This is a genomic window from Streptomyces sp. M92 (assembly GCF_028473745.1).
Classification (GTDB): Bacteria; Actinomycetota; Actinomycetes; order Streptomycetales; family Streptomycetaceae; genus Streptomyces.
The window spans coordinates 4,381,107-4,495,570 of record NZ_CP101137.1 but is presented as its reverse complement, the minus strand read 5'-3'; the positions used below and the strand labels follow the sequence as shown (position 1 = coordinate 4,495,570).

Genomic DNA, 114,464 nt, shown 5'->3' with positions numbered 1-114,464 from the left:
GTCCTTGTTGGTGAAGTCGTTGATCTTTACTCCGTTGAGGAACACCTGGAGGCGTTCGCCGCGGACCTTGATCTCGTAGGAGTTCCACTGGCCGGGTGGCCGCAGGACCTGGTCACGGGCCTTGATGTTCGCCGACTTGAACGAGTAGACGGAGCCCGTGGTGCGGTCGGGCGCGTCGGTGGCGTCGATCTGGATCTCGTAGCCCTTGTTCACCGCGGACCAGGGGTCGTCGGAGGCCGGGAAGCCCACGAAGATCCCGGAGTTGTCGTCGCCCCGCATCTTCCAGTCGAGCTTGAGGGAGTACGACTCCAGCTCCTTGGCCTGGTACCAGAGCAGGCCCATGCCGCCCTCGGACCGCATGGTGCCGTCCTTGACGGTGAACTGGCCGGGGCCGCCCTGCTTCCAGCCGTCCAGGGTCTCGCCGTTGAAGATGTCCCGGTAGCCCTTGGCCGGCTTGCAGTCGGCCTTGACCTGGCCGGTGGCGTACCGCATGCCGCCGAGCAGGTGGGCGCGGAAGGCCTCGTCGGCGTAGGACTCCTTGGTGTGGCCCATACCGGTGTAGAAGGAGCGGCCGCCGCCGTAGCTCTGGCACCAGGCGATCGGGTGGTCGCCCTTCATGTTCCCGCCGTCGTAGCTGGTCTCGTCGAGGGTGGCGAGGACCTTGGCCTGCTCGCGGGGGTTGGTGCGGTAGTTGTACCACTCGTCGGTGCGCTCCCAGGTGTCGCCGAGGTGCGCGGTGGACGGATGGTCGTGGTCGTGGACGCGCACGGTGGCCTTCTGGATGGCCGGGTGCGAGTCGAAGTAGGCGCCGACCAGGCCGCCGTAGAACTCCCAGTCGTACTCGGTGTCGGCGGCGGCGTGGATGCCCATGTAGCCGCCGCCGTTCTCGACGTAGCTCTCGAACGCCTTCTGCTGGTCGGCGTTGAGCACGTCACCGGTCGTCGACAGGAAGGCGACCGCGTCGTACTTGGCGAGGTTGGCCGCGGTGAACTGGCGGGCCTCCTCGGTGGCCGTGACCGAGATGCCGGCCGGGGCGCCCAGTTCCTTCAGGGCGGCGATGCCCTCCGGGATGGAGTCGTGGCGGAAGCCGGCCGTCTTGGAGAAGACCAGGACCTTCTTGCCCTTCTTGAACGGCTCCTTGGAGAACTCGAAGTCGTCCACGTCGTAGAGCGCGCCGTCCCCGCCGCGGAAGACCAGGTAGATCTCCGTGGTGCGTCCCGGGAGCGACCGCAGCGGCACGTCGACGTTCTGGAACGTCTCCCAGCTGCCGGTCGGCGGAATGTACGCGGAGCCGTGCAGCTTGCCGGTGGGCGAGCCGGTGCGCAGCTCGATGAAGCCGCCGGAGCCGCCGGAGGAGGCGCGAACGGTCAGCTTCTTCTGCCCGTCGAACTTGTAGGGGCTGAAGGAGATCCAGTCGCCGTCGTTGATGTCGCCGACGGTCTTGCCGCCGTTGGCGCCGGACTTGTCGTACGTCCTGATGCCCGACTGGGTGGTGAAGTGCTCGGCCTGGCGGTGCGGCGGCTGGATCACGGTGCGCGCGGTGCCGGTCAGGGCTTCCTGGCCGCCTGCCCCGCCGTCGGTGTAGCTCGCGCCGACGACGCCGTAGATGTTGGCGTTGGGGTCGTGGCCGCCGTCGCCGGGCGGCGGGTTGAGGGTGCCCTGACAGCCCGTCTCGCTGGTCAGCTCGTGGGCGTGGGAGTCGTGGCCGAGGCTGTAGACGACCTTGACCTTGGAGCAGTCGACCGTCTCCTCGGGGTCGGTGACCTTCACCTTGAAGGGGACGGGCTCCCCCATGGGCAGCAGGGTTCCGTTGCCCGGGACCTCGATCTTCACCTTGGGCTCGGTGTTGCCGACGACGACGCGGACGCTGGCGTTGCCGGTGTTGCCCTCGGGGTCCTCGGCGGTGAAGGTCGCGGTGTAGGTACCGACCTTCTTGTACTTGTGGGTGGGGGCCAGGCCCTCGCCCTCGGTGCCGTCGCCGAAGTCCCAGCTGTAGGTGAGGTCCGGCGAGTCGGCGTCCTTGGCGGAGGCGGTGAACCCGACCTTCAGGCCGGCCGCGCCGGACGTCTTGTCGGCGCTGACTTCCGCGATCGGTGAGAAGCCGTCCTCGGCGTTCTCGATCCGGTACAGCGCGGAGTGCTCGTCGCCCTGGAACCAGGAGACACCGTAGTCGAGGACGTAGAGCGCGCCGTCGGGGCCGAACTCCATGTCCATGATCTGGGTGCCGGTCCACGGGAAGTCGTTGATCTTCGCGACCGTACCGTCAGGTCCGTCTTCGGTCTGCTCGATCCGCTTGATCCAGCGGCGGCCGAACTCGCCCGCGAAGAAGTCGCCGTCGAACTCCTCCGGGAACTTCACCGAGGAGTCCAGCTCCGGGTCGTAGCGGTAGACCGGGCCGGCCATCGGGGACTCGGAGCCGCTGCCGAACTCGGGGACGCTGCCGCCGTCGTACGGGATCCAGGCGGGCTGGGCGGGCGGCAGGTCGACCAGACCGGTGTTGTGCCGCGAGGTGTTCTTCGGGGCGGCGCAGTCGAACTTCTCGCCGGAAGCACCGGTGGCGAAGTCGTGGTCGACGTAGGCGTCGTTGGCGCCGGTGCAGAACGGCCAGCCGAAGTTGGCGGCCTCGGTGACCTTGGCGAACTCGACCTGGCCCGCCGGGCCCCGGTTCGGGTCGGCGGTGCCGGCGTCGGGGCCGTAGTCACCGACGTAGACGGTGCCGGTCTTGTCGTCGACGCTCATCCGGAACGGGTTGCGAAAGCCCATCGCGTAGATCTCGGGGCGGGTCTTCTCGGTGCCGGGGGCGAAGAGGTTTCCGTCCGGGACCGTGTACGAGCCGTCCTCGGCGACCTTGATGCGCAGGATCTTGCCGCGCAGGTCGTTGGTGTTGCCGGAGCTGCGGCGGGCGTCGAAGGCCGGGTTGCGGTTCTCCCGCTCGTCGATCGGCGTGTAGCCGTCGGAGGCGAAGGGGTTGGTGTCGTCGCCGGTGGACAGGTAGAGGTTGCCCTCGGCGTCGAAGTCGATGTCGCCGCCGACGTGGCAGCAGGTGCCGCGGGAGGCCGCGACGTCCAGGACCTTCTTCTCGCTGGCCATGTCCAGCGTGCCGTTGGGGTTGAGGACGAAGCGGGAGAGGCGGTTGACGCCGTCGAACTTCTCGAAGTCCTCGGCGGTGCCGGTCTCGGGGGCGTCGCCCGCGGGGGTGTCGAGCGGCGGGGCGTAGTAGAGGTAGATCGCCCGGTTGTTCTCGAAGTCCGGGTCTACACCTACGCCCTGCAGGCCCTCCTCGTCGTGGCTGTAGACGTCGAGCCTGCCGGCGACCTTGGTGACGCCGCCCTGGTCGGTGATGCGCAGGGTGCCGTCGCGCGAGGTGTGCAGGACGCTGCGGTTCGGGAGGACGGCGAGCGACATCGGCTCGCCCGTCTCGGGCTCGCCCTTGGCGAGCGGTACCTGCTGGAACCGCCCCTCGGCGGCGGCCGGCGCGTCGGCCGCCGGCTGGGCTCCGGCGACGGTCGCCGGGGTGCCCACGGCCAGCATCAGGCCGGTGGCCAGGGCGAGGGCGGTACGGAACGCGGGACGCCTCGTGGTGCGGGTGCCTCTGGGTCTGCTTCTGTGCACGAAGTCCCTCCGGGAACGGGATGGGCCGTACGGGATGGTGCGAAGACGTGCGGTACGTGCGAGAGGAGACGTGCGGTGCGGGCGCCGGGGTGCGCCGTCACCCCGGAGGCGTGAGTGTCCTGAACACTTCAGCGACGGTAGCCGCGTTCGTCCTGAGCCAACAGCCCCAGGGCCGGAAATAGTTGAACTTCATCTCATCACAGGACAAAGCGGCATCCGGGCAGGCCGGACCGGGGACCGGCAGGGGCGCTTCCGGGCCTCCCGGTCCCCGCCCCGGCCTGCTGCCGGGCCTGCGGATCAGCTGTTGAACGCGGCGTCGAAGGACGCGGTCGGCGGCTCGAAGTCGAATGCCTTGAGCCGGGTGAGGGCCTCGGGGGCGCCCTGGAGGCGGTCCATGCCGGCGTCCTCCCACTCCACGGAGACGGGGCCCTGGTAGTCGATGGAGCGCAGCATCCGGAAGACGTCCTCCCAGGGGACGTCGCCGTGGCCGGCCGACACGAAGTCCCAGCCGCGGCGCGGGTCGCCCCACGGCAGGTGGGAGCCGAGCCGCCCGTTGCGGCCGTCGAGGCGCCTGCGGGCCTCCTTGCAGTCGACGTGGTAGATCCGGTCGCGGAAGTCCCACAGGAAGCCGACCGGGTCGAGGTCCTGCCACACGAAGTGCGAGGGGTCGAAGTTGAGACCGAAGGCCGGGCGGTGGTCCACCGCCTCCAGCGCCCGCTGGGTCGTCCAGTAGTCGTAGGCGATCTCGCTGGGGTGGACCTCGTGGGCGAACCGCACGCCCTCGGCGTCGAAGACGTCGAGGATGGGGTTCCAGCGGTCGGCGAAGTCCTGGTAACCCCGTTCGATCATGGAATCCGGGGCGGGCGGGAACATGGCGACCAGGTGCCAGATCGCCGATCCGGTGAAGCCGATGACGGTGTCGACGCCGAAGCGCGCGGCGGCCCGCGCGGTGTCCTTGATCTCGGCCGCGGCCCGCTGCCGTACGCCCTCGGCGTCGCCGTCGCCCCAGATGCGGGCGGGCAGGATGGCCTCGTGGCGTTCGTCGATGATCGCGTCGCAGACGGCCTGGCCGACCAGGTGGTTGGAGATCGCCCAGCACTTCAGCCCGTACTTGTCGAGCAGCTGGTGGCGCGAGTCCACGTAGGACGGGTCGGCCAGCGCCTTGTCGACCTCGAAGTGGTCGCCCCAGCAGGCGAGTTCCAGACCGTCGTAACCGAAGTCGCGGGCGAGCCGGCAGACCTCCTCCAGCGGCAGGTCCGCCCACTGGCCGGTGAAGAGAGTGAAATTGCGTGGCACGGGACGCTCCTGTTCAGACCACTACGGGGGTGTAGACGGAGTTCTTCTCGGCGCTCTCCTCGACCGCCGCCAGCACGCGCTGCACCTGCAGCCCGTCGGCGAAGGACGGTTCGGGCCGGCGGCCCTCGGCGACGGCGTGGACGAGGTCGCGCACCTGGTGGACGAAGGTGTGCTCGTAGCCGAGGCCGTGGCCCGGCGGCCACCAGGCGTCCAGGTAGGGGTGCTCGGGTTCGGTGACAAGGATGCGGCGGAAACCGGCGTGCTCCGCCGGTTCCGTACCGTCGTGGTACTCCAGCTCGTTGAGCCGCTCCAGGTCGAAGGCGAGCGATCCGCGCTCACCGTTGAGTTCGATGCGCAGGGCGTTCTTGCGGCCGGTGGCGTAGCGGGTGGCCTCGAAGGAGACCAGGGCGCCGGAGGTGAGGCGGCCGGTGAACACGGCGGCGTCGTCCACGGTGACCTGCCCGGTGCGGCCGTCGGCGGAGCCCGCCGACAGGCCCCGGGCGGCGCCCTCGGGCAGCGGGCGTTCCCGTACGAAGGTCTCGGTGAGGGCGGAGACGCCCGCGATCCGCTCCCCCGTCAGGTACTGCGCGAGGTCGACGATGTGGGCGCCCAGGTCGCCGAGGGCTCCCGAGCCGGCCAGTTCCTTGCGCAGCCGCCAGGTCAGCGGCGCCTTCGGGTCGACCAGCCAGTCCTGGAGGTACGTGACCCGCACGTGCCGCAGCCGGCCGACGCGGCCCTCGGCCACCATCCGCCGGGCCAGGGCGGTGGCGGGTACCCGGCGGTAGTTGAAGCCGGCCATGGCCAGTTGGCCGCGGGCGCCGGCCTCCTCGGCGGCCCGGGTCATCGCCTCCGCCTCCGCGACCGTGTTGGCCAGCGGCTTCTCGCACAGCACGTGCTTGCCGGCGGCGAGCGCGGCCAGCGCGATCTCGGCGTGGCTGTCGCCGGGGGTGCAGATGTCGACGAGGTCGATGTCGTCCCGTGCCACCAGGGTCCGCCAGTCGGTCTCGGTGCTCTCCCAGCCGTGCCGGTCGGCAGCCGTGCGGACGGCGTCGGCGTCCCGGCCGCAGATGGCCGCCTGTACCGGGTTCAGCGGCAGGTCGAAGACCCGGCCGGCGGTGCGCCAGCCCTGGGAGTGTGCGGCGCCCATGAAGGCGTAGCCGACCATGCCGACGCGCAGTGGCGGTCTGGTCGCGGACGCCCCCGTCGCTCCGGTCCCGGTTCCGTTGCCGGCCCCGCTCCCGGTGGCCGACCGGTGTTCCCCGGCCCCCTCGGGCTGCTGCGGCTGTCCCATGCGGATGTCCTCCTCGTCGTCGTGGCGCGGTGGGGGGTGGGCTCCGCCCCGGCCGGCTGGTCGGGCCGGTCCGGGGCGGCGGCCCTCACTTGAAGCCCGTGGACATGTACTGGTCGACGTTCTCCTTGTCGACGACGGCCGAGTAGCAGGTGACGGTCGACGGGATCTCGAACTCGGCGAGGCCGCTGACCCCCTTGCCCTGGCCGAGCGCACGGGCGAGGTCGATGGCGGAGGCGGCCATGGTCGGCGGGTACAGCACGGTCGCCTTCAGCACGCCGCTGTCCGCCTTGATGGCCTGGAAGGCGGAGAGCGCGCCCGCGCCGCCGACCATCAGGAAGTCGTCGCGCCCGGCCTGCTCGATGGCGCGCAGCGCGCCCACGCCCTGGTCGTCGTCGTGGTTCCACAGGGCGTCGAACTGGGACTGGGCCTGGAGCAGCTGCGCCATCTTGGCCTGTCCCGACTCGACGGTGAACTCGGCGGCCTGGCGGGCCACCTTCTGGATGTTCGGGTAGTTCTTCAGGCCGTCGTCGAAGCCCTTGGTGCGCTGCTGGGTCAGCTCCAGGTTGTCGAGGCCGGCCAGCTCGATGACCTTGGCGTTCTGCTTGTCCTTGAGCTTCTCGCCGATGTAGTGGGCGGCGTTGAGGCCCATGCCGTAGTTGTCGCCGCCGATCCAGCAGCGGTAGGCCTGCGGGCTGTTGAAGATGCGGTCGAGGTTGACGACCGGTATCCCGGCGCGCATCGCCTTGAGTCCGATCTGGGTCAGCGCCTTGCCGTCGGCGGGCAGGATGACCAGGACGTCGACCTTCTTGTTGATGAGGGTCTCGATCTGGCCGATCTGCTGGGCGGTGTCGTTGGAACCCTCGGTCACCTCCATGGTGACGTCGGAGTACTTCTCGGCGCGCTTCTCGGCCTGGTCGTTGACGGCGTTGAGCCAGCCGTGGTCGGCCAGCGGGCCGGCGTAGCCGATGGTGACCTGCTTGCCCGGCTTGTCGTCGGCGGCCGGCTGGGTGTCCGCGGCCTTGTCGCCGCCGTCGTCGGGTTCGTTGCTCGTGCACCCGGTGAGGACGGCACCGGCGGACACGGCGGCGGCTCCGAAGAGCAGCCCTCTGCGGCTCGTGAGGTTCGTCATGACGGTGGACCCTTTCCTCAATGCGTGCTTGCGGTACGGCGCTGGACCAGCACGGCGGCGACGATGATCGCTCCCTTGGCGATCTGCTGGACGGCGGTCTCGAGGTTGTTCAGGGCGAAGATGTTGGTGATGGTGGTGAAGATCAGGACCCCGAGCACGGAGCCGACGATGGTGCCGCGGCCGCCGCTGAGCAGGGTGCCGCCGATGATCGCGGCGGCGATGGCGTCGAGTTCGTAGAGGTTGCCGTTGGTGTTCTGGCCGGAGCCGGCCAGGGAGATCAGCAGGAAGGCGGCGATGCCGCAGCACAGCCCGGACAGCAGGTAGAGGTAGAGCCGCTGGCGGCGGACGTCGATACCGGCGAGGCGTGCGGCCTCCGGGTTGCCGCCGACGGCGACGGTGCGGCGGCCGAAGGTGGTCCGGTTGAGCACCAGCCAGCCGATGACGGTGACGGCCGCGAAGACCAGGACCAGCGGCGGGACGCCGAGGACGTAGTAGTCGCGCTCGGCGAGGTCCAGGACACTGGGGACCGTGACGACCTGGGTGCGTCCGTCGGTGATCTGGAGCGCGAGACCGCGGGCCGAGGCCAGCATGGCGAGGGTGGCGATGAACGGGACCATGCGGCCGAAGGCGATGAGCACCCCGTTGACCAGTCCGCAGCCCACTCCCACCACGATCGCCGTGAAGAGGATGCCGAAGAAGCCGAACTCCTGGGTGGCGACGGTGGTCGCCCACACCGACGCCAGGGCGACGATGGCGCCCACGGACAGGTCGATGCCCCCGGAGATGATCACGAAGGTCATGCCGACGGTGACGACACCGATCACGGACGCCTGGGTGAGCACCAGTTGGAGGTTGCGGGTGTCGAGGAACGAGTCGGGCTGGGTGATGCCGCCGATGAGGACCAGTGCGGCGAGCACGCCGAGCAGGGTGAGGGTGCGGACGTCGGCGCGGCCCAACTGGACCCGCCAGGCGGGCGGACCGTCCACCGGTGCCGCCTTGCCGGTGCCGTCCCGGGGCGGGGACACGTGCTGCGTCATGACGCCGGGCTTCCTTCCATCACGAGGTCGAGTACGCGGTGTTCGTCGAGTTCGCGGGCGGGGGCCTCGTGCACGACCCGGCCCTCGCGCAGTACCAGCACGCGGTCGGCGAGGCCGAGTACCTCGGGCACCTCGCTGGAGACCAGCAGGACGGCGAGGCCCTCGTCGGCGAGGCGGCGGACGACCGCGTAGAGCTCGGCGCGGGCGCCGACGTCGACGCCGCGGGTGGGTTCGTCGAGCAGCAGGACCTTGCAGCCGCGCAGCAGCCAGCGGGCCAGGACCGCCTTCTGCTGGTTGCCGCCGGACAGGGTGCGCACGGGCACGGAGGGGTTGTCGGGCCGCAGGGACAGCTCCCGGGTCGCCGCGCGCGCCGCGTCCAGTTCGGCGCCGCGGTCGAGCCAGCCGCCGCGCGAGAAGCGGGACATGGCGGAGACCGACACGTTGCGGGTGACGGACTCCAGCATCAGCAGGGCCTGCGCCTTGCGCTCCTCGGGGGCGAGCCCGAGCCCGGCGCGGACGGCGGCGCGCACGCTGCCCGGCCTGAGCGGGCGTCCCTCGACGAGGACCTGGCCGGTGCCCGCCTTGCGGGCGCCGTAGACCGTCTCCAGGATCTCGGAGCGGCCGGAGCCGACGAGTCCGGCGAGGCCGACGATCTCGCCGGGCCGGACCTCCAGGTCGAGGGCCTCGAACTCGCCCTCGCGGGACAGTCCCCTGACGCTCAGCACGGGCTCGCCCGCGGGCGGCGCGGCCGGCCGTTCCGGGAAGACGTACTCGACGTTGCGGCCGGTCATCAGCGCCACGACGTCGCGGGTGGGCGTCGACTCGGCGGGCAGCCCGCCCGCGACGGCCCGGCCGTCCTTGAGGACGGTGACCCGGTCGCCGATGCGGCGGATCTCCTCCAGGCGGTGCGAGATGTAGACGACGGCGACGCCGTCGGCGGTGAGGTCGGCGACGATGCGGAAGAGGTTGTCGACCTCGTCCGGGTCGAGCGCGGCGGACGGCTCGTCCATCACGATCAGCCGTACGTCGTGCGAGAGCGCACGCGCCATGGACACGATCTGCTGCTGCGCCGCCGAGAGCTCCCCGACGAGCCGCCCGGGGTCGACCTCCGGGTGCCCGAGCCGCTTCAGCAGCGCGGCCGTCGACTCCTTGGCGGCCTTCCCGCGTACGACGAAACCGGCCGAGGTCGGCTCGTGGCCGAGGTGGACGTTCTCGGCGACGGACATGTGCTCCACCAGGTCGAGTTCCTGGTAGATGGTGGCGATGCCGAGGCGCATGGCCGCGATGGGCGAGCGCAGCGTGACGTCCTCGCCGCGCCAGCTGATGGTGCCGGTGTCGGGCTGGTGGGCGCCGGCCAGCACCTTGATGAGGGTGGACTTGCCGGCGCCGTTCTGGCCGAGCAGGCAGTGCACCTCGCCGGCCTGGACGTCGAGGTCGACGCCGTCCAGGGCCCGGACTCCGGGGAACGACTTGGTGATGCCGGACATGCTGAGCAGCGGTGGTTCTGGTGCCATGTGAGGTCCCCTCGGCGGGCATGCGGGCCGGTGTCAGGGCAGAGCAGGGCAGGGCTGAGCAGATCATGGACAGGACGGGATGGAACAGGGCATACCGGGGTAGGGCGCTGTGCCGGGTGGTGCTGTGCGGGCCGTGAAGGCGGACGGTGGTGCCTACGCGGGTGAGAACAGGTGGTCGCTGATCAGCCGGGCTCCGCCGATGACTCCGGCGGAGGGGCCCAGCTCGCCCAGGACGATGGGCAGGTTGCCGGTCGCCAGTGGCAGCGACTGGCGGTAGACCTGGGTGCGGATCGCGGCGAGCAGATTGTGGCCGAGGCCGGTCACCCCGCCGCCGATCACCACCAGGCCCGGGTTGAAGAAGCTGACCAGACCGGCGATGACCTGGCCGGTGCTCCGGCCGCCCTCCCGGATCAGGTCGAGCGCGGTGGCGTCGCCCGCGGCGGCCGCCGCGGCGACGTCGGCGGCGCTGAGGCCCCCGCTCGCCTCCAGCCGGCCCGCGAGTTCGGCCGACCGCCCCTGCTGGGCGGCCTCGGTGGCGTCGCGGGCCAGGGCCGCGCCGCTGAAGTGGGCCTCCAGGCAGCCCCGGTTGCCGCAGGCGCACGGGCGGCCGTCGGGCACGGCCTGGATGTGCCCGATGTCGCCCGCGCTGCCCGTCGTACCGCGGTAGACCTCACCGCCGACGACGATGCCGCAGCCGATGCCGGTACCGATCTTGACGACGAGGAAGTCGTGCACGGTGCGGGCGACGCCCGCGTGCTGCTCCCCCAGCGCCATCAGGTTCACGTCGTTGTCGACCATGACCGGGCAGCCGAGTTCCTGGCTGAGCGCCTCCCGCACGGGAAAGCCGTCCCAGCCCGGCATGATCGGCGGGGCCACCGGCACGCCCTCGGGGAAGCGGACCGGCCCCGGGACGCCGATGCCGGCGCCGTCGAAACCCTCCGCGAGCCCCGAGGCACGCAACTTGGCGGCCATGGCCAGCACCTGCTCGAAGACCGCGACCGGTCCCTCGCGTACGTCCATGGGCTGGTTGATGTGCCCGAGGATCTCCAGCTCGGCGTTGGTGACGGCGACGTCGACCGAGGTCGCGCCGATGTCGACGCCGAGGAAGCGCAGTTCGGGATTGAGCCGGACGTTGTGGCTGCGGCGTCCGCCGCGCGAGGCGGCGAGCCCGTCGGCCACGACCAGCCCGGTCTCCAGCAGCCGGTCCACCTCGACGGCCAGCTTCGACCGGGAGAGGTCGACCTGGTCGCCGAGCTGGGCGCGGGAGTTGGGTCCCGAGTCGCGCAGCAGCTGGAGCAGTCGCGCCTGGTGGGTGTTGGCGGGTCGTGCGGTCATGCGTCTCACGAGCCCCTCCCCGCCTCAATCGGCCTTGAGTGTACCGGTTTCCGGCCACGTTCCTTGGCTTGCTTTCGGAGGGAACGTAGCAGTGGGCGCCCGGCGTGGGAAGAAGTCACGCACGAATTCCTGCGAACTTTCTCCACTGAGTGGACAAAGACGGGTCGGGTGTTCGCGGGCCCGGAACGCGGCAGAGCCGCCCGGCCATCGCGCCGGGCGGCCCGTGGACAGCCGCTGACCTCGTGTTCTCCTCCGCGATCCCTACGCTTCACCGCGTGCGTGGTAGGAACGCCGGGTGTGTTCGGTGTGCTCGCGCATGAGCCGCGTCGCCGTCTGCTCGTCCCGGTCGGTGATCGCGGTGATCAGCCGACGGTGCTCGATCCAGGACTGCCGGCCGCGCTGGCGGGCGATGGGCGTGTAGTACCAGCGGACCCGGCGGTCGACCTGCGCGGCGAGCTCGGCCAGGACGGCGTTGCCGGCCAGCTCCATGATCTTCGCGTGGAAGCGGGCGTTGGCGGCCACGGCCGCGTCCACGTCGTCCGCGGCGACGGCCGCCTCCCCCTCCTCGCACAGCTCCTCCAGGGCCGCCACGCCCACACTGGAGGCGTTCGCGGCGGCGAGCCGGGCGGCCTCGGCCTCCAGCAGCGTACGGACCGTCAGCAGCTGGTCGGCCTCCTCCTCCGTCGGCTCGTGCACGAAGGCCCCCTGCGCGGGCCGCAGATCGACCCAGCCCTCGGTGTTGAGCCGCTGCAGGGCTTCCCGCACGGGCTGCCTCGACACCCCGAGGTGGCCGGCGAGTTCGCTCTCGACGAGGTGCTGGCCGGGCCGGAGGGCCCGGGTCGTGATGAGTTCCAGCAGCGCCTCGTAGACGCGGTCGCGCAGCGGGCCGGGCCGTTCGAGTCTGGGCACCGCGCCCTGCGGCAGTCCTGCGGACAACATCGGTCCCCCTCGGAAGCGTGACGCCGGGCAGTGATTGTCTTTCGTCTACAGTCTACGGCGCGCATGTCCCGGCGGAGAGGGGTGTGGTACGTCACACCCGGGCCGTGCAGGCGGTGTTCAGGGGCAGCGGACGACCTGTCCGGCGTAGGAGAGGTTGCCGCCGAAGCCGAAGAGCAGCACCGGGTCGCCGCTGGTGATCTCGCCCCGCTCGACCAGCTTGGCGAGGGCGAGGGGGATGCTCGCCGCCGAGGTGTTGCCGGACTCCACGACATCGCGGGCGACGACGGCGTTCACGGCGCCGATCTTCGCGGCCAGGGGTTCGATGATGCGCAGGTTGGCCTGGTGCAGGACGACCGCGGCGAGGTCGGAGGGCGCGAGCCCGGACCGCTCGCAGGCCTGGCGGGCGATGGCGGGCAGCTTCGTGGTGGCCCAGCGGTAGACGCTCTGGCCCTCCTGCGCGAACCTCGGCGGGGTGCCCTCGATACGGACCGCGTTGCCCATCTCGGGCACCGACCCCCACAGCACGGGCCCGATCCCGGCCTCCTCGCCCGGCGCGCAGGCCTCCACCACGACCGCCCCCGCCCCGTCGCCGACCAGCACGCAGGTGGTGCGGTCGGACCAGTCGGTCACCTCGGACATCTTGTCGGCGCCGATGACCAGTGCCCGGCCGGCCGAGCCGGCCCGGACGGCGTGGTCGGCGGTGGCCAGGGCGTGGGTGAAGCCCGCGCAGACCACGTTCACGTCCAGCGCGGCGGGCCCGGGGATGCCGAGGCGGGCCGCGACGCGGGCGGCGGTGTTCGGGGAGCGGTCGATCGCCGTGGAGGTGGCGACCACGACCATGTCCACGTCGGCGGGCGTCACCCCGGCCGCCGCGAGCGCCTTGGCGGCGGCGTGGCCGGCCAGCTCGTCGACCGGCTCGTCGGGCCCGGCGATACGGCGGGAACTAATGCCGACCCGGCTCCTGATCCACTCGTCGCTGGTGTCGACCATGCCCGCCAGGTCCTCGTTGGTGAGGATTCCGGCGGGCTGGTAGTGGCCGACGGCGGTGATCCGGGAGCCGTGGTGCATGGGTGGAGTCCTCGCTGCCTCGGGTACGGGATCCACCAGTGTGATCAGTGACCGACGGGTACGAGGGCAGGTGAAGCGACAGGAAACGGCCGTCCGCCTTGTCGGCTTCGGTCAGCATCCCGGACGCTTCCGGGGCGTCACCCGGTGAACAGCTGGGTGGCCTTGCGGACGAGTTCGTACAGACCGTAGGCGAGCGGCGCCCCCACCCACAGCCAGGTGAAGGCGATCAGCGGCCGCCGGGAGGGGAGGTCAGGCGGACTCTGGCTGCTGTCGTGGGACATCGACGGCCTCCTTCCGCGCCGGGGCGGCGGACACGTGGTGGCGGGGGTGGACGGGGCGGACGAGCTCGTTGGCGACGAAGCCGACGACCAGCAGCCCGATCATGATGACGAAGGAGGTGCCGTACAGGGCGGCGCCGTGCTTGCCGGCCTCCTCCTGCCGGTCGGCGATCCAGTTCACGATCAGCGGCCCGAGGACGCCGGCCGCGGACCAGGCGGTCAGCAGCCGGCCGTGGATCGCGCCGACCTGGTAGGTGCCGAAGAGGTCCTTCAGATAGGCGGGGGCCGCGGCGAAGCCGCCGCCGTAGAAGGAGAGGACGACGAGGGCGCACAGCACGAACAGCGGCTTGGAGGAGTCGCCGAACAGGGCGATCAGCGTGTACATCAGCGCGCCGACGCCCAGGTAGACGCGGTAGATGTTCTTGCGTCCGATCAGGTCGGAGGCCGAGGACCAGCCGATGCGGCCCGCCATGTTGGCCGCCGACAGCAGCGCCACGAACCCTGCGGCGGCCGTCACCGAGACCGGTGCGGAGGTGTCGGCGAAGAAGTCGGTGATCATCGGCGCGGCCTTCTCCAGGATGCCGATGCCCGCCGTGACGTTCATGCAGAGCACGACCCACAGCAGCCAGAACTGCGGGGTGCGCATGGCGCCGCGCGCCGAGACCTGGACGCCTTCGAGGGCGACCGGGCCGCCGTCCGCCCGTTCCTCCGGGCGCGGCACCCGCACCAGCAGCACGCCCAGCAGCATGAAGACGGCGTACGCGAGCCCGTGCACGAGGAAGGCGAGGGCGATCCCGGAGTTGTCGGTGCCGAAGGACTTCAGCATCTGCGCGGACCAGGGCGAGGCGATGAGCGCGCCGCCGCCGAAGCCCATGATGGCGATGCCGGTGGCCATGCCGGGGCGGTCCGGGAACCACTTGATGAGTGTCGAGACGGGCGAGATGTAGCCGATGCCGAGGCCGATGCCGCCGACGAAGCCGTAGCCGAGGACGATCAGCCAGTACTGCTCCACCGCCGCGCCGAGCGCGGAGAGCAGGAAGCCGGACGAGAAGCAGACCAGGGCGACGGTCATCGCCCAGCGCGGGCCGTGCCGTTCCACGAGCGTGCCGCCGAAGGCGGCGGACAGCCCGAGCATGACGATGCCGAGCTGGAAGGGCAGCGCGCTCTGCGTGCCGCTGAGGCCGAGCGCGGACTCCAGGGGCGGCTTGAACACGGACCAGGCGTAGGCCTGGCCGATGGAGAGGTGGACGGAGAGCGCGGCGGGGGGAACGAGCCAGCGGCTCCAGCCCGGGGGCGCGACGGGGGGACTCATGGGTCCCCAACCGTAGGGACATGGAAAGCGGTTGAGAAGACGGTTGAGCGGACAACCACCGTCCTTGCACAAAGCCTTGCCGGGCCAACTTCCATACTGTAGACAATATTTCGTCGACATCATCATCGACGCCGCCTCCCTCATCGACAGTTCCGCGGTATCCCTCGACCGGACGGAGCTCGCCCACCATGAAAGTCGCAGTCCTCGGCGCCGGGGCGATCGGCGCCTACGTCGGTGCCGCGCTCCATCGTGCGGGCGCCGACGTGCACCTCATCGCCCGCGGACCGCATCTCGCGGCCATGAGGCAGTACGGAGTACGGGTGCGCAGTCCGCGCGGCGACTTCACCGCGCACCCCCGCGCCACCGACGACCCCGCCGAAGTCGGCCCGGCCGACTACGTGTTCCTGGGCCTCAAGGCGACCTCGTACGCGGCGTGCGGGCCGCTGATCGAGCCGCTGCTGCACGGCACCACGGCGATCGTGGCCGCCCAGAACGGCATTCCCTGGTGGTACTTCCACCGGCACGGCGGTCCTTACGACGGCCGCCGCCTGGAGAGCGTCGACCCCGGCGGCGCGGTCAGCGCCGTGCTCGCGCCCGAACGCGCCGTCGGCTGCGTCGTCTACGCGGCCACCGAACTCGAACAGCCCGGCGTCGTACGCCACGTGGAGGGCACCCGCTTCTCGGTCGGCGAACCGGGCCGCGGCGTCTCCGCGCGCTGCCTGGCGCTGAGCGGGGCGATGCGCGCGGGCGGCCTGAAGTGCCCGGTCGAACCGGACCTGCGCCAGGACATCTGGCTGAAGCTGCTGGGCAACATCTCCTTCAACCCGATCAGCGCCCTGGCCCGCGCCACCATGCGCCAGATGTGCCTGCACGGCGGCACCCGCCGGGTCATCGAGACGATGATGACCGAGACGCTCGCGGTCGCCGCGGCCCTCGGCTGCGAGGTCGGCGTCTCCATCGAACGCCGGCTCGCGGGCGCCGAACGGGTCGGCGACCACCGCACCTCCACGCTCCAGGACCTGGAGCGCGGCAAGCCGCTCGAACTCGACGTCCTGCTCGCCGCCGTCGTCGAACTGGCGGAGATCACCGGGGTTCCGGTGCCCACCCTGCGCACCGTGCACGCCCTGTCCGACCTGCTCGCGCTGAGGAGCGCCGCATGAGGAAACGGCAACCGAAGACCTACACCCGCCTCACCCATCCCCTGGTCCGCGACTCGCGCGACGAGCCCTTCCGCCGCGCCTGTTGGGACGAGGCCCTGGACCGCACCGCCCGGGGCCTGGCCGCGGCGCGCGGCGCGTTCGGCCTGTTCTCCTGCGCCCGCGCGACCAACGAGATGAACTACGTCGCCCAGAAGTTCGCACGGGTGGTCATGGGCACCCACAACGTCGACTCCTGCAACCGCACCTGCCACGCCCCGAGCGTCGCCGGACTCTCGGCCGCCTTCGGCTCGGGCGGCGGCACCTCCTCGTACGAGGAGATCGAGCACACCGACGTCATCGTGATGTGGGGCTCCAACGCCCGCTTCGCCCACCCCATCTTCTTCCAGCACGTGCTGAAGGGAATCCGGGGCGGCGCCCGCATGTACGCCGTCGACCCGCGCCGCACCTCCACCGCCGAGTGGGCGGAGAGCTGGCTCGGCCCGAACGTCGGCACCGACATCCCGCTGGCGCACGCGGTCGGCCGCGAGATCATCCACGCGGGGCTCGTCAACGAGGCGTTCGTCGAACGGGCCACCACCGGTTACGAGGAGTACCGGGCCCTCGTCGAACCGTGGACGCTCTCCCTCGCGGAGAAGGTGACCGGCGTGCCGGCGGCCGCCGTCCGCGACCTGGCGCACGCCTACGCCCGCGCCGAGCGCGCCCAGCTGTGCTGGACCCTCGGCATCACCGAGCACCACAACGGCACCGACAACGTCCGCGCGCTGATCAACCTCGCCCTGCTCACCGGCCACGTCGGCCGCTACGGCTCCGGTCTCCAGCCGCTGCGCGGGCAGAACAACGTGCAGGGCGGCGGCGACATGGGTGCGATCCCCAACCGGCTGCCCGGCTTCCAGGACGTCCTGGACGACGGTGTCCGCAGGAAGTTCGAGACGGCCTGGGACACGGCCGTCCCGGCGCACCACGGCCTCACCCTCACCCAGATGTTCGAGGCCATGGACGAGGGCACGCTGCGGGCCGTGTACTGCATCGGCGAGAACCCGGCCCAGTCGGAGGCCGACAGCGACCAGGCGGTGCGCCGCCTGCGGTCGCTGGACTTCCTCGTCGTCCAGGACATCTTCCTCACCCGCACCGCCGAACTGGCCGACGTGGTCCTCCCGGCCACCGCGGGCTGGGCGGAGACCGAGGGCACCACCACCAACAGCGAGCGGCGCGTCCAGCGCGTGCGCCGGGCCGTGACCCCGCCCGGCGAGGCCCGCGAGGACATCGACATCCTCTGCGACCTGGCGGCGCGCCTCGGCCACGACTGGAAGTACGCCGACGCCGAGGCGGTCTGGAACGAGCTGCGCTCCCTCTCGCCCGACCACCACGGCATGACCTACGCGCGCCTGGAGGAGCACCAGGGCATCCAGTGGCCGTGCCCGAGCACCGAGGAGTTGGAACCGACGTATCTGCACGGCAGGTTGTGGGACCCGGACCCGGCACGCCGCGGCCCCCGCGCGCCCTTCGGCCTCGTCCGGCACGACCCGCCCGTGGACCTCACCGACGAGGAGTACCCGATCCGCCTGACCACGGGCCGGCGCCTCGACTCCTACAACACCGGTGTACAGAGCGGAGGTTACGCCTCTCCTCTGCGGCGCGGCGAGTCCGTCGAACTGTGCCCGGAGGACGCCGAGCGCTACGGGGTCGTGGTGGGCGAGGAGGTACGTGTGACCTCGCGGCGCGGGTCGCTGCTCGCGCCCGTCTGGGTCGACACGGCGCTGCGTCCCGGGCTGGCCTTCATGAGCTTCCACTTCCCCGACGAGGTGGACACCAACCAGCTGACCATCGAGGCCAACTGCCCGATCGCCGGGACGGCGGAGTTCAAGGCCTCGGCGGTCCGGATCGAGAAGGTGAGCAGCGGTGGACCTGCGCTTCGGTGACAGCAAGCCCGCGGACGAGGAGCGCGAGGCCGTCGACGCCCTGCTCGGCCCGCCCGAGTCGTCCTGGGAGGGCGCCGACCGCACCGACGCGGACCTCAGGTGGGCGCGGGGCGGCAGGCAGGCCCGCGACCGCCGCGACCTGCTCCTCCCGGCCCTGCACGCGGTCAACGACCGGGTCGGCTGGATCAGCGAGGGCGCCCTGGACTACGTGTGCCGCCGTCTGACGGTCCCTCCGGCCGAGGCCTACGGCGTGGCGACCTTCTACGCGATGTTCTCCGTCCGCCCCCGCCCGGCCACGGTTCTCCACGTCTGCACCGACCTGGCGTGCACGGCGGCGGGCGCGGCAAAGCTGTGCGCGGACGTGGAGCGGCGGCTGGGTCCGGAGAGCGGGGTGAAGGTCGAACGCAGCCCGTGCCTGGGCCTGTGCGAGCGGGCACCGGCGGCACTGGTCGTGCGAGCGGGCAGGCCCTCAGCCCTTCCGGCGCAGGGTGGCTGTCCAGCCCGTCCGGCGTTCGAGGACGAGGCCGTCCAGGCCGAAGCGGGGGTGCGGGGGCGCAGCCCCCGGGGACGGGACGGGGAGGGGCGGCGGGGGCGAGACACCCTCCACGCCACCGCCGTATGCGCCCCCGCAACCCCGGCCACCGCACTCCACGCGGTCACCGCCCCGGAATCGGCCCCCGCCGAGCCCGCCCCCGCCCTCGCCGTCCCTCAGACCGGCGACCCCGACGCCGCCCTCACCCTCCTCGCCCGCATCGGCACCACCGACCCCGCCTCCCTCGACGACTACCGCGCCCACGGCGGCTACGCCGCCCTCCGCCGCGCCTTCGCCCTCGGCCCCGCCGGCGTCATCCGCGAGGTCACCGACGCCGGCCTGCTCGGCCGCGGCGGCGCCGCCTTCCCCACCGGCCGCAAGTGGCAGGCCACCGCCGCCCGGCCCGACCACCCGCACTACCTCGTCTGCAACGCCGACGAGTCCGAACCGGGCACCTTCAAGGACCGCGTCCTCATGGAGGGCGACCCGTACGCACTCGTCGAGGCGATGACCGTCGCCGCGTACGCGACCGGCGCCCACCGGGGCTACCTCTATCTCCGCGGCGAGTACCCGCGCGCCCTCGCCCGCCTGACCCACGCCGTCGCGCAGGCCCGTGCCCGCGGGCTGCTCGGCGACGACGTCCTGGGCCAGGGCTACGCCTTCGACATCGAGATCCGGCGCGGCGCGGGCGCGTACGTCTGCGGCGAGGAGACGGCCCTGTTCAACTCCATCGAGGGCCACCGGGGCGAACCGCGTTCCAAGCCGCCGTTCCCGGTCGAGAAGGGGCTGTTCGGCAGGCCCACGGTGGCGAACAACGTCGAGACGCTGGTCAACGTCCTGCCGATCCTCACCATGGGCGCCCAGGCGTACGCGTCGATCGGCACCCCCGCCTCCACCGGCCCGAAGCTGTTCTGCGTCTCGGGCAGCGTGGCCCGCCCCGGGGTCTACGAACTCCCCTTCGGCGCGACGCTGGGCGAACTGCTCACGCTCGCCGGCGCCCGGGACAACCTCCGCGCGGTCCTGCTCGGCGGCGCCGCCGGCGGCTTCGTGCGCCCCGGCGAACTCGGCATCCCCCTCACCTTCGAGGGCACCCGCGAGGCGGGCACGACACTCGGCTCCGGGGTCGTGATGGCCTTCGACGACACGGTGCCCCTCCCCCGCCTGCTGCTGCGCATCGCCGAGTTCTTCCGCGACGAGTCGTGCGGACAGTGCGTGCCCTGCCGGGTCGGGACCGTGCGCCAGGAGGAGGCGCTGCGCCGGATCGCCGAGCGCACGGGAGCCGACGCCTCCTTGGACATCACCCTTCTGCGCGAGGTCGGCCGGGCGATGCGGGACGCCTCGATCTGCGGCCTGGGGCAGACCGCGTGGAACGCCGTGGAATCCGCCATCGACCGTCTGGGGGCCTACGAATGACCGCGATCGAGCTCGGCGTGCCGCGCCGGCTGGTGGAGTTCACCCTCGACGGGCAGGAGGCCCGGGTCCCCGAGGGTTCGACGATCCTCGACGCCTGCCGGGCCGCCGGGAAGGACGTCCCGACGCTGTGCCAGGGCGACACGCTCACCCCGAAGAACGCCTGCCGGGTCTGCGTGGTCGAGGTCGAGGGCGCCCGCACCCTCGCCCCCGCCTGCTCCCGACGGGCGGAACCGGGCATGGTGGTGCGCACGGACACCGAGCGGGCCCGGCACAGCCGCAAGGTCGTCCTCGAACTGCTCGCCTCCTCCGTCGACCTGTCCACGACCCCGCAGGCCGCCGGGTGGCTGAAGGAGTACGAGGCGAAACCCGGCCGCTTCGGCCCGGACGCGGCCCGGGTCGACGAGGAACCGCGGATCGACAACGACCTGTACGTCCGCGACTACGGCAAGTGCATCCTCTGCTACAAGTGCGTGGACGCCTGCGGCGACCAGTGGCAGAACTCCTTCGCGATCTCCGTCTCGGGGCGCGGCTTCGACGCCCGGATCTCCGTCGAGCACGACGCCCCGCTGACCGACTCGGCGTGCGTCTACTGCGGAAACTGCATCGAGGTCTGCCCCACCGGGGCGCTGTCCTTCAGGTCGGAGTTCGACATGCGCGCGGCCGGCACCTGGGACGAGGAGCGGCAGACGGAGACGACCACCGTGTGCGCGTACTGCGGTGTGGGCTGCAACCTCACCCTCCACGTGCAGGACAATGAGATCGTGAAGGTCACCTCCCCGCACGACAATCCGGTGACCCACGGCAACCTCTGCATCAAGGGCCGCTTCGGCTACCAGCACGTACAGAACCGGGACTGACACACATGGGACGAGTCACGGAACGACGCAAGGTCATCCGCATCCGGGGCGGGGCGGTCTCCGCCCGGCCGGACACGCTCGTCGCCGAGGAACCACTGGAGATCCGGCTGAACGGCAAGCCGCTGGCGATCACGATGCGCACCCCGGGTGACGACTTCGCGCTGGCGGCCGGCTTCCTGGTGAGCGAGGGCGTGCTCGCCGGCCAGGACGACCTGCGGAACATCGTCTACTGCGCGGGTGCGAAGGAGGACGGCTCGAACACGTACAACGTGGTGGACGTGCGGACCGCCGCGCACGTGCCGGTCCCGGACATCACCCTGGAGCGGAACGTCTACACCACTTCCTCCTGCGGCCTGTGCGGCAAGGCGAGCCTGGACGCGGTGCGCACGACGGCCCGATGGCCCATCGCCGACACTCCCCCGGTCCGCGTCACCCCCGGACTGCTGGCGGGGCTGCCCGACCGGCTGCGCGCCGCCCAGCGGGTCTTCGACCGCACCGGGGGCCTGCACGCGGCGGCCCTGTTCGACGACGGCGGTGAACTGGTCGACGTACGGGAGGACGTGGGCCGGCACAACGCGGTCGACAAGCTGGTGGGCCGTGCGCTGCGGAACGGGGACCTGCCGCTGTCCCGCTCGGTGCTGCTGGTGTCGGGCCGGGCCTCGTTCGAGCTGGCGCAGAAGGCCGTGATGGCGGGCATCCCGGTGCTGGCCGCCGTGTCGGCGCCGTCCTCGCTCGCGGTGGACCTGGCCGCCGAGACGGGGCTGACCCTGGTGGGCTTCCTGCGCGGCGACTCCATGAACGTGTACGCGGGTGAGGACCGCGTCGTCCTCGGGGCCGCGGCCGTCCGGGGCTGACCGGCTCCCCGCGGCACGGCGGCGGGGCCCCGACCGGCGGGGAGCGCCCCCTGCGCCGCAGGGGCCCCGCCGTGATCCGGGCCCCCGGGAGCCCGGGTGCCGTACGGCGACACGCGAGCGAACGAATGGGGCGTATCAGACGCCTGACGCCCTGATCTACTGATGCCCTGACGACCGGCTCCGACCAGCCGCCTGAAGGGCAGACCGCTCCATGCCGTCACCTCCCCGCACACGTCCGCGCTCCCCCCTGCTCGCACTCGCCGCCCTGTTCGCCCTGGCCGCCTCCGCGCTGCCCGCCCCCGCCGTCCACGCCGAAGGCCGGGGCAGGGCCGGGGAGTTCGAGCAGCGGGTCCTCTTCCGGGCCGACCAGGACCGCGGCGGCTACGCCTGCTTCCGCATCCCGGCGATGGTGCGGACCACGGAGGGCACCCTGCTGGCCTTCGCCGAGGGGCGGGTCCTCGACTGCGGGGACGCCGGCGACATCGACATCGTCGTCAAGCGCTCCACGGACGGCGGGCGCACCTGGGGCCCGCTCCAGGTCGTCAACGAGGGCGGCGGCGACACCCACGGCAACCCGGCGCCGGTCGTGGACCGCGCCACCGGGCGCGTCCTGCTGCTCGAGACGTACAACGCGGGCCGCACGGACGGCGGCAACTGCGCGGTGCCCTGCGCCCGCACGCCCCACCTCCAGTACAGCGACGACGACGGCCGTACCTGGTCCGCGCCCCGCGACCTGAGCGACCAGATCCTGCCGCCCGGCTGGAACTCCTGGTACGCGACCGGCCCCGTGCACGGCGTCCAGCTCACCGGCGGCAGCCACGCCGGGCGGCTGGTGATCGGCGTCAACGCCGAGACCTGGGACGACGGCCGGGTCACCGCCAACCACGCGGCGCTCGTGGTCAGCGACGACGGCGGCGAGCACTGGAAGGCCGGGGCCACCGACACCTGGCCGGTGGCCGCCGACGGCACCTTCCGGCAGAAGCCGTCCGAACTCACCCTCGCCGAACGCGCCGACGGCTCGCTCCTGGTCAGCGGCCGGGAGGAGAACGGCACCGACCTCGGCCACCGCACCCAGGCCGTCAGCCGTGACGGCGGCGACAGCTTCGCCGCGCCGTTCCGGGCCCTGCCTGACCTGTACACCCCGCAGGTGCAGGGCGCCGTGCTCCGGCTCGGCGACCGCCTCCTGCTGTCCGCCCCCGCCGACCCCGACCGCCGCCGCACGATGACCGTCCGCTCCTCCTACGACGGCGGGGCGACCTGGGACAGCGTGGACCGCGGCACGGTCGTCACCCGGGACTGGTCCGGCTACTCCGACATGGCGGCCGTGGACGACGACGGGACGGTGGGCCTGCTGTACGAGGCCGGGCCGGTGGACGCCCGGGACGAGATCCGCTTCGCCCGATTCACCGAGGACTGGCTCCAGCCGCGCCGGGACGCCGGCCCCACCACCCCCGACCTCGGCTTCGGTGCCGCGCCCGCGGCCGTGCTGGGGGGCGCCGGGACGACGGAGGGCGCGGTGGGCGGCGCGCTCGCCCTCGACGGTGCCGACGACGCCGTACGCCTGCCGTACGACGAGCGGCTGCCGCTGGGGAGCGGGGACTTCACGGCGTCGCTGTGGTTCCGGTACTCGGCGGACGACGGGGAGCAGCCGCTGCTGTGGATGGGCGGGATCGGCACCCGCCGGCCCCAGGTGTGGTTGCGCGCCGAGCCCGGCAGCGACCGGATCCAGGGACTGATCACCGCGCGCGACGGCGGGGCGGCCCCGCGCTCGGCGTGGGTGCGTACCGACGGTGCCCACAACGACGGCCGCTGGCACCACCTGGCGCTCCGGCGCGGCGGCGGCCGGCTGACCCTCTTCCTCGACGGCGCGGCGGTCGGCACGGCGGACGTCCCCGGATCGGTGAGCCGCTACTCGCCGTTCGGCGTGCACATCGGCGAGCGGATGGACGGCCGGGCCCGCTTCACCGGCGCGATCGACGAGGTGCACGTGTGGAACCGGGCCCTGACCGACGAGGAGATCGCGGCCGGCAACCCGCCCTCGGCGCTGGGGAACACCGTGCTGCACCTGCCCATGGACGAGGTGTCGCCGGGCGGGTGAGACCACCGCCCCGGGTCAGCGGCCTCCGGCGCCCGCCGCCGCGCGTTCGGGAGGGGCGGCACCCTCCTCGGCGTCCGCCTCCGGGTCGTGCGACCGGCGCTTGGCGATGACCGCGCACACCATCAGCTGCATCTGGTGGAAGAGCATCAGCGGCAGCACGGCCAGCGAGGCCTGGGCACCGAACAGGACGCTCGCCATCGGCAGTCCGGCGGCGAGGGACTTCTTCGAACCGGCGAACTGGATCGCGATCCGGTCCGCCCGGCCGAAGCCCAGCGCCTTCGCCCCGTACCAGGTCAGCAGCAGCATCACGGCGAGCAGCACGGCCTGGACCGCCAGCAGCCCGGCCATCCGCGCCGGGCTCACCTGGTGCCAGACACCCTCGACCATGCCCTCGCTGAACGCCGTGTACACGACGAGGAGGATCGAACCGCGGTCGACGAGCCCGAGCACCTTCTTGTGCCGGGCGACGAACCCTCCGATCCAGCGGCGCAGCACCTGCCCGGCGGCGAACGGCACCAGCAGTTGCAGCACGATCTCCACCACCGAGTCGGCGGAGAACCCGCCCCCGTCGCCGCCCAGCAGCGCGGCCGCCAGCAGCGGCGTCACGACGATGCCGACCAGCGAGGAGAAGGAGCCCGCGCAGATCGCGGCGGGCACGTTGCCGCGGGCGATCGAGGTGAAGGCGATCGACGACTGGATGGTGGACGGCACCAGGGTGAGGAAGAGCAGGCCCTGGTAGAGGGGGTCGCTCAGGAAGACCGGGACGAGTCCCCGTGAGGCGAGGCCCAGCAGCGGGAAGACGACGAACGTGCAGGCCAGCACGGTGACGTGGAGGCGCCAGTGCCGCAGGCCGTCCGTCGCCTCACGGGTGGAGAGCCGGGCCCCGTAGAGGAAGAAGAGGAAGGCGATCGCGGCCGTGGAGGCACCGGAGGCGACGTCCGCGCCCGCACCCCGGGCCGGCAGCAGTGCCGCGAGGCCCACCGTCCCGAGCAGCAGCAGGATGTACGGGTCGATCGGCATCCAACGCGGCCGTCGCAGGCGTCTCACGGTGCTCCACTTGCTCGTTCTGCTCTGTCTACTCTGTCTGCTCTGTCTGCTCGTTGTACTCGTCTGTCGCGTTCCCGGGGCTCACGGGTCCCCGCTCCATCCTGCTCCCCCGCCCCGCGATCGGGAATCCCGTACACCGCTCTGACTGTCATCACGAACAGCGATAGGCTGGCGGAATGTACGAGCCGTCCCACCTGCGTACTTTCCTGTCGGTGGCACAGACGCTGAGCTTCACCCAGGCGGCCCGGCGGCTGGGGCTGCGCCAGTCGACCGTGAGCCAGCACGTGCGGCGGCTGGAGGACGCCGCCGGCCGGCAGCTCTTCAGCCGCGACACCCACTCCGTGGAGCTGACGGAGGACGGCGAGGCGATGCTCGGGTTCGCGCGCCGGATCCTGGAGGTGCACGAGCAGGCGTCGGCCTTCTTCGCCGGTACGCGGCTGCGCGGGCGGCTGCGGTTCGGGGCGTCCGAGGACTTCGTGCTCACCCGGCTGCCGGAGATCCTGGAGGGCTTCCGGCACGACCACCCCGAGGTCGACCTGGAGCTGACGGTGGAACTGTCGGGGACGCTGCACGAGCAGCTGGCCGCCGGGAAGCTGGACCTGGTTCTGGCCAAGCGGCGGCCCGAGGACCCGCGGGGCGAGCCGGTCTGGCGCGACCGGCTGGTGTGGATCGGCGCGGAGCGCCTGCGTCTCGACCCGGACCGTCCGGTGCCGCTCATCGTCTACCCGCCGCCCGGCATCACCCGCGCGCTGGCCTTCGACGCCCTGCAACGGCAGGGCCGCGAGTGGCGCGTCGCCTGCACCAGCGGCAGCCTGAACGGGCTGATCGCGGCCGCTCGCGCCGGTCTCGGCGTCATGGCGCACTCGCGGGGACTGATCCCGCCCGGCCTGGTGCGGGTGCCGGACCGGGCCGGGCTGCCGGAGCTCGGCCGGGTCGACTTCGTCCTGGTGCACGGCAGGCGGCGTCCCTCGGCGCAGGGCGCGGCGGACGCCCTGGCGGCCGCGATCCTGGCGGGCGGCGACCGTCTGCACCGATCGAGACGGGCCGCTCTCGGGTAGCCGGGCGACGCGTGGTGTGACACCTTCCCCGCCGCCCGCGCTGTAGGAGGGGAGGGCGTCGGCCGCCCCGCGACCGGCGGTAAGCGGGTCGTACAGATTCGGTGGAGATTACGCCACCGAAACTTACTCAAACGTCAGGAACGTGTCCGACCCTTCCCCATGTGAGCGCATTTCCTCCCGCTGACCAGCGCGGACCTGAGCACCGCTCGCGTTCGGCGCCCCTGCCGCCGCCGTTCCGCGTGGGGTAGCTTTCACCGCGCTGTGCGGGGCGTCACCCGGAACCAGGGAGCCAGGAGCGGGGAGCGGGGTTTGCGCGAGTTCACCAGTCCTCCGTCGACGTCGGCGCCACCGGTGGGCGGTCTGGCCGACGTCGTCTTCCGGCATGCCCAGGAGGACCCGGGACACATCGCGCTCGGCCGCAAGGACGACGCCGGGCAGTGGCGGGACGTGACCGCGGGCGCGTTCCGCGACGAGGTGCTGGCCCTCGCCAAGGGGCTGCTCGCCCAGGGCGTCCGCTTCGGTGACCGGGTCGCCATCATGTCCCGTACCCGCTACGAGTGGACGCTCTTCGACTTCGCCCTGTGGACGATCGGCGCCCAGGTGGTACCCGTCTACCCGACCTCCTCGGCCGAGCAGTGCCTGTGGATGCTCCACGACGCCGAGGTGACGGCCGCGGTCGTCGAGCACGAGGACCACGCGATGACCATCGCCATCGTCATCGACCGGCTGCCGCGCCTGCGCGGCCTGTGGCAGCTCGACTCCGGCGCCGTCCAGGAGCTGTACGACGCGGGCGCCCACCTCGACGACGAGGTGGTGCACCGGCACCGCAAGGCGGTCACACCGGACACGGTCGCCACCGTCATCTACACCTCGGGCACCACGGGCCGCCCCAAGGGCTGCGTGCTGACGCACGGCAACTTCATGTACGAGGCGGACACCGTCATAGAGCGCTGGGAGCCGGTCTTCCACTCCAAGAAGGGCGACGAGGCGGCGACGCTGCTGTTCCTGCCGCTCGCCCACGTCTTCGGGCGGATGGTGGAGGTCGCGGCGATCCGCGGCGGGGTCCGCTTCGGCCACCAGCCGCAGCTCAACGCCGCCGCGCTGCTGCCCGACCTGGCCGCGTTCCGGCCGACGTTCATCCTGGCCGTGCCGTACATCTTCGAGAAGGTGTTCCACGCGGCCCGGCGCAAGGCCGAGAAGGAGGGGAAGGGCGGCCCCTTCGAGAAGGCCGTGGACGTGGCCGTGAAGTACGCGGAGGCGGTGGAGGCGAGGGCCTGGGGCATCGGGCCGGGACCGTCGGCGGCCCTGCGCGTGCAGCACCAGTTCTTCGACAAGGTCGTCTACGCCAAGGTGCGGGCCGCGATGGGCGGCCGCATCCGCAACGCCATGTCGGGCGGCTCGGCGATGGACCGGCGGCTCGGACTGTTCTTCGCGGGCGCGGGCGTGCAGATCTACGAAGGCTACGGCTTGACCGAGTCCACCGCGGCGGCGACCGCCAACCCGCCCGAGCACACCCGCTACGGCACCGTCGGCCGGCCGATCCCCGGCGTCACCGTGCACATCGCGGACGACGGCGAGATCTGGCTGAACGGCGACAACGTCTTCCAGGGCTACCTCAACAACCCCAAGGCCACCGACGAGACCCTGCACGAGGGCTGGCTGGCCACCGGTGACCTGGGCGCGCTGGACGAGGACGGCTACCTCACCATCACCGGCCGCAAGAAGGAGATCCTGGTGACCTCCGGCGGCAAGAGCGTGTCCCCCGGGCTGCTGGAGGAGCGCGTCCGGGACCATCCGCTGGTCAACCAGTGCATCGTCGTCGGCAACGACCGCCCCTACGTGGCCGCCCTCATCACGCTGGACAACGAGGCGGTCGACCACTGGCTGGCGATGCGCAACAAACCCCGGATGCCCCCGGCCGAGCTGGTGCACGACGCCGACCTGGAGACGGAGGTGCGGCGCGCGGTCGTCGCCGCCAACACGCTGGTGTCGCAGGCCGAGTCGATCCGCACCTTCCGCATACTGGCCCAGCCGTTCACCGAGGAGCACGGGCTGCTCACCCCGTCGCTCAAGCTCAAGCGCAAGGCCATCGAGAACGCCTACGGCGCCGAGGTCGAGGCGCTTTACGAAGCGTGAGTTCACCGGTCAGGAATGCGTCACGGCCCGTGATCGTTGACGATGGGAGTACCACCTGACCACAACCGAAGGATCAAGAGCTCGTGAGCAGCAAGGTCCCCCCGATCATCCTGAACAACGGCGTCGAGATGCCCCAGCTGGGCTTCGGCGTCTGGCAGGTGCCGGACGACGAGGCCCAGGCGGCCGTCGCCCAGGCGCTGGAGGCCGGGTACCGCAGCATCGACACAGCGGCGATCTACGGCAACGAGGAGGGCACCGGCCAGGCGATCGCCGCCTCCGGCGTCCCCCGCGAGGATCTGTTCGTCACCACCAAGCTCTGGAACAGCGACCAGGGGTACGACTCCACCCTCCGCGCCTTCGACACGTCGCTGGCGAAGCTGGGCCTGGAGTACGTGGACCTGTACCTGATCCACTGGCCGATGCCGGCCAAGGAGCGCTACGTCGACACGTACAAGGCGTTCGAGAAGCTGCACGCCGACGGCCGCATCCGGGCCATCGGCGTCTCCAACTTCCTGCCGGAGCACTTGGAGCGGCTGATCGGCGAGACGTCGGTCGTCCCCGCCGTCAACCAGATCGAGCTGCACCCGCACCTCCAGCAGCACGCCGCCCGCGAGTACCACGCGGAGCAGGGCATCGCCACCGAGGCGTGGTCCCCGCTCGGCTCCGGCAAGGGCATCCTGGAGATCCCCGCGATCGTGGCGATCGCCCAGAAGCACGGCCGCAGCCCGGCCCAGGTGGTGCTGCGCTGGCACCTCCAGGTCGGCAACGTGGTGATCCCGAAGTCCGTGACGCCGTCGCGGATCAAGGAGAACATCGACGTGTTCGGCTTCAGCCTCGACACCGAGGACCTCGCGGCGATCAGCGCGCTGAACGAGGACCGGCGCACGGGCCCGGACCCGGCGGAGTTCAACGGGGAGTGAGGCGACGCCCGCGGGTGAGGGGTCCGGTCGTCGCGCCGGGCCCCTCACGTGTGTGCGGGCGGTGCGGTCAGGCGGGCCGCACCGCCGTGTAGACCGTGTGCGCCACCAGCACGAACACGTCCTGCCGCCGGTACGCGCTCGCCTCGTCGGCGGGGTCGAGCAGTCGGTCGAGGGTCTCCCGGTCGCCGGCGTCGAGGCCGTCGCCGAGGCGGTCGCGCAGTCGGGACAGGGACGTGGTGACGTAGGCGCGGGCCTCGTCCGACAGCGGCGCCGGCAGGTCCAGCAGGAAGCTGCGGGTGCCGGTGTGCTCGAGGCCCGCGGCGGTCAGCATCGCCGGCCAGTCCTCGGTCTCGGGCACGGAGCCGGGCGTGTCCGCGCGCATCTGCGCGAAGGCGTCCTCCTCCACGGCGTGCATCCTGGCCTGCAGCCCCGGGCGCCCGATCCCGATGTCGCGGGGCAGGAACCGGGCGGGCAGCCCGCCCTCCAGGACGGCCAGGGTGCCGCCCGGTGCGAGGTGCCCGGCGAGTGCGGCCACGGCCGCTCGCTGGTCGCCGAGGTGGTGCAGGCTCTGGCTCGCCCACATCAGGTCGGCCGGGTAGTCCAGCTCGCCCAGCACCCCGGGCAGCTCTCCGGCGAGGGTGCCGAAGCGGTCGGCGGCACCGAGGCGGGCGGCGCGGTCGCGGGCCCGCTCCAGCAGGGGCTCGGCGCCGTCGACGGCGAGGACGCGGGCGCCGGGGAAGGTGTCGGCGAACAGGCAGGAGACAACGCCGGGTCCGCTGCCGACGTCGACGACCAGGCCGGGGTCGGTCACCTCGCGTGCCAGCCAGGCCATGGCCTGCCGGTACAGCGGCGTGTACAGCTCCGCCTGGGCCTCCAGCAGCGGGGCCATCTCGGCCCAGTCCATGTCGGTGTGGTCGTGGTCGTGGCCGTGTCCGTGGCCGTGTCCGTGCCCGGTGTCGTGCCGGTGGGTGTCGTGGTGGTCGTGCGCCATGGTGATCAGCCTCCCGTTCGCGGTGCCGTCAGGGTGCGACGACGCACCGCGCGGAGGCAAATGAAGTTGCCGCGATCGCAAAAAGTACCGTCGGGGCCCGGCCGGGAGGTCCGGGCCCCGACGGCGTCAGCTACGCCGCGGTCCGCTCAGGACAGGGGCGGGTAGGCGTTCTTCATCAGCTCCTGGAACTGCGCGGAGAACCAGTGGCCGGAGATCGGGGCGTCGGGCAGCGCGCCGGAGGGGCTGTTGCCGTTGCGCGGGTTGCCCTCGTAGGTCGGGTCGCACATGCGGTCGAATCCCTTGCCCTCGTCGTTCGGGATCTCCTCGCTCGCGCCGTCGGACTCACCCGGGGGCTTCATCCACACGTACGCGTCGATCCCGGCGGCGGGGCTGGCCTGCGGACGCTCACCGAGACCGGCTCCAGCCTGGTTGCACCAGTTGCCGGGGTTGATGCGGCGGTCGTAGCGGCCGCCGTCCACGTAGGTGTTCACGTCGGTCATCGCGCCCGGTCCGCTGGGCCGCGCCTCGCCGCCCCAGCCGTTGCGTGAGGTGTCGATCAGCATGCCGAGGTTCTGGTCGAAGCCGATCGAGACCAGCTTGTCGCGCATGGCCTGGGCGTAGGACAGCTCGTCGGTGTACTGGTTCCAGTCGATCCAGTCGGACTGGCGCACGGTGGTTCCGTTGACCGAGTCCGTGATCTTGAAGTTCTCCTCCTTCAGGGCGCTGTAGTTGGCGGTGTTGACGATGAAGCCGTGCACGTCGTCGACGGTCGCGCCCTCGGTGGTGGCGGCGGTCTTGAACATGTCGGCGGAGGGGTCGAAGTTGCTGTCCCAGCCGAGCCAGCCGTGGTGGCCGGCGTCGACGTAGTTGTAGACGTTGCCGACGTCGCCGAGCTTGTTCAGGGCGTAGCCGACGCCCTTCTGGTAGTTGCCGTTGGCCTTCATGATGTCGCAGTTCTCCGTGGCGGTCGGCCGCCCGGAGACGTTGGTGACCAGGTTGGGCAGCGAGTCGATCTCGACCGTGGTGACGATCCTCAGGTCCGCGTACTTGGGGTCGGCGAGGATCTCGGCGATCGGGTCGATGTACTCGGTCTTGTACCGGCCGATCTCGTCCGGGCCCAGCTCGCCGTTGGAGGCGAGGGCGGCGCAGTCGCGTCCGGGCAGGTTGTAGATGACGAGCTGGACGACGAGTTCCCCGGAGCCCTTCTGTGTCAGCGCCTCGTCGAGGTGGTCGCGCAGTCCCATGCCGCCATTGACGCCCTCGATGGCGGCGGTCCGGTCGAGCCACACACCGGTGGGCTGGTCGGCGATGCGGTCGCCCCCGGGCTCGGCCGCCGCGTTGGCGCTCCACTCGGGGTTCACGTAGACCTTGGCGCCGTCGTAGGGGTTGTCCACCCGCTCGCCCTGCTCCGGCGGATCGGTCGGGTCCGGCGGGTCGGTCGGGTCGGGGTCGGTCGATCCGCCGTCGTCGACGTTGCAGGTCGCGCCGTTGAGGGTGAAGGTGCCGGGGACCGCGTTGCTTCCGCTGTAGGTGCCCTGGAAGCCGAAGCTCGCCGAACCTCCCGTGGAGAGCGTGCCGTTGTAGGCCTCGTTGGTCGCGGTGACGGCGGCGCCGCTCTGGCTGACCTTCGCGTTCCAGCTGTTGGTGACCTGCTGGCTGCCGGTGAACGTCCACCCCAGTGACCAACTGGAGGTCGCGGCGCCGTTGTTGGTGACGGTCACGGCGGCGGTGAAGCCGCTGCCCCAGTCGTTCTGCACCTGGTAGTCGACGGTGCAGGGGACGGCCGCCGCGCCGGCGCCGGCGGACTGCGCGGCGAAGGCCGTGCCGGAGGCCCCGGCGACCAGCGCCAGGGCGGCGAGCATCGCGGTTCTGCTGCGGGTCATGAGTGCGGGTTCCTTCTTTCGTGGGGTGCGCGTGCGTTCGGTCAGGGGTGCGCGTGCTGTTCGGTCCGAGGTGCGCGTGCTGGAAGTCCGGGGCCGCGCGCACCGGCGCGGCCCGCTTCCGGGCGGCACGGGGTGCCGTCGCGGACGGAGGTCAGGAACGGCCCGCGGGCACGGTGGAACCGCCCGGGGGGTGTGCGAGCCGGCACGCCGGCCGATGACGCGTCGGACGGGCCGCGGGCGCGGCTATAAGTCCTGAACGCGGAAGGTGGTGCGGGGGGTGGCGCATGAGCGACTCCTCGCAGTTCTGGCACGCCGTGACGGACGCGTCGACTGATGGAACCGCTCCCACTGGTGCCGACGAAGGTAGCGCCAAGTGACGGTGAAGAACAGAGGAGTTACCGATTTTCTCCCGGCGGCACCTGTCGAATCTTTTCGACTCTTCACACATCTTGACCGCGCTGACCCCCCTCCTCACTATGGGAGCGCTCCCACTGGTTCAAGGCTTGTTGCTCCTCCCCACACTCCCCGAGCCGCAAGGAGGAACCAGCACCATGCACCCCGCACCCAGACGCAGACGCCGCACCGCGCGGCGGCTGTGGACGGCCGCCCTGGCCGCCCTCGCGTTACCCCTCACCATGCTGGGCACCGGTTCGACTCCCGCCCAGGCGGCCGCACTCCAGTGCAGCGTGGACTACCGGACCAACGACTGGGGCTCCGGCTTCACCGCCGAGCTGACGCTCACCAACCGCGGCGCCGAAGCCATCGACGGCTGGACGCTGACGTACGACTACGCGGGCGACCAGAAGCTGACCAACGGCTGGAACGGCACCTGGAGCCAGTCCGGGAGGACCGTCACCGTCAAGAACGCCGCGTACAACGCCCGTGTCGCGGCCGGCGCCGCCGTCACCACCGGCGGGCAGTTCACCTACAGCGGCACCAACACCGCGCCGACGAGCTTCGCCGTCAACGGCACCACCTGCGCCGGGGCCCACCAGCCCCCGATCACGGTGCTGACCAGCCCGGAGCCGGGTTCGGTCTACTCGCAGGGCGAGGCCGTCCCGCTGGCCGCCACCGCGGCGGCCGCCGACGACGCCACCATCAGCAAGGTGGAGTTCTACGACGACACCACCCTGCTGGGCACCGACACCAGCGCGCCCTACACGCACTCGGCCTCTGGTTTGACCGTGGGCAGTCATTCGCTGGTGGCGAAGGCGTACGACAGCATGGGCGCCTCCGCCGCCTCGGTGCCGGTCGGCATCACGGTCGCCTCGGGACCGACCGTGGTCGCCACCCCCGCACAACTGGGCGTTCAGCAGGGCGAGTCCGGCACGTACGAGGTCAAGCTGTCGAAGGAGCCGGCCGCCGACGTGACGGTGACGACGGCCCGCGCGAGCGGCAACACGGGCCTGTCCGTCTCCGCCGGGGCGAGCCTCACCTTCACCCCGGGGAACTGGGACACCGCCCAGGAGGTGACCATCGCGGCCGACGCCTCGGGCACCGGCTCGGCGGTCTTCGAGTCGACGGCCCCCGGCCACGGCAAGGCCGCGGTCACCGTGACCCAGCTGGGCGCCCAGAAGGACTACGACGCCCGCTTCCTGGAGCTGTACGGGAAGATCACCGACCCGGCGAACGGCTACTTCTCCCCCGAGGGCATCCCGTACCACTCGGTCGAGACGCTGATCGTGGAGGCGCCGGACCACGGGCACGAGACCACGTCCGAGGCGTACAGCTACCTGCTGTGGCTCCAGGCCATGTACGGCAAGGTCACCGGCGACTGGGACCGGTTCAACAACGCCTGGGAGATCATGGAGACCTACATGATCCCCACCCACGCCGACCAGCCGACCAACTCGTCCTACAACGCGTCCGAGCCGGCGACCTACGCACCCGAGCTGGACACGCCGAGCGAGTACCCGGCGCCACTGGACGGCACGGTGCCGGTCGGCCGGGACCCGATCGCCGCCGAGCTGAAGTCGGCGTACGGCACGGACGACGTCTACGGCATGCACTGGCTCCAGGACGTCGACAACACCTACGGCTACGGCAACTCGCCCGGCAACTGCGAGGCCGGCCCCTCGGACACCGGCCCCTCCTACATCAACACCTTCCAGCGCGGCGCGCAGGAGTCGGTGTGGGAGACGGTGCCGCAGCCGACCTGCGACGCCTTCAAGTACGGCGGCCCCAACGGCTACCTGGACCTGTTCACGGGTGACGCCTCCTACGCGAAGCAGTGGAAGTTCACCAACGCCCCGGACGCCGACGCGCGGGCGGTGCAGGCGGCGTACTGGGCGGACGTCTGGGCCGAGGAGCAGGGCAGGGGCGACGAGATCGCCGGGACCCTCGACAAGGCCGCCAAGATGGGCGACTACCTGCGCTACGCCATGTACGACAAGTACTTCAAGAAGGTCGGGAACTGCGTGGGGCCGTCGAGCTGCCCGGCCGGCACCGGCAAGGACTCCTCGCACTACCTGCTGTCCTGGTACTACGCGTGGGGCGGCGCCGTCGACACCTCGGCGGGCTGGTCCTGGCGCATCGGCTCCAGCCACACCCACGGCGGCTACCAGAACCCGCTGGCGGCGTACGCGCTGAGCACGTACGACGACCTGAAGCCGAAGTCGGCGACGGGTACGGCGGACTGGGCCAAGTCCCTGGACCGGCAGATCGAGTTCTACCGCTGGCTCCAGTCCGACGAGGGCGCCATCGCGGGCGGCGCGACCAACAGCTGGGCGGGCCGGTACGCCACCCCGCCGGCCGGTACGCCGACCTTCTACGGCATGTACTACGACGAGAAGCCGGTGTACCACGACCCGCCGTCCAACCAGTGGTTCGGCTTCCAGGCGTGGTCCATGGAGCGGGTCGCCGAGTACTACCAGCAGAGCGGCGACGCGCGGGCGAAGGAGGTCCTGGACAAGTGGGTCGACTGGGCGCTGTCGGAGACCACGGTCAACCCGGACGGCACCTTCCTGATCCCGGCGACGCTGAAGTGGTCGGGGCAGCCCGACACCTGGAACGCGTCCTCCCCCGGTGACAACGCCGGCCTGCACGTCACCGTCGCCGACTACACCAACGACGTCGGTGTCGCCGCGGCGTACGCCAAGACCCTGACGTACTACGCCGACCGCTCCGGCGACACCGAGGCGGCGGCCACGGCCAAGGCGCTGCTGGACGGCATGTGGGAGAACAACCAGGACGCGCTCGGCATCGCCGTCCCGGAGACCCGCGCCGACTACAACCGCTTCGACGACCCGGTGCACGTGCCGGACGGCTGGACCGGGACCATGCCGAACGGCGACACGATCGACGCGTCGTCGACGTTCTCCTCGATCCGCTCCTTCTACCAGGACGACCCGGCCTGGTCGAAGATCGAGAGCTACCTCGCGGGCGGTGCCGCGCCCACGTTCACGTACCACCGTTTCTGGGCGCAGGCGGACATCGCCCTCGCCATGGGTTCGTACGCGGAGCTGCTCGAATAGTCCCCGCGAAGCGCTCCGCGGGGTGCGGGGCAGCCGTGCGTCGGCACCGCCCCGCGCCCCTTCGGAACGCTTGACGGCTCCGTGTGCGAGGTTCCGCCACCGGACGGCGGGGCCACCTGCCGGGCGGCCCTCGTCCACGCCGAGGGCCGCCCGGCCTCGCATGTGTTCTGTTCCTGACGGAAGGACGGTTCCCCACCGTGCGAAGAACCCGGATCCTCACAGTCCTGCTGGCCTTGGCCGCCGGCCTCCTGACCGGCGGCCCGCCCGCCGCGCTGGCCGCCGGTTCACCGGCGACGGCCGCCGTGGCCGCCGACTCCTACACCTGGAAGAACGCCCGCGTCGACGGGGGCGGCTTCGTCCCCGGCATCGTCTTCAACCGCTCCGAGAAGGACCTGGCCTACGCCCGCACCGACATCGGCGGCGCCTACCGCTGGGAGGAGGCGACGAAGAGCTGGACTCCCCTCCTCGACCACGTCGGCTGGGACGACTGGGGCCACACGGGCGTGGTCAGTGTCGCCTCCGACTCCGTCGACCCCGACCGGGTGTACGCGGCGGTCGGCACGTACACCAACGACTGGGACCCGGGCAACGGCGCGGTGCTGCGCTCCGCCGACCGGGGCGCGACGTGGGAGAAGGCCGACCTGCCGTTCAAGCTGGGCGGCAACATGCCGGGCCGCGGCATGGGCGAGCGCCTGGCCGTCGACCCGCACGACAACGACGTGCTGTACCTGGGCGCGCCCAGCGGCAACGGCCTGTGGCGCTCGACGGACGCGGGTGTCACCTGGTCCGAGGTGACGGCCTTCCCCAACCCCGGGAACTACGTGCAGGACCCCACGGACACGAGCGGCTACGCCTCCGACAACCAGGGCGTCGTCTGGGTCACCTTCGACGAGTCCACGGGTACGGCGGGCACCCCCACGAAGACGGTCTACGTGGGGGTCGCCGACAAGGAGAACGCCGTCTACCGCTCGACCGACGCGGGCGCGAGTTGGGAGCGGGTCGCCGGGCAGCCGACCGGCTACCTCGCCCACAAGGGCGTCCTGGACGCCGAGAACGGCTACCTGTACCTGGCCTACAGCGACACGGGCGGCCCCTACGACGGCGGCAAGGGCCGGCTGTACCGGTACGCGACGGCGACGGGCACCTGGACGGACATCAGCCCGGTCGCCGAGGCCGACACCTACTTCGGCTTCAGCGGACTGACCGTCGACCGGCAGAACCCCGGCACGGTGATGGCGACGGCGTACAGCTCCTGGTGGCCGGACACGCAGATCTACCGCTCCACGGACAGCGGCGCGACGTGGACGCAGGCATGGGAGTACACGTCGTACCCGGCCCGCGAGAACCGCTACACCATGGACGTCTCCTCGTCCCCGTGGCTGACCTGGGGCGCGAATCCGAGCCCGCCCGAGCAGACGCCGAAGCTGGGCTGGATGACGGAGACGCTGGAGATCGACCCGTTCGACTCGGACCGGATGATGTACGGGACCGGGGCGACCGTCTACGGCACGGAGAACCTCACGAACTGGGACGACGAGGGCGGCCAGTTCGCCATCGAGCCCATGGTCCGCGGGCTGGAGGAGACGGCGGTGAACGACCTGGCCGCTCCCCCGTCGGGCGCCCCGCTGCTCAGCGCGCTGGGTGACATCGGCGGCTTCCGGCACACGAGCCTGACCGAGGTGCCGTCGATGATGTTCACCTCCCCGAACTTCACCTCCACCACGAGTCTGGACTTCGCGGAGACGAACCCGGACGTCGTCGTGCGGGCCGGGAACCTCGACGCGGGCCCGCACATCGCCTTCTCCACGGACAACGGCGCCAACTGGTTCGGCGGCACCGACCCCGCGGGCGTGAGTGGCGGGGGCACCGTGGCCGCCGGCGCGGACGGCAGCCGCTTCGTGTGGAGCCCGCAGGGCGCCGGAGTGCACCACACGACGGGCTTCGGCACGTCCTGGCAGCCGTCGAGCGGCATCCCGGCCGGCGCGGTCGTCGAGTCCGACCGGGTCGACCCGCACACCTTCTACGGCTTCAAGTCCGGGAAGTTCTACGTCAGCACGGACGGCGGCGCGACCTTCACCGCGTCGGCGGCCACCGGCCTGCCCGCCGGGGACAGCGTCCGCTTCAAGGCGCTGCCCGGCGGGGAGGGTGACGTCTGGCTGGCAGGCGGGGCTGCGGACGGCCCGTACGGGCTGTGGCACTCGACGGACGGCGGCGCGAGCTTCACCAAGCTGCCGAACGTCGACGAGGCCGACACCGTCGGCTTCGGCAAGGCGGCGCCGGGCGCCTCGTACCAGACCCTCTACACCAGCGCCGAGATAGCCGGGGTGCGCGGCATCTTCCGCTCCACCGACCAGGGCGTCACCTGGACCCGCGTCAACGACGACGCCCACCAGTGGGGCTGGACCGGCGCGGCCATCACGGGCGACCCGCGCGTCTACGGGCGGGTGTACGTGGCGACCAACGGGCGCGGGATCGTCTACGGCGACACCGCCGGCACCGACCCCGGCCCCGGGCCGGACCCGGCCGGGAGGTGCTCGGTGGCGTACACGGTCAGCAACCAGTGGGCGGGCGGCTTCCAGGCCGATGTGCGGCTCACCAACACGGGCACTTCCGCCTGGGACGGCTGGTCCCTGCGCTGGTCCTTCCCGGACGGCCAGCGGGTGACCCGGATGTGGAACGCGGAGCACACCGCGTCGGGCGGGTCGGTGACCGCGCGGAACACCGGCTGGAACGGCACGGTGGCCGCCGGAGCGTCGGTGGCCTTCGGCTTCACGGGGGAAGGGTCGGGAGCCGACTCCCTTCCGGCGTCGTTCACCTTGGGGGGTGAGGCCTGCTCCACCGGCTGATCCGGCGCGCCCGCGCTCCGCTCGCCGTCCCGGACGGCCACGCGCGACGGCCCCGGACCGTGTCGGTCCGGGGCCGTCGCCCTGCCGGGCAGGTCAGGCGACGACGTCGATGTACGTCCAGGGCCCGTAGCTGCTGCCCTTGACCGGCACGACGTACAGCCGGACGGACTTGCCCTCGGTGAGGTCGCCGCTCTTCCAGGGGCTGCAGTACCCGGCGGTGTGGCCGCGGGTGTCCACCCTGCGGTCGACGATCCCGTCGAAGTTGTAGTCCAGCGCGGCCTCGATGCCCCAGCCGTCCGACTTGGTGTCGCACGCCCGGATGGCGTCGCCGGGGATCGAGCCGGAGGGGTCCGCGTTGAAGGTGGCACTGCCCGCGCTGTTGGGCGCGTAGATGGTCACGCTGCCCGCCCAGGCCTGTCCCTGCATCCCGACGACGAGGCCGACCGCACAGGCGCCGGTGACGAGTGCGCGGACCGCGGTTCTGCGGCTCTTCATGTTGCGTTCCCCTCCTGCCACGGGCACCGCGCCCCTGGCATGCTCGGGACAATATGCCACACGTGAATCACTTGCGGAAACTCGCTTCCACCTCCCTCACCGCGGTTCACGGTGTGTACACCGTCGGCCTCGGCGCCGTCGCCATCCCCGCGCCGATGAAGAAGCTCGGGTGCGGAGGCTGGTTGTATGCGGTGTTCTGCCACGCCAGGGCCGTGCGGTACTGGGTGTCGTGGAGGAGGGTCGTGATCCTGCGGTCCGTCTCGTGCGGGGTCGAGTAGATGCGCAGGGCGGTGTTGTTGCTCGTGCGCCAGACGACCTCCTCCCGCCAGTCGCCGAGGATGTCGCCGGACAGGACCGGGGTGGCCTTCGTGCCGTTGTTGGAGGCGACCGAGGAGCCGGTGAGCAGGCGGGTGTCGCCGGAGGTGCCGTACTTGTCGACGCGGGTGCCGTCGAGGAGTTCGCGGACGGGGTCGCCGTCCCACCAGGCGAGGAAGTTGGCGCTGGAGGGCTTGCGGCTGTGCACGACCGTGCCCTTCGGGTTGCGGATGCCGCTCTCGGCCGACGACCAGGACTCCGCGCCCGCGCTGCCGGACCAGATGTCGGCCGAGACGCCCCGGCCGTTGTCGCCGCCCGCGCCCGTCGCCCAGATGATCTGGCCGGTGCGGGCGTCGGCCATCCAGGAGGAGGGCTTGGAGCTGTCCTCGTCGACCTTGAACTCCTCCAGGCCGGGGCGGGACGGGTCGAGGTCGCCGACGTGCATGGCGTCGCCGTGGCCGTTGCGCGTGGTCCACAGGGCGTGGCCGTTGTCGTCGACGGCCATCGCGCCGTACACGATCTCGTCCCTGCCGTCGCCGTCGACGTCCGCCACGGACAGCTGGTGGTTGCCCTGGCCGTCGTAGCCCCTGCCGGCGTTGGTGGAGGAGTTGGTGTCGAAGGTCCAGCGGCGGGTGAAGCGGCCGTCCCGCCAGTCCCAGGCGGCGATCACCGAGCGGGTGTAGTAGCCGCGCGCCATGATCAGGGAGGGGCGCGAGCCGTCCAGGTAGGCAGTGCCGGCCAGGAAGCGGTCGACGCGGTTGCCGTAGGAGTCGCCCCAGGAGGAGACGTTGCCCCGGGCGGGGACGTAGTCGACCGTGCCCATGGCCCTGCCGGTCCGCCCGTCGAACATGGTCAGGTACTCGGGACCGGTGAGGATGTAGCCGGACGAGTTGCGGTGGTCGGCCGACGGGTCGCCGATGACCGCGCCCGTGCCGTCCCTCGTGCCGTCGGCGGTCTTCATGGCGACCTCGGCCCTGCCGTCGCCGTCGTAGTCGTACACCTGGAACTGCGTGTAGTGGGCGCCGGAGCGGATGTTGCGGCCCAGGTCGACGCGCCACAGCCGGGTGCCGTCGAGCCGGATGCCGTCGACGATCGTGTTGCCGGTGTGGCCGGACTGGGAGTTGTCCTTGGCGTTGGTGGGCTGCCACTTCAGGACCAGGTCGAGGGCACCGTCGCCGTCGAGGTCGCCGACGGAGGCGTCGTTGGCCTCGTAGGTGTAGGAGACGCCGTCGGGGGTGGTGCCGCCGGCGGGCGGGGAGATCGGCACGTCCTTGTACCCGGCCCGGAACTGGATCGCGTGGACCGAGTCGCCCTGCTCGGTGCCGTTCACGACCGCGCGGACGGTGTAGTCGGCGTGGGCGGGGGCGCCGGAGTGGAAGAAGGTGGTGGAGCCGGTGACGGGGGTGGAGTTGACCTTCGTGCCGGCCCGGTAGACGTTGAAGGAGACGTCGTCCGGGTCGGTGGCCAGCCAGCGCCAGCCGACCAGGTTGCCGGCGCCGGTGTGGACGCTGACCACGCCCCGGTCGAGGGCCTCGGCCTGCCGGGCGGTCGCCGCTTCGGCGGTGTCGGCGGTGAGCGCGGTCAGGCCGGTGCCGACGAGTACGGCGGCGGCGAGGGCCGCGCCGAGGACGAGCGGACGGCGTCTGCGGTGCTTGTGGGGGTGGCTCACGGGACGGACCTCCTGGAGGACGGATGGGTTCCGCCTCTTGGTCGCCGCCCGGTGCGGCCGGGTTGCCGCCCGTCGGCCGCGGATTCCTACGGCTTCGCGAACGCCCTCAGCGTGAACACCGGGTCGGGCCGGGGCCGGTCCTGGTCGGGCAGCGCCGCGAGCCGGTCGGCGAACTCGTCCGCGAGCGGGTCGCCCGGCGGCAGCGTGAGGAACCAGCCGCGCCTGAGGTCGGCGATCGTGCGGCGCGGGCTGCGGCCCTGGCCGTGGCCGGTGAAGCGGGCGTGTCCGGCGGGAAGCAGGCCGTGGACGCGGGCGTGGGACTCGACGAGGCCGGCGGCGTCGTGCGCGGTGCTCGGCGGGCGGGTGGCCAGTACGCCGTCGATGTCGCTGCCCACGTTGTGCGAGGCGCCCTTGTCGACCGTGGTCACGTACACCCCGCCGGGGCGCAGGACGCGGGCGCACTCGCCGACGATCGCCCGCACGTTGGCGCCGCCGCCCGCCAGGTGGAGCAGCCACACGCTGCTGACGGCGTCGAACTCGCCGTCCCGGAAGGGCAGTCTGCGGCTGTCGGCGAGCACCACCGCGCCGGGCAGCCGGGCGGAGGCGCGCCGGGCCATGGCGTGCGCCAGGTCGGCGCCGGTCACGCGCAGGTCCTCCCGGGCGGCCGCGAGCCGCCGGGTGACGATGCCGGTGCCGCAGGCGACGTCGAGCAGGCTGCGCGCCCGTGCCGGTACGAGGCTCAGTACGGCCCCTGCGGCGGCCTCGGCGCGGGGCTCGCCGCCGCGGGAGGCGTCGTAGACTTCCGCTTCTTTGTCGTAGTCGAGCACACCCGTCAGTGTGCCCCGTGGCCGGGGGCCAGGTCTTCCACCCTGCGGGCGAGCTCCACGTCCTTCCCGGTGACGGCGCCGCCCGCGCTGTGGGTGTGCACGGCGAGGGCGACCGTGTTGTAGCCGAGGGTCAGGTCGGAGTGGTGGTCGAGCTCCTCCTGCACCTGGGCGACGTGGACGACCATCGCGGCCGCCGCGAAGTGCGAGCCGAGCCGGTAGGTACGGACGAGGCGGCCGTCGTCGAGGGACCAGCCCGGCAGCCCGTCCAGCCGTTCCTCGATCTCCTGCTGCGACAGTGGTTCGACGGGCATGGGCTGCGCTCCTCTCCTGGGCGGCCGGCACTCGGCGGACGGCTCGGTTGCCACATCACCTTCACCTTCAGCCTGCCACAGCCGGGCCGTCGGGGCCCTGGTCAGGAGGGCGCGCCCGCCCCCTTCAGGGGCCCGGGTCGGCTACCGTGCGGGGTATGACCGCACTCGTGTCAGGTACCGCCCCCACCGCCCAGGGCGTGGGCCCGCTGCTGCGGGCCTGGCGGGAGCGGCGGCGGGTCAGCCAGCTGGAGCTGGCGCTGCGCGCCGACTCCTCCGCCCGGCACATCAGCTTCGTCGAGACGGGCCGCTCCCGGCCGAGCGAGGAGATGGTGCTGCGGCTCGCCGAGCACCTGGAGGTGCCGGTGCGCGAGCGCAACGCGCTGCTGCTCGCGGCCGGTTACGCCCCGCGCTACCCGGAGACCCCGCTGGACGACCCGGCGCTGGACACGCTGCGCGAGGGCATGGAGCGGCTGATCCGGGGCTACGAGCCGTATCCCGCGCTGGTCGTGGACGCGACGTACCAGGTGCTGGCCGCCAACCGGGGCATCCTGACGCTGCTGGAGGGCCTGCCGGAGCACCTGCTTCAGCCGCCGGTCAACGCGATGCGGCTGACCCTGCACCCGGAGGGCCTGGCGCCGCGCATCCGCAATCTGCGCGAGTGGCGCGGGCACCTGCTGGAGCAGATGCGGCGGCAGATCGCCCTGCACCGCTCGGAGCCGCTCCGGACGCTGTACGAGGAGGTGGCGGCGTACCCGGTGCCGGAGAGCGGCGCGGGCGAGGAGCCGGCCGAACCCGTGCCGTACTTCGCGCTGCCGATGCAGATCGAGCACGAGGGACGGACCCTGTCGTTCATCTCGTCCATCTCCACCTTCAACACGCCGATGGACGTGACCGTCGCCGAGCTGGCCATCGAGACGCTGCTCCCGGCCGACCCGGCGACGGTCAAGTCCCTTCAGTCGCTGCTCTCCTGACGCTGCCTCAGCACGGCGTACTGGAGCAGCGCGAAGCCGGCGACGGTCAGGGCCTGGAGGACGGTCCACACGGCACCGGCCGTGGTGGGGGTCAGCCACAGGCCGAGGGCGGCGAGGCTGACCGCCGCCCAGGCGAGGTTGGTCTCCACGACCGCCAGCACTCCGAGGGCCGGCGGCCGGGGGCGCGCGGCCAGCAGGGCGACGCACCCGGCGTACACCGCGAGGAACGCGCCGAGGGCGAGGAGCAGCCCGGAGCCGGCGCCGAGGAACCGGCCGAGCGGCCCGGAGAGCGCGAGGTAGGCGACCGCGTTGGCGCCGGTCACCACCGCGTCGAGGGCGAGGAAGCGGCGCAGCATCAGCTGGGGTTCGGTGGTGCGGGCGAGGACGGCCAGCTGGTTGGCGGACATGACGCATCATCCTCCGTCGGGGTCGGGGCGCGGCTGCGGGGACCGGGTCCGGACCGGAGTGCGCCGGCCCGGAACCCGGTGGCTCCACGATCGCGTCCGGATCGCGCACGGTCGATTACCCGGCAGGTAATGATGTCGGTCCGCGAACACCCCTTGTGAGACTGACAGGGGAACATGACAGACTGCGGTGAGACTTGGGCGCGTTGGGGAGGCGTGGCGTGAGTGAGCGGCGGGCCGCACCCACCGTGGGCCAGGTGGTTCTGGGCAGGCGGCTGCAGGAACTGCGGGAGTCGGCGGGCCTCAAGCGCGAGGAGGCCGCCAAGGTGCTCCGGGTGGCCCCGGCGACCGTGCGGCGCATGGAGACGGCCGAGGTCGCGCTGAAAATACCGTACGTCCAGATCCTGCTGACGTCGTACGGGGTGCCCGCGGCGGAGGTCTCGGCGTTCGTGGCGCTGGCCGAGGAGGCGAACCAGCCGGGCTGGTGGCAGCGGTACCACGACGTGCTGCCGGACTGGTTCAGCATGTACGTGAGCCTGGAGGGCGCCGCACGCATCGTCCGCTCCTACGAGCCGCACTTCGTGCCGGGGCTGCTGCAGACCGAGGACTACGCGCGCGCGGTCATGGAGGCCGGGACGATCGGCAACGCGGGCGGTGAGGCCGTCGAGCGGCACGTGTCGCTGCGCATGGAGCGGCAGCGGCTGCTGGAGCGCGCGGACCCGCCGCACCTGTGGGTGGTGATGGACGAGACGGTGCTGCGGCGGCCGGTGAGCATCGACGCGGGGGTGATGCGCGGCCAGCTCGACAAACTGCTGGAGTTCGCCACCCGGGACCGGGTGACGCTCCAGGTCGCCGAGTTCGACGACGGGCCGCATCCCGGGACGTACGCGCCGTTCACCCTGTTCCGGTTCGCGGAGCCGGAGCTGCCCGACATGGTCTTCACCGAGTACCTGACGGGCGCCCTGTACCTGGACTCCCGTACGGAGGTCTCCGCGCACCTGGAGGTCCTGGACCACATGACGGCGCGCGCGGCCTCGACCCAGCGCACGGAGAAGATCCTGCGCGCGTACCGCGAGTACTTCTGAACCGGCCAGTCCCGCCGTTCCCAGCCCCCCGGCACCGAGGAGACCACCCCGCATGACCGGATCCGACGCCACCCCCGCGCCCATCGACACCAGCCGGCCGCACCCGGCCCGCGTCTACGACTGGTGGCTGGGCGGCAAGGACAACTACCCCGTGGACGAGGAACTGGCCCGCCGGATCCTCGCCGCGGACGACACGGCGGTGCGCGGGGCGCGGGCCAACCGCCGGTTCATGCACCGGGCGGTGCGGACCCTCGCCGAGGCCGGGGTGCGCCAGTTCCTGGACATCGGCACCGGCATCCCCACCGAGCCGAACCTGCACCAGGTCGCGCAGGCCGTGGCGGCTCAGGCGCGGGTGGTCTACGCGGACAACGACCCGATCGTGCTGCGGCACGCCGAGGCGCTGCTGCACGGCTCCTCGGAGGGTTCGACGGAGTACGTCCACGCGGACGTCCGCGACCCGGACACCATTCTGCGGCTGGCGGCCGAGTCCCTGGACTTCACCCGGCCGGTGGCCCTGTCGCTGGTGGCCCTGACGCACTACCTCGGGGACGCGGCCGACGGTGACGACGTGCACGGTCTGCTGAAGCGGTACGTGGACGCCCTGGCGCCGGGGAGCTACCTGGTCCTCTCCCAGGTCACGCCGGACCTGAACCCGGAGGCGGTGGGGAAGGCGGCCGGGCTGTTCGCCCGCAGCGGCACGCCGTTCCACCCGCGCTCGCTCGGCGAGTTCGCCCGCTTCTTCGAGGGTCTGGAGCTGCTGGGTCCCGGCGTCATCCCGGTCACCGGCTGGCGGCCGGACCCGGAGGACGTGGCGGTCCAGGCGGAGGGCATCGTGCCGGTGTACGCGGGGGTGGCGCGCAAGGTCTGACGGGACCGGCCGGCGTCCGAGCTGACCCGTACGGGCGCCGCGAACGGGTGCGCTCCCGCGCCCGCCCCTAGGTTCGGAAGCCAGGGCCCGGGCCATCGAGGGAGCGCACGTGACCGACACGCGGACACCGCCCACCGAACCGGGCGCGGCGCTGCTGCGCGCGGGCCGGTTCTTCCGGCCCGGCACCGCCGCCCCCGACCTGCACAGCATCGGTCTGGTCGGCGGCCGGGAGTCGGACGCGTTCTACCGGGACCGCTGGAGCCACGACAAGGTCGTGACCTCCACGCACGGCGTGAACTGCACGGGATCGTGCCGCTGGAACGTGTTCGTCAAGGACGGCATCATCACCTGGGAGACCCAGGCGACGGACTACCCGTCGGTCGGTCCCGACCGCCCCGAGTACGAGCCGCGCGGCTGTCCGAGGGGCGCGGCGTTCTCCTGGTACACGTACTCGCCGACCCGGGTTCGCTACCCCTACGTGCGCGGGGTGCTCCTGGAGATGTACCGGGAGGCGAAGGCGCGGCTGACGGACCCGGTGCTGGCCTGGGCCGACGTCCAGGGCGACCCCGAGCGGCGGCGCCGCTACCAGCGGGCCCGCGGCAAGGGCGGCCTGGTCCGGGCGAGCTGGGACGAGGCGGTCGAGATGGTCGCCGCGGCCCACGTCCACACCATCCGCACCCAGGGCCCGGACCGCATCGCGGGCTTCTCCCCCATCCCGGCGATGTCGATGGTGTCGCACGCGGCGGGCGCCCGCTTCCACTCCCTCATCGGCGCCCCGATGCTGTCGTTCTACGACTGGTACGCCGACCTGCCGGTGGCGTCCCCGCAGGTCTTCGGCGACCAGACGGACGTGCCGGAGTCGGGCGACTGGTGGGACGCGGCCTATCTGATCATGTGGGGGTCGAACGTCCCGGTGACGCGGACGCCGGACGCGCACTGGATGGCGGAGGCCCGCTACCGGGGCCAGAAGGTGGTCGTGGTCTCCCCGGACTACGCCGACAACACCAAGTTCGCCGACCAGTGGCTGCACCCGCACCCGGGCACGGACGGCGCGCTGGCCCTGGCGATGGGGCACGTGGTGCTCAAGGAGTTCTTCGTCGACCGGGAGACCCCGTTCTTCGACGACTACGTGCGGCGCTTCACCGACCTGCCGTTCCTGGTGACGCTGGCCGAGCGGGACGGGGCGTACGTGCCGGCGAAGTTCCTGCGCGCGGCCGACCTGGGGCAGGAGGGTGCGGACGCCGCCTGGAAGACGGTGGTGCTGGACGACGCGACGGGCCGCGCGGTCGTGCCGAACGGCTCGCTGGGCTTCCGCTGGAACGAGGCCGACCAGGGCAGGTGGAACCTCGACCTGGGTGACGTGCGTCCCCGGCTGAGCCTGCACGGTCACGAGATGGCGTCGGGCGTTCCGGTGCTGCTCCCGCGCTTCGACACCGAGGGCGGCGCGCACGCGCAGGGCCGCGGCGAGGTGGTCCGGCGGGGTGTGCCGGCGACGCGGCTGGGCGGGGCGACCGGGCCGCTGGTGACGACGGTGTTCGACCTGCTGCTGGCCCAGTACGGGGTGGCGCGGCCGGGGGTGCCGGGCGAGTGGCCGGCGTCGTACGAGGACGCGGACGCGCCCGGCACCCCGGCCTGGCAGGAGACGCACACCTCGGTGCCGGCGGCGGCCTGTGTGCGGATCGCCCGGGAGTTCGCGCGGACCGCCGAGCGCTCCAAGGGGCGCTGCATGATCCTGATGGGCGCGGGCACCAACCACTGGTTCCACTCGGAGACGATCTACCGGGCCTTCCTCGCCCTGCTCCAGCTCACCGGCTGCCAGGGCCGCAACGGTGGCGGCTGGGCGCACTACGTGGGCCAGGAGAAGTGCCGTCCGGTGACCGGCTGGGCGTCGCTGGCCGCCGCCTCGGACTGGTCGCGCCCGCCGCGCCAGATGATCGGCACCGCGTACTGGTACCTGAACACCGACCAGTTCCGCTACGACCGGTTCGGCGCGGACGTGCTGGCCTCGCCGCTGGGTGAGGGCCGGTTCGCGGGGATGACGGGCGCGGACTGCCTGGCGCTGTCGGCGCGGACGGGCTGGATGCCGTCGTACCCGACCTTCGACCGCAACCCGCTGGAGCTGGGCGAGGCGTTCGGCGACCCGGTGGCGAACGCGGTGGCCGAACTGCGGGCGGGTACCCTGAAGTTCGCCTGCGAGGACCCGGACGCGCCGCAGAACTGGCCGCGGATCGTGACCCTGTGGCGGGCCAACCTGCTGGGCTCGTCGGCGAAAGGCGCCGAGTACTTCACCAAGCACCTGCTGGGCACCCACTCCTCGCTGCGGGCCGAGGAGGCCGCACCGGACCAGCGGCCCCGGGACGTGGTGTGGCACGAGGAGGCTCCCGAGGGCAAGCTCGACCTGCTGCTGTCGCTGGACTTCCGGCAGACCTCCTCGACGCTGCTGTCCGACGTGGTGCTGCCGGCGGCGACCTGGTACGAGAAGCACGACCTGTCCAGCACGGACATGCACCCCTACGTGCACGCCTTCTCCCCGGCCGTGAGCCCGCCGTGGCAGACGCGCACCGACTTCGACACGTTCAAGGTGCTCGCGGAGAAGCTGAGCGAGCTGGCCGCCGGTCACCTGGGGGTGCGCAGGGACCTGGTGGCGGCGCCGCTCCAGCACGACACGCCGGGCGAGATCGCCCAGCCGGGCGGGGTGGTACGGGACTGGCGGCGCGGGGAGTGCGATCCCGAGCCCGGGAAGACCATGCCGAACCTCGTCGTCGTGGAGCGGGACTACACGGCGATCGGCGCGAAGTTCGCGGCACTGGGCCCGCTGGTCGAGGCCAAGGGCCTGCCCGCGAAGGGGATCACGCTGAAGCCGGACGAGGAGGTGGCGCGGCTGCGGGAGCTGAACGGCGCGGTGCGCGGCGGCCCGGCCGACGGCCGCCCGGCGCTGGACACGGCGGTGAAGGCCGCCAACACCATCCTGGCCCTCTCCGGCACCACCAACGGCCGCCTGGCCACCCAGGGCTTCCACACCCTGGAGGCGAAGACCGGGCAGGAGATGGCCCACCTCGCCGCCGAGCACGAGGGCAAGCGGATCACGTACGCCGACACCCAGGCGGCGCCCGTGCCGGTGATCACCTCGCCGGAGTGGTCGGGCAGCGAGGCGGGCGGCCGGCGCTACACGGCGTTCACGCTCAACACCGAGCACCTCAAGCCCTGGCACACCCTCACCGGACGGCAGCACTTCTTCCTCGACCACGACTGGATGCACGAGCTGGGCGAGGCGCTGCCCGTGTACCGGCCGCCGTTGGACATGGGCCGGCTCTTCGGCGAGCCGCAGCTCGGCCCCGACGGGCACCGCGAGGTGACGGTCCGCTACCTGACCCCGCACAACAAGTGGTCCATCCACTCCGAGTACCAGGACAACCTGTTCATGCTGGCGCTGTCGAGGGGCGGCCAGACCATCTGGATGTCGGTGAAGGACGCGGAGGCGATCGGGGTCTGTGACGACGACTGGATCGAGGCGGTCAACCGCAACGGCGTGGTGGTGGCCCGCGCGATCGTCTCGCACCGGATGCCGACGGGCACCGTCTACATGCACCACGCGCAGGAGCGCACGGTGAACGTGCCGCTCGCGCAGACCACCGGGAAGCGCGGCGGCATCCACAACTCGCTCACCCGGCTGCTCCTCAAGCCGAGCCATCTCATCGGCGGCTACGCCCAGTTGTCGTGGGCGTTCAACTACCTCGGTCCGACGGGCAACCAGCGCGACGAGGTCACCGTCATCCGTCGCCGCGCCCAGGAGGTCGAGTACTGATGCGAGTGATGGCCCAGGTCGCGATGGTCATGAACCTCGACAAGTGCATCGGCTGCCACACCTGCTCGGTCACCTGCAAGCAGGCGTGGACCAACCGGCGCGGCATGGAGTACGTCTGGTTCAACAACGTGGAGACCCGCCCCGGGCAGGGGTATCCGCGCCGCTACGAGGACCAGGAGAAGTGGAAGGGCGGCTGGGAGCTGAACCGGCGCGGGGCGCTGAAGCTCAAGGCGGGCGGCCGGTTCAAGAAGCTCGCCGGGATCTTCTCCAACCCGAGGCTCCCGGAGATCAAGGACTACTACGAGCCCTGGACGTACGACTACAAGAACCTCACGGACGCCCCGCTCGGCTCCGACTACCCGGTCGCCCGGCCCGTCTCCCAGATCGACGGCAAGCCGATGAAGATCGGCTGGTCCTCGAACTGGGACGACGACCTGGGCGGCGCCCCCGCCTACGGCGACCTCGACCCCATGGTGGAGCGGACCCGGCAGCAGGCGTCGGAGAAGGTGCGGTTCGCGTACGAAGAGACTTTCATGTTCTACCTGCCGCGCATCTGCGAGCACTGCCTCAACCCGTCGTGTGTGGCGTCGTGCCCGTCCGGGGCGATGTACAAGCGCTCGGAGGACGGCATCGTCCTCGTCGACCAGGATCGCTGCCGGGGCTGGCGGATGTGCGTGACCGGATGCCCGTACAAGAAGGTGTACTTCAACCACCGCACCGGCAAGGCCGAGAAGTGCACCTTCTGCTATCCGCGCATCGAGGTCGGGCAGCCGACGGTCTGCTCGGAGACGTGCGTCGGCCGGCTCCGGTACCTGGGTGTGGTGCTCTACGACGCCGACAAGGTGACCGAGGCGGCCTCCACCCCGAACGAGCAGGAGCTGTACCAGGCCCAGTTGGGCGTCTTCCTCGATCCCGGGGACCCCGCGGTGCGGCGGGCGGCCGAGGAGGCGGGTATCCCGTTCGACTGGATCGAGGCGGCCCGGCGCTCCCCCGTGCACGCGCTGGTGAGCAAGTACCGTGTCGCGCTGCCCCTGCATCCGGAGTACCGGACCATGCCGATGGTCTGGTACATCCCGCCGCTGTCGCCGGTGGTGGACGCGCTGACCGAGACGGGGCACGACGGCGAGGACGCGGACAACCTGTTCGGGGCCATCGACACGCTCCGCATCCCGCTGGAGTACCTGGCGGAGCTGTTCACCGCGGGCGACACCGGTCCCGTGCGGGCTTCGCTGGAGAAGCTGGCGGCGATGCGCTCCCACATGCGGTCGGTCAGCCTCGGTGAGGACCCCGACCCCGGTGTCTGCGCCGGTGTCGGCATGAGCGCCCGGGAGGTGGAGGACATGTACCGCCTGCTGGCGCTCGCCAAGTACGAGGAGCGGTACGTCATCCCGACGGCGGCCGTCGGCGACGCGCACCGGCTGGAGGCCTCCGCGCTGCCGGACACCTGCAGCCTCGACACCGACGGCGGGCCGGGGATGGGCGGGGACGGGCCGTTCGGCCGGGACTCGGGGCGCAAACGGCTGCCGCTGGTGCCGGTGGAGAACTTCCACATTCTGCGCAGGCGGCAGACCGCGGACGACGAGAGAGAGGTCTGATCCGATGCCCGGCTTCGAGGTGCTGTACCAGGCGGCGGCGCTCTGCCTGACGTATCCCGACGACGACTTCCGCGCCCGGCTGCCGCTGCTGCGCGAGGCCGCGCCGCAACTGCGCGGCTTCACCGACCACGCGGCGGCGACGGAGCAGGGCGAACTCCAGGCGCACTACGTGGAGGTCTTCGACTTCAAGAACCGGCACAGCCTGTACCTGAGCTGGTGGACCGACGGCGACACCCGCAACCGGGGGATGTCGCTGGTCCGTTTCAAGGAGCTGTACCGGGCGCACGGGCTGGAGTTCACCGACGAGGAACTGCCCGACTTCCTGCCCGCGGTGCTGGAGTTCACCTCCCGCACCGGGGACATCGGCATGCTCACCGAGCACCGTGAGGCACTGGGCCAGCTCCGCTCCCGGCTGGCCGCCTTCGGCACGCCCTACGCGTGCGTCCTGGACGCCGTGTGCGCCACCCTGCCGCCCGCACCCACCGGAGCCCGCCCGTGACCGTCTTCCTCTGGGGCGTGCTGCCCTACGCCGCCTTCGCCCTGCTGATCGCGGGCCTGGTCTGGCGGCACCGCTACGACCGCTTCGGCTGGACGACGCGCTCCTCACAGGTCTACGAGTCGAAGCTGCTGAACATCGCGTCGCCGGTCTTCCACTACGGCATCCTGTTCGTGCTGGTCGGCCACCTCGTCGGGCTGTTCGTCCCGGAGTCGTGGACGGACGCGCTGGGCGTGAGCGAGCACGCGTACCACCTGCTGTCGCTGTACGGCGGCACGGCGGCCGGGGTGCTGGCCGTCGCGGGCATCCTCATGCTGATCTACCGGCGGCGCACCAACGCGCCCGTCTTCCGGGCCACGACCGCCAACGACAAGGTCATGTACGTCTTCCTGCTGGCGGCGATCATCCTCGGCATGGTCGCCAAGCTCGCGCACTCCTCCGGCACCGGCTACGACTACCGGCACACCATCGCGCCCTGGTCGCGCAGCCTGTTCACCCTCCAGCCGAAGACGGAGCTGATGGTGGGGGTGCCGGTGCTGTACCAGGTGCACGCGGTGGTGGGGATGCTGCTGATCGCCCTGGTGCCCTACACGCGGCTGGTGCACATGTTCAGCGCGCCGCTGCAGTACCTGACCCGCCCGTACGTGGTGTACCGGTCGCGCGACCCCAGGCAGCTGGGGCCGCGCCCGGACCGGCGGGGCTGGGAGCGCACGGGCTCCTAGCGCCCCGTCCGACTAGGCCAGCTTGGCCGTCAGGGTGATGGTCGTGCCCGTCAGGGCCTGGCTGACCGGGCAGTTCTTCTTGGCGTCCTCGGCGGCGGCGACGAACGCGTCGTTGTCGATGCCGGGAACGGTGCCCTCCACGGTGAGGTGGATGCCCTTGATGCCCTCACCCGGCTGGAAGGTGACGTCGGCGGAGGTGGTGAGCTTGGTGGGCGGGGTGCCGGCGCCGGCCAGGCCGTGCGACAGCGCCATGGAGAAGCAGCTGGAGTGGGCGGCGGCGATCAGCTCCTCGGGGCTGGTCTTGCCGTTCGCCTGCTCGGCGCGCGACGGCCACGACACCGGCTGCTCGCCGATGCCGGACGAGTCGAAGGTGACGACACCGTTGCCCTCGAGCAGGTTGCCTTCCCAGACGGTGTGTGCGGAGCGCGTGGTTGCCACGGCGGGTCCTCTCGAATTCTCTTGCTGCGGTTGGGCGGTGGGAGCCCGACGGCCGGGTCCCCACCCCCATCCGATCACACTCCGGCTCAGCTCACCCGGAAGACCGGCCCCCTGGCGGCGAACGGCAGCCGTGCGCCCTTCGGGATCAGGTAGGCGTGCTCGCGCCGCACCCGCAGCACGTCGCACCAGCCGTCGGTGATGACGAGGACCGGCGCGGTGGGCGGGAAGTCGTCGGCGCGCAGCAGCAGGTCGACGCCGGGCTGGAGGACGGTGCCGCCGCGCCCGTGCACCCGCACCCGGCCCGCGATGTCCGTCACCGGCAGGTACCCGGCGTCGTGCGGTGCCGCGTCGCAGAAGACGACGCGGGCGGCGGGGACGTCACGGGCCTCGGCGTAGGAGGCGATGGCGCCGAGCGCCTTGCCCAGCAGGGTGCGGTCCATGGAGCCGGAGGTGTCCAGGACGACGCCGAAGGTGCAGCGGGCGATCTCCTCGGGCGGGAAGTACCGTCCGGCACGCGGGATGCCGGGGGTGGCGGCCTGGCGCCGGGAGGGGCGCGCGTACGACCGTACGGGCTCGGGGCGGGGCACGAACTCGTCGAACCAGCGGGCGAGCCGCGCGTCCCAGGGCAGCGGCGGGTGGCTGAGGGCGCGGATCTCCTGGACCAGGCCGCCGGGCAGGAACCCGCGCTCCTGCCGCTGGTGGAGGTCGAGGCCCTGGGCCAGGCCGCGCCGGTAGAAGCCGTCGAGGTCGACGTGGTCGCGAGGCGGGCCGAGGGGGCCGCCGAGGATGTCGCCGACGCCCTTGCCGCGCGGGGTGGACAGGCGGCGCATGCGGCGCAGATCGCCGGCGATGCGGTCGTAGACCTCCTCGGCGGACAGGCCGGCGAGGGCCCCGTCGTACAGCAGCCCCTCGGGCATGGTGCCGACCTGCATCTCGACGAGCCAGCCGTTGATGACGTAGTCGCAGGCGACGTTGAAGAGGTAGGGGTCGCGGGTGCCGCAGCGGTCGCCGTGGCGCAGGGCGGCGTGGAGCATCTCGTGGGCGAGGACGAAGCGCCACTCCTCGTCGTCGTACCGGCGCAGGGGGTTCACGTAGATCTCGCCGGCCTCGGCGTTGACGGCGGCGACGGAGATGCCGTGGGCGCGGGCGAGTTCGGCGTCGGCGACGAGGGTGATGCCGGCCGCGATGCCGCCGAGGAGCGGGTACGAGGAGACGAACCAGCTCAGGGCCTGCTGCCAGGGGTGCAGGCGGGTGGGGCCGCCGAGCATGCCGTCGCGCCGGCCGCCCGCGAGGTCGAGGGCGGTGGACATGGTGCGGGTCAGGGCGTGGGCGAAGGCCAGCTGCCAGTCGGGGGCCTGGCCGTTGTATCCGTCCCAGGGCACCAGGAGCTGGTCGGGATCGGTGCCCGCGGTGCCGCAGTGCTCGTAGGCGGCCGGGATGCCGCCCTCGCGGCGCCAGGCGGCGGCGATGCGCTCCTCGTCGCCGTCGGGGTACGTCGGCGGCAGGTCGTCCGGGGTGCGGCCGACCGGGAAGGTCGCCAGGAACCGGTTGACGACGACGCAGCGGGCGGCGAGGTCGTAGCGGTCGGGCTGGGGGCGCTCGCCGGTCGCGGCGGGCACGTGGCCGAAGCCGAGGTGGATCAGCGCGTGCGCGACGGCCCAGGCCCACTCGACGGGCTCGGCGTGACGGGTGTGGCTCAGGTGGACCCGGCCGTTGGAGCTGACGCGGACGAGACCCTGCCGGGGCGCGACCCGGCACTCCTCCTCGCGGCACAGCTTGACCTCCATTGCCGCCAGGGCCGGGTTGGCCCACACCAGCCGCACGCCCTCGGCGCAGTCCTCTGCGGCCGGGTCCTTCTTCTTCTGCTGCTGCTTCTGCTTGCGGGTGCGGCTCATCGGCGGGCCTCGACCAGCCGTGGCATGTCGCGGGCGGCCTCGACCAGGAACCAGGCGGGCAGCACCGGGTTGCCGTCGGCGTCGGAAGCGATGACGCTCTGGGCGACCTCGACGGAGATCTCGGCGAGCTGGACGAGCAGTGACTTGGCGCGGTAGGCGGTCTGGCGGCCGTTCGCCGACATGTGCTCTTTGCTCGCGGGCAGTTCCTTGACCAGCCGGCCGCGGAAGGACTCGGCCAGGTAGTAGAGCAGGTCGCGGTCCTGAAGGCGGCTGGGCCAGCGGGCCTCGCCCTTGAGGATCGCCTCGATGCCGAACCGGCTGCGCACGATCTTGACGTAGCCGCAGAAGGTGGTGGCATGGGACGGGGTGAGCGTGCCGTGGGCGAGGACCTTCAGTGTCTCCTCGTCGAGGTCGCGTCCGAAGGAGTGCAGGGCGTCGGAGAGCATGTGCCAGGAGCGGGGGGTGGAGAAGGGCTCCTCGGTCTTGGGCGGCTTGGACCACAGGTGGTCGGGGCGGTCGGTGAGGTGGTCGGTGATCCAGGGGTGGATGCCGTTCTCGGCAGCCCAGACCAGCCAGTCCTTCGCCAAGGCGTCCAGGTGGACGTGGGTGAGGCGGTTGACCAGCGCGGAGGCGAGGGGGCGGGCCAGGGCGTTGTCGGTGGCGCGGTTGCCGGCGCCGATGACGATGGAGCCCTTGGGCAGCTCGTAGTTGCCGATGCGGCGGTCGAGGATGAGGGAGTAGAACGCCTTCTGCACGTCGGGGGTGGCCGCGTTCAGCTCGTCGAGGAAGAGGCAGTACGGCTCGTCGCGGGCGATGGACTCCGGCGGGCAGAACACCGAGCGGCCGTCCCGGATCTGCGGTACGCCGATCAGGTCCTCGGGCGCGAGCTGGGTGCCGAGCAGGCTCACGCACTCCAGGCCCAGCGAGTCGGCGAAGGCCCTCACCAGGGAGGACTTGCCGATGCCGGGTGCGCCCCACAGGAAGACCGGCCGCACGGTGGCGAGACCGAGCAGCAGTTCCGGGAGGCGGGCGGGAGTGACGGTGACGGCTGCCTGCACGCAGGGGCTCCTTGGCGGGAGTGGGGGTCGGGAGGTGACCGGCCCAGTGTGCGTGCCCGCCGGGGTGCCGCGCAGCCGAATTACGGGGCGTCGGACGTCTCCGCGCGCCGGCTGCGGGCCGCCATCACCGCGTACACGAGCACGCCCGCGAAGAGGAACAGCACGCCCTGGTAGACCGCCGCGTAGCCGGCGCCCGCAACGAGCCACAGGGAGAAGGCCGCCGCGACCGCCGCGATCACGCCGTCCCGCACCAGCCGGCCCCGGTCGACCTTCTCGCGCTGCCCGGAGAGCAGGTGGAAGAGCTGGGCGGCGGTGGCCAGCAGGTACGGCACGGTCGCCGTGAAGGTGGTGACGAGGACCAGGATCTCGAAGACCTTCGCCGAACCGGCCGTGTAGTTGTAGACGGTGAGCAGGGAGGCGAGGACGACGGTGACACCGACGCCGACGGTGGGGACACCCCGCCGCTTGCGCGCGAACGCGGCCGGGAACAGGCCGTCCTTGGCCGCCGCGTACGGGGTCTGGGCGCTGAGCAGGGTCCAGCCGTTGAGGCAGCCGGTCATGGAGACCAGGGCGGCCAGCGCCACGGCCCAGCCGCCCCAGGCGCCGCCGAACATGGCGTTCACGGCGTCCGAGAAGGGGGCGGTGGAGTCGACCAGGCGGTCGTGGGCGACCGTGCCGAAGACCGAGAGGGTGCCCAGCAGGTAGACGAGGGCGGCGCCCGCGGTGCCGATGACGGTGGCGCGGCCGACCGTGCGGCGGGGGTCCTCGACCTCGCCGGCGCTGACGGCGGCGGACTCCACGCCGAGGTAGGAGAAGAGCAGGATCGCGGCGGCGGCCGAGACCGCGCCGATGCCGCTGCCGCCGGTGGCGTTGAACGGGCCCAGGTTGTCGGCGTCGAAGAAGAACAGGCCGCCGACGGCGACGAGCAGGAGCGGCGCGAACTTCAGGACGGTGGCGACGAGCTGGACGGCGCCGACGTAGCGGGTGCCGGCGAAGTTGGCGAGCGCGGGCAGCCACTGGATGACGAGGGCGGCCAGGCAGGCGGTCCAGCGGTGGTCGCCCACCGGGATCAGGACGTCGAGGTAGCCGACGGCGGCGACGGCGAGTGCCGCGTTGGACACCCAGGTGGTGATCCAGTACGCCCAGGCGGCGAGGAAGCCCGCGAAGTCGCCGAAGGCCTCGCGGGCGTAGACGTAGGGGCCGCCGGTGCGCGGGTCGCGCTGGGCGAGGCGGCCGAAGACCAGCGCGAGCGCGATGGCGCCGACGGTGAGGACGCCGAAGGCGAGCAGGCTGATGGTGCCGAAGGGGGCGACGGAGGCCGGGAGCAGGAAGATGCCGCCGCCGATGATGTTGCCCATGACCAGGGCGGTGGCGACGGGGAGCCCGAAGCGGCGGGCGTGCCTGGTGCCCTCGGGGGCGGGGGTGGAACCGGGGGCCGCGGGGGTCTCCTGCGGGGCCGGAGCCGGTGGGGGGACGGTCCCGGTGTCGTGCATGGGGTGGTGCGCCTTCCTTGGAACTGGTGCCCGGGATCGCCGGGACGGCGCCCATGGTCCGGCACGGCCGGGCACGGCTCCAAATCAGGCGCTTTTGTCCTGCACGACCCCGTCCGGGACCGGAAAAGGTCCGCCGCCGACGGCTCTGGGCCGGGGATCCTCCATGGGCACCTGGGGGCCGTTGGACTCGCGCAGCCAGCGGCGCAGCACCCGGTGGACGGCCTCGGCGCCGGAGATCTCCGTGCCGTCGTCGGCCGGCGCGGACAGGACGACCGGGGAGAGCAGGAAGGCGCGGGACTGGGCGCCGCCGAGTCCGCCGTGGGAGCCGATCTGCTCCTCGAAGGCGAGCACCTCGCCGTCGGCCGGGTCGTGGAAGGAGTTGACCATGATGTCGGCGGTGTGCGGAAAGGAGTGGGTGCGCCGGACCGCGTCGGCGGCGCCGGGACCGAAGGGCGCGAGCGGGCCGGGGTCCTCGTCGAGCCGGTCCAGCGGGATCTCCGCGCCGCGCGCGCCGAGCACCACACCGTCGTGCTCCTCGCTGTCGACGAGCAGGAAGCCGATGCCGGGGTGGTTGGCGAGGGTGGGCAGCAGGGCCGGGTAGCGGGCGTCGATCTCCTCCCGGGTCATCCGGTGGTGGACGTCCGGGAAGGAGACCAGGCCCAGGTTGCCGGAGGCCAGCACGATCGGGTCGGAGCGGCGGCCGCCGGGCCGGTCGGCGGGGCGCTGCTGCTCGGCGCCCTCCTCGACGGGCCGGTGCAGGGCGGCCCGTACGGTGTTGCGGGCCTCGGCGCCGCTGCGGGTGCGCTGGGCCCGGCGCGGCACGGGCAGTCCGCAGCCGGCCCGGACCAGGTCGCCGAGGGTGAGGCCGTAGCGGGCGCGGAAGGTCTCGCCGGGGCTCTGGCCGTGGTCGGACAGGACGACGATCCGGTACTTGCGCGGGGCGTGCTCGGCGCACTTCTCGATCAGCGCGAGGGAACGGTCGAGCCGCTGGAGGACCTTCGCGGTGTCCCGGCCGCGCGGTCCGGAGTGGTGCGCGACCTCGTCGTAGGCGACCAGGTCGGCGTAGACGGCGGTGCGGCCGGCGAGCATGTCGCCCATCACCGCGGCGACCACGACGTCCCGTTCGACGACGGTGGCGAAGGCGCGGACGAAGGGGTAGAGGCCGCCGCGGGAGACGCGGGGGCGGACCTTGTGGACGCGAGCGCGGGTGGACTGGCCGATCTCCCGGCACACCTCGGCGACGAAGGACATCGCGGTGCGCACCGCGTTGGCCGGGTCGGAGAAGTAGGCGAAGTAGCCGGAGCGGGAGCGGTTCTCCTTGCTGCGGCGGCGGGTGGCGATGGACAGGACGAGGGCCTGCTCGTCGGCGCCCCCGCTGAAGAGGTTGCCGCGGCTGGCGCCGTCGAAGGTCAGCAGCCCGCCGTCGCCGGTGTGCTCGATGGCGCGGCGCTGGAGTGCGGCGGCGCTGGTGGGGCGGTTGCAGACCACGACCTCGCCGGTGTCCTTCTCGAACCAGCGGAAGGCGGGGACGTCGTGGTTGGAGCCGTGCAGGATGCCGAGCTGGCTGGCGCCGGTCTGGCTGGACCAGTCGGTGCGCCACGGGGCGAGGCGGTGGGTGGCACAGGCGCCGTCGCGGCCGAGCCAGCGGGCGACGGTGGGCATGGCGCCGGAGTCGACGGCGTCCAGCAGGACGTCGTGGCCGACGCCGTCCAGTTGCAGGAAGACGGTGCCGGGGCCGGCCGGGCAGGGCGGGCCGGATCTGCGGCGGCGGTCGGCGAGGCGGTAGAGCCGGCGCCGGTAGGCGTCGTCGTCGCGCACGGCCAGAGCACCGCCGGTGGCGGAGGCGACGGCGGACATGACGGCGGCCACCACGACCGCCGTCTCGGGGGCGACGCCGCCGCGGCCGGCCGGGTTGATGTCGATGGCCAGCAGCAGCAGCCCGCCGTTGAGGAAGAAGACCAGCAGCCCGAGGACGAGCGCCGGCACCATGAGCAGCAGCCGGACCATCAGCGGCCACACCAGGGCGGACAGCAGACCGAAGGCGCCGGCTCCGACGGCGGCGGTCACCGCGATGTCGGTGGCGCTGTCCCCGTCCGGCGACTGGAGCCGGAAGTCCGGCAGGATGCCGGCGAGCGCGAGCATGGTGAGGGTGGACACGGCCCACACCGCGACACTCCGGCCGATCTGACTGGCGACCCGGCGCCAACGCCCTCCACCCACGCTCCGCACACCTCACGTCCCGGCCCGTGGTCGGCACGGACCTTCCCCACCCTGCCACAACGCTCAGGAACGCCCGTTTGTCCCCCCGGGTCCGGTTCACACCCCGCAGCGAGGCGTCAGCGACCGTCGTACCCGGCCGTCGGCATGGACAGCCGCCGGTGCACGCACGCCTTCATCCGGGCGTCGTACGCCGGTTCGGCACGGCCGACGGTCTCCACGCGGACGCCGCGCCGGGCGCACTCGGCGGCGAATCCGTCCACGGACGACAGCGCGCTCTCCAGCACCCGGCGGCTGGGCGCGACGAACAGGTCCTGTCCGGGGCGCACTCCGTCCCACAGGGCGTCGTGGTCGGGCCGCAGTCCGCGCACCAGCAGTTCCCGCGCGACGACGTAGCCCTGTTCCGCGGCCCAGCGGGCGCACATCGCGTGCTGGCTGCGTGAGTCGACCAGGAAGGGGTCGTCGTCCAGCTGCTCCAGCGGCGTCAGACTCGCGATCGCCGTCACCCTCACCAGCCCCATGGTGTCCCCCTCACCTCCCGTTTCGCCGCCGACCCTACTCCCGGACGTAGGCTTCGGGGAGTCGCGCGAAGGAGGCAAAGAGGTGCCGGTGGAGCTCACGTGGTGGGGTCACGCCACCTGCACGGTCGAGGACTCGGACATACGCGTGCTCACCGATCCCCTGTTCGTCCGCCGGCTGGCCCACCTGCGGCGCAGACGGGGCGCGGTGCCGCCGCCGGACGCCTGGCGCGCGGACGTGGTGCTGGTGTCGCACCTGCACGCCGACCACCTGCACGTGCCGTCGCTCGCGCGGCTCGCGCCGGGCACGCGCCTGCTCGTGCCCCGGGGCGCGCCGCGTGCGGTGCCGGGGATGCGCAGGCTCGGGCACCTGCAGCTGACCGAGGTGGCGCCCGGCGACGAGACGACCGTCGGTGACCTGCGGGTACGGGCGGTGCCGGCCCGGCACGACGGTCGCCGGCTGCCACTCGGCCCGCACCGCTCCCCCGCGCTCGGCTATGTCGTCGAGGGCGAGGCCCGGACGTACTTCGCCGGGGACACCGGTCTGTTCGACGACATGGAGAAGGAGGTCGGACCGGTCGACGCGGCGCTGCTGCCGGTGGGCGGCTGGGGGCCGTATCTCGGCTCCGAGCATCTGGACGCGGGGCGGGCGGCCGAGGCGCTGGCCCGGCTGGCGCCGGGCACGGCCGTGCCGGTGCACTACGGCACGTACTGGCCGATCGGGATGGACGCGGTGCGCCCGCACGAGTTCCACACGCCGGGTGACGAGTTCGCGCGCCTGGCTGCGCTGCGTGCGCCGGGCGTGGCGGTGCACCGGCTGGGGCACGGTGGGAGTGTGCGCGTGGAGGTCGCGCGGTGAGCACGCTGGGCACCGCCGTGACGAGCATTCCGACCGAGCCGGCCCAGCAGGCGTTCGGCTATCCCTCGCTGTTCCTGCTGGTGCTGATCGGGGCGCTGGTGCCGGTGGTGCCGACGGGGGCGCTGGTGAGTTCGGCGGCCGTGGTGGCGATGCACCAGACGCTGCCGTTCGCGATGCTGATGGTGTTCGCCACCGCGTCGCTGGCCGCGTTCTGCGGGGACATGGCGCTGTACTGGCTGGGGCGGCGCGGGGTCGGTTCGAGGAACGGCTCGCGCTGGCTGGAGGCGATCCGGTCGCGGGCGCCCGAGGACCGGCTGGCGCAGGCGCAGAAGAAGCTCGCCGAGCACGATGTCGCGGTGCTGGTGCTGTCGCGGCTGGTGCCGGCGGGCCGCATACCCGTGATGCTGGCCTGCCTGCTGGCCGAGTGGCCGGCGCGCCGCTTCGCCCGGGGCAACCTCCCGGCCTGCCTGGCCTGGGCGGTGACGTACCAGCTGATCGGCATCCTGAGCGGCGCCCTGTTCAGCAAGCCGTGGGAGGGCGTGGCCGCGGCGATCGCCCTGACCCTGCTGGTCAGCGGCGCGCCGAGCGTGTGGCGGCGGCTGCGGGGGCCCGCGAAGGCGTAGGCCTGCGGCGGCGGGACGGTCAGCCTGCGAGGCGCGAGGGCAGACGGCCGCGCAGGTGCGGGGGGAGGCGGGCGCGTCGGAACCGCGGATGTCGGCGACCGCGGCCGGGCGTCGCGTCCGGTCGGCCCGCACGGCAGGCGGCCGCGCCGGAGCGGGAGGGGCCCGCCGGGGCGCGGTGGCGCGGGCCGGGACAGCCGGCGTGAAGTCACTCCAGTACGTGGGAGGCGCCCACCGGGAGGTCCCACAGGTGCTCGCGGGGCAGGCCGGCGCGTTGCCAGGCGGTGCGTACGCGGGTGAGGGGTTCCAGGACCGGCTCCGCGGACAGGACGAACGTGCCCCAGTGCATCGGCGCCATCCGGCGGGCGCCGACGTCCTGGGCGGCCCGCACCGCCTCCTCCGGGTCGCAGTGGACGTCCCTGAGCCACCAGCGGGGGTCGTAGGCGCCGATGGGGAGCAGGGCGAGGTCGATGCCGGGGTAGCGGCGGCCGATGCGGGCGAACCAGTGGCCGTACCCGGTGTCGCCGGCGAAGTAGACGCGCCGGCCGTCGGGCGCGGTGAGGACCCAGCCGCCCCACAGGGTGCGGCAGGTGTCGGTGAGGGTGCGCTTGGACCAGTGGTGGGCCGGTACGAAGTCGAAGCGGACGCCGCCCAGCTCCGTCGCCTCCCACCAGTCCAGCTCGGTGACGCGGGTGAAGCGGCGGCGGTGGAACCAGCGGCCGAGCCCGGCCGGCGCGAGGACGGGGGTGTCGCGCGGGAGCCTGCGCAGGGTCGGGGCGTCCAGGTGGTCGTAGTGGTTGTGGCTGATGACGACCGCGTCGACGCGCGGCAGGGCGCTCCAGGGGACGCCGACGGGGGTGAGGCGGGCCGGGGTGCCGAGGATGCGGCGGGACCAGACCGGGTCGGTCAGCACGGTGAGCCCGCCGATCCGCACCACCCAGCTGGCGTGTCCCGCCCAGGTGACGGCGACGGTGCGGGCGTCCACGCGGGGCAGCGGGCCGGGCTCGTACGGCAGCCGGGGGATGTCGGCGAGGCCGTCGGGGCCGGGTCTGACCGCCCCTTCGCGGGCGAATCTCGCGATGGCCTTCAGTCCGGGCAGCGGCGCGGTCAGCCGGTCGTGGAAGGTGCGCGGCCAGACCCGGTGCTCGGCCGGCGGGCGCGGGTCGGCGAGCGGCGGGGAGGACGAGGGCGCCGGGGAGGGCTCGGCCGGCGGCTCGGCCGCGTCCGCGGCGGGAGTGGGGGTGCTCGTGGTCGACCGGGGCTGCTGCGTCATCGAGGAGGCTCCCATCGCTGAGCGTCGCGCAGACCGCCGAAGACCGACTTCAGGCGGACCAACGCGCGTTGCACCTGTGACAGTTCCAACGGGTCGGGGGACGTGAGGCATTCCGCGCGCCGCTCGCCGGCGCCGAGCAGGGGGCCGGTGGCGAGCCGTACGCGCAGGGCCGGCAGGTCGTCGCCGAAGCGGTGTCCGCCGGGGGCGGGCATGCCGAGCCGGGCGGTGAGGAAGTCCTCCAGTTCCTGGGCGTCGCCGACACCCTCGGCGGCGAGCGCGTCGCGCAACGGGCCGAGGTCGGCGTAGAGGTGGCGGCCGGCCTGCGGGGGCCGGGCGGTGGCGCCCGCGGCGACGACGGCCGCGTGCGCGGCGGCGGCCAGCCGCGCGTGCAGGCGTACGGCGGCCGACCGGCGTTCGGCGACCGGTTCGGGTTCGCCGAGCGCGTACCCGGCCGCCGCGGCGACGGGCGCGGCGACACGGGCGCCGAGCGCGGTGAGCACGTCGAGGACGCGGGCGTGCAGGCCGTCCCCGGCGGCGGACGCCGGGAAGCGGGCGACGGCGGCGGGCCAGGACGGCGGCAGCAGCGCGCCGGCCAGGTCGGTGATGACGGTGACCCGCTCGGGCAGCATCTCGGCGGGGCTGAGGATCACGGTGGCGTGGGGGTCGTGCAGGGTGTCGCGCCAGGTCTCGTCGCTGACCAGGTGCAGTCCTTCGCCCTCGGCCGCCTCCACGGTCTCGTGCAGCAGCTCGGGCGGCGCGACGGTGCCGGTCGGGTCGTCGGCGACCGACAGGACGAGCAGGCGGGGGTCGCCGCCCTCGGCGCGGACCCGTCGGACGGTCTCCAGGAGGGCGTACGGGTCGGGTACGCCGCCGGACTCGGCCTGGGTCGGCACGTGGAAGACGGGTCTGCCCAGCAGCCGCGCGTACGGCGCCCACCAGGCGGCGCAGGGCCGGGGCACCAGGACGTCGCCGCCGAGCGCGGCGGTCAGCGCGAGCAGCAGGGCGCCCGCGCCGGGGGCGGCGGCGACGTGGCCGGGGTCGGTGGTCAGTCCGCGCCGGTCCCAGTAGCCGCAGGCGGCGTCCAGGAGGGCGGGCGCGCCGCCGGCGGGTTCCTCCTGGGCGCGGCCCGCGGCGGCGGCGAGTACGGCGGACAGCTCGGGCAGGACCGGCAGCCCGTCGTCGGGGAGGTGCGGGCCGTAGCGGACGGGACCGTGCCCCACCGGGGCATGGTTCTCGCGGGCACGGCCCTCGGAGCCCTGCCCGTGGGGGCCGTGCCCTGAGGGCTCCGTCCGCCGCATGCGTGCCTCCGCGCAGTCCGTGGTGCCGTGTCCCGTCGCCGCCGGCACGATTCGTCCGGCCGTTGCTCCAAGTACCCACCGGGGCGCCCGGCCATGGCCGCGGCCCCCGGTCGTACGGATCACACGCGGGCCGGACGCGGTGCGGGTCAGCGGTGCCCGGCGTCCCCGCGCGGCCGGAACCGCAGCAGCCGGTGCGCGGCGGCGGCTCCCGCGCCCGCGATGAGGAGTCCGCCGGCGGCCAGCGCGGGCACCGAGTCGGTGAACGTTCCGCCCGCGCCGGCGTGCACTCCGTGCTCCGCGGTCGAGCCGCCGCATTCCCTCTGCCGCTCGGAGGTCCCGTCGTGCGGGGCGGCCGGTTGCGGGCACGCGGGCTTCGTGGCGCAGGACGTGCTCCGGGTGGGGGTTCCGCCGTGGCCGGCCGTCGGTCCGGAGCAGAGCGGCGCGACGGCGCCCTCCTCCGGCACGGCCACCGGCTCGTCCGGCACCGTCATCGGTTCGTCCGGCGGTTCGTCCGGCACCGTCATCGGCTCCTCGGGCGCGGTCATCGTCGCGCTCCAGGGGGCTCCCTCCTCGCCGGATGCCTCGGGGCAGGCGCCGTCGACGGTCCACGCGTCCTCGGCGCCCGCCGCGTCCGGGGCGCTCGCCCCGGGTTCGCTCGTGACGTCCTCGGCATTCTCGGCCGCGGCTATGCGGGCGGTGCCCCGGTAGGCGGCCCCGGCCGTCGCCTCGTTCCCGCCGCCCACCTTGCGCAGCTCGACCGTGCCCGACTCGAAGGCCGGTGAGGTGGCGGCGAGGGTCGCGGGTGCGGAGCCGCCGGTCGGGGCGCAGGTCACGGTGACGGTGACGGTGTCGCCGGAGGTCACGTCGGCCGGGCTGACCTCGGCGACGGGTTCACCGACGCCGATGGGGGGCGGGGGTACGCCGGGGTCGGCCTGGGCGGGCGCCGCGAAGACACCGAGGGCGGCACCGGCCAGGACGGTGGTGGACAGGGCGCGGGCGGTGCGGCGCATGGGTCGGGCTCCTTCGAGCGACGGCTGCGGGGGCACGGCGCTCGCGCCTCCTCGGCCATCACAGCCCGCCCGGCACGGGCCCGCGCGCCGCCGTGCGCCGTTCGCGGGAACGGAGCGCCCGAGCGGGTGAGGCTCAGGTTTGGCACCCGCCCTCGCCGGTGCCGTCGCCCACGGCACGGCAAGGGCCGACGCACCGCAGGCCCCGCCACCTCGTCGGCCCTGAGCACGGCACCCAGAGCCGGGCCGAGGGCCGCCGGCCCGGCGTCAGCGAGTCGCCGGCCAGCCGGCTCGCGGACGAACCGGCGGAACCGCCCTGGCGACGCGCTCGTCCCGTGCGCCGCGGCAGCGGCCGGGAAGCGAGAACGCCGGGCAGGACGGCGCGCGGTCCGTCGGCCGGGAGCGGCAGCGGCCGGGCGGCGAGGAAGGGAGCGGCAGCGGCCGGGCGGCGAGGAAGGGAGCGGCTCGGGGCGCGCCCCTCCCCGCCGGTCACCGGCCCCGGGGCTCCGGGGCCCCGGGTCAGGCCGCCGGGTCCCGCAGCACCTGCTCCCGCACCCGGTCGCAGCAGCGGCTGATCAGGCGGGAGACGTGCATCTGGGAGATGCCGAGCTGTTCGGCGATGCGGCTCTGGGTCATGTCGTCGAAGAAGCGCATGTAGAGGATGGCCCGTTCCCGCTCGGGCAGGGCGGCGAGACGGTCCTTCACGGCCTCGCGGTCGACGACGGTGTCCAGGGCCGGGTCGGAGGCACCGAGGGCGTCGCCGAGGGAGTAGCCGTCCTCGCTGCCGGGGAGTTCGGCGTCCAGGGACAGGGCCGTGAAGCTCTCCAGGGCCTCCAGGCCGACCCGCGCGTCCTCCTCGCTCATCTCGGCGTGCTCGGCGATCTCGGCGACGGTGGGCCTGCGGCCCGAGATGGTCTGGGACAGGTCCTGCCCGGCGTGGCGGACCCGGTTGCGCAGGTCCTGTACCCGGCGCGGCACGTGCAGGGTCCACATGTGGTCGCGGAAGTGCCGCTTGATCTCACCGGTGATCGTCGGCACCGCGTAGCTCTCGAAGGCGTTGCCGCGCTCGGGGTCGTACCGGTCGACGGCCTTGACCAGGCCGAGGGCGGCGACCTGGCGCAGGTCGTCGTAGCTCTCGCCGCGGCTGCGGAAGCGTCCGGCGAGCCGTTCGGCCATGGGGAGCCAGGCCTCGACGATCCGGTCGCGGACCGCGTCGCGTTCCGGGCCGTCGGGAAGGCTGGTGAGCCGACGGAAGGCGTCGGCGGTGTCGGGGGCGTCGTCGTGGGGGTGCTTCACGCTGGCGTGGATCGGCATGGTGCGTCGCAACTCCTCAGGAGCGCGGGGTCCTGTCGTCGCGCCGGGCGGCGGCCCGGTCGGCACCGCCGAACGCGGACGGCACACGGAGTTCGTCGAACCCCCCGCGTCACCGGTGCGACGACACGGCCCTTGGGTCGGGCGGTCACCGTGGGAGGGCGTCCGGCCACCGGACGGACGCGTCCGTGGCGGCGTCCCGCCGCTCCCACGGACGTGCCTCCTGTCCGAAGCACTGACCTTGCACCTGCCCCGTTCGCCCCACGGCAAACACCCGGCTTCCGGGCTGCCGGTTACCGCTTGCGCGGCTGGTTGAAGCGGAGCATGTTGCCGGCCGGGTCGCGGAAGGCGCAGTCGCGGACGCCGTAGGGCTGGTCGACCGGCTCCTGGAGGACCTCGGCGCCCGCCGCGCTGATGCGTTCGAAGGTGGCGTCCACGTCGTCGGTGGTGAAGATGACGCCGCGCAGGAGGCCCTTGGCGAGCAGCCGGTCCATGGCCTCCTGGTCGGCCTCCGAGGCGTTGGGGTCGGCGAGCGGGGGTTCGAGGACGATGTCCACGTCGGGCTGGGCCGGGGAACCGACGGTCACCCAGCGCATCCCTTCGAAGCCGACGTCGTTGCGGACCTCCATGCCGAGCACGTCCCGGTAGAAGGCGAGCGCCTTGTCGTGGTCGTCGACGGCGATGAAGCACTGCGAGAGGTTGATGTCCATGTGCCTCACGCTAGGGACCCGGGCGCGGGCCTGGCTTCTCCGTTCCTGACCGGCCGGGTGCAGACCTTGGCGACGCAGGCCGGGACGGCGGCGCCGTCCGAGTGGTCGCGGGCCCGGTAGGCGCTCGGGCTCTCGCCGACCAGTTCGGTGAAGCGGGAACTGAACGAGCCCAGCGAGGTACAGCCGACGGCGAAGCAGACCTCGGTCACCGAGAGGTCGCCGCGTCGCAGCAGGGCCTTGGCCCGCTCGATGCGGCGCGTCATCAGGTAGCTGTACGGGGTCTCGCCGTAGGCGGCGCGGAAACTGCGGGAGAAGTGGCCCGCCGACATGAGGGCGACCCGGGCCAGCGCCGGGACGTCGAGCGGCTTGTCGTACTCGCGGTCCATCAGGTCGCGGGCGCGGCGCAGCCGGGCCAGGTCCTCCAACGTCGTCACACCCACACGATCCCACAGCGCCGGACGCCGCCGGTACCGGCGCTGTGGGATCCGCCGGGTCAGGCGCCGACGTAGGCCGCCAGGTGCTCGCCGGTGAGGGTGGAGCGGTCGGCGACGAGGTCGGCGGGGGTGCCCTCGAAGACGATCCGGCCGCCGTCGTGGCCGGCGCCGGGGCCGAGGTCGATGATCCAGTCGGCGTGCGCCATGACGGCCTGGTGGTGCTCGATGACGATGACCGACTTGCCCGCGTCGACCAGGCGGTCCAGCAGGCCGAGCAGCTGCTCGACGTCGGCGAGGTGGAGGCCGGTGGTGGGCTCGTCGAGGACGTACACGCCGCCCTTCTCGCCCATGTGCGTGGCCAGCTTCAGCCGCTGCCGCTCGCCGCCGGAGAGGGTGGTGAGCGGCTGGCCGAGGGTGAGGTAGCCGAGTCCGACGTCGGTGAGCCGCTGGAGGATCTTGTGCGCGGCGGGCGTACGCGCCTCGCCGGTGCCGAAGAACTCCTCCGCCTGCGCCACCGACATCGCGAGCACCTCGCTGATGTCCCGGCCGCCGAACCGGTACACCAGCACCGAGGGCTGGAACCGCTTGCCCTCGCAGTCCTCGCAGGGGCTGGCGACGCCGGCCATCATCGCCAGGTCGGTGTAGACGACCCCGGCGCCGTTGCAGGTGGGGCAGGCGCCCTCGGAGTTGGCGCTGAACAGGGCGGGCTTGACGCCGTTGGCCTTGGCGAAGGCCTTGCGGATCGGGTCGAGCAGGCCCGTGTACGTCGCCGGGTTGCTGCGCCGGGAGCCCTTGATGGGGCTCTGGTCGACGGCGACGACGTCCGCTCCGGCGGGGACCGAGCCGTGGATCAGCGAGCTCTTGCCGGAGCCCGCCACACCGGTGACCACGCAGAGCACGCCGAGCGGGATGTCGACGTCGACGTCCTGGAGGTTGTGCGCGTTCGCGCCGCGGATCTCCAGCGCGCCGGTGGGTTCGCGCACCGTCTCCTTGAGCGAGGACCGGTCGTCGAGGTGGCGTCCGGTGACGGTGCCGGCCGACCGCAGGTCCTCCACGGTGCCTTCGAAGCAGACGGTGCCGCCCGCCGTGCCGGCGCCGGGGCCGAGGTCGACGACGTGGTCGGCGATGGCGATCGCCTCCGGCTTGTGCTCGACGACGAGCACGGTGTTGCCCTTGTCCCGCAGGCGCAGCAGCAGGTCGTTCATCCGCTGGATGTCGTGCGGGTGCAGGCCGATGGTGGGCTCGTCGAAGACGTACGTCGTGTCGGTGAGCGAGGAGCCGAGGTGGCGGATCATCTTGACGCGCTGGGCCTCGCCGCCCGACAGCGTGCCCGCCGGACGGTCCAGGGAGAGGTAGCCGAGGCCGATCTCCACGAACGAGTCGAGGGTGTCCCGCAGGGCGGTGAGCAGCGGCGCCACCGACGGCTCGTCGAGGGTGCGGACCCAGTCGGCGAGGTCGCGGATCTCCATCGCGCAGGCGTCGGCGATGGAGACCTTGCCGATCCTGGACGACCTGGCGCCCTCGCTGAGCCGCGTCCCGTCGCACTCGGGGCAGGTGGTGAAGGTGACGGCCCGCTCCACGAACGCGCGGATGTGCGGCTGCATCGCCTCCTTGTCCTTGGACAGGAACGACTTCTGGATCTTCGGGATCAGGCCTTCGTAGGTGAGGTTGACGCCGTTTACCTTGACCTTGACCGGCTCGCCGTAGAGGAAGTCGCGCAGCTCCTTCTCGGTGTACTCGCGGATCGGCTTGTCCGGGTCGACGAAGCCGGACTGGGCGTAGACCTGGACGGTCCACTGGCTGTCCGACTTCCAGCCGGGGATGGTGAAGGCGCCCTCGGCGAGCGACTTGGAGTCGTCGTAGAGCTGGGAGAGGTCGATGTCGGAGACCTTGCCCCGGCCCTCGCAGTGGGTGCACATGCCGCCGGTGCGCTCGTACGTGGCCTTCACGGCCTTCTTGTTGCCGCGCTCGACGGTGATCGCGCCGCTGGCGCGGACGGAGGCGGTGTTGAAGGAGTACGCGCTGGGCGGGCCGATGTGCGGGTCGCCGAGCCGGCTGAAGAGGATGCGCAGCATCGCGTTGGCGTCGGTGGCGGTGCCGACGGTGGAGCGGGGGTCGGCGCCCATCCGCTGCTGGTCCACGATGATCGCGGTGGTCAGGCCGTCGAGCACGTCGACCTCGGGGCGGGCCAGGGTGGGCATGAAGCCCTGGACGAAGGCACTGTAGGTCTCGTTGATCAGCCGCTGGGACTCGGCGGCGATGGTGTTGAAGACCAGGGAGCTCTTGCCCGACCCGGAAACTCCGGTGAAGACGGTCAGCCGGCGCTTGGGGATCTCGATGCTGACGTCCTTGAGGTTGTTCTCGCGGGCGCCGTGCACACGGATCATGTCGTGGCCGTCGGCCGGGTGCGGGGCGGCCGCTCTCGTGTCCGCCCTCTTGGCGCTGCTCATCGTGTCTCCATCCGTCGGCGGGTCGGCAGGAACACGCTAGACGGCACGCGGCGCGCGGCGCTTCTCGATTACTGATCTGTCCGGCCGTCGGTCCGGCCGGCCATTTCGGCGTCGTCGGGCGGTGGCGCGGTGTCCGGCAGCACCAGTTCCTCGTAGCGGCCCATGGCCAGCACCACGCCGAGCATGAGGACCGGGATGCACACAGCGAGCAGCACCGCCATGATCCGTCCTTCCCGAAGAAGGGTGGGCGTGGGGGGTGGTGGCGCGGGCCGGGTTCCCCGTTCTGGCCGGACGAACCCGCCGTGCACGAGGCCGCACGCACCGTGTACGCGGGAATCGGAGCGGACCCGTCCGGATGAATCCGTGTCGGCCTCCGGTGTCCGGGTACGCGGTCGGCACCCCTGAAGGACCTGGAGGGAGACATGCAGCGAGGCAGTGACCGGATGAGCGTCCACCGCGACGACGAGATGAAGCACGAACTGCAGGGTCTGCTCCGGTCCGGGCACCCGACCCGGACCGAGGAGTGGCACGACCCGGAGCCGGCCGCGGAGGACGACCCCGACGTCATGTACGGGCCGGTGACTCCGGGCCGCGGTCCCACCTATCTGGAGGCTCTCCGGCTCGAACTGGCCCGGAACCTGACCCGCGGCACCTTCCCCGCCGGCCCGCGGGAACTGACCCGGGCGCTGCGCCGCGGCAACGCGCCGGACGCCCTCGTCGAGGGTCTGGAACGACTGCCGCACAAGGCGCGCTACGACAACGTCCAGGAACTGGCGGTGGCCCTGACCGAGAGCGGCGGGTCCGGACCCGCCGGTACGCAGAGCGCGTAGCGCGCGTAGGGCGCCGGGAAGGGTCGCCTCCGTGTGACATCACCGCGCGGGTGGTGGCCGAGGGCCAGCCCCGGCCTCGGCGCTCGCCGGGATCAGCCGCGCGGACCCGGACGCCCGGTGCGGGCCGGACCGGCCCGCACCGACCCACTGACGCACGCGCGCCGGACGGCGACCACGGCCGGCGCGCCGGGAAAGGACTCGGAAACCACATGCGCATCGCATTTCTGACCGCGCCCGAGGGCGTGGAGCAGGTCGAACTGACCGAGCCGTGGCAGGCCGCGAAGGACGCGGGTCACGAACCCGTGCTGGTCTCCACGCAGTCCGGTGAGGTCCAGGGCTTCGACCATCTCGACAAGGCGGACACGTTCCCGGTGGACGAGGTGGTGGGCGACACGTCGGCCGACTCGTTCGGCGGGCTGGTGCTGCCCGGCGGGGTGGCCAACCCGGACTTCCTGAGGACGGACGAGAAGGCGGTGGCGTTCGTCAAGGACTTCTTCGAGCAGGGGCGTCCGGTGGCCGCCATCTGCCACGCCCCGTGGACCCTCGTGGAGGCCGACGTCGTACGCGGCCGGGTCGTGACCTCGTGGCCCAGCCTCCAGACCGATCTCCGCAACGCGGGCGCCACCTGGGTGGACGAGCAGGTGAAGGTCTGCGACCACGGGAACAACGTGCTGGTCACCAGCCGCAAGCCGGACGATCTCAAGGCGTTCTGCGAGACCTTCCTCGCGGAGTTCGCCAAGGCGGGCGGCTGAGCGGACCCGCCGTCACGCCGGAGCCCGGCCCCGGACGCCGCCGCCATCGGCGTCGCAGGGCCGGGCTCCGGCGTGCGCCCGGCACCGCGCGGGCCGGTTCCCAGGCTCAGCCACCGGGCGCCCCCGACTCCCCGCAGCCCCGCTCCCGCGCCCCCTCGCGGGTGCGGCCCGCGGCCACCGGGCGACGCGGGTTGCGGCGCAGCCACTCGCCCTCCAGCTGCGCCATGCGCTCGTTGTGGGCCCGCAGCGCGTCGTTCGACCCGTAGAGGAGGGTGTCGTGGCGCGTGCGGTGGATGGTCTCCAGCTCCTTCATGAGCTGCTGGTCGTCCAGGCGGCCCGGGTCCACTCCGGTCATGGTGCCGTCCCCTGTGTCGTGTTCGTTCATGCGGGCCGGGTACCCGCCCCGCAGCACTACCACCCCCGAGCGGCACCCGGGAGGGAGCCACCATGGATCTCGCGTTTCTGCACCCCCTCTACGAACATCAGGGCCCTTGGGCCTCCGTGTACGTGGACCTGTCCCGGCACACGGAGGACACCCCCCACGAGCGTGAGCTGACGGCCGCCGCGGTGGCCCGGGAGCTGGCGGAGCAGGGCGCGGACGACGCGACCTGCCGGGCCGTGCGGGAGGCGGTGGAGGGACTGCGCCACGCCACCGACCCGCACGGGCGGGCCCTGTTCGCCTGTGCCGGCCAGGTGGTCCTCGACCCGCAGCTGGCGCGTCCGCCGTACGGCGGGACCACCGCCGACTGGGCGCCGCTGCCGCACGTGACGCCGCTGCTGGACCTGGCGGGCGAGGATCCGGTGTGCGTGGTGGCGTACATCGACCGCAAGGGCGCCGACTTCGAGCTGCGCAGCGCGCTGGGCACCTCGGACGCGGGCGGCGTGACCGGCCGGCAGTGGCCGGTGCACCGCACGAGCAGCGTCGACTGGTCGGAGCGCCATTTCCAGCTGCGGGTGGAGAACACCTGGGAGCACAACGCGGCGGAGATCGCGGACGCGCTCGCCGTGTGCCAGGAGGAGACGGGCGCGGACCTGCTGATCCTGGTGGGGGACGACCGGGAGCGGCGGTCCGTGCACGAGCGGCTGCCGAAGCGGCTGCAGGAGCGGATCGCGGAGGCCTCGCGCGGTGCCGGCAGCAGGCTGCTGGACGACGAGGTGGAGCAGGTGCGCGACGACCACGTGCGTTCGCGGGCGCAGGAGGACCTGGGCCGCTTCCTGGCCGCCCGCACACCGGACGGCGAGGGCCGGGCCGGGGCGGCGGAGGGCGTGCCCGCGCTGGTCGAGGCGGCGCGGGAGCACCGCATCGACGAGCTGCTGGTCATCCCGGACGCCCCGGACACCCACCGCGAGGTGTGGATCGGTGAGGACGCCGACCAGCTGGCGGTGCGCCGCACCGAGCTGAAGACGCTCGGTGAGCAGAACTCCTGGTCGGCCCGCGCGGACGACGCGCTGCTGCGCTCGGCGGTGATGACCGGCGCCCCGGCGATCTCGGTGACGCCGGCGCTGCCGTCCAAGGCGTCCGAGGACGCGCCGGTGGGCGGTCTGGGGGCGCTGCTGCGCTGGAAGTGACCCCGGCCCGCCGACGTCCGGGCACCGGCTCCCGCCTCCGGCTCCGGCTCCGTCGCCCGGGCACCGACTCCCGGACGCCGCCCCCCCCGGCCTCCGGCCCCAGGCCCCCGGGCTCGGGGCTCGGGGGTTCAGGGCTCCGGCTCCGTCGCCCCGGCACCGACTCCCGGACGCCGCCCCCCCGGCCTCCGGCTCCAGGCCCCCAGCTCGGGGGCTCCGGGCTCGGGGGTTCAGGGCTCCGGCTCCGTCGCCCGGGCACCGACTCCCGGACGCCGTCCCCCGGCCTCCGGCTCCAGGCCCCCAGCTCGGGGCTCTGGGGCTCATGGCCCCGGCTCCGTCGCCCGGGCACCGACTCCCGGACGCCGTCCCCCGGCCTCCGGCCCCAGGCCCCCGGCCTCGGGGCTCTGGGGCTCAGGGCTCCGGCTCCCGGACGCCGACCTCCGGTTCCCGGGAGCCGGGCTCCGTCTCAGCTCCAGGACCCCGGCTTTCGGCTCCCGGGGACCAGCCTCGGACTCCGGGATCCGGGCTCCAGCTCCAGACCCCCGGAGACCGACTCCCGGCCTCCAGCCCCAGGGCTGGGCCCCCGGGCTCCGGCGCCCCCGGCCCCCGCGTCGGCGTCAGCGGGCCCGCTCCACCCGACGTTCGTCCCAGACCGGCTCCGGCGTCTCGCGCACGCGCCCGTCGCTGCCGAAGACGAGGTACCGGTCGAAGGAGCGGGCGAACCAGCGGTCGTGGGTGACCGCGAGGACGGTGCCCTCGAAGCCCTCCAGGCCCTCCTGGAGGGCTTCGGCCGACTCCAGGTCGAGGTTGTCGGTCGGCTCGTCGAGCAGCAGGGCGGTGACGCCCTGGAGTTCCAGCAGGAGGATCTGGAAGCGGGCCTGCTGGCCGCCGGAGAGGCGGTCGAAGGCCTGCTCGGCCTGCTGGGTCAGTTCGTAGCGGCGCAGCCTGGACATGGCGGCGCCCCGGTCCTGGGCGTGTTCGGTCCACAGGATGTCCAGGAGGGTGCGGCCCAGCAGCTCGGGGTGGGCGTGGGTCTGCGCGAAGTGGCCGGGCAGCACACGCGCGCCGAGCTTCCACTGCCCGGTGTGGGCCACGTCGTCGCCGGCCAGCAGCCGCAGGAAGTGCGACTTGCCGGAGCCGTTGGAGCCGAGGACGGCGACCCGTTCGCCGTAGAAGACCTCCAGGTCGAAGGGTTTCATCAGGCCGGTCAGTTCCAGCTGCTCGCAGGTGACGGCGCGGACGCCGGTGCGGCCGCCCTTCAGCCGCATCCGGATGTCCTGCTCGCGCGGCGGCTCGGGCGGCGGCCCGGCCTCCTCGAACTTGCGCAGCCGGGTCTGGGCGGCGGCGTAGCGGGAGGCCATCTCGTGGCTGACCGCGGCCGCCTGACGCAGGGTCAGCACGAGCTTCTTCAGCTGCGCGTGCTTCTCGTCCCAGCGGCGGCGCAGCTCCTCGAAGCGGGCGAAGCGCTCGCGCCGGGCCTCGTGGAAGGTGGCGAAGCCGCCGCCGTGCACCCAGGCGTCGGCGCCCGCGGGTCCGGGCTCGACCGAGACGATCTTCTGGGCGGAACGGGCGAGGAGTTCCCGGTCGTGGGAGACGAAGAGCACCGTCTTGCGGGTCTCCTTCAGCCGCTCCTCCAGCCAGCGTTTGCCGGGTACGTCGAGGTAGTTGTCCGGCTCGTCGAGCAGCAGCACCTCGTCGTTGCCGCGCAGCAGCGCCTCCAGCACCAGCCGCTTCTGCTCACCGCCGGACAGGGTGCCCACCTGCCGCCACTGGGCCTTGTCGTAGGGGACGCCCAGCGCGGCCGTGGTGCAGATGTCCCACAACGTCTCGGCCTCGTAGCCCTGCGCCTCGGCCCAGTCCGCGAGGGCCTGGGCGTAGCGCATCTGGGCGGCCTCGTCGTCGACCGTCATGATCGCGTGCTCGGCGGCGTCGACGGCGCGTGCGGCCTCGCGGATGCGGGGCGGCGCCACCGAGACGAGGAGGTCGCGCACGGTCGTCTCGTCGCGGACGGAGCCCACGAACTGCCGCATCACCCCGAGGCCGCCGCCGACGGTGACGGTGCCGCCGTGCGGTTTCAGTTCCCCGGACAGCAGGCGAAGCAGGGTGGTCTTGCCCGCTCCGTTGGGACCGACGAGGGCCACGACCGCGCCCTCCCCCACCCGGAAGGAGACGTCGCCGAGCAGCGCCCTCCCGTCGGGGAGGTAGTACTCCAGGTGCGCGGCTTCGAGGTGTCCCATGCGACCGGATTCTCCAGCTCCGGCCGCGCTCGGAGCAAACGCATTTCCCGGTGCCGTGACACGGGCCACGCCGGCCGCAGGAAACGCCGTCGGCAGGGTATGCGGTGGGCATGAGCCCCGACGTAGACCTCACCGCCCCGACGCCCGGCCCGCATCCGGTCCGCAACGGCTTCCTGCGACTGGACCAGCGGGTGTTCGAGGCCGTCGCCGCCCGTACCTGGCCCGGCGCCGACCCCCTGCTGCCCCGGCTGAGCCGCAGCGCCAACCACGGCGTGCTGTGGTTCGGGGCGGCCGCCGCGCTGGCCGCGTCCCGCACGCCGAGGGCGCGGCGCGCCGCCGCTCGGGGGCTCGCCTCGCTGGGCCTGGCCTCGCTGGCCATCAACACGCTCGGCAAGCGGTCGGTGCGCCGTCCCCGGCCGGGCCTCGACCCGGTGCCGCTGGTGCGGCAGCTGAAGCGGCAGCCGATCACCACGTCCTTCCCGTCGGGGCACGCCGCCTCGGCCGCCGCGTTCGCGACCGGCGTCGCCCTGGAGTCCCCGGCGTGGGGTGCGGCGGTGGCTCCGGTGGCCGCCGCGGTCGCCCTCTCCCGGGTCTACACCGGCGTCCACTTCCCGAGCGACGTGCTGGCGGGTGCGGCGCTCGGGGCGGGGGCCGCGTTCGCCGTACGGGGCATGGTGCCGACACGTGCCCAGCACACCCCGCCGGCCCGGCCGCGCGCCGACGTGCCGGCGCTGCCCAAGGGTGAGGGCCTGGTCATGGTGGCCAACGTCGGCTCGGGAACCTCGGACCGGGTGCGGGCGCTGTGCGACGCGCTGCCCGACGCCGAGGTGGTGGAGTGCGACCCCGAGGACGTCCGGTCGGAGCTGGAGCGGGCCGCGGGCCACGCCCGGGTGCTCGGCGTGTGCGGCGGCGACGGCACCGTGAACGCCGCCGCCGGGATCGCCCTGCGCCACGGACTGCCGCTGGCCGTGCTGCCGGGCGGCACGCTCAACCACTTCGCCTACGACCTCGGCGTGGAGGACGTCCGGGACCTGTGCCGGGCCCTGGAGCACGGTGAGGGCGTGCGGGTGGACGTGGGCCGGTTCGTCTCCGGCGGGCAGCGCGGGATCTTCCTCAACACCTTCAGCCTGGGTGTGTACCCCGAGCTGGTCAACGAGCGGGAGCGCTGGTCGTCCCGGATCGGCGGCTGGCCCGCGGGGGTGCTGGCGGCGGTGCGGGTGCTGCGCGCCGACCGGCACCCGCTGGAGGCGGAGGTGCGGGGGCACCGGCGCCCGCTGTGGATGCTGTTCGCGGGCAACGGCACGTACCACCGCAGGGGCATCGCCTCCGGGCGCCGCCTCGACCTGGCGGACGGGCACCTGGACGTGCGGGTGGTGCACGGTGGCCGCCGGCCCGCCCTGCGGCTGCTGTCCGCGGCGCTCGCGGGCCCGCTGACCCGCTCCCCCGCCCACGCGGCGGTGCAGGTGCACCGGCTGCGACTGTCCGGTGTCGCGCCCGGCACGCTGATGGCGTACGACGGCGAACTCACGGAGACGGAGGGCGATCTGACGCTGGAGAAACTGCCGGAGGCGCTCACGGTATACCGTCCGCTGCCCGGTGACGGCCTGCTGCCCGATTTCGCCTGACGCATCATCAGTCCACGTGGTGATATCCAGGTCTCATGATGTGGCGGTTGGGCGTACGGTGAGCCCACTGTCGGGAGAGCCGGGAGAGGGGCCGTCATGCCGAAGCCGCAGGAGACCGCCGTATACACGCACGGACACCACGAGTCCGTGCTCCGCTCGCACACCTGGCGCACCGCCGCCAACTCCGCCGCGTACCTGCTCGGTTCCCTGAAGCCCCACATGCGTGTCCTGGACATCGGCTGCGGGCCCGGCACCATCACCGCGGACCTGGCGGAGCTGGTTCCGGACGGACACGTCACCGGCGTGGACCGGGCTCCGGAGATCGTGGAGCGGGCCCGGGCCACGGCAGCCGGACGCGGCCTGGCCAACACCGACTTCGCGGTCGCGGACGTGCACGCGCTGGACCACCCGGACGACACGTTCTGCGTGGTCCACGCCCACCAGGTGCTCCAGCACGTGGGCGACCCGGTGCAGGCCCTGCGGGAGATGCGCAGGGTGGCGAGGCCGGACGGGATCGTCGCCGTCCGCGACTCGGACTACGGCGCCATGACCTGGTACCCCGCCTCCCGGGGCATGGACGACTGGCTGACCCTGTACGAGCGGGTGGCCCGCGCCAACGGCGGCGAGCCGGACGCCGGACGGCGGCTGAAGGCCTGGGCGCTGGAGGCGGGGTTCACGGACATCACGGCGACCTCCGCCACCTGGACCTTCAGCACGCCCGAGGAGCGGGAATGGTGGAGCGGCCTGTGGGCGGACCGCACCCTGGCGTCGGCGTACGCGGAACGGGCCACCGAGGGCGGCCACGCGACGGAGGAGGAGCTGCGCGCCGTGTCGGCGGCCTGGCGCGAGTGGGGAAAGCGGCCGGACGGCTGGTTCAGCGTCCTGCACGGCGAAATTCTGTGCCGAAAGTAGGCCCCGCCCACGCCTGATCGGTGAATTCCGGGAAACCAGTACGGCAGGAGGTTCAACATTATGGTTCCGCTTCTGCTCGTACTGCTTCTCGCAATCATTCTTTTCGGCGCCGGATTCGCCGTGAAGATTCTCTGGTGGATTGCCTTGGCAGTCCTGGTCCTGTGGCTGGTGGGTTTCCTGGCTCGCGGGACGACGGCCGGCGGCGGAAGGGGCCGCTGGTACAGGTGGTGAACGACGCGTGACGAGGCCGCTGCCCCGGGAGGCTCGCTCCCGGGGCAGCGGCCTCGGTTCGGGAGGCTCACTCCCGGGGCAGCAGCGGTCCCAGCGGCCCGAGGTCCAGGTTCAGGTCCTCGGGCCGCAGTCCGTAGCGGTCACGCAGCTCGGTCATGCGGTCGTCGAGGAGCATCAGGGTGAGCCCGATCCGCTCCTCCTGGTCCTCGCTCAGATCACCCTCGTCGACACGGCGCAACGCCTGGCGCTCCATGAGCTGGCGCAGCAGCTCCACGACGGTCAGCACGAGCTTCATCAGGTCGCGCTCGACCGTGTCCGGCTCCAGTTCGAGGCGTTTGCGGGGTTCGGTCACGTCGATCAGTCTCCGAACGGCGACGGGACATCGCGGTTGACCGAGCTGATCAGCGCGTTGAGGTCGATGCGGACCAGGTCGACGTCCGCGATGCGCAGCGTGACGTCGCCGGTGATGACCACGCCGCCGGCCAGCAGCCGGTCGAGCAGGTCCACGAGGGCGATCTCACGGCGTTCGACGACCGTCATGACCCTTCTCCCGTTCCTTCTTCACCGGCGAACGAATAGGCCGCCCACGGTCCGGTGAGTTCCACGCGAATTCCCGGGGCGTCGCCCTTGGTACGGTCCACCATTTCCACGAATTCCTCGGACGCCTCGCGCCGCACCAGATAGGCGGCGTTGAGGACGTTCCGTCCGGCGGCGCCGGACAGGCTTGGATTCTGCGGCGCGTGCAGGCGGGCGTTGTCGGCCCGCGCCGCCAGCGACTCGTGCAGGCGGGTCGCGAACTCCTCGGCCCTGCTCCACAGGTCCTCACTGGCGCGCGTCTGGCGCCGCCGCTGCCGCAGGTAGTCCCGGCCCGAGGCGGGCTTCGGGGCGGGTTCGGCCCGCTCGGCCGGCTGGTCGGAGCCGGCCTCGACGAAGATCTTGACGCCCCATTCCACCCGCCCCTCCAGGCGGCCGAGCGTGCGCCGGAAAGCCTCTTCCCGCTCCTCCATCATCACGCGCACGCCGCTGTCGTCCCGGAAGACGGTGGCCAGCCGGAGCGGCAGCGGGGTGGTGACGACGGTGAGCGCGTCGATGACCTGCTGGTGGGCGCGGGCGGTCGCGGCGAGCCAGTCCAGGTCCTCCAGGTGGGCCCGCAGCGACTCCTCGCTGAAGTCGGCCTCCGGCACATGGCTGACGACGGCGACCAGCCCGCCGTGGGCCAGCAGCCGGGGCGGGTCGCCCGCCACCCCGGTCAGCTGGGACTGGAGAGCCGCGTCGAAGGGGCGGCAGACGGCGTAGACGTACCGCAGTCCGGTCACGGGGCCTCCCTCGGTACCCGGCCCGGGTCCAGCTCGCGCAGGCGTTCGCGCAGCGCGGCGTTCTCCCGGGTCAGCTCGTCGTGCCGGGCACGCGAGGAGAGCGCGGGGTCGCTCTCCCACCAGTCGATGCCCATCTCCTTGGCCTTGTCGACGGAGGCGACGACGAGCCGCAGCTTGATGGTGAGCAGCTCTATGTCGAGCAGGTTGATCTTGATGTCGCCCGCGATCACGACTCCCTTGTCGAGCACCCGCTCCAGGATGTCGGCGAGGTTGGCGCTCTGTCCCTGGCCGTAGGGATCGGGCAACCGGCTGGGGGTGGTCATCGACGGCTCCCGCGGTCGGCGTCCTCGGGCTCGTCGGGCTCGTCGTACGTGTCGTACTCGTCGTACTCGCCACGGGACGCGTACTCGTCCTCCCCGGCTTCCCGGTCCTCCTCCTCGTACTCGCCCTCGGGCTCCTCTTCGTACTCGCCCTCGTCTTCGTACTCGTCTTCGTGCTCGTCTTCGCCCTCGGGCCCGGGCTCTTCCCCCGTCTCGGCGGGCTCCTGCCCCTCCTGTCCTTCCTGTCCTTCCTGTCCTTCCTGTCCTTCCTGTCCCTCCTGTCCCTCCTGTTCCTCCGCGAGGGCGTCCTCGTGGCTGCGTACGACCTCGCCGTCGCGGATCTCGCCGCGCCAGCCGTCGTCGGCCTCGCCCTTGAGGGTGATGTGCCGGACGTAGTTCTTGAGGTCGAGACGGGCCCGGCGCCCCTGGGCGCGCCAGATGTTGCCGGTCTTCTCGAACAGACCCTGGGGGTAGTACTCGATGACCAGGACGACCCTGGTGAGGCTCTCCGCGAGCCGGTGGAAGCTGACGACGCCCTTGGTCGTGCCCTTGGCGCCCTCCGACGTCCAGGAGATCCGGTCGTCGGGTACCTGTTCGGTCGTCTTCGCCTTCCAGCTGCGGTTGGACCAGAAGACCTTCAGCTGCCAGTCGGACGACGTGTCGTCGGCCCGGTTCGCGCTCTTGACGCCCTTGGCGAAGGTGCTGAAGTCCTGGTACTGGGTCCACTGGTCGTAGGCCGTACGCAGCGGTACGCCGACGTCGACGTACTCGATGATGACCGTCGGCTTCTGACCGCCGCCACCCTTCTTCCCGCCCTTGCCGCCGCCGAGGTTCTTGAACGCGCCGACCACGTTGTCCTTCACCTTGCCGGCGCCGACCTCGAACGCGGCCCGCACGGGGCTCTTGCCCTCGGAGAGCTTGCGTCCGCCGTCGAGGGCGAGCTTGGCGAAACCCGGGCTGTTGCCCTCGGCGATGTCGTTCAGCTTGCCGGTGGTCTCGCCGAGCTTGGTACCGACGCCGGTCAGGAGCCGCGTGACCTGGGCGGCGAGGTAGTCCTGCACCTCCGCCTTGAGGCGGTCGGCCGCCTCGCTCCGCGCCACGTCGGCGAGCGGGTTCTTCTTCGCGGCCTTGCCTGCCGTGGAGGCCGCGGAACCGAGGGTGTCGGTCATCGCTCACCACCGCCCTTCGACTGTCGGTCGCCGGTGGCGCCGCGCGCGGCACCCCTGGCTCCGGCGGTCCTCTTGCCGGCCGTCTTCCTGGCGGGCTGGGCCCGCTTCGCCGCCGCCTTCTTGGCGGGGGCCTTGGCGGCCGCCGCCTTCTTCGCGGGCGCCTTCCTGGCCGCCTTGCGTGCCTGGGGCGGGGCCTTCTTCGGGGCCCGTTCGCTCCGCTCCTCGGGCTCCCCCTGCTCCTCGGGCTCCCCCTGCTCCTCGGGCTCGTACTCCTCGGCCTCCTCATACGGCTCCGAGTCCTCCGAGGCCTCAGAGTCGCGGGAGGAGTCGTCGGAGCCGGCACCGGGTGCCTTCGAGGCCGCGCCCGAGAGCTGGTCGCGGACCTGTGCCGTGCGCCCGTGCAGGCGGTCGGCGAGCGCGTCCAGCTGCCGCTCGACCAGCGCCCCGGAGGCCGCCTTGCCGACGCCCTGCAGATCGGTGCGCAGCTGGTCCCCGATCTCCTTGAACTGGGGATTGTCCTGCAGCTGCGATTTGACCAGCTCCGCGATGCCCTGCGGGGTCAGGTTCAGCTTCTTGCCGGCCACCATGGTGCCCACGGCGACCGCGAGCTTCAGCTTCTTCGTGCGTCCCAGCAGATATCCGGCCCCTACTGCGAGGCCCACTCCGACTCGGTTCATGGTGCCGTACCGTTGCCCAATCCCGCGCTCGTGCGCGAAGCGATCTCCAGCCGGTCCAGAAGCCCGTCCTCCTGCCGGTCGAACTCCTCCTCCGTGATCTCACCGGCCCCCAGCTGCTCTTCCAGACGGGCCAGTTCGGCCCGGACCGTGGCGGGGTCGTAGTAGATCCGCTCGGCCTCGTTCAGCACCTGTCTGATGGCCCAGGCGCTGCCGCGCACCGGGGCGAACGGCAGCAGCAGGACCTCCGAGATCAGTCCCATGTCCTCACTCCGTTCCGGCGTCCATTCCGCCGGCCGCGGTACCCGCGGGCTCGGCGGGGCCGGGCTCGACGAAGCTGTACGGCGGCAGCGGGCCGTTCACCCGCACCTCCAGGTGCGGCATGTCCCCGCGGGCCCGCTCCACGGCGGCCAGGAACTCCTCGGCCGACTCCCGGTTCACCAGGAACGACACGTTGGCCAGCCAGCCGGTGGACTCGGGGCCCGTACTCACGGCGTCGGCGGCGGGCTCCAGGGCGCGCTCCAGCGCCGTGGCGTCCTGCGCCTCCTTGTCCTTCACCGCGGCCGCCACCATCTCGCCGAGCTGGATCTTGTTCTCGTAACTTCCGCCGCCCTGCTGCCGGTTGGACTCGGCGAGGGCGCGGATCTCCGGGTTCTCGGCCATCACGTGGTGCAGGACGGCCTCCTCCACGTGGTTGGCCTTGATGTTGTACTCGACCCGGCCGTCCAGCGCCCCGAGGCGCTCCCGGTAGTGCTCCGCGCGCTCGGCGAGCACGGCGGTGACCGCGTCGTCGTCCGGGGCGACGCTGCCGAAGCGCATGGGCAGCACGCAGCCGGCCGCACCCACCTCGCTGAGCACGTTCTGGTGGGCGAGCAGCTCCCGGCGCTTGGGACGCAGCCCCTCCGGTGCGTCGCTGACCACGGCGGTCAGCTCGCCCGCCTTCAGGACGCGCACCCGGCACGGCGGGTCACCGACGCCGGTCAGCTCCTCGGACGGCGAGGGATGCGAGCCGGCGGTGATGCCGTAGACGTACGTACTCACTCCTGCTCCTCCTTCCGGCGCGAGGGCGCGGCCTTGCGGGCGCGCGGACGGGATGCGGTCTCGCGCTCGGAGCCGCCCTCGTCACGGGCCTGCTTGAACGCGTCGGAGATGGTCTCGGCGGCGCCGGACAGCGCCCCCTTGGACTTGCCGCGGGCGCCGGACTCGGTCATCTCCCCGACCAGGTCGGGCAGCCCGGGGTCCTTGCGGGGCCCGGCCTCCAGGTCGAGCCTGTTGCACGCCTCGGCGAAGCGCAGATACGTGTCGACGCTGGCGACGACGACGCGGACGTCGATCTTCAGGATCTCGATGCCGACCAGGGAGACGCGCACGAATGCGTCGATGACGAGCCCCCTGTCCAGAACAAGCTCAAGCACGTCGTAGAGGCCGCTGCTGCCGCCTCCGCCGCCGGTCTGTTGTGCCGGTACGACAGTCATGCCAGCTGCTCCTCCATCTTGTCTGTGGGTGTGGGCGTGTGGCTGTGTGGGTGCGGTCCGACGGCCTACCGGCCGCCGCGCGAGTCGGCCCGTCCGCGTTCGTAACGCCGGACGCGGCGGTAGCCCGTGAGCTGTCCCTCGGAGTCGAGCTCCACCTGATAGCTCCCCATCAGGCTCATCGTGTCGGGCACGCGCTCGAGCTCGAGCACCTCGACCTCCAGCGACCAGCCCTCCTCCGTCCGCTCGAAGGACGACACGGTCTCCGCGGTCATGCCGGTGAGTTCCGCGAGTTGGGCGCGTGCCTCACGCAGCACCTCCATCGGCCGGGGCCGACGCGACTCCTGTGACTGCTGTGACTGCTGTGAGTCATGTGACTTCTGTGGACTTTGTGTTTTGCGTGAGCTCTGTGGGATCTGTGAACTCCGCTGCGAGCCTTGCGATTCGGACCTGTTGTTCGTGTTCGACATGGCCACCTCCCCCTCCGTGTGGCCGCAAGAGTGTTCGCCAAACCTGTACCGGTGCGCGCTTGTACTCGCCCCCCGTCTCCCGCGCTCCGCCCGCGACCGGGCTCAGCCGCGCAGGGCGTCCAGCCGCCGCCGGGCGGGACCCAGGTCCCGGGCGCGGCCGGCGATCGAGGCCCAGGGCCGGGTGCGTGCCTGGTCGGCGGCGTCGGCGATCGTCCAGCGGCGGGCGTGCAGCCCGGGGTCGTCCAACTGGTCCCAGGAGAGCGGGGTGGCGACGGGGGCGCCGGGCAGGGCCCGCACGGTGAGGGGGGCGACCGCGGTCTGCGCGTAGGCGTTGCGCTGGATGTCGAGGTAGAGCCGGTCGCCCCGGTCCTTCTTCCGGGCGGCGGTGGTGAGGCGGTCGGGCCGGTCGGCGGCCAGCACGTCGGCGACGTCCCGGGCGAACTCCCGTACTTCGTCGAACTCCTGATGGCCTCTCAGGGGAACGACCACGTGAAGCCCTCGTGACCCGGTGGTCATCAGTGCCGAGGGCAGCTTCAGCTCGTCGAGCAGTTCGCCCAGCAGCCCGGCCGCCTCCCGGACCGCCGGGAAGTCGTCGCGGGCCGGGTCGAGGTCGAAGACCATGCGGTCCGGACGGTCCACGTCCCCGGCCCGGGACAGCCAGCGGTGCAGGGTGAGGGCGGCCTGGTCGGCGAGGTAGAGGAGGGTGGCGGTGTCGTCGCAGACGGTGTGGCAGACGGTGCCGCCCTCCTTGCCCACCTCCACGCGGCCGATCCAGTCCGGGTAGTGCTCGGGGGTGTTCTTCTGCATGAAGCGGGGGCCGTCCACACCGTCCGGGTGCCGTTCCAGCATCAGCGGGCGGCCCCGCAGGTGCGGCAGCATGAAGGGGGCGACGGAGTGGTAGTAGTCGACGAGGTCGGCCTTGGTGTACGCCTCGGCGCCGCCCTCCCCCTTCGGGAACAGCACCTTGTCCGGCCGATGCACCTCCACCGTGCGCCGGCCGGCCCGGACGGACCGTACGGCGTCACGGCTCACGGGACGATCGCCTGCTCCACCAGCATCCGTCCGGCCGCCTCGATGGACTCGGCGTCGATCCCCGCGGCGTGCAGCTCCTCGGCCGGGCTCGCGGAGCCCGGCATCATCTCGACGGCGAGCCGGACCAGGCGGGGCACGGGCCGCCCGTCGGCGAAGGCGTCGAGGACCGCGTCCCCGATGCCGCCCTCCCGGCGGTGGTCCTCCACGGTGAGCAGGCAGCCGGTCTCCTCGGCGGCCCGGCGCAGGGTGGCCCGGTCGACGGGCTTGACCGAGTAGAGGTCGATCACCCGGACCTGGATGCCGTCCTGCCCCAGGGCGTCGGCCGCGGCGAGCGCCTCGTGCACCGTGACACCGGCCGCGACGACGGTGAGCCGGTCGCGGTCGGAGGAGCGCAGGACCTTGCTGCCGCCGACGGGGAACTCCTCGTCGGGGCCGTAGATCACCTTGCTGCCGCCGCGCGAGGTGCGCAGGTAGCGGATGCCCTCCAGGCCGGCCATCTCGGCGACGAGCCGGGCGGTCTGGTTGGCGTCGCACGGGTACAGCACGGTGGAGCCGTGGATGGCCCGCATCATCGCGATGTCCTCCAGGCCCATCTGGCTGGGCCCGTCCTGGCCGATCGCGACGCCCGCGTGGGAACCGACGAGGTTGATGCCGGAGCCGCTGACGGACGCCATGCGCACGAAGTCGTACGCCCGGGTCAGGAAGGCGGCGAAGGAGGTGGCGAACGGCACCCAGCCGCGCGCCGCCATCCCCACCGCCGTGGCGACCATCTGCTGCTCGGCGATGTAGCACTCGAAGTACCGCTCGGGGTGTTCCTTGGCGAAGAACTCGGCGCGCGTGGAGTCGCCGACCTCGCCGTCGAGGGCGACGACGTCGCCGCGGGCCGTGCCGAGCGCGGCGAGCGCCTCGCCGAAGGCGTTGCGGGTGGCGACCTCGTCGTCCTTGTCGTAGCGGGGCAGTTCGATCTCCCCGGTGCCGGCCGAGTGCAGCGCGCGGGCGGCGGGCGGCTCCTGGACCCGTACCGTGAGGTCGCGCTCCCCGCCTAGCTCGGCGATCGCCTCCTCGGCCTCCGGGAGCGGCTTGCCGTGCTGGCCCTCACGGTCCTCGACGGCCTCGACGCCCTTCCCCTTGAGGGTGCGGGCGATGACGGCCGTGGGCTGGCCCTTGGTGGACAGTGCCTCGCCGTAGGCACGGTCGACGGCGTCCACGTCGTGGCCGTCGATCTCGATGGTGTGCCAGCCGAAGGCCCTGAACCGGCGCGCGTACGCGTCGAGGTCGTGGCCGTGCCGGGTCGGGCCGCGCTGGCCGAGCCGGTTGACGTCGACGATCACGGTGAGGTTGTCGAGCTGCTCGTACCCGGCGTGCTCCGCGGCCTCCCACACCGAGCCCTCCGCCATCTCGCTGTCGCCGCACAGCACCCACACGCGGTAGTCACTGCGGTCCAGCCGCTTGCCGGCCAGCGCGATGCCCACGCCGACGGGCAGACCCTGGCCGAGCGACCCGGTGGCCGTCTCGACCCACGGCAGCCGCTGCGGGGTGGGGTGCCCCTCCAGGCGGCTGCCCAGCTTGCGGAAGGTGAGCAGCTCCTCGTCGTCGATGGCGCCGGCCGCCTTGTAGGCGGAGTAGAGGAGGGGCGACGCGTGGCCCTTGGAGAGGACGAAGCGGTCGTTGCCGGGGTGGGCGGGGCGCTCGAAGTCGTAGCGGAGGTGGTTGGCGAGGAGTACGGCCATCAGGTCCGCGGCGGACATCGAGGACGTCGGGTGTCCGGAGCCGGCGGCGGCGGACGTCCGTACGCTGTCGACGCGCAGCTGCTGTCCGAGGTCGACGAGTTCACCGGTGTTCATGAGTCTCCTTCCGCGGCGCGGCCGTCGGTTCGCTTGACGGGGCCGGGGGCGATGTCGGGTCCGGGGGGCGGCTGGTTCTCCGGGGGCTCGGGCCCGGGGTGGGCGGGCGGACCGGCGGAACGGCTCGGCGCGGGAGTGCCGGGGGATCCCGAGCGGGTGGCTCCGGGAGCCCTGGAGGACTGGGCCCGCCTGGCTCGCTCGGCCTGCTCGGCCACGGCGGAGGGCTTGGGGGCGGAGGAAGGCTTGGACTCCTTCCGCGGCCTGCCGGGCGCGTGGGCGGCCGGACGGGTCCCGGCGGCCTTGGCGGGCTGCCCACCGGGGCGGGCCTTGGCCGCCCTCTCCCCACCCGGCTGCCCCTTCGCGGGCTCACCACCGGGCTGCCCCTTCGCAGGCTCACCACCCGGCTGACCCTTCGCAGGCTCACCACCCGGCTGACCCTTCGCAGGCTCACCACCCGGCTGACCCTTCGCAGGCCCACTACCCGGCTGTCCCTTCGCAGGCCCACCACCCGGCTGACCCTTCGCAGGCCCACCACCCGGCTGACCCTTCGCAGGCCCACCACCCGGCTGACCCTTCGCAGGCCCACCACCCGGCTGACCCTTCGCAGGCCCACCACCGGACCGGTCCTCTGCAGGCCCACCACCGGACCGATCCTCCGCAGGCCCACCACCGGACCGATCCTCCGCAGGCTCACCACCGGACCGATCCTCCGCGGCGCCGGCCTCGGACCGCCGCGAAGGAGCGGTCGGGCCACCGTCCGCCCTGGACGCGGCCGGCTCACCCTCCGGCCGCCCAGGCACCCGCGCCACCTCCGGCGACGCCGACTCCAGGGGCACGGACCAGGAGCGTACGAGCCCCAGCTGGACCGCCTGCCGCGGCAGCACCGCGTCGAGCAGCCAGTCCGCGGCCACCCGCACCCGGTTGCCCGGCATCGCCGCGAGGTGGTAGCCCCGCGTGACCGCGCCCGCCGCCGGGCCGGACATCGGCACCCCCAGCGGGTTGGCGGCGGCCTTCGCGCCGCCCAGGTCCACCACGAACCCCATGTCACGGTGGCGGTAGGCCCGCCGCTCGCCGCCGATGCCGAGCGATGCGGCGACGTTCTGGGCGCAGACCTTGCCGTGCCGCCAGGCGTGCTGCGCGGTCATCGGCGTGTACTGGCCGGGCTGGTTCAGGTCGGGTACCGCGGCCACGTCACCGCAGGCGAACAACTCGGGCCGCCCCGGCACCTGGAGGTGCGGGTCGACGAGGAGCCGGCCGCGTTCCATGGGCAGCCCCAGCGACTCCACCAGCGGGTCGGGTCGCACGCCCACGCACCACACCAGCGTGCGGGTGTCCACGGTCGTGCCGTCGGTCAGCAGGACCCCGTCGTGCGTGGCCTCCTTCACGGAGGTCCCCATCCGCACGTCGACGCCCCGCTGCCGCAGCACCCGGTCGGCGGTGCGGGAGAGCCGCTCGTCCATCTCGGGCAGCACCCGTTCGGCCACGTCCAGCAGCATCCAGCGGGGCCGCATGCCGGTGCGCATCGGATGCTTGCGGACCTGGGCGTCGGTGTACATCTGGCCGTGCGCGGCGACCTCGGTGCCGGTGTATCCCGCACCGACCACGACGAAGGTGCACCGGGCGGCGCACTCCGCGCGGTCGCCGGCCGCGGCCGCCAGCTCCACCTGCCGGGTCACGTGGTCCCGCAGGTAGAGCGCCTCCGGCAGCCCGCGGAAGCCGTGGGCGTGCTCGGCGACGCCGGGGATGGGCAGCAGCTTGTTGACGCTGCCCGCGGCGAGCACCAGCCGGTCGTAAGAGAGAGTGCCCCCGCCGCCCTCCGGGTCCGCGTAGTGCACGGTGCGCGCGTCCAGGTCGATGCCGTCGGCCTCGCCGAGCACCAGCCGCACACGCGGCAGCGTGCCCGACAGGGACACGCTGACCCGGCGCGGCTCCAGGATTCCGGCGGCGACCTGCGGCAGCAGGGGCAGGTAGAGGAAGTAGTCGGTCGGGTTGAGCAGGGTGATGTCGGCCTGGTGCCGGGTGAGCCGGGACAGGGTGCGGGCCGTCCGGTACCCGGCGAAGCCGGCACCGACGATCACGATGCGGGGTCGGCTCACGGTTCGCCTCCGGGCTGTCGCGTACCTCGGGAGCCTTCCGCGTCCCCTTGGCCAGGGCGCCCAAACGTCCGGCGGGCGGCCGTCGCCCCGGTTTCCCCGCGTGCGCCCGGGTACTCGGCCCCGGACCCACCCGCCCCATGTTCCGGAGGCAACCTCCCATGCCCGAGTACGGCTATTTCCTCTCGTGCGAGCAGTACGGTCCCGCGGAGCTGATCGAGCAGGCGCGGATGGCCGAGCAGGCCGGGTTCCAGGCACTGTGGATCTCGGACCACTACCACCCGTGGAACGGCGAACAGGGGCAGAGCCCGTTCGTGTGGTCGGTGATCGGCGCGCTGTCCGACGCGGTGTCCCTGCCCGTGGAGACGGCGGTGACCTGCCCGACGGTGCGCATCCACCCGGCGGTGGTGGCGCAGGCCGCGGCGACCAGCGCGGTGATGACGGACGGCCGTTTCCGGCTCGGCGTCGGCACCGGGGAGGCGCTCAACGAGCACATCCTGGGGGACGCCTGGCCGGCCGCGCACGTACGCCTGGAGATGCTGGAGGAGGCCATCCTCATCATGCGGCGGCTGTTCACCGGCGAGGAGGTCAACCACCACGGCACGCACTACACGGTGGAGAACGCCCGCCTCTACACCGTCCCGGACGAGCCCGTCCCGATCGACATCTCCGGCTTCGGCCCGGCGGCGACCAAGCTCGCCTCGCGGGTGGGCGACGGCTACATCACGATGATGCCGGACACCTCGATGGTGGAGCAGTACCGCAAGGGCGGGGGCGGCGGGAAACTGGTCAGCGGGGGCACCAAGGTCTGCTACGACACCGACCGGGACGAGGCGGTACGGACCGTGCACCGGCTGTGGGCCAACGAGTTGCTGCCGGGCGAGCTGGGCCAGGTGCTGCCCTCGCCCAAGCACTTCGAGCAGGCGCAGACCCTGGTCACCGAGGACATGGTCCGGGACAACCGGGTCTGCGGCGACGACGCGGACGAGCACGTCGCGGAGCTCCGGCAGTTCGCCGACGCCGGTTTCGACCGGGTCTACGTCAACCAGATCGGCCCCGACCTGCGCGGCTTCTTCGACTTCTACCGCACCAAGGTGCTGCCGCAGTTGCAGCAGAACGCCTGACTCGCACAGGCCGGCACCCCCCGAACCGCGTTCGGGGGGTGCCGTGCCGTCCGGTTCCGCGACCGGTCAGCCGCGGCGGTGCGGGGCCTCGGGGTCGACGTCGTCCGGGCGCGGTGCCACCGGTCCGGTGGCGCCGGGGGCGGGCGTGCCCGCCCCCGGCGCGCCGGTCGCGCCACCGACACCGCCCGGTGCGACCGGCGGCATCGGCGGGTACGGCACGCCGAGCCCGTTCGGCGGAGCGGCCGGCGCACCACCACTGAGGGTGTGGCCGTGTCCGTCGCCGTCGGCGGAGCCCGGCCGGGCCGCGCCGCGCAGCAGATGGGCGGCGACGCCCAGGAGGGCGGCCGTGATCAGCGCGGCGGCCCAGTCCGGCAGGCCGATGGCGAGGGCCAGGCCCACGGTGAGCGCGAGGGCCGCGCCCGCGTACAGGGCGGCGGCGCCGGAGGCGGCGTACAGCGTGGCCTTGCGGCGCTGCTTGCGTGTCTGTTCCCGCAGCTCGTCGCGCACGGTCTCGCGTGCCACCTGCGCCAGTTCGTCGACCAGATGCTTGTCCAGGTGTTCCAAGTGATCCATGCGGTCCATGTGTTGCGGGTACCCGCGGCCACGACTTCCATGGGCGGGACGGTGGCACGGGGCCGCGCGCCTCCCAACTAGGCTCGTCCGCATGGACATTCTGGGAGCCACACTGCGCATCTACGTCGACGACCTGGAGAAGGCGATCCCCTTCTACGAAGGCCTGGCCGGCGGCCAGGCGCACCGCTTCGAACGCGGCGGCGTCCAAGTCGCCGCCGTCGGCTGCTTCCTGCTGATGAGCGGGCCCGAGTCCCAGCTCGAGGTGTTGCGCAAGGTGACCGCGACGGTCGCCGTGACCGACGTCGAGGAGACCCACCAGGTACTCAGCTCGCTGGGTGCGGACATCATCGCGGGGCCGGTCCCGACGCCGGCCGGCCGGAATCTGATCGCCCGGCACCCGGACGGCACGATCTACGAGTACGTGGACCGGCGGGCGTAGCCCCGGGCCGGACGGGGCTCACTCCCCGTCCGGCCGCATCCTGAAGTCGTGCCGGGCGGGGAGCGGTTCGTCGGTGATCCGGGCCCACAGCCGGCCGACGACCTCGTCGCCCTCGCGCAGGTCGGCGACCTCGAAGCCCTCGTCGAAGACGGCCCGTGCCTCGGCGTTCCGGCCCTCGGCGGCCAGCAGCGCCGCCTCGGTGAGCCGGAACCGGCCGCGGGCCCGGACGGCGGGCTCCAGCCGCTCCCACACGGACCGGGCGTCGGCCGTGCGCCCGACCGCGAGCAGCGCTCCGATCGCCTCGCCGCCGAGCGCGGCCGTGAGCGCCGTCCAGGACGCGTGGCCGTCCGCGGCGCGCGCCGTGTCGACCGCGCCGACCGCCCCGGGGTCAGCCTCTCCGGGGCCCGCCTCCCCGGGGCCCGCCGCGTCCGGCTCGGGCCGGGAGGCGGGCGCCCCGTCGCGTACCCGTGCGCACAGGTCGTCGAAGGCCTCCGCGTACCGGTCGGCGGCCCGCTCGTGGTGGCCGTCCTCCTGGTCGGCGACGGCGAGGCAGCGCAGCAGCGGCCAGCGGGCGGTGGCCTCCTTCAGGCCGCGCTCCCAGCTGCGCACCGCCTGTGCCCGGTCGCCGCCGTGCCACTGGGCGACTCCGAGGTGGTACTCGGCGGCGGGTGTGGCGGCCGTGGTCTCCAGCATGTCCCGCCAGGGCCTGGCGACCAGTGTGCCCCCGGGTGGTGCGTGGTGGTCGGGCTCGGGCAGCGCCCCGGCGTGCAGGAGGTGCAGCCAGGGCCGCTGCTCCGCGCCGAGGGTGGCCTCCTCGAAGGGGGTGCCGGGCAGCTGCAGGCCCGCACGGAGCACTTCGAGGGCGCCCCACCCCGATCCGGTGGCCAGGCACTCGCCGGGCTCGGTGTCGGCGTACGGCCGCCAGGCCTCGTACGCCGCGTCCACTCCGCTGCGCGGCAGGACCGCCTCCAGCCGGTCCTCGGCCCGGCGCAGCACGGTGTGCCACTCCCCGCGCGGGTCCGCGTCGAGCGGCCCGTACGCCTCCAGCCAGGACACCTCGCTCTCCGCCTCCAGCTCGACGTGTTCGAGCTGGGTGCGGGCGAGTCCGGCCTGGATCTCGCAGTAGCCGCCGGTGCCGGGTTCGGTGAGCCACTCCTGCCAGCGCCGCCCGCCCGGTCCGGTGCCCCAGACGAACAGCTTCCGGCCGCGCAGCACGTCGGTCGACGTCTGCGCCAGCCCGTGCCCGTGCTCGTCGAGCGCGGCGATCCAGCGGCGCCGCCCGTCCGGCACCTCGTAGAACCAGTCGGCGGGGTAGGTGCTGTTGCGCGGGTGGGTACGGTCGGCGCCGTCGTAGCACGGGACGGGCACGCGGCGCAGCCGCCGCTCGTAGCCGAAGAGCCAGGCCTCGTCGGCGGGGGCGAGAACGCGGCGGTCCTCGGGGACGGCGATGTTGGACCACCAGTACGTGGGGACCGGACGCTCGTGCGGGTTGCGGACGCGGACGCCGACGTGGAGGAAGTCCGAGCCCTCGGGAAGCCACAGGTCGACCTGGAAGGGCAGGTCGCGCAGCCGCTCCCACTCCCACAGGCGCAGCATGCGACCGCCGTCGGGGGCGGGCACGGACGCGGCGTGCACCGGCGAGCAGGAGAGGGTGGTGTGGCCGGTGGCGCCGATGTTCCACTCGATGCCGCCGGAGAACCAGGCTCCGTTGAGGGCGAAGTTGGCGGGCTGGAGGACGGGGTTGACGTAGAGCAGTTCGCGGTCGGCCGGCTTGTGGAAGAGGGAGGTGACGCGGCCGCCCAGGGCAGGCACGACGGTGGCCCGCAGCCGGTCGTTCTCGAGGACGAGGGCGTCGAAGTCGCGGGGCTCGCGCGCCCGCCCGTAACCGTCCCGCAGCGGCGCCGGCAGCAGGCTGCGCAGGGGTGCGTGTCCGACCTGGCGGGCCATGTCGCGGGGCAGGCCTGCCCGGTCGCGTTCGTCGACGCGGTGGGCTTCGTCCAGGGGGCGCAGCGGCGGCAGGGGGTTGTCCGGGCCGAGCGGCGCGGCGGGCAGCGTCAGTACCTCACGTCGGATCGTCGTCACGCTTCCCCATGGAAGCCGCTTCCGGGCCCGCTGAACAGGGCGCCCCCGGATATTCGGTGGGCGCGGGTCCGGGGCCGACGTAGAGTCGGGCGGTCGTCGGCGAACGCGAAGGAGCGCATGTGAGTGAGCAGCACACCTACCGGGTGATCGTCCGGGGCGCCTGGGACGGCCTGACCGACCTGGCACGGGAGCGGCTGCTCGCCGAGGCGGCGGACCACGGCATGACGAGCATGCGGTTCACGGAGGAGGGCTCGCTGTCGTACGAGGCGGCACCGCTCAAGCACTTCTCGATGCGGTACGTCGTGGTGTCCGACGCGGCGGACGGCGAGGAGATGGCGGGTGCCGTCGCCGAGGACCGGGCGGAGACCGCGCTGCGCGCGCTCGGGTACGGGTTCCGCGGCCTCAGGTCGACGGTGACGGACCTGGACACGATGAAGGTCAACCGGAAGTCACGCTCTCGGCGGTGATCGCCCAGCGCTGGTGGTCCCGCCAGGCGCCATCGATGTGGAGCATGCGGGGCGAGAAGCCCTCCAGGTGGAAGCCGCAGGCGCGGGCCAGCGCGATGGAGGCGGCGTTGCCCGGCTGCACGTTGATCTCCAGCCGGTGCAGCCGCATCGGCCCGAAGGCGTACCGCACGACGAGGTCCAGCCCCTCGCGCATCAGCCCTCGCCCGGCCGCGTGGGCGAACGCTCCGTAGCCGAGGGCGCCGCTGAGGAAGCCGCCGTGCACGATGTTGTTGATGTTGACGAACCCGGCGATGGCGCCGCCGTCCGCCGTGCCCGCACCCTTCTCCGCGTCCTTCTCGCAGATCAGGAACCCGGCCTTGGTGGGGTCCTCGATCAGCCGGGCCGCGTAGGCCTCGTACGCCTGGACGCTGTCCGGCGGGAAGAGCCAGGGGTGGTGCAGGTCCTTGCTCTCCCGGGCACGGGCGGTGAACTCGGCGCCGTCCTCGTAGGTGAAGTGCCGTATGCCCACGCGGGGCCCCTCGGCGAGGTGGCGGGATGCGTTGTGCGGCATTCCGCCAGCCTACGACGGGTGGGTGCGGGGCGCGGCTCAGCGCAGGGCCGGTTCGTCCAGCGTCAGGGTGCCCGTGTCCGCGTCGAGTTCCGCCGCGACGCCGAACGGGACGGTCAGCGCGCCCTCGCGGTGTCCGAAGCCGAAGTCCTCGACGACCGGCACTCCGAGGCCGCCGAGCCGGTCGGCCAGCATGGGCCGCAGCTTCTCGCGGGGCTCGCACTCCTGCCAGGAGCCGAGCAGCACCCCGGCGACCCCGTCGAGCAGGCCGGCCCGCAGCAACTGGGTGAGGTAGCGGTCGAGCCGGTACGTCTCCTCCCCCACGTCCTCCAGGCACAGCAGCCCGCCGTGCGCGGAGGTGCGGGCGTGCGGGGTGCCGATCTCGGCGGCGAGCAGGGCGAGGCAGCCGCCGAGGGTGACGCCCCGGGCCCGGCCGGGGACCATGGGCGTGCCGTCGGAGGCGATCACGCGGACCGTGTCCGGGGCGAACAGGGTGGCCTTCAGGTGCTCCTGTGCCCGCGCGTTCTTGAGGAAGTCGATCCCGGCGGCCATCGGCCCGTGCAGGGTGACCAGGCCGAGGCGGGTGGCGAAGGCCTCGTGCAGCGCGGTGATGTCGCTGAAGCCGACGAACACCTTCGGCCCGGCCGCCCGCATCGCCTCCCAGTCGAGCAGGTCGGCCATGCGCTGGACGCCGTACCCGCCGCGGGCGCACAGCACGGCGTCGACGGACGGGTCGCACCAGGCGGACTGGAGGTCGGCGGCACGGTCCGCGTCGGTGCCCGCGAGGTAGTCGAAGGACGGATGCCGGTCCAGGACGTGCGGGGCCACGACCGGGTCCAGGTCCCAGCCGCGCAGCACGTCCAGGCCCGCCTGCAGCCGCTCCTCCGGTACGGGTCCGCTGGGCGCGACGACCGCCACCCGGGCGCCGGGGGCGAGCCGGGCCGGCCGGTTCAGGGGCTTCACCGGGTCAGCTCCAGGATGGGGACGTCCGGCCGGTCCAGGCCGAAGACCTGGGCGTAGAGGGAGAGTTCCGCCTCCAGGGCGCGCACCATGGTCTGCGCCCGCCGGAATCCGTGTCCCTCGCCCTCGAAGGCGAGGTACGCGTGCGGGACTCCCCGGCCCGCCATGCGGTCGAGGAACCGCTCGCACTGCACGGGCGGGCAGATCACGTCGTCCAGCCCCTGGAGCAGCAGGAAGGGCGCGGTGACCTGGTCGGCGTGGGTCACGGGTGACCGCTCGGCGTACCGGCCGGGCACCTCGGCGTGGGGTCCGATCAGGCTCTCCAGGTACTGCGACTCGAAGTCGTGGGTCCCTCCCGTGGCCCAGCCGGTCAGGTCGAGGACCGGGTAGATGACGGTGCCGCAGGCGTAGACGTCGGTGGTGGCGAGGGAGGCGGCGGAGGTCCAGCCACCGGCGCTGCCGCCGCGCACGGCGAGCCGCTCGCGGTCGGCGGCGCCCTCGTCGGCGAGGGCGAGGGCGACGGCGGCACAGTCCTCGACGTCGACGACGCCCCACTGCTCGCGCAGCCGGTCGCGGTACTCCCGGCCGTATCCGGTGGAGCCGCCGTAGTTGACCTCGGCGACGCCGATGCCGCGGGAGGTGAAGTAGGCGATCTCCAGGTCGAGGACGAGGGGCGAGCGGCTGGTGGGGCCGCCGTGGGCCCAGATCACGTACGGCGGCAGTTCGCCGTCCGGTGCGCGGAAGCCGGGGTTGTGGGGCGGATGGACGTGGGCGTGGATCTCGCGGCCGTCGGGGCCGGTGAAGGTGCGGCTGTGCGGCTCGGGGTAGTACGCCGGGTCGACGGCGTCCTCGTGCGGGGCGCCGATCACCCGGGTCCGGCCGGTGCGGGCGTCCAGCTCGACCACCTCGTGGGCGCTGCGCGGGCTCGCGCCGACGGCGGCGACGCGCTCGCCCTGGACGGCGAGGCTCGTGGTGAACTCGGTCCAGGGACCTGCCGCGTCGACGACTTCGCCGGTCTCGGGGTCGAGTATGCCGAGGGCGGTGGCGCCGCGGCCGTGCACGACGGCGATCAGGCCGCTGTCCAGGGGCGCGAACCAGCGCTGCCCGAGCTTCCACAGCGGTCCGCCGAACTCCTCCTCGCGGGCGCACAGCGGCTGTCCGTCACGGTACAGGTTCCACCAGCCGGTGCGGTCGGAGGCGTACAGCAGGGTGCCGTCGGGCGCCCAGTCGGCCTGGGCGACCGACTCCTCCGGCCCGCCGGCGACGGTCCGGGCGTCCTGGAAGGTGCCGTCGGGGCCGATGTCCGCGACGATCAGCTCGGTGCCGTCCCAGGGCATGCGGGGGTGGTCCCAGGCGAGCCAGGCCGCGCGCCGCCCGTCGGGCGAGGGGCGGGGCCCGGTGACGAACCGGTGACGCTCACCGGTGAGTTCGCGCAGCGCGCTCCGGTCACCGGCCGCAGAGCCGTCCAGCGGCACCGCGACGGGGACCCGGCGCACGTCGGTGGGTCCGTCACCGGTGAACTCCTCCAGGACGCACCACACCTCGCCGCGCTCGGGCCGCAGCTCCGGCTCGGCCCAGCGCAGTCCGCCGCCCACCGCGGAGACGGGCGTCAGCGGACTCGGCTCGCCCCTGCCCGGCTCGCAGGAGTACAGCCGCTGGTCGGCGAAGTTCACGAAGACGACCAGCGGCCCCGCGTCGGTCATGTGCGCCGCCCAGGGCCGGCCGCCGTACTCCAGGACGCGGGTGCGCACGTTCCACGGCGCGGCCAGCACCGGTTCCTCCCTGCCGTCGGGATGCCGCCGCACCAGCGTGCGACGACCGCCCTCGGCGGGCCGGGGCGCGGTCCACCACACCTCGTCGCCGACGAAGGCCACGTCGTCGGGCCGCCCGTCGTGCGCGGCGGCGAGGGCCGCGTCGACCGGCGACGGCCACGATCCGTACGGCAGGGTCTGCACTGACTCCCCCACTCTTTCCTCCAGCTCCTTCTCGGTGCGGTCCCCGGCCGTCCGCTAGGCCGTGCGCAGGAAGCGGTCGAGGACGCGCACGCCGAAGTGCAGCGCCTCGACGGGCACGCGTTCGTCCACTCCGTGGAAGAGGGCCTGGTAGTCGAAGCCCTCGGGCAGCTTCAACGGCGCGAACCCGTAGCCGGTGATCCCCAGCCGGGAGAACTGCTTGGCGTCCGTGCCGCCGGACATGCAGTACGGCACCACGTGCCCCTCCGGGGCGAACTCCTCGACGGCGGCGCGCATCCTGGCGTACGTCGGCGAGTCCACCGGCGCCTGGAGGGCGACCTCGCGGTGGGCGAAGTCCCAGGCGACGTCCGGGCCGGTGAGCCGGTCGAGGGTGGCGCGGAACTCGTCCTCGCAGCCGTGCAGGAACCGCCCGTCCACGTAGGCGACGGCCTCCCCGGGGATGACGTTGACCTTGTAGCCGGCGTCCAGCATGGTCGGGTTGCTGCTGTTGCGGACGGTGGCCTCGACCAGCTTGGCCGCGGGCCCCAGCTTGTCCAGCAGCGCGTCCACGTCGTGCAGGTCGGTGTCGATGCCGTAGACGGCGGCGATCTCGGTCAGCGCGGCGCGCACGGTCGGGGTCAGGCGCAGCGGCCACTCGTGGTCGCCGATGCGGGTGACCGCCGCGGCGAGGCGGGTGACCGCGTTCTCCGCGTTCACCTTGGACCCGTGGCCGGCCCGTCCGCGCGCGGTGAGCTTGAGCCAGCCCGTGCCGCGCTCACCGGCGGCGATGGGGTAGAACTGTCGTCCGGCGCCGTCGTGGAAGGTGAACGCCCCGGACTCGCTGACGCCCTCGGTGCAGCCCTCGAACAGGGCGGCGTGCCGGTCGGCGAGGAAGCCGGAGCCGTCCTCGGCGCTGGCCTCCTCGTCGGCGGTGAACGCGATCACGATGTCCCGCCGGGGCCGTACTCCCTGCCGGGCCCAGTCGCGGACGGCGGCCAGGATCATCGCGTCCATGTTCTTCATGTCGACGGCGCCGCGCCCCCAGACGACTCCGTCGCGGATCTCCCCGGAGAACGGGTCCACGCTCCAGTCGGCGGCCTCGGCGGGCACCACGTCCAGGTGCCCGTGCACGAGGAGGGCGCCGGCCGACGGGTCGGTGCCCTCGACGCGGGCGACGACGTTGGTCCGGCCCTCGGTCCGCTCCAGCAGCGTGGGCTCGATCCCGGCCTCGGCGAGCCGCGCGGCGGCGTACTCGGCGGCGGGGCGCTCCCGGCAGTCGCCGCCGCCCCGGTTCGTCGTGTCGATCCGGATCAGGTCGGACGTGAACCGCACGACCTCGTCCAGCGCCTGTGCGCCGGTCTGCCCGGACTGCTGCTCAGCCATACTGCTCCTCCACGGCGGCCGAGGCGATCGTGGTGACCGCCTTGAAGGTACGGATCGCCTCGAACATGGTCTCGTGGGTGTACGCCACCTTGCGCTCGCCGATGCGGGCCACGCCCGGCACGACGGTCGAGGCCGCCGCCAGGTGCTCGGCGTCGAACTCCACGGCGACGGTGAAGGGCCCGCCGCTGACCGGCTCGTGCCGCACGGCGAGCGCCGCCGCCTCCTTGGCCGCCGCCCGGATGTCGGCGGCGGTCCTGGCCGGCGTACGGCACACGGCCGCGTACCGTGACACATGGTCCTTGACCGCGACCTTCAGCGCCTCGGGCGCGTACCCGAGCGCGTCCTCGCAGGCCACGTCGTCCCCGGTGACCAGCACCACCGGCACCCCGTACTCGGCGACGACGTGCGCGTTGAGCAGACCCTCACTGGCCCGTACGTCGTTCAGCCAGACACCGGTGATCTGGTTGGCGAGGAAGGTGTGCGCGAGGACGCCCTCCATACCGGCGCCCGCGTGGTACCCGATGAACGCGATGCCGTCCACGTCCCCGTGCTGGACGCCCTCCACCATGGACAGCGCCTTGTGCCGGCCGGTGAGCATCTGCGTCCGCTCATCGAGATGCTCCAGGAGCAGATTGCGCATCGTCCAGTGCGCCTCGTTGACCAGCACCTCGTCGGCCCCGCCGTCGAGGAAGCCCTGGACGGCCGCGTTCACGTCCGAGGTGAACATCGACCGGCACCGCTCCCACTGCGGAGTCCCCGGCAGCACGTCGGCCGGCCAGGTGACACCGGTGGCGCCTTCCATGTCGGCGCTGATGAGGATCTTCATGGTGCGCCACGTTACGCGGTCGCGCCGCCCCCCAGCCAGGCCTGTGGATAACTCTCACCGGCCCAGACCAATGGCTGGTCGGGGCGCTCGGTCGCCCTCATCGTCCCCTTCCCGCCACCACCCACGACGACGGCAGTTCGATCCGTGTGCCGTCCACCGTGTACTCGGTGCTGACCAGCGGGAGTTCACCGCTCGCCAGGACGGTGAGGCCGGCGGCGCGGAGGTGCTCCGGTACCGCGTCGTCGGGGGCCGAGCCGGGTGTCAGCCCGTGACGGAGGACGGGCGCGAGTTTGGCCGGCGGGCCGTCGGGCCCCTGGGCCAGCCCCATGAGGACGGTCTTGGCGTCCTGGCAGGGCTCCACCAGGAAGGCCCGGCCGCGCTCGCCGACGAGAGCGGCGAGGGCGTCGGCCAGTGGCTGCCGGTCGTCCGGCTCGCACTGGTGCAGGACGCCCCGCACATAGACGTTGGCGTCGCCCAGCTCGGCGTGCAGGGTCTCGGCCTCCGCCTTGTCCGCGGCGTCCAGTTGCCGGTAGGCCGCCTGGCCGGCGGGGTCGGCGCGGCGGGCATGGTCGAGGGCGGCGGCGGACAGGTCGGCGCCGACGACGTGCCCGAAGCGCTCGGCGAGATAGCGGGTCTGGGTGCCGTTGCCGCAACCGAGGTCGATCATGGGCAGGCCGGGGTCGACGAGGTGCGGCTCGAAGTGGGCCAGGTGGCGGCCGGCGGTCAGCATCGGCTCCGCGTCCCAGAACACCGCCCCCTGTCCTTCGGGTGCCTCACTCCAGAAGCTCTCCCAGGCGTTCCGGTACCGACTCGTCACGCTCATGCGCGTCTCCCCAGGTGCGACGACGTACGGCCCGTCGGCGGTGACGGGCTCGTACGGTGTACCGCGCCCGGCGCACGGCCACAAGCGCCCGGCGCATTCCTTCACCGGACGTGCGAACGCCGCGCGCCCCCGTCGACGCGCGACGGCCCGGCGGTCCGGGACGGCTCAGCGACGCGGCAGTGTCAGTTCGAACCAGACGGTCTTGCCGGTCTTCGTCCGGCTCGCGCCCCATTCGCGGGCGAGGGTGCTGACCACGCGCAGGCCCCGGCCGGCCTCGTCGGTGGGGCCGGCGCTGCGCAGGGCGGGCAGGTCGTGGTCGTCGTCGTCCACCTCGCACAGCAGCGTGTCGGCTCGCACCAGGCGCAGTTCCACGGGCCGGGCGTGGGCGTGCCGCACGGCGTTGGTGACGAGTTCGCCGGCCAGCAGCTCGGCGGTGTCGGCCAGTCGCGCGAGGCCCCAGTCGTGGAGCTGTTCGCGGACGGCCGCGCGGGCCCGGCCGACCTCGGCGGGGTCGCGGGCCAGGCGCCACTCGGCGACGGCGTCGGTGTCGATGCCGCCGAGCCTGGCCATCAGCAGGGCCACGTCGTCCTTGCGGCCGCCGCGGGTGCCCAGCGCGCGGATGATGGTGTCGCAGGCGTCGTCCATGGAGGCCGCCGGGTGGGCGGCGGACTCGCACAGGGCCGCCAGACCGGTGCCGATGTCCTCGCCGCGCACCTCGACCAGGCCGTCGGTGCACATCACCAGCCGGTCGCCGGGCGCCACCGGCACCCGCACCGCCTCGAAGGGCACCCCGCCCACGCCGATGGGCGCCCCCGTGGGCAGCTCGATCAGCTCGCTGCCGCCGTCGGCCGCGCGGACCAGGACGGGCGGGATGTGGCCCGCGTTGGCGAGGTGCAGTTCACCGGCGACGGGGTCGTGGACGACGTACAGGCAGGTCGCCAGGTAGGTGTCGCCGAGCCGCTGGGCGAGGTCGTCGAGGTTGCGCAGGAGCTGGGCGGGAGGCAGGTCGAGCCCGGCCATGGTCTGCACGGCGGTGCGCAGTTGCCCCATCATGGCGGCGGAGCCCAGCCCGTGCCCCATGACGTCGCCGACGACGAGGGCGGTGCGGGCGCCGGGCAGTTTCACCGCGTCGAACCAGTCGCCGCCGACGCGTCCGAGCAGCGTGCCCGGCAGATAACGGGTGGCGATGTCACAGCCGGCCATGCGCGCGGGGATGTGCGGCAGCATGCTGTCCTGGAGCGTCTCCGCGACGTTCTCCTGGTACGTGTACATGCGCGCGTTGTCGAGCACGAGCCCCGCGCGGGCGGCGAGTTCGGCGCCGGTGACGCGGTCCATGTCGTTGAAGACGGGCCGCTCCGGGTGGCGCAGCAGGATCATGAAGCCGAGGACGACGTTGCGCGCCTTCAGCGGCACCAGGAGCATGGAGCGGCCGGTGATGAGCGGTCTGATGTCCCGCTTCTCGAACTGCGAGGCGATGGCGTGGCCCATCTCCTCGGTGATGCGCGGCACCAGCACGGGTTCACCGCTGGTCATGCACTGGAAGAAGGGGGTGTGCGCCGGAAAGGGCATGGCCTCGCCGACCGGTACGACGTCGTCCCAGCGGCCGGGTTCGTCGGTGTGTTCCAGGGCGACCCGGTGCCACATGGTGGTGGTGTCCGGCACGCCGTCGTCGAAGCCCTCACCGGCTACGACCTGTTCGCGCAGGTAGGTGCCGGCGACGTCGGTGAAGCGGGGGACGACGGCCCGGCTCACCTCCACGATGGTCCGCGCCAGGTCCAGGGAGGTGCCGATCCGCCCGCTGACCTCGTTGAGGAACTCCAGGCGTTCGCGGACGGCGGCGTACTCGAGGTCCTCGGCCTCCTCGCGCACGTCCTCGGGGACCGGTTCGCCGGCCGCGAGGGCCCGTGCCGCCCGCTCCCGGCGCGCGCTGCGCTCGGCGCGCCGGGGCACGCCCCAGTCGGGGGTGACGGGCACCCGGTCGTGCCGGCTGAACTCCAGGACGGGGTAGCCGAGTTCCAGGACCTGCGCGACGATGCGGGCACTCTCGCCGACGCTCATGCTGGGCAGGATCTCGGGGAGGCGGCGGGCGAGTTCGTCGGCTCCGGGGAAGTCGGTGTGCAGGGCGAAGCCGGGGGCGATCCGCTCGACGGTCGTCGGGGCGGCGGTCCGGTACGGGTCCTCGCCGGGCTCGCCGGTGACGTGGTCCCGCCGCAGCGCGTCCGCGTCGGCCGCCAGTACGAGCAGGCGCTCGGGGCCGGGGCCGACCAGGGGGTAGGCCCACCAGAGCACGTCGACCCGGTCGTCGTCCGGCACGGTCAGGCGGGCGCGGCCCGCCGCCGGGTAGGACAGCCGTCCGTCGAGGGAGGACTCCAGTCCCGGTCCGAGACCGTCGTACGCCGCCCAGGAGCCGTCGGTGTCACCGGTCTCGGGCAGCACGCCGGAAACCGGGAGCAGGTCGGGGGCGGGCCGTCCGATCGCCTCTTCCTTGGGCAGGGCGAACAGCCGACGTGCGCCCCGGCTCCAGTGGGAGACCAGCCCGTCGCGGTCCACCACGACGACGGCCAGCGGGACGCGGCCCGCCACGGGGTCGGTCCGCACGGTGCCGGGTCCGGCTCCGCGGCCCGGAGGTGTGTCCCGCTCGGTGCCATGTTTCATGGCGTCAGGCCCTCTCTCCCCACGGCTCCGCGAGAACTGTGCCGCCGTCACCACCGTACGGCGGCGGCGGGTGACCATGTGCGGCAACGGGGGAATCGGTGGCGCGCGAACGCACCGGCGCGCGAACGCGCGCCGGTGTCCGGTCTCAGTCCTCGTGTCCGAGCTGGAGGTCGCGTTCCGTACGGCCGCCGCCGGCCACCTGGAGGACGGTGGCCACGGGCGGGTATCCGGCGGCGATGACGGTGTACTCGCCGGACGAGAGGTCGACGAACCGGAAGGTGCCGTCCTGGCCGGTGGTCAGGGTGTCCACGACGTTGCCCGCCGCGTCCAGCAGCGTCACGCGCGCGTCCTCGACGGCGCGTCCGCCACTGGCGCGCACGGTGCCGCGCAGCACGGCGCCGCCGGCCAGTTCGACGTCCTGGCGGGTCTCCCGGGCCGCCTGGACGCTGACCGGCAGCGCGGCGGGGCGGAAGGCGGGGGCGCTGGCGGCGAGGGTGTACTCGCCGGCCACCAGCTCGGTGATGACGTAGCCGCCCTCCCGGCCGCTGCGGGTGGTGGAGACGACCTCGCCGTGGACGTTGGTCAGCGTGACGATGGCGTCGCGCACGGGGCTGCCGTCGGCGGTGAGCACGCTGCCGGCGAGGCGGCCGGCCCCGCCGAGCACGACGTCCAGTTCCACCGGGCGTTCGCCGACGGTCACGGAGACCGCCTGCGGCTGGTGACCGCTGGCCGCCGCGATCAGGACGTACGACCCCGGGCCGGGTGTGGCCAGCGCGTACCGCCCGTCGTCGCCGCTGGCGCCCCGGCCGATCTGCTGCCCGCCGACGTCGATGAGGGTGAGCGCCGCGCGGGGCACGACGGTGCCGTCGGGGTGCTGCACGGTGCCGCAGACCGGGATGCCCGCGGCGTACGGCGACCTGGCCTGCGGCACGGGCGCGACGGACGGGACGGGCTGCGCGGTCTCCGGGTCGGTGACGGATGCGTTGTGGGACACCAGGGGTTTCTCCTTGAGGAAGAAGGCGATGAGCAGGCCGAGGGCGAGGACCGGCACCAGGTAGAGGAAGATCCGCGGCATGGCGTCGGCGTACGCCCCGATGTAGGCGTCGCGCAGCGCCGGGGGCAGGGAGTGGACGAGCTGGGGGGTGATGGCCTCCGCGTCGGGCAGCCCGGCGCCCGCCTCGACGGGCACGCGGTCGGCCAGGGCGTCGGTGAGGCGGTCGGCGAAGAGGGTGCCGAAGACGGCCGCGCCGACACTGCCGCCGATCTGCCGGAAGTAGTTGTTGGCGCTGGTGGCGGTGCCGAGGTCGGCGGGGCGCACGGAGTTCTGCACGGCGAGGACCAGGACGGGCATCACCATGCCGATGCCGGCGCCGAGGACGGCCATCCAGATGCTGTAGTGCAGCCGGGGCGTGTCCGCGTCGAGCCGGGACAGCAGCCACATCCCGACCACGGACAGGGCGCTGCCGATGATCGGGTGGGACCGGTAGCGCCCGGTGCGGCTGATGAGCTGTCCGGAGATGATCGAAGTGCCGACGATGCCGCCCATCATCGGCAGCATCAGCAGGCCGGACTCGGTGGCGGTGGCGCCGTCGACCATCTGGAGGAAGGTCGGCAGGTAGCTGGCGGCGCCGAAGAGGGCGATGCCGATGACGAGACCGACCAGGCCGGTGACGTTGAAGACGGAGTCCCGGAACAGCCGCAGCGGGATTAGGGGTTCGGGCGCGAACCGTTCGGCGATCAGGAAGAGGACGGTGGCGGCGACCGCTCCGGCGGCGAGGCCACCGATGACGCTGGAACCCCACGCGTACTCGGTACCGCCCCAGCTGGTCAGCAGCACCAGGCAGGTGGAGGCGGCGGCGAGCAGCAGGGCGCCGAGGATGTCGAGGCGCGGTTTGGCCGTCGGTTTGGGCAGCTTCAGGACCACGGCCACGACGGCCATGGTGACCAGTCCGAAGGGGACGTTGATGTAGAAGCACCAGCGCCAGGAAAGGTGGTCGGTGAAGTAGCCGCCCAGCAGGGGGCCGGCGACCGAGGCGAGTCCGAAGGCGGCGCCGATCAGGCCCATGAACCGGCCGCGCTCGCGGGGCGGCACGATGTCCGCGATGATCGCCTGCACGCCGATCATCAGGCCGCCCGCGCCGACGCCCTGCACCGCGCGGAAGGCGATCAGCTGGTCCATGGTCTGGGCGCGGCCGGCGAGCGCCGAGCCGACGATGAACACCAGGACGGCGAACTGGAAGACGCCCTTGCGGCCGAAGAGGTCGCCGAGTTTGCCGTAGATCGGCAGGACCACGGTGGAGGTGAGCAGGTAGGCGGTGATCGCCCAGGACATCTTGTCCAGGCCGTGCAGCTCGCCGACGATCTTCGGCAGCGCGGTGGCGACGATCATCTGCTCGAGCGCGGCGAGCAGCAGCGCCAGCATCAGTCCGACGAAGACCAGCCGCACCCGGCGCGGGCTCAGCCCGGCTCCCGGCTCGGGCCCGGGTGCGGGGGGCTCGGGAGGCGTGGGTGGTGCGGTGACCGGTTCGTCCTCAACCAGAGTGATCCCGCCCATGTTCCGCTCCCCTCGTCACACCTGCTCACAAATGCCACCTGATGCGGCAACTGCGAACAAGTGCGACGAGTTACGGAAGTACGGTGGTTTCGGGCGGAGATCACTCGAACCGGTGAGACGGCCAACGGCCGTCCCGCGCCTGCCTCTTGGCTACTTCTCGACCTCGGCAGCGAGCTTGACGAGCATGGCGTCGTAGATGCGGGCCAGACCCTTGGGGGCGAAGGTCTTCTCGAAGAAGCCGCCGACGCCGCCCGCTCCCTGCCAGGCGGTGTGGACGACCACCCGGGACTTGCCCTCGCCCGCCGGGGTGACCCGCCAGGTGGTGACCATGGAGGAGTTGCGGTCCTTCTCCACCAGCTCGCCGTCGGACGGCTCGGTGACCTCCAGCAGGCAGTCACGGACGCGCTTGCTGGTCGCCTGGAGCTTCCAGTGCACGAGGGTGCCCTCGCCGTCGCCGCCCTCACGGACCTCGTACTCGCTGAAGTGCTCGGGCAGCAGCTTCGCACGGGTGCCGCTGTAGTCGGCGAGGGTGTCGAACACCGTCTCCGCGTCCGCCGCGACGATCCGTTCCGTCTCCGCCTCGACCTGCGCCATCGGGTCCCTCCAGGGCCTGGTTCTCGGGGTCGGGGCAAGCCAACCACCCCGCCGCCCGGCCACCAAATCGGGGGGCGCGAAGCGGCCCCGTGCGACTGTCCCGCGACCGGCCCCTCGCCCGACCCAGGGTCGGCTCGCACGATCAAGGGAACAAGTGTTCTATTGTGACGTCCGAAGCACTACCGAGGAGGCGCCATGCGCTGGGAGAACCTCACGGGCCCCGACCACGCCCGGGCCGCCGACCCCGCGCTCTTCGGCGCGGACGCGGTCACCACCCGCACGTTCGACACGCCCGAGTTCCGCGGCATCACCTTCCACGAGGTGCGGGCCCGTTCGATCCTCAACCGGGTGCCGGGCGCCTCGCGCATGCCGTTCGAGTGGACGGTCAATCCGTACCGGGGCTGTTCGCACGCTTGCGTGTACTGCTTCGCCCGCAAGACGCACAGCTACCTGGACCTCGACACCGGCCTCGGCTTCGACTCGCAGATCGTCGTCAAGGTGAACGCGCCGGAGCTGCTGCGCCGCCAGCTGGCCTCGCGGCGCTGGCAGGGCGAGCACGTCGCGATGGGCACCAACGTCGACTGCTACCAGCGCGCGGAGGGCCGCTACCGGCTGATGCCGGGCATCATCGAGGCGCTCACCGAGCGGGCGAACCCCTTCTCGGTCCTGACCAAGGGCACGCTGATCCTGCGCGACCTGGACCTGCTGACGCGGGCGGCACGGGTGACGGACGTGGGGATCTCGGTCTCGGTCGGCTTCACCGATCCCGAGCTCTGGCGCACCGTCGAGCCGGGCACGCCCGCGCCGGAGCGCCGCCTGGAGGTCGTGAGGGCCCTCGGCGAGCGGGGCATCGGCTGCGGCGTGCTGATGGCGCCGGTGATCCCTTTCCTGAGCGACGAGCCGGCCCAACTGCGCGCGACCGTCCGGGCGATCGCCGCCGCCGGTGCCACCTCGGTGACACCCCTGGTACTGCACCTGCGGCCCGGCGCCCGGGAGTGGTTCATGGCCTGGCTCGGGCGGCACCACCCGCACCTGGTGCGCCGCTACGAGCGGCTGTACGCGGAGGGCGCGTACGCCCCGAAGTGGTACCAGCGCCGGATCACCCGCCAGGTGCACGGTCTGGCGCGGGAGTACGGCATCGGTCCCACGCACGCCGGGACGCCCCGGCGGATCGCGGAGCCGCGGGCGGAAGCCGCTCCGAGTGAACCGGTGCAGCTTTCGCTCATCTGAGACGCACTCACCGGCCCAATTGGGTCAAGTATGAACACAACGCGTTCATCCGGCGACGCTCCCCGGGACGATGAACGCCATGAGACAACGCGCAGCCGCGCTGTGCGGCGCCGCCGTCATCGCCGCCGCGACGGTCGCGGCCGTTCCCGCCGAGGCGAACACACCGCGCTCCGACGCGGCCCCGGGCGCCCCGGCACTCGACTGGAACGAGTGCGGAACGGCCGACTACCCGACGCTCCAGTGCGCGTCCCTCGCGGTGCCGCTGGACCACGCCCGTCCGGACGGGGAGCGGATCACGCTGGCGCTGTCCCGCGTCCCGCACACCGCCGACGAGTACCAGGGACCGCTGCTGGTCAACCCCGGCGGGCCCGGCGGCAGCGGGCTGACGCTCGCCGGGTTCGTGGCGTCCTCGCTGCCCGGGGAGGTGGCCGCCCAGTACGACGTCATCGGCTTCGACCCGCGCGGCGTGGGCCGGAGCGAGCCCGCGCTGAACTGCCGGCCCGGCCACTTCGACCCGGTGCGCCCCGACTCCCTGCCGGCCGCCCCGGGCGTCGAGAAGGCCAATCTCGCGCGCGCGAAGTCCTTCGCCGAGGCGTGCGGCGAGAAGTACGGGGACGTGCTGCCGCACATCGACACGGTGAGCGCCGCGCGGGACGTGGACGCCGTCCGCGCGGCGCTCGGCGCCGAGAAGGTGAACTACTTCGGCTACTCGTACGGCACCTACCTCGGCGCCGTCTACGCCAAGCTGTACCCGGAGCGGGTACGGCGCCTGGTCCTGGACTCCATCGTCGACCCGACCGGGGTCTGGCACGACGCCAATCTCAACCAGGACCTCGTCTTCAACGACCGCCACCGCGCCTTCCTCGCCTGGATCGCCCGGCACGACGCGGCGTACGGGCTGGGCACCGACCCGGAGCGGGTGGAGGACGCCTGGTACGCCATGCGGACTGCGCTGTCCAAGGAGCCCGCGGACGGGAAGGTGGGCGCCTCGGAGCTGGAGGACACCTTCGTCCCGGGCGGTTACTACAACGGCTACTGGCCCTACCTGGCGGAGGCGTTCGCCGCGTACGCGAACGACGCGGACACCGGGCCGCTGGTCGAGGCGTACGAGAACTTCGGTGCCGTGGACGCCTCCGGGGAGAACGGCTACAGCGTCTACACCTCGGTCCTGTGCCGCGACGCGGGCTGGCCGCGCGACTGGGACGAGTGGCGCGACGAGAACTGGGACGTGTACGAGAAGGCTCCCTTCATGGCCTGGAACAACGCCTGGTACAACGCGCCGTGCGCCTTCTGGCCCACGGAGTCCCGACAGCCGGTGGACGTCGCCAACGGCGCGCTGCCGCCGGTCCTGTTGTTCCAGGCGACGGACGACGCGGCCACGCCGTACGAGGGCGGCGTCACCGTGCACCGTCTGCTGCGTGGTTCGAGCCTGGTGGTCGAGGAGGGCGGCGGGAACCACGGCATCACGCTGAGCGGGAACGCCTGCCTGGACCGGCACCTGGCCGCCTACCTGGCCGACGGCACCGTGCCGGACGGTGCGGGCACCGGCGAGGCGGACGCGGTCTGCGCGGCGCTGCCCGACCCGAAGCCGCTGGAGTCCAAGGCCGCGTCGACGTCGTCCCGCGGGTCGACGCTGCACGGGCTGCTCGGCTTCCGGAATTAATACCGGGGCGTTGTCAGCGCCATGGTCCACCATGGGGGCATGGGTGAGCTGACCAGGATCTCCGCCCCCGAAGGCGTCGCGCCCGCCGCCCAGTACAGCCATGTCGTCCTCGGCACCGGACGGTTCGTGGCCGTCTCCGGTCAGCTCGCCCTGGACGAGGACGGCGAGCCGGTCGGTGCCGGCGACGCCGCGGCCCAGGCCCGCCAGGTCTTCGAGAACCTGCGCCGGTGCCTGGCAGCGGCCGGAGCGACCTTCGACGACGTTGTGAAGCTGACCTTCTTCGTCACGGACATGGCGCACATGCCCGCGATCCGCGCGGCGCGCGCCGAGCACATACCCGACGACCGCCTGCCCGCCGCCTCGGCGGTACAGGTCGCCGCGCTGGTCCGGCCGGAGTTCCTGATGGAGATCGAGGCGTTCGCGGTCGTGTCCTCGTGAGCGGGAACGGGCTCCTGGTACGGGAGATGACGCTCGCGGACTGCGACCGTGTGTCCGACATCCGCGTCCGGGGCTGGCGCACCGCCTACCGCGGCCTCATGCCGCAGTCGTACCTCGACGGGCTGGACGCCGCCGAGGACGCCGGACGGCGCCGCGCGCTCTTCGCCCGGACCCCGGGCGACATGGTGAACCTGGTCGCCGAGGACCAGGGCGGCGAGGTCGTCGGCTGGGCCTGCCACGGCCCGTACCGGGACGGGGAACTGCGTACCGAAGACGTGGAGTTGTACGCGCTGTACGTGGACGCCGCGCGCTTCGGCACGGGCGTCGGGCGGGCCCTGCTGCGGGAGTCGGTGCGCCGGTGCGCGGCGGCCGGGCACGGGCGCATGCTCCTGTGGGTGGTCGAGGGCAACGCCCGCGCCCGGCGCTTCTACGAGCGGGCGGGTTTCCGCGCGGACGGCGCCGAGGAGCCCTTCGAGGTGGCGGGGGCGGTGGTGCCCGAGGTGAGGTACGCCAGGGACCTGACCGGCTGACGGCTCACCGCTGCCCGGGCCCGCCCCGGCCGGCCCGGCATCCGCCGCCGGAGGCGTCGTCACCGCTGCCCCGGGATCCTCGCCAGCGCCCGCACCGCCGCCTGGGCCAGGGCGGGGTGGGCCAGGGCGTCGTTCAGGACGGGTGCGGCCCGGTCGTCGCCGAGCGCGCCGAGCCCTTCGACGCAGGCCAGGGCCACGCGCCGGTACGGGTCGTGCGGGCGCAGCCGCCGTTCCAGCGTGGTGATCAGGGCGGGTACCGCCTCGGGGGCCCGCAGCTCGACCAGCAGCCGTACCGGGTGCAGGGCGTAGGCGACCCGGAGTTCGTTGGTGGCGAGGGCGGCTGCGGCGCGGGCGGTGCGGGGGTCGCCGAGACGGGCGAGCGCGTGGGCGGCCAAGGCGCAGCGCGGCGGGTCGCGGTGGTTGAGGAGCAGCACCAGGGACTCGAAAGCGCGCCGGTCCCCCGCCACACCCAGCCGGAACGCCGCCAGTTCCCGCGCCCACAGCGGCTGCCCCGGCTCGGTGAGCACCGCCGCCAGCTCCTCCCGGTCCTCGGTCGCCACCAGACGTGCGTACGCCGCCGGGGCGCCCGGCACGCCCGATGCCGCCGACTCGGCCCGTAAACGCTCGGTGAGCGATCGCAACTCTTCGTCCATGACACCGAGGTTAGGGGCGTCACAGCACCCTTGGGACGTACATCACGAACACCGGGGGCTGGCGCGCTCGTTACCCGCGAGTTAATCTCAGACGAGCGAGTCACCCACTCGCACAACCCCTCACGACGGTCTGGTGACGCGGCCGGCGCGAGGCGGCAGAGCAGTCGGTTCGGTACCGGATCCTCGGGTACCGCAGTGCGACTCGGCCTCGGGACAGGGCCGGTCGGCAACCGCCGCCGGGCGGGCGTGTGCGCGCCCCCCGTGTCGGCACCGGGCGTGTGCGCGAGTCGGCCCGGCAACACCCGCACTTCCTCCCACACGCACCCGGTGCGCCCCTCGGCGCACCCGGGCGTGTTCCCGTCGTCACCCTCATTCCTGGAGTCCCGCGATGGCCACTCCCCTGTCCGACACCCCTCTGTCCCCGCTGCGGACCATAGCCGTCGTCGGCCTCGGCACGATGGGCACCGGCATCGCCGAAGTGCTCGCCAGGGCCGGCCGCGACGTCGTCGGCATCGACGTCAGTGAGGCGCAGGCCGCGACGGCCGTCGCCGCGCTGGAAGCCTCCACCACCCGTGCCGTCGAACGTGGACGCCTCACGGCACAGGAACGCGCCGACGCCCTGGCCCGCGTCCGCACCTCCACCGAGCTGGGCGCGGCGGCCGACGCCGACCTGGTGATCGAGGTGGCCCCGGAGTCGTACGAGATCAAGCAGCAGATCTTCCGGGAGCTGGACGGGATCGTGCGCCCCGAGACGATCCTGGCGACCGGCACCAACGCGCTGTCCGTGACCCGGCTGGCCGCCGACTCGGCCCGCCCGGAGCGGGTCCTGGGCCTGCACTTCTTCAACCCGGCGCCGGCGATGAAACTGGTGGAGGTCGTCTCCTCGGTGCTGACCGCGCCGGGCGCCGTCACCGCGGTCACCAATCTCGCCCTCGACCTCGGCAAGGAGCCCGTCGCGGTCGGTGACCGGCCCGGGTTCGTCGCCGACGGGCTGCTGTTCGGGTACCTGAACCAGGCGGCGGCGATGTACGAGGCGAACTACGCCTCCCGCGAGGACATCGACGCCGCGATGCGGCTCGGCTGCGGACTGCCGATGGGCCCGCTGGCCCTGCTGGACCTGATCGGCGTGGACACCGCCCGCACGGTGCTGGAGGCCATGTACACCGCCTCCCACGACCGTCTGCACGCGCCGGCGCCGATCCTGCGGCAGCTCAGCGAGGCGGGCCTGACGGGCCGCAAGGCGGGACGCGGCTTCTACACGTACCAGGCGCCCGGCAGCGCGGTCGTGGTGCCGGACGCCCTGACCCCGGGCACGGGCGGCACACAGGTCCCCGGGCGTCCCGTCCGCGCCGTGGGCGTCGCCGGTTCGGGCACCATGGCGTCCGGCATCGCGGAGGTGTTCGCCAAGGCCGGCTACGAGGTGGTGCTCGCCGCCCGCAGCGCGGAGAAGGCGCAGACGGCCAAGGCCCGCATCGGGAAGTCCCTGGCCCGCAGCGTGGACAAGGGCCGGCTGACCGCCGAGGCCGCCGCGCGGACACTGGAACTGATCACGCCGACGGGCACCTACGACGACTTCGCCGACGTGGACCTGGCCGTGGAGGCGGTCGCCGAGGACCTGGAGGTCAAGCGGCAGCTGTTCGCGACGCTGGACAAGGTGTGCAAGCCCGGCGCGGTGCTGGCCACCACCACCTCCTCGCTGCCCGTCGTCGCCTGCGCCCGCGCCACCTCGCGCCCGCAGGACGTGATCGGCATGCACTTCTTCAACCCGGCGCCGGCCATGAAGCTGGTCGAGGTGGTCCGCACGGTGCTGACGGCGGACGACGTGCACGCCACCGTCCGGGAGGTCTGCGCGAAGATCCGCAAGCACGCCGTGGACTGCGGCGACCGGGCCGGGTTCATCGTGAACGCGCTGCTGTTCCCGTACCTCAACAACGCCGTGAAGATGGTCCAGGAGCACTACGCGACGCTCGACGACATCGACGCGGCGATGAAGCTGGGCGGCGGCTACCCGATGGGCCCCTTCGAGCTGCTGGACGTGGTCGGACTGGACGTCTCGCTCGCCATCGAGAAGGTGCTGCACCGCGAGTTCCGCGACCCGGGCCTGGCCCCGGCGCCGCTCCTGGAGCACCTGGTGGCCGCGGGCTGCCTCGGCCGCAAGACGGGCCGCGGCTTCCGCGAGTATGCCCGCCGCTGAGGGAGTGGGCGACTGGTTCCGTACGGAGGAGGACTGGGGCGGGCTGCTCGATCCGGCCGGCTTCCCCACGCCCGGCCGGGCAGGGGCTCCCCCGCCGCCCCCGGCCGGGTCTCCCCCGCCCCCGGCGGGCGGGGGAATCCCCGGTCACGCGCATGATTGCGGGCGCATGCAGTACGTTCATGGCATGTCCCAGCCCGCCAAGTCCTCACGTACACCAGCCACGCCCGACGCGCCGGAGAGCGCGGCCGGCAGCCGAGCCGCCGCCCAGCGGCTCAAAATGCGCCGGGAACTGGCGGCGGCGGCGATGGAGCTGTTCGCGACCAAGGGGTACGAGGCGACCACCGTCGACGAGATCGCGGCCCGGGCAGGGGTCGCGCGCCGTACCTTCTTCCGGCACTTCCGCTCCAAGGAAGAGGCGATCTTCCCGGACCACGACGACACCCTGGTCCGCGCGGAGGCGGTGCTCAACGCCGCGCCCGCGCACGAGCACCCGCTCGACACGGTGTGCCGCGGCATCAAGGAAGTCATGAAGATGTACGCGGCCCGGCCGGAGATCTCGGTCGCCCGCTACAAGCTGACCCGCGAGGTGCCCACCCTGCGCGAGGCCGAGATCGCCTCGGTGGCCCGCTACGAGCGTCTGTTCACCCGCTATCTCCTCGGCCACTTCGACGAGCACGCGCACGACGACGACGCCAACGACGACCCGCTGCTGGCCGAGGTCGCCGCCTCGGCCGTGGTCACCGCCCACAACCACGTGCTGCGGCGCTGGCTCAGGGCGGGCGGGCAGGGGGACGTGGAGGCGCAGCTGGACCACGCGTTCGCGATCGTGCGCCGGACGTTCGGCACCGGCATCGGCGCCGGGCGCTCCACGGCCGCCGGCGCGCGGCCGGCCGCCTCCTCGGCCTCCGTGCGGGGTGAGGTGCTGGTGACGGTCGCGCGCACCGACGCACCGCTGCACGAGGTCATGCGCACCATCGAGCAGGCCCTCAAGGAGCGCTGAGCCTCCCCTCCGCGTCTGTGACGACGGCCACCCACCGGGTGGCCGTTTTTGCATGTCAACGCCCCTTTCCCACCCCTCGTCGACCCTCATTCGATCGATCATCGCTCATCTGAAGCGTAAAGATTTCATCTGAGTGGAACTTCTGGCACTCAGTGCCTTGCGGGGTGACACGCGGTGTCATACGTTGAAGGTGTCCGGGCTGTCCCCGCACTCATCCCCTGCGCGCCCGAACGCCTGCGTCACAGGCACTTTCACACCGAATCCCAGCAGCACCGACGTGACCCTCAGCGCCCCTCCCTCAGGGCGCTCTTCGCCGGAGGCAACACCGTGACCGTGAAGGACATCCTGGACGCGATCCAGTCGCCCGAATCCACGCCGGCCGACATCGCCGCCCTGCCGATCCCCGAGTCGTACCGCGCGATCACCGTGCACAAGGACGAGACGGAGATGTTCGCGGGCCTCGAGACCCGCGACAAGGACCCGCGCAAGTCGATCCACCTCGACGAGGTGCCGGTGCCCGAGCTGGGCCCGGGCGAGGCCCTGGTGGCCGTCATGGCCTCCTCGGTCAACTACAACTCCGTGTGGACCTCGATCTTCGAGCCGCTGTCGACGTTCGGGTTCCTGGAGCGCTACGGCCGCACCAACGACCTTGCCAAGCGCCACGACCTGCCGTACCACATCATCGGCTCCGACCTCGCGGGCGTCGTCCTGCGCACCGGCCCGGGCGTCAACGCCTGGCAGCCCGGCGACGAGGTCGTCGCGCACTGCCTCTCCGTCGAGCTGGAGTCCTCGGACGGCCACAACGACACGATGCTCGACCCCGAGCAGCGCATCTGGGGCTTCGAGACCAACTTCGGCGGCCTCGCCGAGATCGCCCTCGTCAAGTCCAACCAGCTGATGCCGAAGCCGGACCACCTCAGCTGGGAGGAGGCCGCCGCCCCGGGCCTGGTCAACTCCACCGCCTACCGGCAACTGGTCTCCCGCAACGGCGCCGGCATGAAGCAGGGCGACAACGTGCTCATCTGGGGCGCCAGCGGCGGACTCGGCTCCTACGCCACCCAGTTCGCGCTGGCCGGCGGCGCCAACCCGATCTGCGTCGTCTCCAGCGAGCAGAAGGCGGACATCTGCCGGTCCATGGGCGCCGAGGCGATCATCGACCGCAGCGCCGAGGGCTACCGGTTCTGGAAGGACGAGCAGACCCAGGACCCGAAGGAGTGGAAGCGCTTCGGCAAGCGCATCCGGGAACTCACCGGCGGCGAGGACATCGACATCGTCTTCGAGCACCCCGGCCGGGAGACCTTCGGCGCCTCCGTCTTCGTCACCCGCAAGGGCGGCACCATCACCACCTGCGCCTCGACCTCGGGCTACATGCACGAGTACGACAACCGCTACCTGTGGATGTCCCTGAAGCGCATCATCGGCTCCCACTTCGCCAACTACCGCGAGGCGTGGGAGGCCAACCGCCTGATCGCCAAGGGCAAGATCCACCCCACCCTCTCCAAGGTGTACTCCCTTCAGGACACCGGCCAGGCCGCCCACGACGTGCACCGCAACGCCCACCAGGGCAAGGTCGGCGTGCTCTGCATGGCCCCCGAGGAGGGCCTGGGAGTGCGCGACCAGGAGAAGCGCGCCAAGCACCTCGACGCCATCAACCGCTTCCGTAACATCTGAGGACGGTCATAGATGACTGAGCGTCAGAAGGACCGGCCGTGGCTCATGCGCACCTACGCCGGTCACTCCACGGCCGAGGCGTCCAACGAGCTGTACCGGCGCAACCTCGCCAAGGGGCAGACGGGACTGTCGGTCGCCTTCGACCTGCCGACCCAGACCGGCTACGACTCCGACCACGTCCTCGCCCGCGGCGAGGTGGGCCGGGTCGGCGTGCCGGTCGCGCACCTCGGTGACATGCGCCGGCTGTTCCAGGACATCCCCCTGGAGCAGATGAACACCTCGATGACCATCAACGCCACGGCCATGTGGCTGCTGGCGCTCTACCAGGTCGTCGCCGAGGAGCAGGGCGCGGACATCACCCGGCTCAGTGGCACGACCCAGAACGACATCGTCAAGGAGTACCTGTCCCGCGGGACGCACG

General features: G+C 72.7%; 97 protein-coding genes (2 of these 97 cut by a window edge). 37 read left to right on the top strand and 60 right to left on the bottom strand.

The genetic code is table 11. The features are described 5' to 3' along the window. The 11 genes from M6G08_RS20285 to M6G08_RS20235 form a co-directional block, all read right to left on the bottom strand. Positions 1–3,612 carry the 5' portion of a ThuA domain-containing protein gene (locus tag M6G08_RS20285; RefSeq protein ID WP_272588578.1) on the bottom strand. 102 nt of this gene lie to the left of the window's left edge, so 3,612 of the gene's 3,714 nt are visible here — the first part of the coding sequence; its start codon is at positions 3,610–3,612; the stop codon falls past the left edge of the window. A gap of 297 nt (positions 3,613–3,909) precedes the next feature. Further along, positions 3,910–4,908, bottom strand: coding sequence for a sugar phosphate isomerase/epimerase family protein (locus tag M6G08_RS20280; RefSeq protein WP_272588577.1), 999 nt, complete (start codon positions 4,906–4,908; stop codon positions 3,910–3,912). Between the two features lie 13 nt (positions 4,909–4,921). Then, a complete protein-coding gene (locus M6G08_RS20275; protein ID WP_272588576.1) occupies positions 4,922–6,199 on the bottom strand; it encodes a Gfo/Idh/MocA family protein in 1,278 nt (425 codons plus the stop codon). Positions 6,200–6,284: 85 nt separating this feature from the next. Beyond that, entirely contained in the window at positions 6,285–7,328 is a 1,044-nt protein-coding gene (locus M6G08_RS20270) for a substrate-binding domain-containing protein (protein ID WP_272588575.1), read from the bottom strand. A 17-nt stretch (positions 7,329–7,345) separates the two neighbouring features. Next, positions 7,346–8,365, bottom strand: a complete 1,020-nt coding sequence (locus M6G08_RS20265) for an ABC transporter permease (RefSeq protein ID WP_272588574.1) — start codon at positions 8,363–8,365, stop codon at positions 7,346–7,348. Continuing rightward, complete coding sequence (locus M6G08_RS20260; RefSeq protein WP_272588573.1) at positions 8,362–9,879, bottom strand: sugar ABC transporter ATP-binding protein; 1,518 nt, start codon at positions 9,877–9,879, stop codon at positions 8,362–8,364. Before M6G08_RS20260 ends, M6G08_RS20265 begins: the two co-directional genes overlap by 4 nt. A gap of 153 nt (positions 9,880–10,032) precedes the next feature. Beyond that, positions 10,033–11,214 carry an ROK family transcriptional regulator gene (locus tag M6G08_RS20255; RefSeq protein WP_272588572.1) on the bottom strand — a complete coding sequence of 394 codons (1,182 nt, stop codon included), beginning with the start codon at positions 11,212–11,214 and terminating at the stop codon, positions 10,033–10,035. 261 nt (positions 11,215–11,475) lie between these two features. Continuing rightward, positions 11,476–12,153, bottom strand: a complete 678-nt coding sequence (locus M6G08_RS20250) for a GntR family transcriptional regulator (protein WP_272588571.1) — start codon at positions 12,151–12,153, stop codon at positions 11,476–11,478. Between the two features lie 117 nt (positions 12,154–12,270). Continuing rightward, on the bottom strand, positions 12,271–13,221 hold the full coding sequence (locus M6G08_RS20245) for a beta-ketoacyl-ACP synthase III (RefSeq protein WP_272588570.1): 951 nt from the start codon (positions 13,219–13,221) through the stop codon (positions 12,271–12,273). Between the two features lie 137 nt (positions 13,222–13,358). Next, positions 13,359–13,502 (bottom strand): MFS transporter small subunit, encoded by a 144-nt coding sequence (locus M6G08_RS20240; protein WP_272588569.1) that lies wholly within the window; start codon positions 13,500–13,502, stop codon positions 13,359–13,361. Next, positions 13,471–14,811 (bottom strand): OFA family MFS transporter, encoded by a 1,341-nt coding sequence (locus M6G08_RS20235; RefSeq protein WP_272588568.1) that lies wholly within the window; start codon positions 14,809–14,811, stop codon positions 13,471–13,473. The genes M6G08_RS20240 and M6G08_RS20235 overlap by 32 nt, the downstream gene beginning before the upstream one ends. Before the next feature lie 188 nt (positions 14,812–14,999). On the opposite strand from M6G08_RS20235, the gene M6G08_RS20230 reads away from it, so the two are divergent. From M6G08_RS20230 to M6G08_RS20205, 6 genes are all read left to right on the top strand, one after another. Further along, positions 15,000–15,971, top strand: coding sequence for a 2-dehydropantoate 2-reductase (locus tag M6G08_RS20230; protein WP_272588567.1), 972 nt, complete (start codon positions 15,000–15,002; stop codon positions 15,969–15,971). Then, complete coding sequence (locus tag M6G08_RS20225; protein WP_272588566.1) at positions 15,968–17,890, top strand: molybdopterin oxidoreductase family protein; 1,923 nt, start codon at positions 15,968–15,970, stop codon at positions 17,888–17,890. The genes M6G08_RS20230 and M6G08_RS20225 overlap by 4 nt, the downstream gene beginning before the upstream one ends. Continuing rightward, entirely contained in the window at positions 17,871–19,835 is a 1,965-nt protein-coding gene (locus M6G08_RS20220) for an NAD(P)H-dependent oxidoreductase subunit E (RefSeq protein ID WP_272588565.1), read from the top strand. The genes M6G08_RS20225 and M6G08_RS20220 overlap by 20 nt, the downstream gene beginning before the upstream one ends. After that, positions 19,832–20,692 carry a 2Fe-2S iron-sulfur cluster-binding protein gene (locus M6G08_RS20215; RefSeq protein WP_272588564.1) on the top strand — a complete coding sequence of 287 codons (861 nt, stop codon included), beginning with the start codon at positions 19,832–19,834 and terminating at the stop codon, positions 20,690–20,692. The genes M6G08_RS20220 and M6G08_RS20215 overlap by 4 nt, the downstream gene beginning before the upstream one ends. A gap of 5 nt (positions 20,693–20,697) precedes the next feature. After that, positions 20,698–21,546 carry a formate dehydrogenase accessory sulfurtransferase FdhD gene (fdhD, locus tag M6G08_RS20210; protein ID WP_272588563.1) on the top strand — a complete coding sequence of 283 codons (849 nt, stop codon included), beginning with the start codon at positions 20,698–20,700 and terminating at the stop codon, positions 21,544–21,546. Between the two features lie 211 nt (positions 21,547–21,757). Then, positions 21,758–23,644 (top strand): sialidase family protein, encoded by a 1,887-nt coding sequence (locus M6G08_RS20205; protein ID WP_272588562.1) that lies wholly within the window; start codon positions 21,758–21,760, stop codon positions 23,642–23,644. A gap of 15 nt (positions 23,645–23,659) precedes the next feature. Here M6G08_RS20205 and M6G08_RS20200 read toward each other — a convergent pair whose 3' ends face one another. Further along, positions 23,660–24,664, bottom strand: coding sequence for a bile acid:sodium symporter family protein (locus M6G08_RS20200; protein ID WP_272588561.1), 1,005 nt, complete (start codon positions 24,662–24,664; stop codon positions 23,660–23,662). Between the two features lie 203 nt (positions 24,665–24,867). Here M6G08_RS20200 and M6G08_RS20195 point away from each other — a divergent pair, with 203 nt between their 5' ends. The 3 genes from M6G08_RS20195 (at position 24,868) to M6G08_RS20185 (ending at position 28,805) form a co-directional block, all read left to right on the top strand. Next, positions 24,868–25,749 (top strand): LysR substrate-binding domain-containing protein, encoded by an 882-nt coding sequence (locus M6G08_RS20195; protein WP_272588560.1) that lies wholly within the window; start codon positions 24,868–24,870, stop codon positions 25,747–25,749. A 309-nt stretch (positions 25,750–26,058) separates the two neighbouring features. Next, on the top strand, positions 26,059–27,885 hold the full coding sequence (locus M6G08_RS20190; protein ID WP_272588559.1) for an AMP-dependent synthetase/ligase: 1,827 nt from the start codon (positions 26,059–26,061) through the stop codon (positions 27,883–27,885). 83 nt (positions 27,886–27,968) lie between these two features. Next, positions 27,969–28,805 (top strand): aldo/keto reductase, encoded by an 837-nt coding sequence (locus M6G08_RS20185; protein ID WP_272588558.1) that lies wholly within the window; start codon positions 27,969–27,971, stop codon positions 28,803–28,805. Between the two features lie 67 nt (positions 28,806–28,872). Here M6G08_RS20185 and M6G08_RS20180 read toward each other — a convergent pair whose 3' ends face one another. After that, a complete protein-coding gene (locus tag M6G08_RS20180) occupies positions 28,873–29,796 on the bottom strand; it encodes a class I SAM-dependent methyltransferase (RefSeq protein ID WP_272588557.1) in 924 nt (307 codons plus the stop codon). A gap of 146 nt (positions 29,797–29,942) precedes the next feature. Beyond that, complete coding sequence (locus M6G08_RS20175; RefSeq protein WP_272588556.1) at positions 29,943–31,679, bottom strand: glycoside hydrolase family 6 protein; 1,737 nt, start codon at positions 31,677–31,679, stop codon at positions 29,943–29,945. Positions 31,680–32,230: 551 nt separating this feature from the next. Between M6G08_RS20175 and M6G08_RS20170 the strand changes: the two genes are divergently transcribed. Beyond that, positions 32,231–35,152 carry a glycoside hydrolase family 48 protein gene (locus M6G08_RS20170; protein WP_272588555.1) on the top strand — a complete coding sequence of 974 codons (2,922 nt, stop codon included), beginning with the start codon at positions 32,231–32,233 and terminating at the stop codon, positions 35,150–35,152. 197 nt (positions 35,153–35,349) lie between these two features. Beyond that, entirely contained in the window at positions 35,350–37,998 is a 2,649-nt protein-coding gene (locus M6G08_RS20165) for a cellulose binding domain-containing protein (RefSeq protein ID WP_272588554.1), read from the top strand. A gap of 93 nt (positions 37,999–38,091) precedes the next feature. On the opposite strand, the gene M6G08_RS20160 is transcribed toward M6G08_RS20165, so the two are convergent. From M6G08_RS20160 to M6G08_RS20145, 4 genes are all read right to left on the bottom strand, one after another. Then, entirely contained in the window at positions 38,092–38,493 is a 402-nt protein-coding gene (locus tag M6G08_RS20160; RefSeq protein WP_272588553.1) for a hypothetical protein, read from the bottom strand. A gap of 106 nt (positions 38,494–38,599) precedes the next feature. Next, a complete protein-coding gene (locus tag M6G08_RS20155; RefSeq protein WP_272588552.1) occupies positions 38,600–40,477 on the bottom strand; it encodes a rhamnogalacturonan lyase in 1,878 nt (625 codons plus the stop codon). 86 nt (positions 40,478–40,563) lie between these two features. After that, positions 40,564–41,304, bottom strand: a complete 741-nt coding sequence (locus tag M6G08_RS20150; protein ID WP_272588551.1) for a class I SAM-dependent methyltransferase — start codon at positions 41,302–41,304, stop codon at positions 40,564–40,566. A gap of 5 nt (positions 41,305–41,309) precedes the next feature. Beyond that, a complete protein-coding gene (locus M6G08_RS20145; protein ID WP_272588550.1) occupies positions 41,310–41,615 on the bottom strand; it encodes a 4a-hydroxytetrahydrobiopterin dehydratase in 306 nt (101 codons plus the stop codon). Between the two features lie 155 nt (positions 41,616–41,770). On the opposite strand from M6G08_RS20145, the gene M6G08_RS20140 reads away from it, so the two are divergent. Then, positions 41,771–42,586: a helix-turn-helix domain-containing protein gene (locus tag M6G08_RS20140; RefSeq protein ID WP_272588549.1), complete on the top strand. Its 816-nt coding sequence runs from the start codon at positions 41,771–41,773 to the stop codon at positions 42,584–42,586. On the opposite strand, the gene M6G08_RS20135 is transcribed toward M6G08_RS20140, so the two are convergent. Next, a complete protein-coding gene (locus M6G08_RS20135; RefSeq protein WP_272588548.1) occupies positions 42,568–42,993 on the bottom strand; it encodes a hypothetical protein in 426 nt (141 codons plus the stop codon). The genes M6G08_RS20140 and M6G08_RS20135 overlap by 19 nt on opposite strands. A 218-nt stretch (positions 42,994–43,211) precedes the next feature. On the opposite strand from M6G08_RS20135, the gene M6G08_RS20130 reads away from it, so the two are divergent. The 6 genes from M6G08_RS20130 (at position 43,212) to narI (ending at position 51,561) form a co-directional block, all read left to right on the top strand. Continuing rightward, positions 43,212–44,075: a Sco1979 family transcriptional regulator gene (locus M6G08_RS20130; RefSeq protein WP_272588547.1), complete on the top strand. Its 864-nt coding sequence runs from the start codon at positions 43,212–43,214 to the stop codon at positions 44,073–44,075. 52 nt (positions 44,076–44,127) lie between these two features. Beyond that, the gene (locus M6G08_RS20125) at positions 44,128–44,943 is read left to right on the top strand and encodes an SAM-dependent methyltransferase (protein WP_272588546.1); all 816 of its coding nucleotides are present in this window, start codon (positions 44,128–44,130) and stop codon (positions 44,941–44,943) included. Positions 44,944–45,052: 109 nt separating this feature from the next. Further along, on the top strand, positions 45,053–48,748 hold the full coding sequence (locus M6G08_RS20120) for a nitrate reductase subunit alpha (RefSeq protein WP_272588545.1): 3,696 nt from the start codon (positions 45,053–45,055) through the stop codon (positions 48,746–48,748). Then, positions 48,748–50,343 carry a nitrate reductase subunit beta gene (gene narH, locus M6G08_RS20115; RefSeq protein ID WP_272588544.1) on the top strand — a complete coding sequence of 532 codons (1,596 nt, stop codon included), beginning with the start codon at positions 48,748–48,750 and terminating at the stop codon, positions 50,341–50,343. The genes M6G08_RS20120 and narH overlap by 1 nt, the downstream gene beginning before the upstream one ends. 4 nt (positions 50,344–50,347) lie before the next feature. Beyond that, positions 50,348–50,842 (top strand): nitrate reductase molybdenum cofactor assembly chaperone, encoded by a 495-nt coding sequence (narJ, locus tag M6G08_RS20110; RefSeq protein ID WP_272588543.1) that lies wholly within the window; start codon positions 50,348–50,350, stop codon positions 50,840–50,842. After that, a complete protein-coding gene (narI, locus tag M6G08_RS20105) occupies positions 50,839–51,561 on the top strand; it encodes a respiratory nitrate reductase subunit gamma (protein WP_272588542.1) in 723 nt (240 codons plus the stop codon). The genes narJ and narI overlap by 4 nt, the downstream gene beginning before the upstream one ends. Positions 51,562–51,573: 12 nt before the next feature. On the opposite strand, the gene M6G08_RS20100 is transcribed toward narI, so the two are convergent. From M6G08_RS20100 to M6G08_RS20075, 6 genes are all read right to left on the bottom strand, one after another. Continuing rightward, positions 51,574–51,999: an OsmC family protein gene (locus tag M6G08_RS20100; RefSeq protein ID WP_217253971.1), complete on the bottom strand. Its 426-nt coding sequence runs from the start codon at positions 51,997–51,999 to the stop codon at positions 51,574–51,576. 86 nt (positions 52,000–52,085) lie between these two features. Then, the gene (locus M6G08_RS20095) at positions 52,086–53,894 is read right to left on the bottom strand and encodes a vWA domain-containing protein (RefSeq protein WP_272588541.1); all 1,809 of its coding nucleotides are present in this window, start codon (positions 53,892–53,894) and stop codon (positions 52,086–52,088) included. Further along, complete coding sequence (locus M6G08_RS20090) at positions 53,891–54,952, bottom strand: ATP-binding protein (protein ID WP_272588540.1); 1,062 nt, start codon at positions 54,950–54,952, stop codon at positions 53,891–53,893. The genes M6G08_RS20095 and M6G08_RS20090 overlap by 4 nt, the downstream gene beginning before the upstream one ends. Before the next feature lie 80 nt (positions 54,953–55,032). Then, complete coding sequence (locus M6G08_RS20085) at positions 55,033–56,445, bottom strand: amino acid permease (protein ID WP_272588539.1); 1,413 nt, start codon at positions 56,443–56,445, stop codon at positions 55,033–55,035. 84 nt (positions 56,446–56,529) lie between these two features. Then, positions 56,530–58,674, bottom strand: coding sequence for a phage holin family protein (locus M6G08_RS20080; RefSeq protein WP_272588538.1), 2,145 nt, complete (start codon positions 58,672–58,674; stop codon positions 56,530–56,532). Positions 58,675–58,781: 107 nt separating this feature from the next. Continuing rightward, positions 58,782–59,183 carry a hypothetical protein gene (locus tag M6G08_RS20075; RefSeq protein ID WP_272588537.1) on the bottom strand — a complete coding sequence of 134 codons (402 nt, stop codon included), beginning with the start codon at positions 59,181–59,183 and terminating at the stop codon, positions 58,782–58,784. A gap of 82 nt (positions 59,184–59,265) precedes the next feature. Between M6G08_RS20075 and M6G08_RS20070 the strand changes: the two genes are divergently transcribed. Both M6G08_RS20070 and M6G08_RS20065 read left to right on the top strand, forming a co-directional pair. Then, a complete protein-coding gene (locus M6G08_RS20070; protein ID WP_272588536.1) occupies positions 59,266–60,039 on the top strand; it encodes an MBL fold metallo-hydrolase in 774 nt (257 codons plus the stop codon). Continuing rightward, positions 60,036–60,662: a DedA family protein gene (locus M6G08_RS20065; RefSeq protein ID WP_272588535.1), complete on the top strand. Its 627-nt coding sequence runs from the start codon at positions 60,036–60,038 to the stop codon at positions 60,660–60,662. Before M6G08_RS20070 ends, M6G08_RS20065 begins: the two co-directional genes overlap by 4 nt. 205 nt (positions 60,663–60,867) lie before the next feature. Here the strand turns inward: M6G08_RS20065 and M6G08_RS20060 are convergent, their stop codons facing one another. From M6G08_RS20060 to M6G08_RS20025, 8 genes are all read right to left on the bottom strand, one after another. Then, on the bottom strand, positions 60,868–61,932 hold the full coding sequence (locus M6G08_RS20060) for an MBL fold metallo-hydrolase (RefSeq protein ID WP_272588534.1): 1,065 nt from the start codon (positions 61,930–61,932) through the stop codon (positions 60,868–60,870). Next, complete coding sequence (locus M6G08_RS20055) at positions 61,929–63,230, bottom strand: aminotransferase class I/II-fold pyridoxal phosphate-dependent enzyme (protein WP_272588533.1); 1,302 nt, start codon at positions 63,228–63,230, stop codon at positions 61,929–61,931. The genes M6G08_RS20060 and M6G08_RS20055 overlap by 4 nt, the downstream gene beginning before the upstream one ends. 146 nt (positions 63,231–63,376) lie before the next feature. Continuing rightward, positions 63,377–64,240 carry a prolipoprotein diacylglyceryl transferase gene (locus M6G08_RS20050; RefSeq protein ID WP_272588532.1) on the bottom strand — a complete coding sequence of 288 codons (864 nt, stop codon included), beginning with the start codon at positions 64,238–64,240 and terminating at the stop codon, positions 63,377–63,379. Positions 64,241–64,756: 516 nt separating this feature from the next. Then, positions 64,757–65,551: an RNA polymerase sigma factor SigF gene (locus tag M6G08_RS20045; RefSeq protein WP_272588531.1), complete on the bottom strand. Its 795-nt coding sequence runs from the start codon at positions 65,549–65,551 to the stop codon at positions 64,757–64,759. A 290-nt stretch (positions 65,552–65,841) separates the two neighbouring features. Next, the gene (locus tag M6G08_RS20040; RefSeq protein WP_272588530.1) at positions 65,842–66,258 is read right to left on the bottom strand and encodes a VOC family protein; all 417 of its coding nucleotides are present in this window, start codon (positions 66,256–66,258) and stop codon (positions 65,842–65,844) included. A gap of 5 nt (positions 66,259–66,263) precedes the next feature. Beyond that, on the bottom strand, positions 66,264–66,692 hold the full coding sequence (locus M6G08_RS20035) for a helix-turn-helix transcriptional regulator (RefSeq protein ID WP_272588529.1): 429 nt from the start codon (positions 66,690–66,692) through the stop codon (positions 66,264–66,266). 59 nt (positions 66,693–66,751) lie between these two features. After that, a complete protein-coding gene (locus tag M6G08_RS20030) occupies positions 66,752–69,142 on the bottom strand; it encodes an ATP-binding cassette domain-containing protein (RefSeq protein WP_272588528.1) in 2,391 nt (796 codons plus the stop codon). 68 nt (positions 69,143–69,210) lie between these two features. Continuing rightward, positions 69,211–69,363: a hypothetical protein gene (locus tag M6G08_RS20025; RefSeq protein ID WP_272588527.1), complete on the bottom strand. Its 153-nt coding sequence runs from the start codon at positions 69,361–69,363 to the stop codon at positions 69,211–69,213. Between the two features lie 201 nt (positions 69,364–69,564). Between M6G08_RS20025 and M6G08_RS20020 the strand changes: the two genes are divergently transcribed. Further along, positions 69,565–69,972, top strand: a complete 408-nt coding sequence (locus M6G08_RS20020; RefSeq protein ID WP_272588526.1) for a DUF2795 domain-containing protein — start codon at positions 69,565–69,567, stop codon at positions 69,970–69,972. A 209-nt stretch (positions 69,973–70,181) separates the two neighbouring features. After that, complete coding sequence (locus M6G08_RS20015; protein WP_272588525.1) at positions 70,182–70,724, top strand: type 1 glutamine amidotransferase domain-containing protein; 543 nt, start codon at positions 70,182–70,184, stop codon at positions 70,722–70,724. Between the two features lie 106 nt (positions 70,725–70,830). On the opposite strand, the gene M6G08_RS20010 is transcribed toward M6G08_RS20015, so the two are convergent. Beyond that, positions 70,831–71,109 (bottom strand): DUF6158 family protein, encoded by a 279-nt coding sequence (locus M6G08_RS20010; protein ID WP_272588524.1) that lies wholly within the window; start codon positions 71,107–71,109, stop codon positions 70,831–70,833. Positions 71,110–71,171: 62 nt separating this feature from the next. On the opposite strand from M6G08_RS20010, the gene M6G08_RS20005 reads away from it, so the two are divergent. Further along, on the top strand, positions 71,172–72,293 hold the full coding sequence (locus M6G08_RS20005) for a baeRF2 domain-containing protein (protein ID WP_272588523.1): 1,122 nt from the start codon (positions 71,172–71,174) through the stop codon (positions 72,291–72,293). A 614-nt stretch (positions 72,294–72,907) separates the two neighbouring features. Here the strand turns inward: M6G08_RS20005 and M6G08_RS20000 are convergent. Further along, positions 72,908–74,527, bottom strand: a complete 1,620-nt coding sequence (locus M6G08_RS20000) for an ABC-F family ATP-binding cassette domain-containing protein (protein ID WP_272588522.1) — start codon at positions 74,525–74,527, stop codon at positions 72,908–72,910. A 110-nt stretch (positions 74,528–74,637) separates the two neighbouring features. Between M6G08_RS20000 and M6G08_RS19995 the strand changes: the two genes are divergently transcribed. The 3 genes from M6G08_RS19995 (at position 74,638) to M6G08_RS19985 (ending at position 77,295) form a co-directional block, all read left to right on the top strand. Beyond that, positions 74,638–76,152 (top strand): bifunctional phosphatase PAP2/diacylglycerol kinase family protein, encoded by a 1,515-nt coding sequence (locus tag M6G08_RS19995; RefSeq protein ID WP_272588521.1) that lies wholly within the window; start codon positions 74,638–74,640, stop codon positions 76,150–76,152. A 96-nt stretch (positions 76,153–76,248) separates the two neighbouring features. After that, entirely contained in the window at positions 76,249–77,064 is an 816-nt protein-coding gene (locus tag M6G08_RS19990) for a class I SAM-dependent methyltransferase (protein ID WP_272588520.1), read from the top strand. A gap of 60 nt (positions 77,065–77,124) precedes the next feature. Next, positions 77,125–77,295 carry a hydrophobic protein gene (locus tag M6G08_RS19985; RefSeq protein WP_073730593.1) on the top strand — a complete coding sequence of 57 codons (171 nt, stop codon included), beginning with the start codon at positions 77,125–77,127 and terminating at the stop codon, positions 77,293–77,295. Between the two features lie 67 nt (positions 77,296–77,362). On the opposite strand, the gene gvpK is transcribed toward M6G08_RS19985, so the two are convergent. The 13 genes from gvpK to M6G08_RS19920 all read right to left on the bottom strand — a co-directional run bounded on the left by gvpK (position 77,363) and on the right by M6G08_RS19920 (position 87,688). Next, positions 77,363–77,647, bottom strand: coding sequence for a gas vesicle protein K (gvpK, locus tag M6G08_RS19980; protein WP_272588519.1), 285 nt, complete (start codon positions 77,645–77,647; stop codon positions 77,363–77,365). A 5-nt stretch (positions 77,648–77,652) separates the two neighbouring features. After that, positions 77,653–77,835: a gas vesicle protein gene (gene gvpJ / locus M6G08_RS19975; RefSeq protein ID WP_055419334.1), complete on the bottom strand. Its 183-nt coding sequence runs from the start codon at positions 77,833–77,835 to the stop codon at positions 77,653–77,655. Beyond that, a complete protein-coding gene (locus M6G08_RS19970) occupies positions 77,832–78,611 on the bottom strand; it encodes a GvpL/GvpF family gas vesicle protein (protein WP_272588518.1) in 780 nt (259 codons plus the stop codon). The genes gvpJ (M6G08_RS19975) and M6G08_RS19970 overlap by 4 nt, the downstream gene beginning before the upstream one ends. After that, the gene (gvpJ, locus tag M6G08_RS19965; RefSeq protein ID WP_073730590.1) at positions 78,608–78,934 is read right to left on the bottom strand and encodes a gas vesicle protein; all 327 of its coding nucleotides are present in this window, start codon (positions 78,932–78,934) and stop codon (positions 78,608–78,610) included. Before gvpJ (M6G08_RS19965) ends, M6G08_RS19970 begins: the two co-directional genes overlap by 4 nt. Continuing rightward, entirely contained in the window at positions 78,931–80,100 is a 1,170-nt protein-coding gene (locus M6G08_RS19960) for an SRPBCC family protein (RefSeq protein ID WP_272588517.1), read from the bottom strand. Before M6G08_RS19960 ends, gvpJ (M6G08_RS19965) begins: the two co-directional genes overlap by 4 nt. Further along, a complete protein-coding gene (locus tag M6G08_RS19955) occupies positions 80,097–80,777 on the bottom strand; it encodes a DNA primase (RefSeq protein ID WP_272588516.1) in 681 nt (226 codons plus the stop codon). Before M6G08_RS19955 ends, M6G08_RS19960 begins: the two co-directional genes overlap by 4 nt. Further along, complete coding sequence (locus tag M6G08_RS19950; protein WP_272588515.1) at positions 80,774–81,037, bottom strand: gas vesicle protein GvpG; 264 nt, start codon at positions 81,035–81,037, stop codon at positions 80,774–80,776. Before M6G08_RS19950 ends, M6G08_RS19955 begins: the two co-directional genes overlap by 4 nt. A 4-nt stretch (positions 81,038–81,041) precedes the next feature. Next, the gene (locus M6G08_RS19945; protein ID WP_272588514.1) at positions 81,042–81,815 is read right to left on the bottom strand and encodes a GvpL/GvpF family gas vesicle protein; all 774 of its coding nucleotides are present in this window, start codon (positions 81,813–81,815) and stop codon (positions 81,042–81,044) included. After that, positions 81,812–82,249 (bottom strand): gas vesicle structural protein GvpA, encoded by a 438-nt coding sequence (gene gvpJ / locus M6G08_RS19940; RefSeq protein WP_073730585.1) that lies wholly within the window; start codon positions 82,247–82,249, stop codon positions 81,812–81,814. The genes M6G08_RS19945 and gvpJ (M6G08_RS19940) overlap by 4 nt, the downstream gene beginning before the upstream one ends. Before the next feature lie 65 nt (positions 82,250–82,314). Continuing rightward, on the bottom strand, positions 82,315–82,716 hold the full coding sequence (gene gvpO / locus M6G08_RS19935; protein WP_272588513.1) for a gas vesicle protein GvpO: 402 nt from the start codon (positions 82,714–82,716) through the stop codon (positions 82,315–82,317). 102 nt (positions 82,717–82,818) lie between these two features. Beyond that, a complete protein-coding gene (gene ligD, locus M6G08_RS19930; RefSeq protein WP_272588512.1) occupies positions 82,819–83,748 on the bottom strand; it encodes a non-homologous end-joining DNA ligase in 930 nt (309 codons plus the stop codon). Continuing rightward, complete coding sequence (locus M6G08_RS19925; protein WP_272588511.1) at positions 83,745–85,592, bottom strand: transketolase; 1,848 nt, start codon at positions 85,590–85,592, stop codon at positions 83,745–83,747. Before M6G08_RS19925 ends, ligD begins: the two co-directional genes overlap by 4 nt. Beyond that, positions 85,589–87,688, bottom strand: coding sequence for an FAD-dependent oxidoreductase (locus M6G08_RS19920; RefSeq protein WP_272588510.1), 2,100 nt, complete (start codon positions 87,686–87,688; stop codon positions 85,589–85,591). The genes M6G08_RS19925 and M6G08_RS19920 overlap by 4 nt, the downstream gene beginning before the upstream one ends. Positions 87,689–87,846: 158 nt before the next feature. Between M6G08_RS19920 and M6G08_RS19915 the strand changes: the two genes are divergently transcribed. Then, on the top strand, positions 87,847–88,809 hold the full coding sequence (locus M6G08_RS19915) for an LLM class F420-dependent oxidoreductase (protein ID WP_272588509.1): 963 nt from the start codon (positions 87,847–87,849) through the stop codon (positions 88,807–88,809). Positions 88,810–88,875: 66 nt separating this feature from the next. Here the strand turns inward: M6G08_RS19915 and M6G08_RS19910 are convergent, their stop codons facing one another. After that, on the bottom strand, positions 88,876–89,391 hold the full coding sequence (locus M6G08_RS19910) for a phage holin family protein (protein WP_272588508.1): 516 nt from the start codon (positions 89,389–89,391) through the stop codon (positions 88,876–88,878). An 82-nt stretch (positions 89,392–89,473) separates the two neighbouring features. On the opposite strand from M6G08_RS19910, the gene M6G08_RS19905 reads away from it, so the two are divergent. Then, on the top strand, positions 89,474–89,821 hold the full coding sequence (locus M6G08_RS19905; protein ID WP_272588507.1) for a VOC family protein: 348 nt from the start codon (positions 89,474–89,476) through the stop codon (positions 89,819–89,821). An 18-nt stretch (positions 89,822–89,839) separates the two neighbouring features. Here M6G08_RS19905 and M6G08_RS19900 read toward each other — a convergent pair whose 3' ends face one another. Beyond that, entirely contained in the window at positions 89,840–91,903 is a 2,064-nt protein-coding gene (locus tag M6G08_RS19900) for a DUF5107 domain-containing protein (protein ID WP_272588506.1), read from the bottom strand. A gap of 119 nt (positions 91,904–92,022) precedes the next feature. Between M6G08_RS19900 and M6G08_RS19895 the strand changes: the two genes are divergently transcribed. Continuing rightward, positions 92,023–92,370 carry a DUF6204 family protein gene (locus M6G08_RS19895; RefSeq protein ID WP_272588505.1) on the top strand — a complete coding sequence of 116 codons (348 nt, stop codon included), beginning with the start codon at positions 92,023–92,025 and terminating at the stop codon, positions 92,368–92,370. Here M6G08_RS19895 and M6G08_RS19890 read toward each other — a convergent pair. The 9 genes from M6G08_RS19890 to M6G08_RS19850 form a co-directional block, all read right to left on the bottom strand. Beyond that, positions 92,342–92,920: a GNAT family N-acetyltransferase gene (locus M6G08_RS19890; protein ID WP_272588504.1), complete on the bottom strand. Its 579-nt coding sequence runs from the start codon at positions 92,918–92,920 to the stop codon at positions 92,342–92,344. The genes M6G08_RS19895 and M6G08_RS19890 overlap by 29 nt on opposite strands. Positions 92,921–92,956: 36 nt before the next feature. Further along, entirely contained in the window at positions 92,957–93,880 is a 924-nt protein-coding gene (locus M6G08_RS19885; protein WP_272588503.1) for a S66 peptidase family protein, read from the bottom strand. Further along, positions 93,877–95,844, bottom strand: a complete 1,968-nt coding sequence (locus tag M6G08_RS19880) for a S9 family peptidase (protein WP_272588502.1) — start codon at positions 95,842–95,844, stop codon at positions 93,877–93,879. Before M6G08_RS19880 ends, M6G08_RS19885 begins: the two co-directional genes overlap by 4 nt. Positions 95,845–95,886: 42 nt before the next feature. After that, a complete protein-coding gene (locus M6G08_RS19875; RefSeq protein WP_272588501.1) occupies positions 95,887–97,212 on the bottom strand; it encodes a M20/M25/M40 family metallo-hydrolase in 1,326 nt (441 codons plus the stop codon). Beyond that, positions 97,205–98,038: a M55 family metallopeptidase gene (locus tag M6G08_RS19870; RefSeq protein WP_272588500.1), complete on the bottom strand. Its 834-nt coding sequence runs from the start codon at positions 98,036–98,038 to the stop codon at positions 97,205–97,207. Before M6G08_RS19870 ends, M6G08_RS19875 begins: the two co-directional genes overlap by 8 nt. Positions 98,039–98,135: 97 nt before the next feature. Next, complete coding sequence (locus M6G08_RS19865; protein WP_272588499.1) at positions 98,136–98,861, bottom strand: class I SAM-dependent methyltransferase; 726 nt, start codon at positions 98,859–98,861, stop codon at positions 98,136–98,138. Between the two features lie 165 nt (positions 98,862–99,026). After that, on the bottom strand, positions 99,027–101,516 hold the full coding sequence (locus tag M6G08_RS19860; protein WP_272588498.1) for an ATP-binding SpoIIE family protein phosphatase: 2,490 nt from the start codon (positions 101,514–101,516) through the stop codon (positions 99,027–99,029). 145 nt (positions 101,517–101,661) lie between these two features. After that, positions 101,662–104,070, bottom strand: a complete 2,409-nt coding sequence (locus tag M6G08_RS19855; protein ID WP_272588497.1) for an MFS transporter — start codon at positions 104,068–104,070, stop codon at positions 101,662–101,664. Positions 104,071–104,220: 150 nt separating this feature from the next. Beyond that, complete coding sequence (locus M6G08_RS19850; RefSeq protein ID WP_272588496.1) at positions 104,221–104,664, bottom strand: SRPBCC family protein; 444 nt, start codon at positions 104,662–104,664, stop codon at positions 104,221–104,223. Between the two features lie 195 nt (positions 104,665–104,859). Here M6G08_RS19850 and M6G08_RS19845 point away from each other — a divergent pair, with 195 nt between their 5' ends. From M6G08_RS19845 to M6G08_RS19830, 4 genes are all read left to right on the top strand, one after another. Continuing rightward, positions 104,860–105,894, top strand: a complete 1,035-nt coding sequence (locus tag M6G08_RS19845) for an Rv2578c family radical SAM protein (protein ID WP_272588495.1) — start codon at positions 104,860–104,862, stop codon at positions 105,892–105,894. Between the two features lie 79 nt (positions 105,895–105,973). After that, positions 105,974–107,557 carry an alpha/beta hydrolase gene (locus tag M6G08_RS19840; RefSeq protein ID WP_272588494.1) on the top strand — a complete coding sequence of 528 codons (1,584 nt, stop codon included), beginning with the start codon at positions 105,974–105,976 and terminating at the stop codon, positions 107,555–107,557. A 39-nt stretch (positions 107,558–107,596) separates the two neighbouring features. Next, positions 107,597–107,995, top strand: a complete 399-nt coding sequence (locus tag M6G08_RS19835; RefSeq protein ID WP_272588493.1) for a RidA family protein — start codon at positions 107,597–107,599, stop codon at positions 107,993–107,995. A gap of 26 nt (positions 107,996–108,021) precedes the next feature. Next, positions 108,022–108,525 (top strand): GNAT family N-acetyltransferase, encoded by a 504-nt coding sequence (locus M6G08_RS19830; RefSeq protein ID WP_272591382.1) that lies wholly within the window; start codon positions 108,022–108,024, stop codon positions 108,523–108,525. A gap of 59 nt (positions 108,526–108,584) precedes the next feature. Here the strand turns inward: M6G08_RS19830 and M6G08_RS19825 are convergent, their stop codons facing one another. Beyond that, entirely contained in the window at positions 108,585–109,178 is a 594-nt protein-coding gene (locus tag M6G08_RS19825) for an adenylosuccinate lyase (RefSeq protein ID WP_272588492.1), read from the bottom strand. A 388-nt stretch (positions 109,179–109,566) separates the two neighbouring features. On the opposite strand from M6G08_RS19825, the gene M6G08_RS19820 reads away from it, so the two are divergent. The 4 genes from M6G08_RS19820 to M6G08_RS19805 all read left to right on the top strand — a co-directional run. Beyond that, complete coding sequence (locus tag M6G08_RS19820) at positions 109,567–111,372, top strand: 3-hydroxyacyl-CoA dehydrogenase family protein (RefSeq protein ID WP_272588491.1); 1,806 nt, start codon at positions 109,567–109,569, stop codon at positions 111,370–111,372. Positions 111,373–111,556: 184 nt separating this feature from the next. Next, positions 111,557–112,372, top strand: coding sequence for a TetR family transcriptional regulator (locus tag M6G08_RS19815; protein WP_079187711.1), 816 nt, complete (start codon positions 111,557–111,559; stop codon positions 112,370–112,372). Between the two features lie 333 nt (positions 112,373–112,705). Then, positions 112,706–114,043, top strand: a complete 1,338-nt coding sequence (ccrA, locus tag M6G08_RS19810) for a crotonyl-CoA carboxylase/reductase (protein ID WP_272591381.1) — start codon at positions 112,706–112,708, stop codon at positions 114,041–114,043. A 12-nt stretch (positions 114,044–114,055) separates the two neighbouring features. Then, positions 114,056–114,464: the beginning of an ethylmalonyl-CoA mutase gene (locus M6G08_RS19805; protein WP_272588490.1), read on the top strand. It continues 1,619 nt past the right edge of the window; the window shows 409 of its 2,028 coding nt (coding positions 1–409); the start codon lies at positions 114,056–114,058; its stop codon lies off the right edge, out of view.

Excerpts from the sequence above, each read along its gene's own strand:
- M6G08_RS20275 (WP_272588576.1), bottom strand. The coding sequence starts at position 6,199 with ATGGGACAGCCGCAGCAGCCCGAGGGGGCCGGGGAACACCGGTCGGCC.
- M6G08_RS20270 (WP_272588575.1), bottom strand. The coding sequence starts at position 7,328 with ATGACGAACCTCACGAGCCGCAGAGGGCTGCTCTTCGGAGCCGCCGCC.
- M6G08_RS20265 (WP_272588574.1), bottom strand. The coding sequence starts at position 8,365 with ATGACGCAGCACGTGTCCCCGCCCCGGGACGGCACCGGCAAGGCGGCA.
- M6G08_RS20260 (WP_272588573.1), bottom strand. The coding sequence starts at position 9,879 with ATGGCACCAGAACCACCGCTGCTCAGCATGTCCGGCATCACCAAGTCG.
- M6G08_RS20255 (WP_272588572.1), bottom strand. The coding sequence starts at position 11,214 with ATGACCGCACGACCCGCCAACACCCACCAGGCGCGACTGCTCCAGCTG.
- M6G08_RS20250 (WP_272588571.1), bottom strand. The coding sequence starts at position 12,153 with ATGTTGTCCGCAGGACTGCCGCAGGGCGCGGTGCCCAGACTCGAACGG.
- M6G08_RS20245 (WP_272588570.1), bottom strand. The coding sequence starts at position 13,221 with ATGCACCACGGCTCCCGGATCACCGCCGTCGGCCACTACCAGCCCGCC.
- M6G08_RS20240 (WP_272588569.1), bottom strand. The coding sequence starts at position 13,502 with ATGTCCCACGACAGCAGCCAGAGTCCGCCTGACCTCCCCTCCCGGCGG.
- M6G08_RS20235 (WP_272588568.1), bottom strand. The coding sequence starts at position 14,811 with ATGAGTCCCCCCGTCGCGCCCCCGGGCTGGAGCCGCTGGCTCGTTCCC.
- M6G08_RS20230 (WP_272588567.1), top strand. The coding sequence starts at position 15,000 with ATGAAAGTCGCAGTCCTCGGCGCCGGGGCGATCGGCGCCTACGTCGGT.
- M6G08_RS20225 (WP_272588566.1), top strand. The coding sequence starts at position 15,968 with ATGAGGAAACGGCAACCGAAGACCTACACCCGCCTCACCCATCCCCTG.
- M6G08_RS20215 (WP_272588564.1), top strand. The coding sequence starts at position 19,832 with ATGACCGCGATCGAGCTCGGCGTGCCGCGCCGGCTGGTGGAGTTCACC.
- fdhD (WP_272588563.1), top strand. The coding sequence starts at position 20,698 with ATGGGACGAGTCACGGAACGACGCAAGGTCATCCGCATCCGGGGCGGG.
- M6G08_RS20205 (WP_272588562.1), top strand. The coding sequence starts at position 21,758 with ATGCCGTCACCTCCCCGCACACGTCCGCGCTCCCCCCTGCTCGCACTC.
- M6G08_RS20200 (WP_272588561.1), bottom strand. The coding sequence starts at position 24,664 with ATGCCGATCGACCCGTACATCCTGCTGCTGCTCGGGACGGTGGGCCTC.
- M6G08_RS20195 (WP_272588560.1), top strand. The coding sequence starts at position 24,868 with ATGTACGAGCCGTCCCACCTGCGTACTTTCCTGTCGGTGGCACAGACG.
- M6G08_RS20180 (WP_272588557.1), bottom strand. The coding sequence starts at position 29,796 with ATGGCGCACGACCACCACGACACCCACCGGCACGACACCGGGCACGGA.
- M6G08_RS20175 (WP_272588556.1), bottom strand. The coding sequence starts at position 31,679 with ATGACCCGCAGCAGAACCGCGATGCTCGCCGCCCTGGCGCTGGTCGCC.
- M6G08_RS20170 (WP_272588555.1), top strand. The coding sequence starts at position 32,231 with ATGCACCCCGCACCCAGACGCAGACGCCGCACCGCGCGGCGGCTGTGG.
- M6G08_RS20160 (WP_272588553.1), bottom strand. The coding sequence starts at position 38,493 with ATGAAGAGCCGCAGAACCGCGGTCCGCGCACTCGTCACCGGCGCCTGT.
- M6G08_RS20145 (WP_272588550.1), bottom strand. The coding sequence starts at position 41,615 with ATGCCCGTCGAACCACTGTCGCAGCAGGAGATCGAGGAACGGCTGGAC.
- M6G08_RS20140 (WP_272588549.1), top strand. The coding sequence starts at position 41,771 with ATGACCGCACTCGTGTCAGGTACCGCCCCCACCGCCCAGGGCGTGGGC.
- M6G08_RS20135 (WP_272588548.1), bottom strand. The coding sequence starts at position 42,993 with ATGTCCGCCAACCAGCTGGCCGTCCTCGCCCGCACCACCGAACCCCAG.
- M6G08_RS20125 (WP_272588546.1), top strand. The coding sequence starts at position 44,128 with ATGACCGGATCCGACGCCACCCCCGCGCCCATCGACACCAGCCGGCCG.
- narH (WP_272588544.1), top strand. The coding sequence starts at position 48,748 with ATGCGAGTGATGGCCCAGGTCGCGATGGTCATGAACCTCGACAAGTGC.
- narJ (WP_272588543.1), top strand. The coding sequence starts at position 50,348 with ATGCCCGGCTTCGAGGTGCTGTACCAGGCGGCGGCGCTCTGCCTGACG.
- M6G08_RS20095 (WP_272588541.1), bottom strand. The coding sequence starts at position 53,894 with ATGAGCCGCACCCGCAAGCAGAAGCAGCAGCAGAAGAAGAAGGACCCG.
- M6G08_RS20085 (WP_272588539.1), bottom strand. The coding sequence starts at position 56,445 with ATGCACGACACCGGGACCGTCCCCCCACCGGCTCCGGCCCCGCAGGAG.
- M6G08_RS20075 (WP_272588537.1), bottom strand. The coding sequence starts at position 59,183 with ATGGGGCTGGTGAGGGTGACGGCGATCGCGAGTCTGACGCCGCTGGAG.
- M6G08_RS20060 (WP_272588534.1), bottom strand. The coding sequence starts at position 61,932 with ATGACGCAGCAGCCCCGGTCGACCACGAGCACCCCCACTCCCGCCGCG.
- M6G08_RS20055 (WP_272588533.1), bottom strand. The coding sequence starts at position 63,230 with ATGCGGCGGACGGAGCCCTCAGGGCACGGCCCCCACGGGCAGGGCTCC.
- M6G08_RS20050 (WP_272588532.1), bottom strand. The coding sequence starts at position 64,240 with ATGCGCCGCACCGCCCGCGCCCTGTCCACCACCGTCCTGGCCGGTGCC.
- M6G08_RS20045 (WP_272588531.1), bottom strand. The coding sequence starts at position 65,551 with ATGCCGATCCACGCCAGCGTGAAGCACCCCCACGACGACGCCCCCGAC.
- M6G08_RS20040 (WP_272588530.1), bottom strand. The coding sequence starts at position 66,258 with ATGGACATCAACCTCTCGCAGTGCTTCATCGCCGTCGACGACCACGAC.
- M6G08_RS20030 (WP_272588528.1), bottom strand. The coding sequence starts at position 69,142 with ATGAGCAGCGCCAAGAGGGCGGACACGAGAGCGGCCGCCCCGCACCCG.
- M6G08_RS20025 (WP_272588527.1), bottom strand. The coding sequence starts at position 69,363 with ATGGCGGTGCTGCTCGCTGTGTGCATCCCGGTCCTCATGCTCGGCGTG.
- M6G08_RS20020 (WP_272588526.1), top strand. The coding sequence starts at position 69,565 with ATGCAGCGAGGCAGTGACCGGATGAGCGTCCACCGCGACGACGAGATG.
- M6G08_RS20015 (WP_272588525.1), top strand. The coding sequence starts at position 70,182 with ATGCGCATCGCATTTCTGACCGCGCCCGAGGGCGTGGAGCAGGTCGAA.
- M6G08_RS20010 (WP_272588524.1), bottom strand. The coding sequence starts at position 71,109 with ATGAACGAACACGACACAGGGGACGGCACCATGACCGGAGTGGACCCG.
- M6G08_RS20005 (WP_272588523.1), top strand. The coding sequence starts at position 71,172 with ATGGATCTCGCGTTTCTGCACCCCCTCTACGAACATCAGGGCCCTTGG.
- M6G08_RS20000 (WP_272588522.1), bottom strand. The coding sequence starts at position 74,527 with ATGGGACACCTCGAAGCCGCGCACCTGGAGTACTACCTCCCCGACGGG.
- M6G08_RS19995 (WP_272588521.1), top strand. The coding sequence starts at position 74,638 with ATGAGCCCCGACGTAGACCTCACCGCCCCGACGCCCGGCCCGCATCCG.
- M6G08_RS19990 (WP_272588520.1), top strand. The coding sequence starts at position 76,249 with ATGCCGAAGCCGCAGGAGACCGCCGTATACACGCACGGACACCACGAG.
- M6G08_RS19985 (WP_073730593.1), top strand. The coding sequence starts at position 77,125 with ATGGTTCCGCTTCTGCTCGTACTGCTTCTCGCAATCATTCTTTTCGGC.
- gvpJ (WP_055419334.1), bottom strand. The coding sequence starts at position 77,835 with ATGACGGTCGTCGAACGCCGTGAGATCGCCCTCGTGGACCTGCTCGAC.
- gvpJ (WP_073730590.1), bottom strand. The coding sequence starts at position 78,934 with ATGACCACCCCCAGCCGGTTGCCCGATCCCTACGGCCAGGGACAGAGC.
- M6G08_RS19960 (WP_272588517.1), bottom strand. The coding sequence starts at position 80,100 with ATGACCGACACCCTCGGTTCCGCGGCCTCCACGGCAGGCAAGGCCGCG.
- M6G08_RS19955 (WP_272588516.1), bottom strand. The coding sequence starts at position 80,777 with ATGAACCGAGTCGGAGTGGGCCTCGCAGTAGGGGCCGGATATCTGCTG.
- M6G08_RS19950 (WP_272588515.1), bottom strand. The coding sequence starts at position 81,037 with ATGGGACTGATCTCGGAGGTCCTGCTGCTGCCGTTCGCCCCGGTGCGC.
- gvpJ (WP_073730585.1), bottom strand. The coding sequence starts at position 82,249 with ATGACTGTCGTACCGGCACAACAGACCGGCGGCGGAGGCGGCAGCAGC.
- gvpO (WP_272588513.1), bottom strand. The coding sequence starts at position 82,716 with ATGTCGAACACGAACAACAGGTCCGAATCGCAAGGCTCGCAGCGGAGT.
- M6G08_RS19925 (WP_272588511.1), bottom strand. The coding sequence starts at position 85,592 with ATGAACACCGGTGAACTCGTCGACCTCGGACAGCAGCTGCGCGTCGAC.
- M6G08_RS19915 (WP_272588509.1), top strand. The coding sequence starts at position 87,847 with ATGCCCGAGTACGGCTATTTCCTCTCGTGCGAGCAGTACGGTCCCGCG.
- M6G08_RS19910 (WP_272588508.1), bottom strand. The coding sequence starts at position 89,391 with ATGGACCGCATGGATCACTTGGAACACCTGGACAAGCATCTGGTCGAC.
- M6G08_RS19905 (WP_272588507.1), top strand. The coding sequence starts at position 89,474 with ATGGACATTCTGGGAGCCACACTGCGCATCTACGTCGACGACCTGGAG.
- M6G08_RS19890 (WP_272588504.1), bottom strand. The coding sequence starts at position 92,920 with ATGCCGCACAACGCATCCCGCCACCTCGCCGAGGGGCCCCGCGTGGGC.
- M6G08_RS19875 (WP_272588501.1), bottom strand. The coding sequence starts at position 97,212 with ATGGCTGAGCAGCAGTCCGGGCAGACCGGCGCACAGGCGCTGGACGAG.
- M6G08_RS19870 (WP_272588500.1), bottom strand. The coding sequence starts at position 98,038 with ATGAAGATCCTCATCAGCGCCGACATGGAAGGCGCCACCGGTGTCACC.
- M6G08_RS19865 (WP_272588499.1), bottom strand. The coding sequence starts at position 98,861 with ATGAGCGTGACGAGTCGGTACCGGAACGCCTGGGAGAGCTTCTGGAGT.
- M6G08_RS19860 (WP_272588498.1), bottom strand. The coding sequence starts at position 101,516 with ATGAAACATGGCACCGAGCGGGACACACCTCCGGGCCGCGGAGCCGGA.
- M6G08_RS19855 (WP_272588497.1), bottom strand. The coding sequence starts at position 104,070 with ATGGGCGGGATCACTCTGGTTGAGGACGAACCGGTCACCGCACCACCC.
- M6G08_RS19850 (WP_272588496.1), bottom strand. The coding sequence starts at position 104,664 with ATGGCGCAGGTCGAGGCGGAGACGGAACGGATCGTCGCGGCGGACGCG.
- M6G08_RS19845 (WP_272588495.1), top strand. The coding sequence starts at position 104,860 with ATGCGCTGGGAGAACCTCACGGGCCCCGACCACGCCCGGGCCGCCGAC.
- M6G08_RS19840 (WP_272588494.1), top strand. The coding sequence starts at position 105,974 with ATGAGACAACGCGCAGCCGCGCTGTGCGGCGCCGCCGTCATCGCCGCC.
- M6G08_RS19835 (WP_272588493.1), top strand. The coding sequence starts at position 107,597 with ATGGGTGAGCTGACCAGGATCTCCGCCCCCGAAGGCGTCGCGCCCGCC.
- M6G08_RS19830 (WP_272591382.1), top strand. The coding sequence starts at position 108,022 with ATGACGCTCGCGGACTGCGACCGTGTGTCCGACATCCGCGTCCGGGGC.
- M6G08_RS19825 (WP_272588492.1), bottom strand. The coding sequence starts at position 109,178 with ATGGACGAAGAGTTGCGATCGCTCACCGAGCGTTTACGGGCCGAGTCG.
- M6G08_RS19820 (WP_272588491.1), top strand. The coding sequence starts at position 109,567 with ATGGCCACTCCCCTGTCCGACACCCCTCTGTCCCCGCTGCGGACCATA.
- M6G08_RS19815 (WP_079187711.1), top strand. The coding sequence starts at position 111,557 with ATGTCCCAGCCCGCCAAGTCCTCACGTACACCAGCCACGCCCGACGCG.